A 111,824-nucleotide genomic window follows, 5' to 3' on the forward strand; every position below is an offset into this window, starting at 1 on the left:
CACGGGGACGACGTGCTCGTCGTGATGTCGGACATGACCTCCTACGCCGAGGCCGTGCGCGAGGTGGCGGCCGCACGGCGCGAGATCCCGGCTCGGCGCGGGTACCCCGGCTATCTCTACAGCGACCTGGCCAGCCTGTACGAGCGTTGCGGCCGGGTGCGCGGCCGGCCGGGCTCGGTGACCGTCGTGCCGGTGCTCACGATGCCGTCGGGGGACATCACCCACCCGGTACCCGACCTCACCGGCTACATCACCGAGGGCCAGATCGTGCTGTCGCCCGAGGTCGACGCGCGCGGCGTGTACCCCCCGGTGGACGTGCTGTCCTCGCTGTCCCGGCTCATGCGCTCCGGCGCAGGCCCCGGTCGGACCCGCGAGGACCACCTTCCTGTCGCCGCGCAGGTGCTGGCGGCGCTCGCGCGGGCGCGGCAGGCCGCCGAGCTGGGCGAGCTCGTCGGCGTCGCGGCGCTGAGCCAGACCGACCGGGCCTACCTCACGTTCCGCGAGACCGTGGAGCGGGACCTGTTCGCCCAGGGCGGTGACGAGGGCCGGCCGATGGGCGACTCCCTGGACCGCGCGTGGCGCGCGCTGGACGTGCTGCCCCGTCGCGAGCTGACCATGCTGCCCGCGGCGATGGTCGCCGAGCACCTGGGGGGTGTGTCGTGAACGTCGGCAGGGCCGGGCGGGTGCGCGTGCAGCGTCGGCTGGCGGTCGCGCGGCGCGGGGCCGAGCTGCTGGACCGCAAGCGGCACCTGCTCGCCGAGGAGCTCGAGCGTCTCGAGCTCGCCGCCGACCGGGCCGGTGGGGAGTGGCGGCTCGCGGCCGCGGAGGCCCGGCGCTGGGCCGGGCGCGCCACCGCCCTGGACGGGCCGTCGACCATCCGGCTGGCCGCCCCTGCGAGCCCGGCCGTGGCGACGGTGACCTGGGGTGCCACGATGGGTGTGGCGTTCCCTGTCGACGCGTCGACCCGGTGCCCACCGGAGCGCGTCGTGGGTGGGTCCTCCGCGCTCGTGCTCGCGGCTGAGGCCCACCGCGCCGCGCTGGACGCCGGGGTCGCGCACGCCGCGGCGCTCGCAGCCGTCGGCCGGGTCCGCGCCGAGCTCGCCGCCACGCGGACGCGGCAGCGGGCGGTCGAGCGGCACTGGATCCCCCGACTGGAGGGCGAGCTCGCCACGATCGAGCGGGCGTTGGCCGATCTGGAGCTCGAGGAGGCGCTCCGGCTGCGTTGGGCGGCCGGGGCGGTCGCAACGGGGAGGCGACGATGACCACCACACCCGCCGGCGTCGTCCTGGTCGCCGTCACCGACTCCGAGGCGGCCTTCGCCGCGGCGGCCGTCGCCGTGGCGTACGCCGGTGCCCTGCACGCCAGGCTCCGCGCCGTCACCGTGCTCCCGGCCGACGCCGCCGAGCGGAGCCGGCCCGAGAGCGCCGTGCTGCGCGACGAGGCCGCCGACGCCGCCCTGCGGCACGTTGCCGCACTCGCGGAGCGGGCAGGCGTGGACGCCACCGGCACGACCCGGCACGGGGGCGTCGCGGCGCAGATCCTCGCCGAGGCGTCCGCCTGTGGTGCGGAGCTCGTGGTGATGGCGCGCGTCGCCCGCCCCGGCCACGCCCTGCCCACCGTGGGCTCCCAGACGTTGCGGGTCCTGGAGTTCGCCACCGTCCCGGTGCTCGTCGTGCCCACCCAGGTGCACCGGCCGGGGTGGCACGTCTCCTGAGGCCGGAAGGGCGGCGCCCAGGTGCCGCGTCTAGGGTGGCCGGGACACCCGAGGAGATCATGAGCACCCTGGCCGACTTCCGCCGCTTCACCGCGGTCGACAGTGTCCGTCCCGCGGTCCGTGGCCTGCGCGCCCGGGTGGGAGGTGAGCACCTCGAGATCGACGCCGTCCGCGATGACGTCGTGCGCATCCGGCTCAGCCGCGGGGGCACGTTCGACGAGCCGCCGACGTACGCCGTGGTCGCCGAGCCGCTGGACGTGGAGGTCCGCACCGAGGTGGGCGACGACGGCGCAGTGCTGGCGACCGGCCGGCTGGTCGTGCGGCTCGAGCTCGACCCGTTCACGCTGACGGTCGACCGCACCGACGGGACGCGTGTGCTGCGCACGCACCTCGCCGACGACGGCACCCCGTGGACCTACGCCACGCTGAACGACGCCTGGGTGTCCCGGCGCGACCTCGGAGCGGGGCAGGTGTACGGGCTGGGGGAGCGGACGGGGCCCGGCGACCGGCGCGGCCGGGAGCTGGTGGGCTGGAACGTCGACGTCCTCGACCCGCACCGCACGGCGGAGTTCACCGCCCGCTGGCCGGCGGGCGACCCGCGCGGAGACCGGATGTCGACCTCCTTCGACCCGTACTACCTGCACGTGCCGTTCTGGTACCACCGGGACGAGACCGGAGCGGCGGCCGGCTTCTTCCTGGACAACGCGTACCGCGCCCGGTTCGACCTCACCGGGGCGGAGGCCGATCTGGAGATCGCCGTGGACGGCGGTCAGTGGTGCGAGTACGTCATCGCCGGACCGGCGATGCCCGACGTGCTGGAGGCCTACACCTGGCTCACCGGGCGCGCACCCCTGCCTCCGTTGTGGGCGCTGGGCCACCACCAGTGCCGGTGGCACGACTACACGCAGGACGAGGTCGTCGAGCTGGCGGACCGGATGCGCCACGAGGGCGTGCCCTGCGACGTGTACTGGCTCGACATCGAGCACATGCGCGGGTACCGGGTCTTCACCTGGGACCCCGAGAAGTTCCCCGACCCGGCCGCCCTGGTCGACGCCCTCGCCGACCGCGGAGCCAGGCTGGTCACCATCGTGGACCCCGGGGTCAAGGTGGACCCCGGCTGGAACCTGTACGACGACGCCGTCGCGCGCGACCTGCTGTGCCGCACCGAGGGCGGGGACCTGTTCGTGGGCCACGTGTGGCCGGGCGACACGACGTTCCCGGACTTCGCGGCGCCTGAGGTGCGCCAGTGGTGGAGCGGTCTCAATGCGGCGCACGTCGCGTCGGGGCTGGCGGGCGTCTGGAACGACATGAACGAACCCGCGACAGGTGCGATCCCCCCGGACCGGATGCGGTTCGACCACACGCGCGCCCCGCACGAGCGGTTCCACAACCAGTACGCGCTGCTCATGGCGATGGGCACGACGACCGGCCTGCGGGCCGCGCGGCCCGACCTTCGCACCTTCGTGCTGAGCCGGGCCGGGTTCGCCGGCATCCAGCGCTACAGCGCCACCTGGACCGGGGACAACCTGGCGACGTGGGAGTTCCTCGCCCAGTCGATCCCGATGTCGACCGGGCTCGGCCTGTCCGGTCAGCCGTTCGTCGGCTCGGACATCGGCGGGTTCGCGGGGGACACCACCGCCGAGCTGCTGACCCGGTGGATGCAGTACGGGATGCTCACGCCGTTCGCCCGCAACCACTCGATGATCGACCAGGTCGACCAGTACCCGTGGTCCTTCGGCCCCGAGGTGCTCGACCGGGTGCGCGAGGCGGTGCGGCTGCGCTACCGGCTGCTGCCCTACCTGTACGCGGCGTTCGTGGAGGCGTCGGCGACCGGGATGCCGGTGCAGCGGCCGCTGGTCCTGGCGGACCAGTCCGACCCGGAGCTCGCGCACGTCGACGACGCCTACCTGCTGGGTCCGCACCTGCTGGTGGCGCCGGCGCTCGCCCCAGGGGTGACCGAGCGGCCGGTCCGGCTGCCGGCCGGCAGGTGGCTCGACTGGCACGTCGACGCCTGGTACGAGGGCGGCCGGGAGGTCGAGGTACCCGCGCCGCCGGACCATGCCCCGCTGCTCGTCCGAGCGGGTGCGGTGATCCCGATGTGGACCACGGCTCCGCCGTCGACCTCGGGCCACCACCCCGACGTGGTGGACCTGCACCTCGTGGTCCCGCCCGACGGCGCCGGCCCGGTGGTCTCGATGCTGCAGGAGGACGACGGTCTGACCACGGCAGCCGACGCCGGCGCGCTGTGGCGCACCACGCTCACCGTGGACCGCGAGGGGCCCGTGGTGCGGGTCGGCGCCGCGGTGGATGGCGACGGCTACCCGGAGCACCGGCGCACCGCGTTCCGGCTCGTCGTGCACGGCGCCGAGGTGGCCGGCGTGACCCTCGACGGCACGGTCGCCGCCGCGGATGCGACGGGCTGGCTGCTCCCCGTCGGCACCGCACCGTTCGAGGCCGAGGTCACCCTCGCCTGAGCCGTGGCTTGCCCCGCCCCGGGACAGGCGACTGCGTCTCGCCCCCGCGTTCGTCGAGATCGGGTGTCCGCGCCGAGATCGGGTGCAGATCTCGCGGCGGACACCCGACCTCGGTGCCGGTCGTGGCGCCGGTGGTGGGGTGCCGGGCAGCGCCGAGGTCAGTCCTCGACGGTCAGCGGCTTGGCGATGTCCTCGAGCTGCTGGCCCTCGGCCTTGACCCCGAGGAAGATCTCGGCGATGCCACCGAGCGCCATCACGCCGGCTCCGATCCAGAACGCCACCGCGACCATGCTGCGCTCACCGCTGGAGATCAGGTCGCCGAACAGGGTCGGTCCGACGATCCCCCCGGTCGCCGTGCCGACCGCGTAGAAGAACGCGATCGCGAGCGCACGGGTCTCCATCGGGAAGATCTCCGACGCGGTCAGGTACGCGGCGCTCGCCCCCGCGGACGCGAGGAAGAACGTGCCCATGACCAGCAGGATGAAGGTCCACCGGTTCAGTGCGCCGCCCGTGAACAGCAGCGTCAGGGCGACCCCGACCGCGGCAGAGCCGAGGTACGTCCCGGCGATCATCGTCTTGCGGCCGACGGTGTCGAACAGCTTGCCGAGCGTGACCGGCCCCAGGAAGTTGGCGACGGCGAACATGATGATGAAGATCGGCACGGTGCCGGACGGCACGTCGTAGAAGTCCGACATCAGTGTGCCGAGGTTGAAGGTGAAGCCGTTGTACATGAAGGCCTGGCCGATGAAGAGCGCGATGACCAGGATCGATCGCTTCGGGTAGATCTTGTAGGCCACCTTGGCGATCTCCCGGAACGGGATCGTCTTGCGTTGGCGGACCTTGAGCTCCTTGTCCACCGGATCGAGCTCACCGTGCTCGTCGGCGACCCCCTCCTCGATGCTGTCGACGATCTCGTCGGCACGGTCCTGCTGCCCGTGGATGAACAGCCAGCGCGGGCTCTCCGGCACATGGCGGCGCACCACCAGGACGGAGACGGCGAGCAGCACGCCGAGCGCGAAGCCCAGCCGCCAGCCGAGGTTCTGCGGGAACCAGACCGTGTTGAGCAGCGCGAGCGACGCGGCCGAGCCGGCCGCGGACCCGATCCAGTACGCGCCGTTGACCACGAGGTCCACCCGGCCGCGGTACCGCGCCGGGATGAGCTCGTCGATCGCCGAGTTCACCGCTGCGTACTCACCACCGATGCCGGCACCGGTGAGGAACCGGAACAGGAAGAAGTACCAGGGTGCGAAGGCGAAGGCCGTGGCGGCCGTGGCGACGAGGTACAGCGCCAGGGTCCACACGAACAGCTTCTTGCGGCCGAACCGATCGGTCAGCTGGCCGAAGAACAGCGCACCGATGCAGGCCCCGATGACGTAGATGCCGCCCGCGAGACCGATCTGCGCGGCGTCGATGGTGATCCCGCTGCCGCTCTCGGTCATCCGCGACGAGACGGTCCCGACGATCGTGACCTCGAGCCCGTCGAGGATCCAGGCCGTGCCCAGCCCGAGGATGATCAGCCAGTGGAACCTGCTCCACGGGAGCCTGTCCAGGCGGCCCGGGATCTTGGTGGTGATGGTGCCGGTTGCGACGTCCGACATGGGAGGCCCCCTTTCCCGCGTCCCTCCCTCAGAACGCCCTTTCGACGGTAAGCCGCTCATGCCGGCTCGCAACCCGGACTGTGACCTGCCTCATGGCGGCGCGCCCCGTGTGAGCGCGCACACGCACGACCGGGCCCGAGCAGGGGTCCGGACCGATCCCGTCCCTTCGCCCCCGTTGCCGACGCGCGTGGCCCGGGGCTCGTCGGCCGTGCTCAGCGCCTGTCCTCCTCGGTGATCGTCGGCCAGGCCTTCTCGATCTCGGCATTCAGCTCCGCGCCCAGCAGCACGGCGATCGCCGTGACGTACACCCACAGCAGCAGCACGAGCGGGGCCGCCAGCCCGGCGTAGGTGTCGCCCTGGGCGAACGTGGCGAACGTGGAGGTGTAGACCCGCAGGCCCAGTCCGGCGAGAAGCCACAGCCCGAGGGCCAGGACCGCCCCGGGCAGGTCGCGGTGCCAGGGCGTGTGCCACCCGGGCGCCACGTGGTAGAGCCACGTGAGCGCGACCAGGACGACCGCCACCACCCCGGTCCAGAACAGCACCGGCCAGAACCGGGACAGCCCGGGGTCCAGGTGCAGGGCCGTGACCACGTCTGCCGTCAGCCGGGGGCCGATCACCAGGAGGGGAAGGCCGGCCACGGCGGTGACGACGCCGACCAGCGTGACCGTCAGGGCCACGAGCCGGCGCTTCCAGATCGGGCGTCGATCGGTCTGGTCGTAGGCGATCACCACGGTGCGCAGCAGCACGTTGGCGGACCGCGACGCGGACCACAGGGTCAGCAGGATCCCGAGGGAGAGCACGTCGCTGCGCCCCTGGCGCAGCAGGTGGTGGATCGGCGTGGCGAGCACCTGGTCGACCGTCGACTGGGACAGGAAGGTGGTCAGGCCGTCGAGGATGCGGTGCTCCAGGTCAGCGAGCTGGCCCGGGTCCAGCCCGTCGAGCACGAACCCGACCGATCCCAGGATCGCCAGCAGCAGGGGCGGCAGCGAGAGCACGGCGAAGAAGGCCATCTCCGCGGCGAGCCCGGGCACGCGGTCGTCCATCGTGTCGGTCGCGGTGCTCACCGTCAGCCGCCACAGCTGGGCGCGCCGGTCCTCGCGGTGCTCGGCGGGCAGCACGGCCTGGACCACCCGGTCGCGCGTGAGCTTCATGCCCGCAAGCATCCCGGGTCGACGCGGGGTGACGCACGCTCACGGCCGGGTTGGCACGATGGGGCCGTGGGAACACCGACGGTGCTGGCCGACGCCCGGGCTGCGGCCTGGGTGCTACGCCGTGTCCGTCGCACGCAGGGGCGCGCGACGACGGTCGACCAGGTGGTGCCCGACGGGTTCGCCCGGTACGCCGTCCTGCCCGGTGAGGCGGAGGGCACCCTCACTCCCGAGGAGCTCGCCGTGCTGTGCGATGCGCTCGCCGGTCACACCGCGACCCCGGGCGACTGCGTCCTCGCGCTGCCGACGACGTGGCCCGCGGGCGCCGAGGCGGCCCCGGCCGGCGGGGAGCTGTTCCTCGCCGGCCGGTCCGTGGTGCTCGTGGCGGCCGCGCTCGACGACGTCGTGTCCCTCTCGTACGACGACCGGCCGGGCCGGTGGTGGGCGCAGTCGCCGGTCGTGCTGTGGCCTCAGGACCGGGCGTGGTGCGTCGCCACGCCGCCGCGGCAGCGCGTGACGGTGGTCGGCGGCAGCGTCGCGCTCGTCGAGGACCTGGTCGCCAGCTCGGGGCTGGACGCGCGGCCCGCCGGCCCCGGTGACCGGCTGGTCGGCTGAGCCGGGGGGTCGGCCGACCGGGTCAGCCGGCTCACACCTGGACCTCGCGCAGGGAGCCGTCGGCGACGTCGAACACGAACCCGCGCACCGTGTCGCGGTGCGGGACGGCGGCCTCGGCACGGAGCCGTGCTGCGGACTGCCGCAGGTCGGCGTCCAGGTCGCCGAACGCCTCCGCGGCCCACAGCGGCTTGACCCCCGTGTCGGTCTGGATCGACGCGCGCAGCTCGTCGTCGGAGAACGTGAGCATCCCGCAGTCGGTGTGGTGCACGAGCACGATCTCCGTCGTGCCCAGCAGCCGCTGGCTGATGGCCAGGGATCGCAGCACGTCGGCCGTCACGACGCCGCCCGCGTTGCGGATCACGTGCGCCTCGCCCTCGGACAGGCCGAGCAGCCGGTACACGTCCAGCCGCGCGTCCATGCAGGCCACCACGGCGACGCGTCGGGAGGGCGGCAGCGGGAGCGGACCGCTGGTGAAGCCTGCGGTGTAGTCGGCTGCGGCGGTGACGAGCTCGTCGGTCACGGACATGCGGGATCCTCTCGGTCGGACGGTGGCCGCCTCAGTCGGTCAGGCGTACCTCGGTGCGGGCGCTCGCCCCGGGCACGAGGTCCAGGGCGAGGGAGTGCAGGGTGTCGGCCACCTCGAGCAGCTCGCGGGGGCTGGCCTCGGGCAGCTCGAGCACCACGCTCACCCCCCGGCGAGGGGCGGAGGCGTCTGGGTCGACGGCGCGCGGCCGGGGCAGGTCGGCGGGACGTGCACGGGACATGGCAGGCTCTCGGGTGCTGGGGCCGCGTGGCGGCGTGGGTCGATGGCTGGGGCCGGTCAGGACCGGCGGCAGCACATTCGACAGACCCGGGCTCCGGGCGCGCGGGAGCCCTGGACGGGGCTCATGACCGGCGCTCGCATGGTCACGGACTTTGACACGGCGATGGCCGGCCGCCAAGCCGGGGCCCACATCGTGGATGGCGAGCCCCGGCGCGGCGCTCAGCTCCGCGGCCCCGCGAGGGTGAAGCGCTGGACGAGCTCGTCCAGCCGCGAGGCGAGCTCGGCGAGCTCGTGAGAGGCGCGGTCGGTGCTGTGCGCATCGGCGCGCGCCGCCTGCGCCGCCTCGGCGACCGCCGCCACCGCCCTCGAGATCTCCTCGGTGCCTCCGGCGGCCTCGGTCACCGATCGGCCGATCTCGGCCGTCGTCGCCGACTGCTCCTCGACAGCGGAGGCGATCGCTGCCTGGAGATCGTTCACCTGCTCCACGACCGTGGCGATCTCGGCGATGGCCTCGACCGCCGCGCTCGAGCCCGACCGCACGGCTTCGACCTTCGCCGAGATCTCCTCGGTGAAGCGGGCCGTCTGCTGGGCCAGCTCCTTGACCTCGCCGGCCACGACCGCGAAGCCGCGGCCGGCGTCGCCCGCCCGCGCGGACTCGATCGTGGCGTTGAGCGCGAGGAGGTTCGTCTGCTCGGCGATCGCCGTCACGGTGCGCAGCGCGTCGCCGATCTCGGCCGTGGCGGTGCTGAGCTCGGCGACCGTCGCTCTGGTGCGTTCGGCGGACACCCGTGCCTGCTGGGCGACCTCCGCGGCCGTCGAGGCGGACGACGCGATCTCGGCGATCGACGCCCCCATCTCGGTGGTGGCGGAGGCGACCACCGACACGTGCGTGGACACCTCACCGGAGGTGGTGGCGGCGGTCTGCGCGCCCCGGGTCGTCTCGTCAGCGCGCCCGGAGAGGTCCTCGACGATCTCGGTCATCCCCGCGGACGAGGTGGCCAAGGTCGCGGAGGCGTCCCGGATGGACTGCACGGTCCCGCTGATCCCTTCCAGGGTTGCGTTGAGCGACTCGGCCATCTGGACGACCTCGCGGGAGCCCTGGAGCTGGGCGCGTTCGGTGAGGTCGCCATCCGCGACGCGGGCGAGCAGGGCCGCCAGCCGGCGGACGGGGACGGTCACCGACCCCCCGATGCTCCGGGCCACGAGCGCGGCCAGCAGCAGCCCCACGAGGAGGACTCCCGCGCCGGCCAGGAGCCCCGTGGTGCGTGCCGCGGAGGAGATGGCCGCCAGGTTGGTGATGTCGATCCCCAGGACCAGGACCCCGGCCGGAGCTCCGGAGTAGTCCTGCAGGACGGTGCCGGTCAGGACCGTCGGGGTTCCTCCCAGCGTGGTGCGCCGGCGCAGGTCCGTCCCTGACATCACCGCAGCGGCCTCGGTGTCGGGGAGGGTGAGGGTGGTCCCGAACGTGCTCCCCGCGACCGTGAAGGTCCCGTCGCCGGCCGGCAGGAGCAGCGCGGCGTCCACACCGAAGGCGTCGTGGAACCGAGCGAGGAACGACTGGTCGACCGAGAGGCCGAACTCCACGGTGCCGACGTGGGCCCCGTCGGGGCCGTCGACGGGAACCACCGCGCGCAGGCCGAGGCCGGCGACGCCCGACTCGACGCCGGAGACCATGGTCTGCTGGGCGTTCGCGGCGACCACGGTGGCACGGAACGAGGAGAGGTCGTCCCCGTACTTCTCCGGCTTGTGCACCCGCAGGAAGGACGTGGCCGGCGGGGTGTGGAACTGCAGCTGCTGGATGCCGTACCGGGCCTTGAGGACCGTGAAGGACGGCTGGGTGAGGGCCAGCAGCCCTCCGCGGTCCCCGGCGGCGAACGCCGCGCGGATCTGCGGGTCGTTCGCCAGCTCCACGGCGAGCGACTCCGCGCGGACGGTCTGTGCGTCGACGGCCTGCGCGAACCCGGCCTGGGCGTCCCCCACCGCAGTGTCCACCGCGGCCGAGGTGAGGTTGTCGGCGACCCGGAGCGTCGTGAACACTCCGGCCCCTGCCGAGGCGACCACGAGAGTCGTCGTGACGATCATCAGCTTTCCGGCCAGCGGCAGCCGGTTCCACAGGCGCATGGGAGCCTCCTCGGGGGGTTGCCCGACCGTCGGTGGGAGCCGGATGATCATGACGGGACCCGCGCGGTCTTCACTCGAACGGGCTCCGGGATTCACTCGAACGGTCGGGCGGCGGGTGCCGGGCGATACCGTCCCACCATGACCCCCACCCCTCGGACCCTCACCCCTCGCCAGGTGGCCGACCGCTGGGTCGAGACGCTGGCCGACCTCGACCCGGCCGTGGGCACCGCCCTCGGCATCCGCCCGGCGGACACCCGGATGCCCGACCTCGGCCCCGACGCCATGGGGGAGCGCGCAGCCGCGGCCCGCGCGGCGCTCGCGGAGCTGGATGCCGCGGTGGCGGTCGACGACGACGACCGCCGGTGCGCGATCCTCCTGCGCGAGCGGCTGGGTGCGTCGCTCGACCTGCACGACGCGGGCGAGGACCTCGTGGCGCTGCGACCCATCGGCTCCCCGGTGCACCAGCTGCAGAGCATCTTCCTGCTGATGCCCACCGCGACCCCGCAGGACTGGGACGTCGTCGTGCAGCGGATGGCGCAGGTCCCGCACGCGGCACAGACGTTCCGGGCGACGCTCGAGCACGGCCTGGCGACCGGCCACCGCAGCGCGGCACGTCAGGCGGAGACGGTCGCGGGCCAGCTCGAGGCGTGGGCGAACCAGGACTGGTTCGCCGGTTTCGTGGCGCCCGCGCCCGATGCGGCCCGCGCGGCCGGCGCGGCCGGGGCCGCGACCGGGGCCGTGGTGGACCTCGCTCGGTGGCTGCGGGACACCTACCTGCCCGCGGTCGCCGACGTCCCTGACGGCGTGGGACACGACCGGTACCTGCTGTCCGCCCGCCAGTTCCTGGGGACCACGATGGACCCCGACGAGGCCTACGCCTACGGCTGGGACGAGCTCGACCGGATCTCCGCCGAGATGGCGCTCGAGGCCGACCGCGTGCTCCCGGGCGGGAGCGTCGCGGAGGCCTTCGAGCACCTCGACCGTGCGGGGCCCGCGGTCGAGGGGGTCGAGGAGGTGCGTGCCTGGCTGCAGGACATGATGGAGCGCGCCATCGAGGACCTGGACGGCACGGTGGTGGACATCGACCCGCGGGTCCGCCAGGTCGAGGCGCGGATCGCCCCGCCCGGCGCGGCGGCGGCGCCGTACTACACGCGACCGTCCCTGGACTTCTCCCGCCCGGGACGCACCTGGCTGCCCACGCTGGGCCGCACCCGGTTCCCGCTGCACGACCTGGTCAGCACCTGGTACCACGAGGGCGTCCCCGGCCATCACCTCCAGCTGGGCACCTGGGCGGCGCGCGCCGGTGAGCTCTCCCGGTTCCAGGTGAGCCTCGGCTCGGTGTCGGCGACCACCGAGGGCTGGGCGCTGTACGCCGAGCGCCTCGCCGACGAGCTGGGCTACCTCCGGGCGCCCGGTGTCCGGCTGGGCTACCTGGACAGCCAGCGGATGCGGGCGGTGCGCGTGGTCATCGACCTCGGCATGCACCTGGGGCTGAGGGTCCCGCAGGACCGGACCTTCCACCCGGGGGAGCGCTGGACGGCGGACCTCGGCCGGGAGTTCATGGCCGCCCGTAGCGGGTCGCCCGCGGCGTTCGTGGCCAGCGAGGTGGTGCGCTACCTGGGCTGGCCGGGTCAGGCCATCAGCTACAAGCTCGGCGAGCGCGCCTGGTTGGCCGGTCGCGCGGCAGCCGCCGCCCGCGCGGCGGCTGCCGGGGACGAGCTGGACCTGCGTGCCTGGCACACCGCCGCCCTCGGGCTCGGGTCGCTCGGGCTGGCGGATCTCGAGCGCGAGCTCTCAACCTGCTGAAGACCACGCACGACCCGGGTAGCGTCGGCCCATGACGGTCAGCGGACCGACACTCGTGGACCCGGACGGTGCGCCGCGCCTCGTGCGGCGACTCGAGCCGTGGACCCTGCTGGCCCTCGCGGTGCATGCCGTGGCGGTGGAGGCCGTGTCGTCATGGTCGGTCGAGGCCGTCGCCGCGATCGCGGTGCTCGGTGTGCTCGGCGGCCTCGGGCTGGCGGGCTGGCAGTCGCGTTCCGCCGTGCTGATCCGGTTCGTCTCGGTCCTGACCCTGACGTTCCTGCTCATGGCGCACGAGGGACCGGGGGCGGGGTACTTCCTGCTGTGGTCGTTCGTGATCGCCGCCGTGTACCCCCTCGTCCTGGCGGGCCGGGTGGGGGTGCTCGCGGTGGTGGCCGTGCCGGTCGCGTACCTGGGCCTCGTGCCGCTGGGCGCCGCCGACGGGCCGTGGCAGGTCTCCACGGTGCGTGCGGTGGCGCTGCTGCTGATCGGGCTGGTGGTGCACGCAGCGACCGATGGGTTCCGGGCCGCCGCCGCGCAGCGTGCCGAGGCGATGGCGGTGCTGGACGCCTTCGCCGACACCATGCCGGTGGGCATGACCCTGCTCGACCTCGGCCTGCGGTTCCGCCGGGTGAACCCGGTCTTCGCGCAGCTGTGCGACGTCTCGTCGGACGCGCTCCTGGACCGCCCGGCCGAGGACCTGGCTCCGAGCGTCCCGGGGCTGGTCCACCACCTCGAGCGGGTCCGCGACGGCCACCAGGCTCCACCGCTCGAGGTGCACAGTGCGGGTCGCTGGTGGACCCTGCAGATCTTCCCGGTGACGGGGCCGGCCGGCCGGATCGGGGTCGGCGTCGCGGCGATCGACATCACGGCGCAACGGGAGTCGGCCCGCGCGCTCGCGCACTCGGCCACGCACGACTCGCTCACCGGGCTTCCCAACCGTGCGTTGTTCGGGGACCGGCTGGGAATGGAGGTCGCTCGGGCCGCGCGCCGGGGCGAGCCGATCGCGGTCCTGTTCTGCGACCTGGACCGCTTCAAGGATCTCAACGACTCGCTCGGCCACGCCGCCGGGGACGAGCTGCTGCGGGTGGCGGGGGAGCGCCTCGCCGCCGCGGTGCGGACCGGGGACACCGTGGCCAGGCTCGGCGGCGACGAGTTCGCGGTGCTGTGCACCGAGGTGGCCGACACCGCCGCCGCCGTGGCCGTCGGCGAGCGGATTCGCGAGCTCCTGCGCGAGCCCATGCGGATCGGCAGCCGGGACGTCACCGCCACCATGTCGATCGGGCTGACCGCCGGGATACCCCACGTCGGCGCGGCGCAGCAGCTGCTCGCGGACGCCGACGTGGCGATGTACGCGGCGAAGGACGCCGGGCGCGACCGGGTGGTGGTCTTCGACGCGGAGCACCGCACCGGCGCCCGTCAGCGGTTCGAGGTGCACGCCGCCCTGCGGGGGGCCGTCGAGCGCGGCGAGATCTCCGTGGCCTACCAGCCGATCGTCGACCTCGGGACGCATCGCGTGACAGGGCTCGAGGCGCTCGCGCGGTGGAACCGCGGTGGGGCCCCCGTCTCCCCGTCGGTGTTCATCCCGATGGCCGAGGACCTCGGCCTGATCGAGCACCTCGGCAACCAGGTGGCCCGGCGCGCCACCGAGGACGTGCAGCGCTGGCGCGCCGAGCTGTACCCCGATCTCGTCGTGTCGGTGAACCTGTCGGTCCGCCAGCTGGCCGTGCCGGGCTCCGTGCGCGCCCTCGCCCGGCTCCTGGACGAGTCGGGCCTGGCCCCGACGGCGCTGCGCGTGGAGGTGACCGAGAGCGCCCTGATGGCTGATGTGGCCGCGGGGGTCGAGCGTCTCGACCAGCTGCGTGAGCTGGGCGTGCGCATCGCGCTGGACGACTTCGGCACCGGGTACAGCTCCCTCGCCCTGCTGCGCGACCTCCCGGTGGACGTCATCAAGATCGACCGTTCGTTCGCCCAGCGGTTGCCCGACGAGACGGCGATGGTCGCCTTCATCGTGGACCTGGCGCGCACGATCGGCGCGACCACGGTGGTCGAGGGCGTCGAGACGCCCGAACAGCTCGCGGTGCTCGCCCCGCTGGGCTGTGACGCCGTCCAAGGCTTCCTCCTGGGCCGCCCGACGAGCGCCGACGCGGTGCCCGCGCTGCTGGCCGACGGCCCCGCCTGGCCCGCCTCCTGATCAGCCCGCGCACCGGGCGAGCTCTGCACCACGTCGCCAGCGCCCATCCGACCGCGATCGCCAGGACCCGCGGCAGCGCCGTCACGACGACGCGGACGACCAGAGTGAGGGCAGGCCGCGGGTGCCACCGGTCCGGGTCGTCGTCGTTCTGGGTGGGTCCCGCTGACACGCCTGAGGATCGGCGCCCCGTCCGTCGTCCCTGATCACCCGGGCGAGTGAGAAGGGCTGGGCGGTGTCCGGCCCGCCCGGCTATGGCGTGCCGCTGGTCGGCGGCGCACACTGGGAGCAGACGACGGCTCGGGAGCGGCCATGGAACGGTTGATCGTCAGCTATCACATCGGGGTCCACGACGTCGACGTGCTGGAGACGCTGGACGACGACGAGGCCTGGTACCACCTGGTGGTCGACGGCCTGGCCCGCGATCTGATGCTCTCCGCGCCCCCGGACCCGGACGAGGCGGCAGAGCTCATCCTCCTGCCGGCGCGGGGGGAGTGAGGCCGCCGCCGGCGGCGAGTGTCACATCCGGCCCGTTGCGCTCTCCGTATCCGTAAGGAGAGGGGGAGACGATGGAGCGCGATCCTGTGGTGCCGCTCGAGCTCGGTGCTGCGCCCATGGAGCCGGCGCCGAGTCATCCGGGGTGGGTCCTGACGCTCGTCGCGGTGTGCGCCGCGATGGTGCTCCTGGCCGCCGGGCTCGTGCCGCTGGCTCTGGCCGACCCGCCCCGGCAGCCCGCCCTCGTGACGCCCTCGGGTGCGGGGAGCGCCCGTGCCGACGGTTCCGGCGCGAGCAGCTGACCGGCGGCACCGACCCTCGACGTGCAAGTCGTGGGATGACGGCGCAGAGTGGGTGGTGCGGCCCTGAGACGCCGAGCTCCTGCCCTCCCCGGAGCAGCCCCGGCCACGGGCCGTGGGAAGCACACACCAGGGAGGTATGCGATGACACACACGACCGCAGAGCCGGCCGACCGCGAGGTGGCCCAGCCACTCGTGGAGAGCTGGGGCTGGACGCGAACGCTGTTCGCCGCGCGCAACCCCGTCTCCGGGGTCGTCTGGCTGGTCGTTCGGGTGCTGCTCGGCTGGCAGTGGATCGACGCGGCCGTCGGCAAGTTCGGCAACTACGGGCCGTGGAGCAGCGGGGCGGCCGTCCAGGGCTTCGCCAAGGGCGCACTGGGGAACATGACGGGTGAGCACCCCAGCGTCATCGCCGGGACGTTCGGCTGGAACAAGGCGTGGTTGACGTGGATGGCCGACAGCGGCTACCGCTTCATCGGTCCGATCATCCCGTTCGTCGAGATCACGGTGGGGACGCTGCTGATCCTCGGGCTGTTCACGGGGATCGCCGCGGCCCTGGGCCTGACCCTCAACCTCAGCTTCCTGTTCGCCGGCAGCGCCGGGGTCAACCCGGCGTTCGCCCTCACGGCCATCGCCCTCATCGCGGCCTGGCGGGTAGCGGGTCACTACGGCCTGGACCACTGGGTCCTGCCGCTGGTCGGGGTGCCGGGTGTTCGGCGCCGGGGACGCGCGGAGGCCGAGGCGGTCTGAGACCGGCGGTCGGCGGCTCAGGCGGGTCGCCGGCCCCGCCCGAGCACCACGAGCGTGCCCACCGCGATGGGCGCGTTCACGAGGCTCGGCGCGCCCACCCAGACGCTGCCGATCGCGACGGCATAGCCCCCCCACAGCACTGCGGCGAGCAGCAGCAGCACCTGGGTCTGCATGGACAGCCCGGTCAGCTGGCTGCTGTCCCGGCGAGCGCGCCAGACGGCGGCAGCCTGAGGCCACCAGACGATCAGCGAGACGATCGAGGCGACCATCCCGAGCAGGTCGACGAGCTCCATGGCCCCTCCTGGGCCGGCGCAGAAAGCGGCGCCGCGCGGCCCCGAACCCGGCGGGCCACCCGGCTCCGAGCGCATCGGAGCAGACGTAGTTTCGGCCTTCTCCGGGCTACCTTGAGACGCGCGCCCGCGTGTCGCGATGTGAGGTCGATCACACGGGTCGACGTGGCTCGGGACGGCCTCCGGGGAGCGCGGTCCCAGGGGCTCGTGACGGCCTCCGGGGAGCGCGGTCCCAGGGGCTCCCTACGACCGTGGGCGCGGGGGATGCGCGCCCGCGAGGTCGCCGGTGAGGTACCGCGTCACGGTCGGGCCGACAGCGTTCGCGAGCTGCTCGATCGACGCCTCGGCGAGCTCGGGGACGTGCAGCGCGAGGCGGCCCATCGCCAGCCCCGCCATCTGGGCGCCGACCAGCGCCGCGCGGAACGTGGCATCCTCACCGGTCGCGTAGCGCTGGACGACTCCGAGCACGCTGCGCTGCAACAGGGCGGACAGTACGTCGCCCGCGCGCTGGTGGGACATTCCGGTCCTCAGCATCCCGAGCAGCGCGGCCCGCACGGGTGGGGACTCCCAGATGGCCAGCGCTCGCCGGACGAGCTCGGTCCCCAGGTCGGGGTGGTCCTCGATGCCCGCGGTGAGGGCGGCGATGTCGACCGGCATCTGCAGGGACGCGGCCAGCAGGTCGTCCTTCGACCCGAAGTACTGGATGACCAGGGCGGGGTCGACCCCCGCCACGCGTGCGATCCGGCGGATCGTCGCGTGCTGGTACCCGACCTCGGCGAACTGGGTCCGCGCGGCTTCGAGGATCGCGGCTCGGCTCTCGCCGGGGGCGCGGCGGGGGCTCACGTCGCGCCCCGGGCGAGCACCGCCATCCGCTCCTCGATGGTCGCGGGGACGGACACGATCTGTGCGACCACCCCGGCGGCGTCCAGCGCCGCACGGAGCCGGTCCGGGTCGCCGTCGGCCACCCGGACGCTGCGCCCGGCGAGGGTGACCGCCGCTCCGGCCGACTGAAGCGCGGCGAACGCCTGGGCCCAGCGCTCGGTGCGCACCTCGACCGCTGTCGTGCCTGCCACGACGTCCGCCTCGCTGCCCTGGCCCACCAGGCGTCCGCCTGCCATGAGCAGCAGCCTGTCGCACTGCTGGGCCTCCTGCATGTAGTGCGTCGTGACCAGCACGCCCACGCCGCGCTCGGCGTGCTCGCGCACCGTGTCCCACAGCCGGGCCCTGGCCAGCGGGTCGACGCCCGAGGTCGGCTCGTCGAGCACGAGCACCTCGGGGGAGTGCAGCAGCGCGCAGACGAACGCGAGGCGACGCTGGGAGCCGAGAGCCAGCGCGCCGACCAGGGTGCGCGAGTGCGGCGCGAGGTCCTGCGGGAGGTCCGGCACGGGGACGTCGTAGGCCTGCGCGGTGAACTGCAGGTTCTCGGCGACCGTGAGGTCGTCGTACAGGCCCAGGCCCTGGGGCACGTACCCCACACGGCGGCGGTTCTGACGCGACGGTGCCCCGCCGAGCAGGCGGATCTGACCGTCCGCCGACCCGATGAGACCCAGCAGGGCCCGGATCAGCGTCGTCTTGCCCGCCCCGTTGGCGCCCAGCAGCCCCACCACCTCGCCGGGGCCGACGCGCATGGTCACGTCGTCGACCGCGAGGAGGGACCCGTACCGGTGCGAGTAGCCGTGGGCCTCGAGCAGGTCGGTCATGCGGGCACCCCCGCCCGGCGCGCGAGCGACGCGGCGATCACGACGTCCTCGAGGTCCGGGGTGACCACCTGGCCGTGCGCCCGTTCGCCCGGCGGCCACCACTCGTGGTGCTCCCGGCCGCGGCGCCAGGCGCGCTCGGGGTGCGTGGGGGAGGTTGTCACGGTCACCGTCCCGGTCACGGCGTCGAGTGCCTGGTCGGGTGGCCCGGACACCAGCACGTGCCCGTCGTCGAGTACCACGAGGGCCGCGCACCGCTCGGCCTCGTCGAGGTAGGTGGTGGACATCACGACCGCGGTCCCGCGGGCGGCGGCCTCCGACACCAGCCGCCACAGCTCGACCCTGCTCACCGGGTCCACCCCGGTGCTCGGCTCGTCGAGGACGAGGAGCTCCGGCTCGGCGAGCACGGCCAGGCAGAACCCGAGCTTGCGGCGCATGCCGCCGGACAGCTGGCGGGCAAGGCGGTCCCGCGCTCCGGTCAGGCCGGCCCGTTCGAGCAGGGTCTCGCTCCGTGCGGCGAGGGCGGGCCCCCGCAGTCCGAAGGACTTGCCGACGAAGTCGACGTTCTCACGGACCGACAGCTCGGCCCAGCTTCCGGAGCTGGCCGGCAGGTAGCCGATCCGGCTGGCCGGGGGTGCGTGCACGCTGCCCCGCTGCGCGCGGACCTCGCCGACGAGTGCGCGCAGCACCGTGGTCTTGCCTGCCCCGTCGCCGCCGACCAGCCCGACCACCTGACCGTCCGGGACGTCGACGCTCACGTCGTCGAGCGCGACCACGTCACCGAAGGTGACGGTGAGGTCCCGCACGCCCCACGCCTGCTGCGCGCTCATCGCTGGCTCGCGACGTGGTCGCCGTGGTGCGCGGGCCGCCCGGCCGCGTGCCCGCGGCCGGGCGCGAGGTCGCGCCGGAACCTCAGCACGGCGCCGGTGAAGATCAGCAGCGCCATGAGCGTCAGGGCGCCGAGCGGCAGCCAGAGCGAGTCGACGGGCGCTCCGCGCAGCATCACGCCCTGGGAGATCATCGTGAAGTAGGTCAGCGGCAGGCCGTAGGCGATCCACCGCACACCCGCCGCCATCGCGTCCAGGGGGAAGATCATCCCGGAGAGCAGGATCTGCGGGAGCATCATCATGAAGGCCGCCTGGATCGCCTGACCGGCGTTCTGCGAGATGGTGGAGATGAACACCCCGAGCCCGAGGACCACGAACAGGAAGATCGCCGCCCCGAGCGCGAAGACCGCGACGTTCCCGTTGAACGGCACCCCGAACAGCCACACCCCGAGCAGCGTCACGACGGTCATGTCGAAGGCGGCGAGCAGGAAGTACGGGGCGATCTTGCCGAGGATCACGGTGCTCGCCCGGATGGGCATCACGGCGAGCTGCTCGAGCGTGCCGGTCTGACGCTCGCGCACGAGCCCGATGCTCGTGACGATCGTGCCGATGAAGGTCAGGATCAGGCCGATGATCGCGGGGATCATCACCCAGGAGGTCTCGAGGTCCGGGTTGAACAGCACGTCGACCGAGACCTGGTCGCCCATCCGGTTCAGCACCGAGACCACTGCCTGCGCGGCGAACAGGTTCGAGCCGTCCACCAGCGCCCGGGCCTTCGCCCCGTCCGCGACGAAGGCCACGTCCACCTCGCGACGCTGCACGAGGTCGTGCGCGTCAGCCGCGGTGCGGGACGCGTCCACGGTGGTGACGTCGAAGAAGTCGGGGAGCGCCGCAGCCACCTGGTCCGCGTGCGGGCCCACGACGGCGGTGGCGACCGAGCCCACCGAGAAGTTGGCCGCGTAGCCGAAGATCACCAGCAGCAGCAGCGGCATGAAGACGATCATCGCGAGGGTGCGCCGGTCGCGGCGCAGCTCGCGGAACTCCTTGAGGACCATCGCTCGCATGGACGCGACGCTACGCCGAGGATCGCCCGTTATCAACGCGCGTTGAGAATATGACGGTTCCAGCGGGCCACAGGTGCGGCGCTCCGTCGCGCACCTCTCGCGGGCTTCGGCGCCGAGGGCCACGATGGGCCCGTGGGACGACGGCAGGACGACGGGCGGGATCCCCGCCTCGGCGTCTTCTGCACGCCCAGCGCCCGAGACCCCGGGGCCGTGGTCGACCTCGCCGTGCGCGCCGAGCGGGCGGGACTGGACCTGGTGACCTTCCAGGACCACCCGTACCAACCGGCGTTCCTGGACACCTGGACGCTGCTGTCCTGGGTCGGTGCCCGGACCTCCCGGGTGATGCTTGCCGGCAACGTGCTCAACCTCCCGCTGCGCCCCCCGGCGGTGCTGGCCCGCGCGGTCGCCTCCCTCGACCTGCTCACGGGCGGCCGGGTGGCCCTGGGACTGGGGACCGGGGCGTTCTGGGACGCCATCGCCGCGATGGGCGGCACCCGCCTGTCCGGGCCGGAGGCCGTCACGGCCCTGGAGGAGGCCCTCGCGGTGATCCGCGGGCTGTGGGACACCGAGAGCCGCGGCGTGCTGCACGCCGGGGGCGCGCACCACCGGGTCGACGGCGCCAAGCGCGGTCCCGCCCCCGCCCACCCCGTCCCGGTATGGCTGGGGGCGTACGGCCCGCGCATGCTGCGCATCACGGGACGCACGGCGGACGGGTGGCTGCCCAGCCTCGGACACCTCTCGATCGACGATCTTCCGGCGGCACAGCGCGCCGTGGACGAGGCGGCGCTCGCGGCCGGCCGGCAACCCACCGACGTGCGGCGGCTGCTCAACGTCCCGGCCGAGGCCGCCGACCCCGACACGCTCGCGCGCCTGGTCGGTGAGCTCGGGGTGGACACCGTGGTGGTGGCGACCGACGACCCCGCAGTGGTCGAGGCGCTCGGGGCGCTCGCGCCACGGCTGCGCGACCTGCGATGAGGCCACCGGGCGGCGGGAGCCGGGTGATGGTGCCGGTGGCGGTGCTCGCCCTGGCCATGCTGCTGGTGACGCCGCGCCTGCCCACCGCGGTGCAGGTCTGGCTCGCACCGGGCCTGGTGCCCGGCGGCCTGCTGGGGCCGGACCGTTCGGACCTGGTGCTGCGCCCCGAGCCGGCGTCGCTCCCGGTCCCGGTCCGGTCGGGTGCCGACGCGCCGACTCCCGGCTTCGAGGCCCAGGACGGCCGCCTGCGGCCGGCTGCGGGACCCGCCGCCACGGGCGAGCCGCATGCCTTCCTGGCCACCCAGCAGCTGTCCGGCGCCACGGTTCCGGTCGCCTGGTCGCCGTGCCGGCCGGTGCACGTCGTGCTCGACCCGGCCGGTGCACCTGCCGACGCGGAGGGGCAGCTGCTCGCGGCCCTCGGCGCGCTGTCGGAAGCGACGGGCCTGGCGTTCGCGTACGACGGCACGACGGACGAGCGGCCCGACCCCGACCGCACCGCCTTCCAGCCCGAGCGCTACGGCGACCGCTGGGCCCCCGTCCTGGTCGCCTTCGACGACGACGTCCGGCACGACGGCCGTGACGTGGCGGGGCTGACCGAGGTGCGGTCGGTCTCCGTGGACGGGGGCCCCCAGGTCCGGGTGAGCGGGCAGGTGCGACTGTCCCGCCGGACGATGAGCTACCCGGCCGCCGGCGGGGCGCCGGGGTGGGTCCCCGTGCTGCGGCACGAGCTCGGCCACCTGGTGGGGCTCGCGCACGTCGATGACCCCCGGGAGCTGATGTATCCCGGCGTCGGGCTTGCCGCGACCTACGCCGCGGGCGACCTGGTGGGCCTCGCCGCCCTCGGCTCCGGGCCGTGCGCGCCGCAGACCTAGCCCCCCGCGAGCCGGGCGAGGGTGCCGTTCAGGTGGGTCGCGAGGGCGGCGCCGTCCGGGACGGCCGCCGGGTCGGTCACCACCGTCACGCCCAGGCGTCCCGCGTACGACAGCGCGGCGAACGCGACGCCCACATTGCCGGCGAGCACGCCGATCGGCATGATCCGCCGGACCGGTGCGCCGGCCAGCGCCACGCTGGGCGGTCCGGGCAGGTTCGTGAGGAAGGTGTTGACGAGGCGCTGTCGGTCCAGCCACCAGTGCAGGACACCGAGCCTCGCCAGGGCCCGGAAGGCCGGTCCGAGGACGGCGGTGGAGGTGCCTCGGGCGCCGACGCGTGCACGCGTGGTCCGCGAGACCTTCCGGACGCGGTCGGCCAGCGGCCCGCGCAGCGGCACCCGGACCGGCATCACCCCGACCGCGTTGCCGAGGTCGGCGCCGGCCGTGCTGCGGCGGCTCGAGACGGGCACCGAGACCACGAGCTCCGCGGGGTCCTCGCCGGTCGACCGCAGCACGGCCCCGGCTGCCTCGGCGACCGCGACGAGCAGCGCGTCGTTGACGGTCGCCCCGAGCGGCCGGGTCCTGGCCCGGAGCGCGCCGAGGTCGACCTCGGCCAGGTGCGCGGCCCGCGCGCTCCCCGTGGGGACGTTCAGGGCCGTCCGCGGTGCGCGTCGCGGTGGGCCCCCCAGCTCGCGGACACCGTCGCGCAGCCGCCTCCACCCGGCGGCGGGCCGGGTCAGGGCGCGCAGCCGCTCGTGCCAGGCGTCGAGCAGGAGCTCGCGCGAGGTCGGTCCGCCGGTCGGGGCGCGGCCGGGCGGGTCCGCGGGCCCGCCGGGTGCCGGGTGGTCCGCCACGCCGGCGAGCACCGCCAGGCCGCCGACGCCGTCCGCCAGCACGTGGTGCATGGCGAGCACGACCGCGACCGCCGCACCGCGGTGGACCAGCACGGTTGCGCGCCACAGCGGGCCCCCGCCGTCGAGCGGACGGGACAGCTCGCGCGCTGCGGCGCCCGCCAGGGCCTGGTCGTCGGCCGCATGGATCGCCTCGAGGCGGACGGCGGCAGCGACCGTCTCGGGTGGGCACGGCACCCAGTACGGTCGGCCGCACCCCGGCGGCGCCGCGCGCAGCCGCTGGTGGAACCGGGGCACGGCGCCGAGTCGCTGCCCGAGCACCGCGGCGAGCCTGGCCGGGTCCGGGTGCTCGAGCAGCAGCGCGGCGCCGACCGTGCGGGAGCCGGGGCCCGTGTCGGTCGCGAGCTCCACCGCGTCGGCCGGGCTGATGCGGTCGATCCGACCTCGCTCCCGCGCGCTCGTCATGCCTCGAGCCTGGCCCCGACCCGGCACGGCGCGCGCGTGACCGACGTCCCGCCTACCGTCGTCCCGTGCGACCCGTTCCTGAGCAGCCTGCCCCCGGGCAGGAGTCCGTGTGGGACTACCCGCGACCGCCCCGCGTGGAGGAGAGCGCCGAGGTTGTCGAGGTGCGACTGGGGGGCGTCGTGGTAGCCCGGACCGCCCTCTCCTGGCGGGTGCTGGAGACCAGCCACCCGCCGACGTACTACCTGCCCCGAGGCGCCTTCGCCCCGGGCTCGCTGCGAGCCGCCTCCGGGCACAGCGTGTGCGAGTGGAAGGGTCGGGCGGACTACCTCGACGTGCTCGGCGGCGACGCCGTCGCCGCGCGGGCCGCATGGACCTACCCGCGGCCGACGGCCGCCTTCGCCGTGCTCGCCGACGCCGTCGCGCTGTATCCGGGCCTCATGGACTCGTGCACCGTGGACGGGGAGCGGGTGCAGCCTCAGCCGGGCGGCTTCTACGGCGGCTGGGTCACGTCCCGCGTCGTCGGGCCGTTCAAGGGCGGTCCGGGCAGCCTGGGCTGGTGACGCCGCGTCGCGCCCGGGTTGCGCTCGCATCAGCGGCGGCGAGCCGGCGCGGGTGGCGCAGGCGGGTCAGCCCGCTGCGGCGGCGGCCTGCGCCAGGGCGTGCACGGTGCGGTCCAGGCCCCAGGTGAGCGACAGCGCGGTCGGCGGGGAGACCGAGGCCACCACGTCGCTGCCGACCAGCTCGGCCACCGCCCCGTGGGTGACCTGTGGCATGACCTGGCTGGACGGCGCGGCGAGGAACGCGGCCGCCTCGGCGGCGTCCGAGGCGTAGAGCACGAGCACGTCGGAGGTGAGCTCGGCGAGCCGCTCGTGGCTCAGGGTGGTGTGGGACGCCGTCTCGTCGGTGCCGAGTGCCTGCACCGAGGGTGCGGACCGGAACCCCAGGTCGAGCATGATCTGCATGCGGGGGGCGGAGGCCGGGTAGACGGAGAGGCCGGTCCCGGTGTCCTGCACCGCGGCCAGTGTCAGGCCGGCGAACTCCGGGTGCGCCTCGCGCGCTCTGGTGATCTCCTGATCGATGCCGACGAGGACCTCGCGGGCCTTCCCCGGCCGGCCGAGAGCTCGCCCGGTGATGGTCACGATGTCGCGCCACGGGGTGGACCACGGCTGGTCCGGGTAGGCGACCACGGGTGCGATCGCGCTCAGCCTGGTGTCCTGCTCCTCGGTCAGGCCCGAGTACGGCGCGAGGATGAGGTCCGGGCGCGCCGCCCGGATCGCGTCGTAGGGGACCGAGGTGCCCGTGTCCGGGAGCACGGTCGGCAGCGCAGCGCCCATTCCCTCGACCGCGTCGCGCACCCAGGGCAGCACGCCCTGCGCGCCCCCGGGCTGGTAGGGGATGGCCACCGGCAGCACCCCGAGGGCGATGGCCGCATCCGTGGCGCCTCGACCCCACGTGACCACCCGCCGGGGTGCACTCGGGACAGTGGTCGTGCCGAAGGCGTCGTCGACGGTGACCGGGAACAGCGCTGCGGAGCCGCCTCCGGAGGCCCGCGGGACGTCCTGCGCGGGACGTCCCGCGGTGCCCGAGCATCCTGCCAGCGCCACCGTGAGTGCTGCGGCGAGGATGGCGAGGCGGCGCTTCATGGACCCTCCCGTACCGGCCCGGAGATCAGGTCGCCGGCTCCGCCTCGGGCCGCGGGGGCCTGGCCTGCCTGATCTCCCGCCATGCCATCTGCGCCGCGGTCAGCAGCACGAGCGCCGCGAAGAGCACGCTGGACAGCCGGGCCGGGATCACGAAGGCGATGTACACCCCTGCGAAGGACGCCGCGGTCGCCGAGACCCCCACCAGGAGCGCCGCGCGGAGGTCCACCATGCCCCGTCGCACGTTCGCGAACGTGCCCGCCAACGTCGTGGGGACCATGACCAGCAGCGACGTGCCCTTGGCGAGCAGGTCGCCCACGCCCACCAGCACCACGAGGGCCGGGACCACGACGATGCCCCCGCCGACGCCGAACAGGCCTGCGGTGAGCCCCATCACCAGGCCGATCGCGAGGAACAGCAGCAGCGTCGGCACGGTGAGGGAGAGCTCCGAGCCGCGGGAGGGGATCGCGGTGACCATCCGCGCGGCCACCAGGACCAGCAGGCCCACGAACATCCACCGCAGCACGTGCAGCGGCAGCCGGTGCAGCAGGTGCACCCCGAGCCAGGACCCGGCCACCCCCCCGACGGCGAGCAACGCGGCGATCACCAGGTCCGCCTGCCCGCGGCTCAGGTAGGTGACGGCTCCCGCCAGGGCGGTGGGCACGATCGCGGCGAGCGACGTGGCCGCAGCGGTGCGCTGGTCCATCTTCGCGAGCGCGACAAGCAGCGGGACCACGACGATCCCCCCACCCACGCCGAACGCCCCGGAGATGAGTCCCCCGAGGGCTCCGACCACGACCATCACACCCCAGCGGCGCATCCAGGACACGTCGGAGGAGGAGGGGGGCACGTCGTCGATGCTAAGGGCTGGGGGGCGGTCCTCGCGCGGGAAGCGGCTGGCCGCCCTCAGGCGCGCACGGCGCGCTCGAGGAGCACGAGCACCTCGTGGTGAGCGGTGTGCGGGAACATGTCGAAGACCCGGGCCCGCCGCGGGACGAGGGACGGCATCGCATTCAGGTCCTGCGCGAGGCTGTCCACGTTGCAGCTCGAGTAGAGCACGTGCCGGACGCGCGAAGCCTCCAACCATCCGGCGAGCTCGGTGATGCCGCGCCGCGGCGGGTTGACCACCACGAGATCGGGTGCTCGTTCGGCGTCGCGGGCGAACGCGAGGGCGTCACCGGCCACGAAGCGGACGTCGACCTCCGTCCCTGACCCGTCGCGCGAGCGGGCGGCCGAGGCGACGGCCTCCTCGCTCAGCTCCACCCCGACCACCTCGCGGCCGGGGTGGGCGATGTGCAGGGCGAACCCACCGACCCCGCAGAACAGGTCCCACGCGGTGCGCGCGGGCAGGTCCCTGGTCCAGGCGCGGGCGTCGGAGTAGAGCGCGGCGGCCACCGTCGTGTTGGTCTGGAAGAAGCTCCGCGGCTGCAGGTGCAGCACCACGTCGCCGACCGGCATGGCCAGCTGCTCGCCGACCAGCGGGATCTCGACGTCGCCCTCGAGCACGGCCTTGTGCAGCGGCTGGATGTTCGCCGAGACCACGGCGGGCTCGAGCTCCTGCAGCAGCCACGGCAGATGCTTGCGTACGCGGGCCAGGGCCTCCGTGGACCGCAGCACGAACCGCACCATGAGCCCGTCGCCCTCGGTGACCAGGACGTACTTCAGCTCGCCGCGGCGGGTGGTGACGTCATACGGGGTCAGGCCTGCCCGCGCGACGAACGCGGCGAGCGTCGGCAGGGCCGCCACGATGCCGGGCGTGTGCAGCGGGCAGCGGCGCAGGTCGGTGCCGTGACCGGTGGCGTCGAGGATCCCGAGCGTCGGCTCGTCGACGGTGCCGGCCACGACCATCTTCGCCTTGTTGCGGAAGCCGTGCTCGGCGCTCGCCACCGCGGGCTCCCACACCAGCCCCGGGTGGTCGCCGATCGCCGCCCGGGCCCGCGCCTGCTTGCCGGACAGCTGGTCGGGGTAGTCGACGCGCAGCAGCGTGCACGAGCGGCACAGCGCCGCGTCGTAGTAGTCGCACCGCACCCCGGGAGGGTACGCCGGTGCTGCCGTTCGCCGAGGCTAGGTCAGCGAGGCGTGGTAGATCGCCTCGATCGACTCGTCCAACGCCATGTCGAACTCCTCGTCACTCTGGTCGACGCGCAGGCCCTCGGTCAGGGCCCGGGAGAAGCTCGCGATGACGCCGGGGTTGCACGCGAGCTTGGCGACCGCCTCCGCGCGTGAGTATCCGCCGGACAGCGCCGCCACCCGCAGCACCCGCGGGTGCTCGACCAGCGGCGTCCACAGGCCGTCCTCCTCCGGCAGGGTCAGCTTGAGCATCACCTGCTGCTCGGGCCGCAACCCGTCGAGCGCCACGACCAGGGCGTCGCGCAGCAGATCCTCCGCCTGCGCCTTCTCAGGGCTGTGGATGTCCACCTCGGGCTCGACGATGGGCACGAGCCCGCGGTCCAGGATGTGCAGCGCGACGGACAACTGCTGGTCGACGACGGCACCGATCGCGTCCTTGTGCGCCAGCGTCACCAGGGAGCGCATCTTGGTCCCGAACACCTGGTGGTCCTGTGCGCGGGACAGCATGTCGTCCAGCCGTGGCATCGGCTTCATGAGCCGCGTGCCGTCCGACTCGTCCTGCAGACCCTGGTCCACCTTGAGGAACGGGACCACCTTCTTGACCTGCCACAGGTACTCCGCGGCGCCGAGTCCGGCGATCTCGGACTCCATGGTCCGGTCGAACAGGATCGCCCCGATGACCCGGCCGCCCTCCGACGGGCCCGGTCCGCCCAGCTCCGGACCGTGACCTCCGAACGACGGGCTGGTGAGGATGCGGGTGCGCATCGCATGGACCAGGTCGAACATCTCGGACTCGTCGGCCCAGGACTCCACGCCGTAGGCGCGCAACGCCCTGGGTGTCGAACCCCCGCTCTGGTCCAGGGCGGCGATGAACCCCGATCCGGAGGCCATCTGCTGGAACTGCTCGCTGGCGCTCGTGGGCTCGTCGGCGGTGTGCATGACGGTGCGCATGGCGACCTCCCCCAGGGTGAGCAAGGACGTGGCGAGTGCCCTGTCTCCCCTGATCCCAGTGTCACCCCGTTGGTGCTGCACTGCGTCTCATGGATTGCGCACGTTCGTGCATCTTGCCCGCGTAGCCTGCCCACCGGAGGGGCCATGAGCGATCACATCGAGCCACGGGGTCGATCCGCGGCAGGCGGGCCGGCGCGACAGCACGGGCGCGACCCGGCGGGCGACCCACGCGACCCGGCGGGCGACCCACGCGACCTGGCGGGCGGCCCACGTGACCCGGCGGGCGGCCCACGTGACCCGGCGGACGGCCCACGTGACCCGGCGTCGGGCGACCCACGTGACCCGGCGGGCCGCCCACGTGACCCACAGCCGGCGATGCCGGGCCCGGCGCGGCTCACGTACCGGTACCTGCGGGTGTCGGTGGTGGCGATGGCGCTGCTGCTCTTCGTGGCCATCGGGCTCGACGTTCTGGCTGGCGGTGAGAGGTTCGGGTCGATCAGCGGCTACTTCTACTCGCCGGTGCGCAGCGTGTTCGTCGGCTCGCTCGTCGCGATCGGTCCGGCGCTCGTCGCGATCAAGGGTCGTGCCGGCTGGGAGGACGTGCTGCTCGACCTGGCTGGCATGGTCGTGCCCGTCGTCGCCTTCGTCCCCGCGCGGCAGGAGCTCGGTCCCGACGTGTGTGGCGGAATCCAGCGCTGCATCCCGCCCGACCTGGTGGGCGCGGTGGGCAACAACGTCGCCGCGCTCATCGTGCTGGGGGTGCCGGTGCTGGTGTTCGCGTGGTGGACGGGGCTCCGCGGCGGCGCGCCCGCCGTGCTCGCGGGGCTGGTGTCGGCTACGGTCGCCTACCTGGTGCTCGTCGTGTGGTTCGTGGTCTGGCGTGGCACGTTCCTCGCCGCCGGTCACGACGTCGCCGCGGTGGCCTTCTTCCTGCTCATCGCCGCGCTGGCGTGGCTGAACGGCCGCCGCGCACCGGAGCGGGCCCAGGCGCGGGTGCTCACGCCGGTGCGGTTCGCCCACGCGTACCGCGCGATCGCCGGTGTCATGGTCGCGACCCTCGTGGTGACCCTGGCGACCTGGGTGCTCCAGGCCGCGGGTGCTCTCACGGCGCCGTTCGGGTCCGTGTTCGTCGCCGAGACCCTCCTGCTGGTCGCGTTCATCGCGTTCTGGCTGCTCCAGACCGCCGAGAACTGGGACCAGGAGGCCGCAACCCTCCAGCCCTAGCCCCAGCCCTAGCCCCAGCCCTAGCCCTAGCCCGGCCCGGCCCGGCCCGTCGCACGTTCGTGCGCACGGTGCCGACCATGGCGCGGCGCTCGGATCCCAGCCGCGTCCTACCCCGTCACGGTGGACGTGCCGTGGTTGATGGCGATCACGCGACGTCGAGCACCCCCGGGTCCGGTGTTCGTTGCTCGGGCACCCTCGGGTCGGGTGTTCGTTGCTCGGGCACCCTCGGGTCGGGTGTTCGTTGCTCGGGCACCCTCGGGTCGGGTGTTCGTTGCCCTGGCGCCCCCGGGTCCGGTGATCCCCGCCCGGGCCGCTCGGCTCCCGCCAACCGGGTCGCGGTGGACCCAGCGCCGCGCGGTGCAGCCGCATCCCGGTCGCCGCCCGGTGGCACGCTGACCACCCGGCCGTCACGCCTGGTGAACTCGTAACGCACCGGTCCGCCGAGGCGACGGATCGCGAGGTCGAGGGCGTGGACCGTCGTGTGGTGGTGGCCGCAGAGCAGCACACCGTTCTCGACGGACGTCCGGCCGAGGTCGCGGTCCCACCAGCGGATGTGATGGACCTCGCAGTACGCGGCGGGTACGTCGCACCCGTTCCACGCGCAGGCCCTGTCACGCACGATCACCGCACGCCGCTGGGCACCGCTGTACAGCCGCTGCGTCCGCCCCACGTCCAGCGGGAGCCCCTCGGCGGACATCACGATCCGCCCGAGCTCACAGTCGCACAGCACGCGCGCCAGCTGCGACATCGCCACGGGCATGCCGTTCTCGAGGAGCGCGGGCGGCACCGGCCGGATCGTCGCCTCCTCACCGGTCTCGCGGCGGCGCTGCGCGTCGCGCAGCTCGACGAACGTCTCCGCGGGGACGATCAGCGAGACGCTCGGACGGTTCGCGACGCCGGACACCCGTGCGTCGGCGACATCCTGTCCCGGGTCGGGCAGCGGCAGGCCGTTGGGGTCCCGCGTTCGCCTCCGCACCCCGGCCATCCCCGCGGTCGCACGTTCGGCGAGCGCCACGAGCGCGTCTGCGTCGGCCTGACGCTTGTCGCGCTCCTCGTCCGGCGCCATGCCGACGCCGGCGATGGCCACCCGTAGCGCCTCGGCGGCGGCGTGGTCGAGGCGGCCGCGCAGGAACGTGCCCTCCGGCTGCTGCGACATGATGAAGAACCGCTCGCGACGCTGCGCTGCGACGCCTCGTTCAACCGCGGCGGGCTCGTGCTCCGCCACGACGCGGGCGACCGACGCCGTGAACTCCTTGACGGTCTGGCGCCGAGCCAGGCCGACCAGGCGCTGCTGGGTCTCCGGGCTCGTCAGCGCCGCGCGCGCCTCGTCGCCGGCGTGGGCCGTGACGCGCGCGAGCGCGTCGACGTGGGGGAGCGGCACGTCGCCGTCCCGGACGCCCTGCGCGACCGCGGGGAGGGCGACCAGCGTGTCCGCCTGCTGGACCTCCCGACGGGCCTGACCGAGGCCCGTCCGCGTGGCACGTGCGCGGGCCGCCTCGAAGTCCCGATCGCCGGGGCGCACCGACGTGTGAGCCGCGCGCTCGGCCACGAGCAGCCCTGCCCGGACCGTGGCCAGCGAGCCGGCGAGCCGGTCCAGGGCGCGCAGCGCACGGCCGCGTTCGCGCCCGCTCCACCTCTCGAAGCCGCCGTGCGCCGATGCCAGCCGATCCCCGCTCTCGACCAGCGCGTCGAGCGCTCCGAGGATCCACGACGCGTCGGCGTCCCTCGAGGTCGTCTCGAACATGTGTTCGACCCTACCGCCAATCGGCCTCATGATCAAGGCCGTGACCAGCGGAAACATATCCACAGGTCGGTCGCCGACGAGCTCTTCCACGGCGGGTGCGGTCCTTGGCGCCGCGAGGCTGGGCGCAGGGGAGCGGTGCACAGCTCGCTCGGACGGATGTGCGGCAGGAGGCCGGGCCCCGATCCGGCGCTCACCCGGACCTCCCGCCCCACCCGGACCTCCCGCCCCACCCGGACCTCCCGCCCCACCGGACCTCCCGCCCCACCGGACCTCCCGCCCCACCCGGACGCCGCGCCCCGCCGGGTCGCGGGCGGGCACCGGATCGCGGGAGGCTGGACAGCGACGATGATCAGCCCATCGGAGGAGCCCCGCCGTGATCCGCACCCTCGTCCAGGACTACGAGCACGTCCACACCGCCATCGGCATCATCGGAAACCTGCTGTTCGTGGTGGGGTCGGTACTGTTCTACAAGGCCTTCGAGCAGTTCTACACGCTTGCCGTGTCGATGTTCGTCGTCGGCTCGGCCTTCATGCTGGTCGGCGCCATCGGCGGCGGCCTGCGGCGGATGCTGGAGCGGCGCGACCAGGCCGCATCGCAGGCCTGAGAGGACAGCCGTGCCGACGTACGCCGGACGGCACGTTGCCGCCGCGCCAATCGGTATCGTTGGCCGACCGGCGGGAGGCTGACCGATGGGTGTGACCAGCGCGGACGTCGCGCGGGCGAGCGGGGTTTCCCGCACCACGGTGAGCTACGTCCTCAACGGCACGCCGGGGACGTCGATCTCCGACGCGACCCGGCAGCGCGTCCTCGCTGCCGCCGAGCGTCTGGGCTACGCGCCTTCGGCGACCGCGCGGGCGCTGCGCCGCGGGACCACCGACCTGGTGCTCGTCGTCCTGCCGCACTGGCCGATCGGCCCCGTGATCGACACCCTGCTCGACCATCTCGCCGACGACCTCGCCGAGCGCGGGCTGTCCGTGCTCGTGCACCACGGGCGGGGTCGTCCCCTGGGAGACCTGTGGCGCGCGGTGACCCCGCGCACCGTCGTCGGTCTGACTGCGTTCGCGCCCGAGGAGGTGCGGGCGATGCGTCAGGCCGGGATCCAGGTGGTCGGCACCCGGCTGGACGACGAGCATCACGACCCGAGCGTCTACGCCGTCTCCCAGCAGCAGATCGGCCGGCTGCAGGTCGAGCACCTGGTGGCGCGTGGCCGACGCCGGATCGGGTGGGCCGGGACGACGGATGCGCGCCTGGTTGAGTTCGCCGAGCCCCGGCTGGCCGGGGTGACTGCGGCGTGCGCCTCGGCGGGCCTGGCCGGGCCGCTGGTCGCCCGGCTCGAGCTGGACGTGCCCAGCGCCACGCGCGCGGTGCAGTCGTGGCGGGACGCCGGGGTGGACGCGGTCGCGGCGTACAACGACGAGGTCGCTCTCGCGGTGCTCGCGGGCCTGCGCCGGCGGGGTCTCGAGGTGCCCGGCGACGTGGCTGTGATCGGTGTGGACGACGTCCCGGCGGCGCGCCTCGCGGCTCCGCCGCTGACCACGGTGTCGCAGTCCATCGAGGTGCAGGCGTTGTACCTCGCGCGGGCGACGATCGCCGCGCTGGACGGTGCGGTCCCTCCGACCCCGCCACCCGACGTGCTCGACGTGGTGGTCCGCTCCTCGACGTAGCGAGACGGGCATGAACGTGTGCGGCGGCGCGGGAACGGACCTCCCGCGCCGCCGCCCTCGCACGGCCGGGCGCGCGGGAGGTCAAGGACCGCGCGCCCGGCCGAGCGTGTCACGGGTAGTCGACGACGAACCTCGGCATGCCCACGGTCGAGGTGTCGGCCGTGGCGCCGGTGTCGTTGACGACGTGCTCGATGGTCCCGGCCCCCAGGTTCACGGTCATGACGTGGTGCAGCTGCACGCCCGGCCGGGTCGGCACCGAGAACCCGCTCGCCGTGACGATCGACGGGTTGTTCTGGTTGAACACGTACACGCCGCCGCCGTACAGCCGGTGCGTGCGGACGTCCGCCCCCACGGTGTACCCGGGGTAGCCGAGCGTGCCGTCGGGCTGGGTCCAGTCCGCCTGCGTCGGCGGGTCGTAGGGCAGCTCGTTCTGGAACAGCACCACGGTGCCGCCGTTGCCCTCCCACACCAGGTTGCGCTGCTGGAAGTGCTCGACGAACAGGCCCGTCGCGGTGACGTCGTCGCCGGTCACGACCACGCCGGTCAGGCCGGTGTTCGTGTTCCAGCGGTCGGTGTCGCCGTTGACGCCGGCGGTGAAGCCCTCGACGCCGTGGTCGGCCCGCCACACCCAGGTGTGGTCGATGAGCACGCCGTCGGCGTCGATCCGCATGGCGGTGTCGACCTTGCCCACGTGCGGACCGCCGACGCGGAAGTACACGTCGGACAGCGTGATGGGGTCGAGCGCGGCGTTCTTGTGGTGACCGAGCGCGAGGTGGCGACCCTGGGTGCTGCCCACCTGCAGCAGGACCGGCGACTCGACCGCGCCCGCGTCGATGGTCACGCCCGCGACGATCACGCCCGGGACGTCCCGCACCACGAGCGGCGTCGCACCGTTGACCGCGGTGAGCGTCGCGTGGCCCATGCCGAGCACCACGGTGTCGGCGCGGTTCACGCGGATGCTGCGGTCCACGTCGTAGATGCCCGGCGTCAGCAGCAGGTTCTTGCCTCGTGCGAGCTGGGCGTCGATGGTCGCGACCGAGTCGCCCGGGTGCGCGACGTAGAACTCGCTCAGCGGGATCGAGCGGCCGGGCGTCATGCCGTCGGCCCACGAGATGCCGCGCGAGTCCGCGACGGCTGTGGGCACGCGCACCTGGTAGCGGCCCCCGGCGTCGACGTAGAGGTACGGCTTCTCACGGCTGACCGGGGTCCGGTCGAGCGTGGTGTACGGCGGGTCGGGGAACGCGGTCTCGTCCGGAGCGCCCTCGACGCCGGAGAACACCTGGTTCCACACGCCGTTGGTCCAGGCGCCGATCACGCTGTTGCGCGTCAGCCACTGCTGCTGCGAGCCGTTGAGGACCGTGCCGAACCGGGAGTCGGCGATGAAGCCGCCCGACGCGTACTGCGGCCCGGCGGTGCAGTAGTCCATGAGCGAGAAGTTGGTGCCCCCGCGCACGTCGAGCCGGCGCACCGACACCGCCTGGGACACGGCCCAGAAGTTCGCGGAGGCGCGGCACCCGTCCTGGCCGGCGCCGTCGATCTCGAGCGTCAGGTTGGACAGCGTCCGCCAGAAGTTGTTCAGGGCGATGCAGTTCGGGTTCGCCTCGTCGCCGAGGCACCGGTTGTAGGTCTCGATCTTCCCGTGCACGACGACGTCGGACGGCGAGGCCCCCAGCCCGGCGACCTCGGTGTAGTAGCCCACCCTGATCTGCAGCGGCTCCTCGGCGGAGCCGTACGTCCCGGGCTCGAACAGCAGGCTCCAGCGTCCGGTGCCCATCTCGTCGTCGACCTGCGCGTCGGCGATCGCGTTCGCTTTCGCCTGGATCTGAGCGACCGGCATGCTCGGGTCGAAGACGACGACGTTGGGTCCCAGGTCGGCGGCCCCGGTTGTGCGGTGCGCGGGAGCGGCAGCCGCTCCCGAGACCGCGAAGGATGCCGCGGCCAGCGCGGCGATCACGGCGACGCCCCCTCGGCGCGCGGTACGTGCTCGTGCCATGTCAACCCTCTCCGTCGAGGCGCGGCTCACCACCGAGCCGCGAGGTGACTCGTGTCACTTGTCGAGTGAGCCTAGGGGGACGGGGTGGGTGATCTCAAGGGGTTGTGGTGTGGCTGACGCCGTCCGCGAGGCGCGGCTACCGTCGCCGCATGGCCTTCGTCCGGGTGGCCGACGGCGTGCTGGTGGCGACCAGCCGCGTGATGGCGACCACCAGCACCCTGATCCGCGCCGGTGACCGCGGCGTCCTGGTCGACCCCGCCTGGTGCGCCGACGAGCTGGTGGCGCTCGCGGACGCGGTCGACGGCCTCGGCGTGCGCGTGACCGCCGGCTTCTCCACGCACCCGCACCACGACCACCTGCTGTGGCACCCGAGGTTCGGGGGCGTCCCCCGGTGGGCGAGCCCCCGCGCGGTCGCTGTCGTCGCGGACGAGCGCGAGGTGCTCCTGGCCGAGCTCCTCGCGGAGCCCGCCTGCCCCGGGGCCGACGAGCCAGGTGAGCCGCGGCCTGCTGAGCCCGGTGAGCCGCGGCCTGCTGGGCCCGCCGAGCCGCGGCCCGTGGAACCCGCCGAATCGGGGCCCGCGGATCCCGCCGAGCCGCTTCCCGGAGTGCGCGTCGACCCGCGTCGCCCGACCCGAGGTCGGCCCTCACCAGAGCCCTCCGCCCGGTCGTTCCCGCCCGAGGTCCTTGCGCTGTTCGCGCAGGTGACGGCGCTCCCGGACGCCCCCGTCGTCGCGTTACCGGAGCCGTTCGGCGCGGACGGTCCCGACGAGCCGCTGGTCGCCGTGGTGCACGACGCGCACGCGGCCGGTCACCTCGCGCTGTGGGCGCCGGAGCGGGGCGTGCTGCTGGTGGGGGACATGCTGTCCGACGTCGAGCTCCCGCTGCCGTTCGACCCCGACGACCTCGAGGCGTACCTGACGGGGCTCGACACGCTCGCGCCCTACGTCGCGCGGGCCCGCGTGCTGGTCCCCGGTCACGGCACACCCACGTCGGACCCCGTCGCGCGCCTGGACGTCGACCGCCGCTACCTCGCCGCCGTCCTGGCCGGACGCGACCCGGACGACCCGCGCCGCGCCAACCCCGGCATGCCCGAGGTCCACGCGCGCGTGCGCGCCCTCGCCGCCGCCCGGTTCGGCTGACCTCGCCGCAAGCCCGGTTCGGCTGACCGCGCCATGCGCCCGCCGAGACGTGCACTTCCAGGCGACAGGTGTGCCTCCAGGTGCGCCACTCGCCTGGAGGTGCGCCACTCGCCTGGGGGTTGCGCCCGCCTGGGGGTGCGTCACTGGGGGTGGCGCGGGGCCTCGCCGCGGCCGGCGCGGTGCGGGGCGCGCCGGTCAGCGCGCGGACCAGCCGGTCCAGCGGGAGACCGTCGCCAGGATCACCGGGCCCGTCGGTCGAACCTCGCGGTACTGGGGGTAGCGGGCGGCCAGGAGCGCGACCGCACGCTCGTGCACCGGGCCGTCGTCGACGACGCTCGCGGTCGCGTCGGCACGGACCCACCACAGCTCGTCCCACTCCTCGTCGTAGTGGTCCGCCAGCAGGCTCACCCGCGGGTTCGCGGCGATGTTGCGCAGCCGGCGCATCCGGTGCGGGTCACCCGTGCGCTTGGGCTTGTGGTCCACGGCCGTCACGACCTCGTCCTCGGTCACTGCGAACGTCACCGGCACCACGTGCGGGCGGCCGGCGGGGTCGGCGGTCGCGAGGTAGCCGTGCGGCGCTGCCGCGAACCGGTGACGGCACTCGTCGACATCCATCCCGGCAGCATGCCCGCCCGTCGCGCCGAGCGCAGGGCGAGCCCCGCGGCACGTGGTACCACGTGAGCCCCGCGGCCGCGTGAGCCGCCCATCCCGCACGGCGACGCGCTCGGCGGCGACCGCCCATCCTGCACGGACCATCACCCGCGCGGGTGAACCTGGCCGGCGCCGGGGTGGCGACTGCACGGTGTGCGTCCGAGGTGCCCACCGTGCTGCCGACGTTGACCGCTACCTTTCCCGGCATGGATGCATCGCTGGTCGACGAGCACGGCAGGAACGAGCCACCCACGACCGGCGACGAGGAGGCCACGCTCCTCGGGTTCCTCGACTACCAGCGGGCCACGCTCGAGTGGAAGACCCGGAACCTGGACCACGACGGTCTGTCCGCGACGCTGCACCCCACCACGATGACCCTTGGTGGCCTGCTCAAGCACCTGGCGTGGGTCGAGGACTGGTGGTTCTCGCAGATCCTGCACGACAACGCGCCCGCTGCCGCGTGGGACGACGTGGACTGGCGGGTCGACCCGGACTGGGAGTGGCACTCGGCCGCGCAGGACAGCCCCGAGCAGCTGCGCGGCCTGTGGCAGGCCGCCGTGCTGCGCTCGCGGGACCTGACCGAGCGGGCCCTGGAGCAGGGCGGCATGGACCGGCTCTCGTCGTGCGTGTTCGATGATGGGCATGCGCCGAGCCTGCGCTGGATCGTCGTGCACATGATCGAGGAGTACGCCCGGCACAACGGGCACGCCGACCTGCTGCGCGAGGCGTTCGACGGCGAGACGGGGGAGTAGCCCTCAGGCATCCACCAACCGCAGGTGCACCGTCGCCGTGTCACCGACCGTCAGGCCCTGCGCGCGGCGCACGGCCTTCTTGAGCGGTAGCACGAACGTCCCGGCGCCCTGCGACGGAAAGATCGACGTGCGCCACACGGTGGTACCGATCCGCACCTCGACGCGCAGCGACCCGAAGCCTCGGGTGACGTGCGCACCGGCGTCCAGGACCTCGTCGGCGAGCTGCTCGGGCAGGTTGACGAACACCCACGAGTCGGCGCGCCGCGCCTCCCACTCGTACAGCACGGCCTCGAACTCGTAGTCCACCCGCCCGACGCTAGCGTCGCGCCCCGACGCCCGTCGCGATCAGCCCAGGGACAGCAGCCCGAGCGCGAACCGCCCCCACTGCGTGGGGCCGTCGGGACCGAGCATCGCCGGACGCCAGTCGTCGTCCCACCAGCAGGCCACCCACCCGATGCCGCGCGCCGACGTGTAGTCCGCGAGCTCGGTACCGTAACCCTGCGGGCTGCCCACGAGGTAGCTGTCGCCCTGCGCCGAGTCGAGGTCGGTGAACCCCCACTCCGTGACCAGCACCGGGTGGTCCGCGGAGACGTCGCCGAACCACCGGTCCCAGCCCGAGCGCGCGTGGCCGGGGTAGATGTGCGTCGCATAGACCACGTCGCCGTCGTCGACCGGCGTGTCCGTCACCCAGGACAGGTCCCGGGCGTCGTCGACGCCACCGATCACGACCGGCTGGGTCGCGCCGGTGGCGCGGATCGTCGCGACGAGCTCGTCGGCGGCGTCGTGCCAGTCCACGGCGTTGATCCCCTGCGGTTCGTTGAACACCTCGAACAGCACGTGCGGCGCGGGCGCGAAGAACCGCGCCACGGTGGTCCAGAAGTCCACCGTCAGGTCCCAGGTGTGCGAGTAGAGCTCCGGGTCGTGCGGGGCCGTCCCGGTGCGCACGTTGCCGATCGAGTGCCAGTCCACGATGGCGTACAGCCCCGCGTCCCCGGCCCAGCGCACGGCCGGTTCGAGGTAGCGCCACAGGTACTCGTCGTCCTCGCGCCACCACTGCGGGTGCACCGGGATCCGCACGACGTTCGCACCGGTCGCGGCGATGTCGGCGAACAGGTCCGGCCCGAGCTCGCCGTCCTGCTCGAGCACGTACGGGTCGCGGATCATCACCCCTCGCAGCACGAGACCGGCGTCACCGGCGACCAGCCGCGCTCCCTGCACGTCCGGCGCGGGAAGCTCGACGGTCGAGGTGAACGCGTCGGTGTGCTCCACTGCCAGCGTCAAGCGCCCACCGACGCCCAGCACCGCGAGCACGACGACGACGAGGAGCAGGGCCCCGGCGCCGATGCCGAGGCCCGCCAGGATGCGGCGCATGGAGCCCATGGCACCCGAGGAACCGGACCTCGGCGCGGGTCCTACGTCCCGCGCCGAGCCTCAGGGCGTGACGAGTCTGGCAGCCCAGGCGCGCACCGCTTCCCAGTCCCGCACGTCCCGGCGCTGCTTGCCCGAGGCGGGGTCGGCGCCTCCGAACACCGTCACCGCGTACGGCGTCAGCCACGAGCTCCGGGCGAGCGCGCGGTCCAGCTGCGCTCGGGACGACCCCCAGGCCTCGGGTGTGTCGCGCCTGGGTCCGGAGCCGAAGACCGCCACCCGCCGCTCGGTGAGCTCGCGGCGGTGCCGGGTGAGGAACCGCCGCGCCCGGGCGTGCCACCGTCCGCGGTACAGCGCACCGCCGACGACCACCAGGTCGGGCGAGTCCAGATCGCGCCGGTCGGCGGCGTCCCGCACGTCGACGGTGAGCCCGGCGTCCGCGAGCGCTCGGCCGACCGCCTCCGCGAGCTCGCGGGTGGACCCGTGCCGGGACGCGTGCACCACCAGTGCGGTCCGCATCGCCACCTCCGACCTCCACCCTGCGCCGTGGACAGACTGCGACGATCCGGGACGGAAGGTGTGGGGCCTTCGTCCCGGCCCTCAACGCAGCCGGCGCACTCGTAGCCAGCGTCCCGCCGGGAGCGACGGACCCGGTCAGACCGCGGACCGGTGCGCCGTCGGCGGCGTGCCGCAGCGCGGAGTAGTGCGCGGTGACCAGGTCGAAGCACCTGCGAGACCGCTCGCGCGGGCAAACGGCTCGTGCGCGAGGCTTCCTCGGGTCAGGATGGTGTCGCGACGACGGGAGGTCGAGATGGGATCGAAGCAGGTCAAGGGCAAGGGGAAGCGGCCGGGGTTGCTACGGCTCGTGACGATCGGGCTGGCCGTGGCCGCCGTGGTCAAGGAGCTCCGCACGCCACCGGACGAGCGGACCTGGCACGGCACGATCGCGGGTTTCGTGCCCTACGAGTTCCGGGTCCCGACCCTGGCGCGCGCGAAGGAGCGGTGGTGGAACCCCGAGGGTGCCCACTACCTCGGACCGCAGGTCTTCGGCGTGGGCTGGACCGTGAACGTCGGCAAGGTCGTGGCGCTCGTCAAGGGCCGGATGGCCGACGACTGACGGCGGTCCGCGGGTGTGAGCGCGCGGCCGCGACGGCGCTGCCGCGACGGCGCTGTACGGATGGCGCTGTCGCGACGGCCTGTCCCGACGGGACGGTCCCGAAGGCTCTCCGGCGCGCTCGAGTCGGCCGGCGCGTGGGTGACCCGCCCCAGCAGCGTGTCGGACGACGTGACGACGCAGGCGTCGCGCAGACCCTCCTTGGACCCGGGGTGCTTGAGCACCAGTGCCGGGGGAGACGTCGGCGGCCCGGGCGATGTCGCGGACGCTCACGGCATCCGGGCCGCGGTCGGCGCACGGCCGGAGCGGCTCGTCGCGGACGCGCGCCCGCGGCAGGTCCCGCGTCCGGCCGCCGGACTCTCAGGCCGCGGGCCCGGAGACCTCGTACAGCCCGATCTCGTTGCCGTCCGGATCGATGATCGTCGCCCAGGCGCTCGCATCGTCGATCGGCTGGCGAGGATGACCGACCCGCCCCCCGAGCTCGACCACCCGGACGAGCGCCTCCTCGATGGAGTCGACCTCGACGTAGCCCCGAGGGCTGCTGAAGTCCTCGGTGCGCCGCACGAGCCCGCCTCCGCTGATGCCGTTGGGCGCCCGCCACATCGGGTAGCCCTCGAAGCCGGGTGCTTCCTGCACGTCCCAGCCGAACAGACCGCCGTAGAACGTCGAGGCCGCCGCGAAGTCGGTGACCGGGATCTCGGTGTGCGTGATGTCGCCGTGAGCCATGGTGTGCTCCGTCGCTCCGGGCCGCCGGCGGCGGCCGATGCCGCGACAGTAGGACGCACCGGTGACATGCCGACAGGTCCCTTCGCCGTATGGGATCCGCTGCAGCGGTGCGGCCGTCGGGTGGGCCGTCCGAGCCGTACCCCTCAGGGCGTTCCCGCACCCGCCCGGGTCAGCGCCGCCACGAGCGACGTCGCGTCGTGCGGTCCCTCGTGCCGGTGCCCGCCGACGAAGAACGTGGGCGTCCCGCGCGCGCCGCTCGCCTCTGCGCCCTCGACGTCCGCGCGCACGTGCGCGGCCAGGCCCGGGTCGGTCAGGTCCGCCACGAAGGCGTCCACGTCCAGACCGAGCTCGCCCGCGTAGCCCACCAGGTTCTCCCGCTCGAGCCGGTCCTGGTGGGCGAACAGCAGGTCGTGCATCGGCCAGAACCGGCCCTGCCGTCCCGCCGCCTCGGCCGCCATCGCGGCGAGCTCCGCGTGCGGGTGCACGTCCGGCAGGGGGAGGTGCCGCACCACGTGGCGCAGCTCGTCCCCGAAGTGCAGGCGTAGCTCCTTGGCGACTCCGGTGGCCTTCGCGCAGAACGGGCACTCGAAGTCCAGGTACTCCACGAGCGTCACGGGGGCGTCGGCGGGCCCGCGGATGTGGTCGCGCGCGGGGTCGACCGGGACCGCGAGGGTGCTGGGCAGGTCCGCGCTGCGCTCACCGAGCAGCGCCGCCGCCAGCCGGAACACGAGGGCGCCGAGCGCCGTCGCGAGCACGCCCGCGGCAAGCACGCCGATCGCGGCCTCGTCCCGCAGGCGAGCGTCGTCGAACGCGAGGCCTACCACCAGCAGCGAGATCGTGAACCCGATGCCGGACAGGGCGGCCCCACCCGCGAGGCTGCCGGGGCCCACCCCCCGCGGCAGCCGGCCGAGTCCGGTCCGCACGGCGAGCCAGGTGCCGCCGCCCACCCCGACCAGCTTGCCCACGACCAAGGCCAGCACGACCCCCCAGGTCAGCGGTGAGCGCAGCGCGTCCCCCCACGCTCCGCCGCGCAGCACGACGCCCGCGTTCGCGAGCGCGAACACCGGGACCACCAGGTACGCCGTCCAGGGGTGCAGCAGCTCCTGGAGCCGGTCGTTGACGGGGACGGCCCGCACCAACCCGCGTCGCGCGGACCGTCCCACGCTGGCCATCGGAGACTGCCGGAAGGCCCGCACGAGGCGCGCCGCACCCTCGACCGCGTCCCGGCCGGGTGCTGCCGCTGCGACCAGGAGCCCGGCGAGCATGCCGGCGATCGACGGATGCAGCCCGGACGCCACGGTCGCCGCCCACAGTCCGGTCAGCACGACGAGGTAGGGCGTGCCCTGCCACACCCCCGCGCGGGCGAGTGCGCCCAGCACCACCAGGCACGCGAGTGCGGCCGCGACCGCGCGCAGGTCGACGCGCCCCGTGTACGCCACGCCGATGACGCTCACGGCGACGATGTCGTCGACCACGCTCATGGTGAGCAGGAACAGGCGCAGCTGGGTCGACGCGCGGGGACCGACCACGGCGAGCGCCCCCAGCACGAACGCGGTGTCCGTGCCGACCACGGCACCCCACCCTGGCCCGGCGGCCCCGCGTCCGACGACGGCGAGGAACAGCAGCGCGGGCACCGCGGCCCCGCACAGCGCGGCCACCATGGGCACCACGACGCGCCTGCGATCGGTGAGCTCACCCAGCGCGAGCTCGCGCCGCACCTCCAGCCCGACGACGAAGAAGAACAGCGTCATGAGCCCGTCGTTGACCCAGTCGTGCACGCTCATGCCCCACGCGGTGCCCCCGACGCTCAGCGCGATGCGGGTGTCGAGCGCGCCGCGATAGGCGTCCGCCCAGGGTGAGTTGGCCCAGGCCACCGCGACGAGCACGCCTGCGAGGGCGAGGGCCGCGCCGCCGGCCTCGGTGCCCAGGAACCGGCGCATGGGGGCCGAGAGCTGGCCGGACAGGGGCCGACGCGGGCTGGAGGACTCGGGCCCGACCAGGGGCAGCCTCGTCACCGCGGAACCGCTTTGCTGCTCATCACGGACCTCCGCCGGTGGGCTGGGCAGCACGTTATTGCCCCGGGGCCGACCGTGGATAGAGGTGTCGGCCGGAGGGCGGCCGCCGTGGACACGGGGATGGCCGCGTCAGCGGACCTTGGGGAGCGTCAGACCTCCGCGAGCACCGCGGTGCTCGCTCGCCGGATCACGACGCCGTCGACCGGCGCGCCGAGGTCCCCGGCGATCACCGGGCACGTCACCTGGAGCAGGCTGAACACCCGGTGGCCGGCCTCGCTGAGCGACTCGTAGTTCGCCTGGCCCTTGGCGAGCACGACAGGGGCGGTGGCGAACGCGCGCCGGAACTCCGCTGAGCAGCGGCCCAGGTCGAGGCCCGGAACGGCGCACCCCACATCCACGATGCGCGCGCGCGAGCCCAGCCCGGCGGCCAGCGCGTCGGCGCGGGTGGCGTCGTTGAGCGTCGGACCGGACTTGACCGCATAGGTCACCGGCAGCCGGAGCGTCTCGATGAGCACCCGGTCGAAGACCGTCTCGCCGGCGTTGTCCGCGAGGTAGAGGACCCATGGCGCCCGCGCCAGCTCGGCCCGCAGCGCGTCCAGGTCGTCGACGGCCAGGGGTGCCGACAGCACCCGCTGGGTGTGCGCCCACAGGTCGGCGGCCGTCGGCGCGGTGTCGGCGGGGCCCGCGTCGATGACGGAGCCGGCGATGGCCACGCGTACCGCCGCCTCGAGCGGGTCGTCCGAGGCAGCGACCCGCTCCGAGAGCCACGGGTACAGCTCGAGCGCTGCCTTCGTGCTCGCCTCCTTGACCTGGGCGTACGGGTCGGCCTGGCCGAGCTCGTCCCGCAGTGCGCGGTACAACCTGCCGGCGACGCGTGGCGGATCCAGCTCGGCGTCCACGGTGCCGAGCACCTCCATGGCGGTGCGCACGGCGTGCTTCTGGGCGGTGGCGTCCACGCCTGCGAAGCGGGCGGCGTCCACGGCCTGACGCACGAAGCAGGGATAGCAGTCGAGGTGGGTTCGCACGGGGTCCATCGTCTCAACCCGGGTACGGGGTGGTCGCGGGGCGGAGGTCCCGCGTGTCCGGGCCGTGGTTCGGATGGGTGAAATTGGGGCAAATACCAGGGAGTCGACGACCCCGACTGGGACCATGGTCGCGACGCGCGGGCCACCCCCGACCTCGGCCTGCCGAACGGCACACCACGCTCCACCCCCAGGAGCGCCCGGTCGACGTGCCGCCGACCGCGTCGGAGGAGGTACACGTGGCGGTCCGGGAGCACGCACCCGCCGGGCAGGCGCACACACCGCGACCGGCGGGGCGCCCCGCACCGGACGCCGCACCGCGGCGCCGACGCCGTCAGTGGGGCGCCGAGCGCCCCCGGCCGCCGCTGCCCGCGGCCGAACCACCCGCGGCACCCCGTGCCACCTGGCTCGGCGGTCTGGCGATCGCCGCGACGGTCGCGGCCTGGGCGACGTACCTGGGCGCCACCGTGGCCGCGCAGTTCATCGACCACGGCGTGCGTGACGCACGGTTCATCGCTGAGACGGCGGCCTACGTCCTGGTCATGACCCTGCTGCTGTTCTCCTCGGTGATGTACCTCGTCGCGCGGCAGGGCGCGCTGTACCGCTCCCGGGACCACGTCCGAGTGCCCCGTGCGGAGATCGACGCGCACTTCGGCGCCACCCGACCCTCCCTGACCGTGCTGGTCCCCTCCTACGCGGAGGAGCCGGACGTGGTGCGCACCACGCTGCTGTCCACCGCGCTGCAGGAGTACCCGGGACTGCGCATCGTGCTGCTGCTCGACGACCCGCCGGAGCCTTCCGACCCCGAGGCCGCGGCGTCCCTGGCGGGTTGTCGCGACCTGCCGCGGGAGATCATGGACCTGCTCGCGGAGCCCTACGAGCGGTTCTCCGGGTCGCTGGTCACCTACGAGGCGGCCGCGGTGCAGGGCGGGCCCTCCGACCCGGACAGCCTGCGGTCGCTCGCCATCGACTACGCCTGGGCGGCCCGGTGGCTGCGGGACCTCGCCGCCGAGCAGCCGCGCGACAGCCATGTGGACGACTTCCTGGCCGACCAGGTGCTGGGTGCGCTCGCAGGCGATCTCGAGGTGACGTCCCGGGCGCTGTTCGCCGCGCGGGATGAGGGTGCATCGGTGCCGGCCGAGCGGCTGGCCCAGCTGTCCCGCCGACTGGTGTGGACGTTCGGCGCGGAGGTCTCCTCGTTCGAGCGCAAGCGCTACGTCAACCTGCCGCACGACGCCAACAAGGCGATGAACCTCAACGCCTACCTCGGCCTCATGGGGCGCACGGTCCTGGAGTCTCAGACCAGGATCGGGCGGGTCCTGCGCCCGTCGGAGTCGCCCGACGCCACGCTGGTCCCGGACAGCGACTACGTGCTCACCCTCGATGCCGACAGCATCCTGCTGCGCGAGTACTGCCTGCGGCTGATCCACCAGATGGAGCTGCCCGGCAACGAGCGGGTCGCCGTGATCCAGACCCCGTACTCCGCCTTCCGCGGCGCCTCGACGCGTCTCGAGCGCATCGCGGGCGCGACCACCGACGTGCAGCACATCGTGCACCAGGGCCTGACGCACTTCGACGCGACGTTCTGGGTGGGCGCCAACGCGGTGATCCGCAAGCCCGCGCTGGAGGACATCGTCGAGGTCAGCTACGTGCGCGGCCAGGAGGTCCGGCGCTACGTCCAGGACCGGACCGTCATCGAGGACACCGAGTCGAGCATCGACCTGGTCGCGAACGGCTGGAGCCTCGTCAACTACCCCGAGCGCCTCAGCTACAGCGCGACGCCGCCGGACTTCGGGGCTCTCGTGGTCCAGCGCGCACGGTGGGCGAACGGCGGACTGCTGATCGCCCCGAAGTTCTGGCGGCATGCGCGCCAGGCTCGCAAGGAGGGTCGTCGGCTGCGTCGCTCGACGGTGGCGCTGCGGACCACCTACATGGCCTCGATCAGCTGGGCGAGCCTGGGTCTGGTGTTCCTCCTGGTCTTCCCGTTCAACTCCACGCTGCTGAGCCCGATCCTCGTGCTCGCCGCGCTGCCGTACTTCCTGGCGATGGGCGCGGACTTCCACCGGCTCGGGTACAAGCGGACCGACGTGCTCCGGGTCTACGCCTTCAACCTGGTGCTCCTGGCCGTGAACCTCGGCGGAACGCTGAAGTCCCTGCAGCAGGCGGCCGCGAAGTCCAAGATCCCGTTCGCCCGCACGCCCAAGGTGGCCGACCGCACGGCCGCGCCGGCCACCTACGTCCTGGCCGCTGTGCTGATCGCCGCCTTCTCCTTCTACACGCTCGCCACGGCGTGGGTGGCGGGGAGCTGGTGGCATGCAGCCTTCGCGGCCTTCAACGGGGTCCTGACCACCTACGGCGTCGTCGCGTTCATCGGTGTGCGCAACGCCGTCGTCGACGTGGTGCTCGGCGCCGTGCACTGGGTGCGGGTGCCCGCGGAGCCCCCGGGCTCGAGCCGGGTGGACCGCGCGGGCCCAGAACCCGACTGGGAGGCGGTGCTCTACGTGGGTCCTGACGCGCATGACGTCGCGCCTCGGACGGCGGTCTCCGAGCTCGCGCCCGCGCGCCGGGGCGACACGCGGGCGAGGCAGCGATGAGCCGGCGCACGAGCCGCACCCGGCTCTCCCTCGTCCGCGTGCTCGCCCTGGTCCTCGCCGTGGCCGGCATGGGGTGGGTGGGCGCCCGGGCCGTCGGCGGCCTGGTGGCCCAGGCCGCCGTCCCGGGACGATCGGTGTTCGACGCGTACGTGGACGTGACCGCGACGCCCAGCTTCGCCTTCGAGACGCCCGAGGGACCGGCCCAGTCCAGCGTCGTGCTGTCGTTCGTGGTGGCCGACCCGGGTGCACCCTGCACGCCCAGCTGGGGGGGCTACTACACCCTCGACGAGGCGGGCAGCACGCTCGAGCTGGACCGGCGGATCGCGCAGCTGCGCTCGACCGGGGGAGAGGTCTCGGTGTCCTTCGGCGGCCAGGCCGGGACGAGCCTGGCCTCTGCCTGCACCGACGCCGGCCGGCTCCACGCCGCCTACCAGGCCGTCGTCGACCGGTATCGGCCCGCGTCGCTCGACCTGGACGTGGAGGGCGCGGCACTGAGCGACGCGGCCGGCGTGGCGCGCCGGGCCGCAGCGGTCAAGGCCGTGCAGGACGCGGCCTCCTCGGCGGGTGCGCCGCTGCCGGTGTGGCTGACCCTCCCGGTCGGGCGGGACGGCCTGACCAGCGAGGGCGTGCACGCGGTGCGGGCCATGCTGTCCGCTGGCGTCGACCTCGCAGGCGTCAACGGGATGACGATGGACTTCGGGGTCGCGACGTCCGCGTCCGCTCCGCTGTCCGACACGGTGCGCACCGCCGCGACCGCGCTGCAGCGCCAGGTCGCCACCGCCTGGGACGCCGCCGGGCGCCGGCTCTCCGCCGCCCAGGCCTGGAACCGGGTGGGTGTCACGGTGATGATCGGGCAGAGCGACGTCCCGACCGAGCGCTTCACGATCGCCGATGCGAACACCGTGGCCATGTTCGCGTCGACTCAGGGGGTGGGCCGGGTGTCGATGTGGTCACTGAACCGCGACGTGACCTGCGCCCCTCCGCTGCCCACGGTGCTCACCGTCGTGCAGACGTCGTGCAGCGGCGTCGACCAGCGCGGTCAGAGCTTCGCCCGGGCGCTGTCGGCGGGCCTGGACACCTTGCCGGCATCGGACGCGACGGCGACGGCCGCGCCCACGCCGGACCCGTCACCCTCGCCCGACGACCCAGCGACGAGCCCCTACCCGATCTGGGATCCGTACGGCACCTACCCGGGCGGCGCGAAGGTCGTCTGGCACCACAAGGTGTACCAGGCGCGGTACTGGACCAGCGGGGTCGCGCCGGACACCCCCACGGCCACCGCATGGGACTCCCCGTGGACCCTCCTCGGGCCTGTGATGCCGGGCGACACGCCGGCACCGCTGCCCACGCTGCCGACCGGGACCTACCCGCAGTGGGACCCCGCGACGGCGTACGTCGCCGGGGACCGCGTCCAGGTGGGGGACGTGCCTTACCAGGCGAAGTGGTGGTCGAAGGGGCAGAAGCCCGGCGTGCCGGTCAAGGGAGGTTCACCCTGGCTGCTGGTCTACCCGCAGCAGTGAGCGGCGACGGCCTCACGTGGTGGTGCGGTCGAGGTCGATGAGCGCGAGCCCCACGTCGGGCCGGCTGGTCTTGCGCAGCGCAACGGGGGTCTCCCGGACGATCACCTCGAGCGTCGGCCACACGTGGCCGGACAGCAGGTGACCGCCGCGCACCGTGCCGTCTGACAGCCCGAGCACCGCGTGCACGTGCACCTGCGGCTCGCCGTCGGACAGCGCGACGTCTCCCACCAGCGAGAGCACCTCGCACTGTTCGTCGACCTCGTTGCGGCGGTACTCCTGGCGCTCGCGGTCGTACCAGCCCACGGTCGCGTCCGTGAACGCCCCGACGGCGGTGATCTGCGCACCGCTGAGCCCCTGCTCGCGTGCGAAGTCGCTGAGCATCGCGAACGCCTCGTCGCCCTGGTCGGCCACCACCACGAACGTACGGCCGCCGGAGCCCTCGGTCTGGACCTCGTTCCACTTCATGGTTCGCCTCCTTCGCTCTCGAGGCTAGGCCGAGACGCCGGAGACGGCAGGTCGGGCCTCCGGCGCCCGCGCCCGGCGCGAGCCCAGGTGGCCGCACCTGTCCGGTGAGAGACCCGTGCCGGTGACTGCGTCAAGGCAGCACGAACCGCTCCTCGTCGGGTCCGGGCCTGCGCGATCGCTTGGCGAGCAGGCCGTGGTCGACACCCCACAGCACCGCCTGGCTCCTGCTGTCCACGCCGATCTTCCGGTAGGCCGACCGGATGTAGGACTTCACCGAGTTGATCGACAGGTGGGTGCGCCCGGCGATCGCCTCGTTGCTCAGGCCCTCGGCGATGAGGGCGACCACCTCCGCCTCCCGCTCGGAGAGCCCCTCGCTCCGCCCGGGCCACCGGCCGCGGGGGTTCTCGCCGGCCGGGGCGGGGAGCACGAGGCGCTCGCCCGCGTGGACCCGCTCGATCGCGTCGACCAGCACCGGCGCCGGGAGCCCTTTGGACAGGCAGGCTGCCGCGCCGCGGTCGATCCACGTCGCAGCGAGGGTGGCCTCCAGCGCCCACGTGTAGATGATCACCTTGGCGCGCGCCGGCCCGACCTGGAGCGAGGAGATGTCGAGGTGTTCGCCCTGCGGCTGGCCGAACGTGTCGTAGAGGACGACGTCGGCCGGCCGGGCCACGGGTGCGCCGCTGTCGAGCTCCACCAGCGCGACGCGCTCGGAGAACGGCGCGAGCATCTGCGCCAGGCCCTCGACCACGATCTCGTAGTCGTTGCGCAGGGCGACCAGCACCGGCGTGTCCGTCGTCACGTCGACACGGTACCCGGACGCCAGAGGCGGGAACACTCCGCTCGGCGCCGGTGGCGGACACCGCACGTGACGAGACGATCACACCCCCAGGGGTGTGGTCGCGCACCGACGTGTGGAGGAGGGTCGGGGGGTGAATGAGCGGCGTACCCACACGTGATCCGAGTTGCCTCCTTGCCGACGGCGCACCCCTATGTCGAACACCTCGCCCCACCTGCCACGGACCCGGACGACGGTGTCGTGCGGGTCCCCGTCCCCGGCGCCGAGCCGGGCCGCTGGGACATGCCGCACGAGCCGGTCGCCCGCTGGCTGATCGAGCACCGCAACGAGTACGACGTCGTACACCTGCACCTCGGTCTCGCGGAGCTGTGCGACGCTGCCGCGTTGCGTGCTGCGCTCGACGAGGCGGCGGCTCCACTGGTCCTCACGGTGCACGACCTGCCTACCGCGGGCCACCCCGACCCGGCCCGGCTCGCGGCCCAGCTCGCCGCGACGGTGCCGGCGGCCGACGAGCTCATCACGCTCACCGTCGGTGCGGCCCGGCAGCTCCTCGCCGAGTACGGCCGCACCGCCCACGTGCTGCCGCACCCGCACGTCGTGCCGGAAGCCCTGCTGTCCGCGCCCCGGGTGGCGCACGGCGGCTTCGTGCTCGGGCTCTACGTCGGGAGCCTCGCGGCGGGCGTTCCCACGGCGCTCCTCGACGAGGCCGTGCGGTACGCGACGGATCATCCGGGCGTGCGGGTGCAGGTCCACGCGAACCCCGACGTGATGGAACCGGCCGTGCTGGGGCAGGAGGCGATGGAACCGGCCGCGCTGGGGCAGGACGCGAGCGGGGCGGGCGTCGCAGGGGTGGCTGTGGCCCGATCGGGCCCCTCCGCGGAGAGCTTCGCGGACGCGCTTCGCCGGCGCGCGTCGCGCGGCGAGGTCGACCTCCGCATCCACCGGCCCTCCACGGTCGCGGAGGAGATTGCGGCGCTGTCGGATCTCGACGCCCTGCTCGTCTGGGATCACCGGGCGCACTCGACCTGGGTCGAGGCGTGCTTCGACCTCGGGGTCGAGATCCTGGTCCCCGACCGGGGGCACCAGGCCGAGCAGCGCCCCTGCCGGCGGATCGGCCCGGAGCCCGGCGCGCTCGGCTCCGCCCTGCAGGCGGCCATCGAGCCTCGGCAGGCAGAGCGCGCGACGGCCACCGCACGCCTCGACGAGCGCCGCCTCGTGGCCCTCGCGCACCGGGTGCTCTACGAGGCGGTGCTCGGCCAGGGGAGGCACACCGCGACCGACGCGCCCGCGCCATCACTGGGGGGACGATGACCGACAGGCAGCCCGTCTGGCAGGTCGAGCACGACCGGACGCAGCGCGGCGTCGCTGCAGCTCTGGTGCCGTACGGACTCACTCCGCAGGAGTACCTGGCGCTCTCAGCCGTCGTCGACGGCGAGGCCTGCCAGGGCGCCGAGCGGGCGCCGGACGTCGCCGTCGTCCCGACCGACCCGCTGCTCCGCGAGCTGGAGAAGCGGGGGTTGGTCGACAGCACGCCCGACGAGTCGAGCGGGGACCTGCTGCTGCACGTGCGGCCGACCGATGCCGGCTCCCGGATCGCAGAGGCCGCCGCCTCGGCCGTCGCCGATGCGGAGCGGCGCGCTCGCAGGTCGCCGAGCGCGGACTAGCGGCCTCCGGCTCTACGGCAGCTGTAGCCCGCGCCGCGCCGCCGCGGCGGCCTGATCCGTGGTCAGCACCCCGGTGGCGACGAGCCGACGCAGGACGTGCCCCTGGCGGGCCGCCGCGCGGTCCGGGTGCTTCAGCGGGTCGTCGGCGCTGGGTGCCTGCACGATCCCGGCGAGCACGGCGGCCTGCCCCCAGGTGAGCTGCGACGGTGCCACCCCGAAGTACCCCTGGGCGGCAGCGGGCAGTCCCCAGTAGCCGTGCCCGAAGTACACCGCCGACAGGTACATCCGCAGGATGGTCTCGCGTGAGTACGCGTGCTCGAGCTTGAAGGCGAGCTCGACCTGCTGGGCCTCCCGCCACGCGGCCGGTCCGGACGGCCGATACAGGTTCTTCGCGAGCTGCTGGGCGAGCCCCGCGCCGCCGACGTCACCGCGGCCACGCACGGTGGCCCACGCCACGCGACCCACGGCCACGGGATCCACCCCCGGTGTGCTCCAGAAGCGGGAGTCCTCGGTGGCGATCAGGGCCTGACCCACCCGGTCCGGGTTCGGGAGCGCCGTGAGCCGGGTCCCGCCGTGCGCGGCCATGATCGCCTGCACGCGTTGCGGTGCGTCGGCCACCGCCGGGGTCATGGGCCACAGGGCACCGACGGCCGCCAGGACGGCGAGCGCGATGGCGACCGGGACGCCGACCGCCGCGACCAGGAGCCGACGCCGACGGGTGCTCGGGACGCGGCGTCCTCGGATCGCCGGACGGCGCACGACCGCCCCGGGCGGGGCGGCGAGGTCGACGTGGGTGGGGCTCACGTCGTTCGACACTACGGAGCCGCGCTGGAAACCGCCTGGGGAGTGCCTGCAGGCCGCCCCGAAGCGCCTGCCTGCCCAGGACCTTCCGGTCGTCTGCACGGCGGCGGCCTCCGGCTCGTCGCCCTCAGGCGACTCCGAGCACGGCGAGCGCAGCGATCAGGGCGATGGAGACCGCCGTCGACAGGGTCAGGACGCTGCCCACGAACGCGGCCTGCCGACGGTGGTACACGGGGATCACGAACGGTGCGGGGAGGACGAAGAGCATGACCGCCGCCTTGGTGTGCCACGCGTCGAAGCCCAGTGCGGGCACCACGAGCAGCCCGAACACCAGGCCGAGCCCGAGCCCCACGAGGGTCCGCGCGGCCACCACGGTCACGATCGCGGGATCGCGGGGCACACCACCGGCCAGCGATGCGCCGATGACCAGGCACACCAGCGGCGTGGTCAGGCCGCCGATCGTGTCGAACACGGGGGCCGCGAAGCCGTCCGGACCGGACAGCGTGGCGGCCGGCCCGGGCGCGGCGAGGGAGAGCGTCAGACCCGCGGCGATGGCCCACAGCACCGCCGAGCGCGCGATGTCCCGCCACGGGAACGAGATCGCGCTCCCGCTCGCCTGGCGCTGCTCGAGCACGCTCATCTGCACGAGCAGGGCCGTGAACACGAACACGACCTGACCCATGTCCAGCGCGGCGAACGCCGCCAGCCGCTCATCGCCGTGCAGCGCGACGAACAGCGCGTAGCCGAGCATCCCGGCCTCGAACCCCTGGAACAGCAGCCGGGTCTCGGGGCGTGGCAGGCGCAGGGCTCGCGACAGGCCCGCCCCGATCACGCCCATCACGGCGCAGGCCGCGAAGACGGCGAGCGCCAGCACCGCGTTCCGACCGTCCGGGGCGAGCTGCAGGAAGGCGCGGAACAGCAGCAGCGGCAGCGTGAGCCGCGTGATGAGCGCCTTGAGACCGTCGACGGCCCGATCGCCCAGCAGCCCCCGCCGGGCCATGACGACGCCTACGGCGACGAGCAGGGCGATCGCCGTCAGTGACCCCGCCGCCTGCAGCACCTGTGCCCCTCGTCGCCCGTCGTCGGGCGCACGCTACTGGCAGCCGCGGGGGGCTTTCTGGGCCGTTCGCCGCGGGTGGCTCAGGACAGCTTCCGCTTGAGGATCTTCCCGGTCGCGGTGGTGGGCAGCGAGTCGACGATCTGCACGATGCGCGGGTACTTGTACGCCGCCATCTGCTCCTTGCTCCAGGCCACGAGCTCCTCGGGGGTCGCCGACGCACCCTTCGCGAGGATCACGTAGGCCTTGATCTCCTCACCGTGCCGCTCGTCCGGGACGCCGATGACCGCTGCGAGCGAGACGGCGGGGTGCGTGAGCAGCACCTCTTCGATCTCGCGTGGGTACACGTTGTAGCCGCCTCGGATGATCATGTCCTTGGACCGGTCGACGATGTAGTACCAGCCGTCCTCGTCCCGCCGGGCGAGGTCCCCGGTCCGGAACCAGCCGTCGTGCATGACCGCCGCGGTCTCCTCGGGCCGGTTGAGGTAGCCCTTCATGACGTTGTGGCCCTTGATCGCGATCTCGCCGACGGCGTCAGGGCCGCCCGTGATCTCGGTCCACGTGCCGGGCTCGATCAGCTGCATCTGCACGCCCTCGATCGGCAGTCCGATCGAGCCCACCCTCGGGCGCTGCCCGAGCCTGCTGAAGCTGGCGACCGGCGACGTCTCGGACAGTCCGTAGCCCTCGAGGATCGTGATGCCGAATCGCTGCTCGAAGCTGCGGTGCACCTCCACGGGTAGCGCCGCGCCGCCGGACACGGCGATCCGCAGGTTCTTCGCGATCGCGGAGACGTCCACGCCTTCGTCCAGGGCGCCGAGCAGGCCCCAGTACATGGTCGGGACGCCAGCGAAGAACGTGACCTGCGTGCTCAGCATGAGCTGCAGCGCCGCCTTGGCGTCGAACCGGGGCAGCATCACGACGGTGCCGCCGAACGCGCACGCGGTGTTCTGGATCACCGTCTGCCCGAACGAGTGGAACAGCGGCAGGACGCACAGGTAGACGTCCTGGCGCTGCGCGTCGGCGTCGAAGAGGCCGCCGCACGCCATCGCGTTGTCCAGCATGTTCCGGTGGCGCAGCTCGGCTCCCTTGGGCTGCCCCGTGGTGCCCGAGGTGTACAGCACGACGGCGGTGTCGTCCTCGTCGGTGTCCACCGTGTCGAACGTGGGCGGCTGGGAGGCCATGGCTCGCCCCATCGCCTCGGCGCCCTCGAGGGGGGACGCCGCGGCGGGGTCGGCGGTGATGACGAAGAAGTGCCGGCACTCCTCGACCTGGCCGAACCCGGCGTACCCCTCGGTGCCGATCGGCAGCTCGGGCGTGCCCTCGAAGCAGAAGTAGGCCGTGGCCCCGGAGTCGCGGAGGTGGTAGGCGACCTCCCGCCCCTTGAGCAGGACGTTGAGCGGCACCACGGCCGCGCCGGCCTTGAGGATGCCGAAGTACACGATGGTGAAGTAAGGGAGGTTCGGGCAGCTCAGCGCCACGGTGTCGCCGGGCTGGACGCCGCGGGAGACCAGCAGGTTGGCGACCTGGTTCGCGGCGGCGTTCAGCTGTGCGTAGCTGAGGCGGTTGTCACCGAGGACCACGGCGTCCCGGTCGGGGAAGCGCTCGGCGCTCGATTCGAGCAGGTTGGCCAGGTTGCCGTGCATGGGGGACCTCCACCGCCGTCGCTGGATGCGATCAACGTACCCAGCCCCCGCCCCGCCCGCGAGGGGTGCCCGCGCCCCGGCGTCCGCCCACTCCGCGAGGGGTGCCCGCGCCCCGGCGTCCGCCCACCCCGCGAGGGTGCCCGCCCTCCGGCGTCCCGTCCTGCCGCCGGGCTGCTGCGTGCCCGGTCGACCTTCTCCTCAGTCCAGCCCGATCAGGGGCGCGACGTCGTCAACCGCGCGCCCTCTGCCTGGTCCGCCGCCGCGATCCAGGCCGCGCCAAGCTCTGTCGCCTGCCGTTCGGCGCGCTCCTTGACCCCTCGCAGCATGTCGCGGGACATGACGAAGTCCGCGGGCACGACGGCGAGGTCGGATGTGAGCGTCAGCCACCAGGGCGCGGTCACCCATCGGGACCGGAAGTGGAACCGGGTGGTCCCGTCGGCCGCCGGCGTCAGGACGAAGGCCCAGGACCAGTCCGCGCTGGCGAACGAGCGCCAGCTCAGGGGCAGGTGTGTGGTGGAGTGCAGGACGAGCGCGCGCTCCTTCTCCAGGTGCTCGACGATCAGCCCGCACTTGCTCTCTGGCGGTCCGTCCGGGATGAACGTGCCCACCTCGATGTGCTGGAGCTCGGGAACGATCCGGTCCGCACTCGGCCCGTTCGCCGGGAACAGCAGCCGGTCGACCCATCGGGCCGTGTACCACCCGGCCCGCCCCCAGCCCATCTGCACGAGCCAGGGCCAGATCTGCTCCGGTCCGGCGTGCACGGTGATCGCGTGATCGGTCACCGCGGTGGGCCGCGCGATGATGTCGTCGCCGGGGAGCGAGGTCGCTCGCTCGCTCGGTGTGGACCCGTAGGTGCGCCCGAGCCGGTGTGCCGCGCTCCAGGTCGCCGCACCCCACGACACCGCGGCAACCCCGGCGACCACGGTCGCCTTCCTTCCCATCACGCCTCCCTGACGTCTGTCCCACCCCGGCCGCCTGAGGCGTGCCCACGCCGGAATGCTCCTGCCGCCGCGCGGCTGCGCGCATGAGTCGTTCGGCCCGGAGATCGCACGGCGCCGCCGCGAGCACGCCTCGGACCAGGGCGAGCGAGCGCACGCCCTTCAGGCCCGTCCGCGCACGAGATCAGCCGCACGGTGAGCAGGTGGATCCTCGAACAACGTGTCCGCAGGTGACCCGTCGCCTGGTGGCACGTCCACGCCCACGAGGGCGACCTCGCGCGGCGGTCCGCCGCCCCCAGGCGGTGTGCACACGCCAGGCTGTGCGGCGTCGCCTGGTGGTGCGGCGCGGCCCGGCGGGGCGCTGACGCAACGCCCGCCCCGCGTGGCGAATCGGTAGCGGGCGGGGTCGCCGAGCATCGGACCCCGGCTCGGAGGTCTGCTGAGCCTGACGATGTCCAGGTCGAGCTGGTGGACGACGTGGTGGTGATGCGAGCACAGAAGTACGCCGTTCTCGACCGACGTCCGCCCTTGGTGCCGGTCCCACCATCGGATGTGGTGCACCTCGCAGTACGCGGCCGGTACGTCGCACCCGTTCCAGGCGCACTGCCGGTCTCTGACGATGACGGCGCGGCGCTGCTGCCCGGTGTACAGCCGCTCGGTGCGTCCGAGGTCGAGGGGCACGCCGTCGGCCGACATGACGATCCGCCCCACCTCGCTGTCGCACAGCATGCGCGCGAGCTGTGACATCGCCAGCGGCGTCCCGTCCTCGAGCACCGCCGGTTCGACGGGGCGCCACCCGCCTTCGTCACCCGCCTCCCGGCGCTGCTGGGCGGCGCGGAGCTCGGCGAAGGTCTCCACAGGGACCAGGACCGACACGGTGGGCCGGTTGGACACCCCGGAGACGCGCGCGTCCGCAGCGTCCTGCGCGGCGTCCGGGAGGAGCTGTCCGCCGGGGGAGGTGCGCCGCGCGCGGACCCCGGCGGTGCCGGCGATCGCCCGCTCGGCGACCGCGACGAGCGCGTCCGCATCCGCCTGGGCCTTGGTCCGGTCACCGTCGGGCGCCTGGCCGGCGGCGGCGATCGCCGTCCGCAGCACCTCGGCCGAGAGGTGGTCGAGCCGTCCCTTGAGGTGAGTCCCGTCGGGCTGGCGGGAGAGCACGAGGAACCGCTCGCGGCGCTGGGCCTCCACCGTGCGCTCCAGCGTCTCGGGGTCGAAGGACGCGACGAGCCGCGCGGCCGACGCGCCGAACTCCCGAGCCGACTGCTGCTCCGCCATCCGCACCAGGCGGGCCTGGGTCTCGGGGCGGGCGAGCTCGGTGGTGGCGCGATCGCCGGCCGTGGCGGTCACCCGCGCCAGCGCGTCCAGGTGGGGGAGGGGGACGCGCCCATCGCCGACCGCGTCGGCGACGGCAGGCAGTGCCGTCAGCGTCTCGGCCTGGCGGACCTCGCGGCGGGCCTCGCCGAGGCCGGTGCGCGTCATCCTCGCGCGCGTCGCGATGAAGTCACGGTCGCCGGGGCCGACCGACCCCTGGCTGCGCTGCTCGGCGACGAGCAGCCCGGACCGCACCGTCGCGAGCGCTCCGGCGAGCCGGTCCAGGCGCCGCAGCGCGCCGCTGCGCTGCCCCCCCGACCAGCCGCCGCAGCCCGCGACGACGTCCCCGAGCGAGGTGGCCGCCGCGACGAGCTCGTCCAGTCGCGCGAGGGCCGCCGCCCCACCGGCCGTCGGCCGCGCGCCCCCTGGATCGAACATGTGTCTGGTGTCGCATAGCGTGGATATGTGGGCGGTAGCCTGGGCGGGTGGAGGTGCCGGTTTGCCCGCTGGGGCACGCGGGGGCTCGGGTCGTGCGCGCGGGTCGGTATGGGACGGCGGGTCACGAGCGTCAGCGGTGGTGGTGCTACCCCCGTTCGGGTGACCGTCACCGTTTCACGGAGCCGTTGCCGCGTGCGGTTCAACACGCCGCGGTCTGTGGTGAGTGCGCGACCCGGTTGGAGCCTTGGGAGGGTCAGCCGGGCGTGCGGCAGTACTGGTTCTCGGCGCGTGATGTTGCGCGGGCGCTGGTCAAGGTCGCGGGCGGGGCGTCCTACCGGGCGGCCAGCGAACAGGTGCGCAACTTCACCGGGCGGTCCCGCGTCCTGGAGAGCGCGCAGCGGCACGGGCAACTGGTGGCGGACTGGGTGGAGGTCTTCGGGCCGGTGATCGCCGCGGCCTACGCGCCGACGGCCTGGCCCGAGCACGTTGTGCTGGACAGCACGTCCTACCGGCACTCCCGGGCTAACGGGGGCACCCTCGCGTTCTCCGTGCTCGGCGCGGTCGGGTATGAGGGCTGGCAGCAAGAACGGCCTTGGGCGCTACGCGCGGTCCCGACCGAGAACCAAGACACCTGGTGGGACTTCCTGAACACCCTGGACGGCGCGCCCCGCGGGGTAGTCACGGACGGGTCCTCCGCGCTGGCCCGAGCACTGCTGCCCTGGCAGGCGACCGCACGCACGGAGGTCTTCCGCTGCGAGTGGCACCTGACCCACGCCCTCCTGGGGACCCTGCCACCCGAGGTCCGGAACGACCCCACCCACCCCCTGCAGGTCACCGCCAAGCGAGCCGTGCAAAGCGCAGGCACCTGGGCGACCTTCCGGGCGGCACTGGATACCTACGTCGGCCGCGGACAGGGCACCTACCCGGCCACCCGCGACTGGGTGCGCCGACACCAGAGGCTCATCGCCTGGCAGACGGGCGTGCCCACCACCGGGCCGCGCTCCAACGGCGCCGTGGAGCAAGTCCTGCAAGAGGTCCGCAAGCGCATCGGGCCCAGGGCCATGAACTTCACCAACCAAGCCCGCACGAACGCGCTCCTGGGTCTGTTCCTCGCCGACATGAACGGGCACGCCGATGAACGAGCCTGGGCCGACATCATTCGCGCCCACGCCGCCCAGACCGGTGGCTCACCCACCACCCGCCCACGCACCGTCAGCGACCACGGCAGGGCCTCCCTACGCGTGTGACGGAGAGGGTCAGCCGATGCGGCGACGAGACATCCGGACCTTCCACCAGTACCAGGGCCACGCCATACCGAGCGAGCACCAGAGGATGATCTTCCACTTCAGTCGCTGACCCTCGGTCAGGCCCGAGACGAAGACCGGCTTCGGCGGGCTCGGTATGGGCGCCGGTGCGGCGAGCGGCGCAGTCGCCTCGGCCCAAGCGGTGCCGTTCCAGTACCGCTGCTGACCAGGGGCTGACGGGTCCGGGTACCAGCCCGGCGCGAAGGTAGTCATGGGCGCCCTATCGGCACCCCCGCGGCCGGGCCGATAGAGAGAGCCTCCACGCCCCCGCGGAGGTGGCGATAGCGCCCTTCCGTATCCACGCTATGCGACACCCGACATGTGTTCGATGATACTCGCCATCGGGGCCCTGATCAAGGCTCTGACCTGCGGGAACATATCCACAGGCCACCTGCATGCGGCTCTTTCCACAGGCCGTGTCCGCTCGGCCTTCCCGACGCGGCACGACCCGCGCCCCTCGCCGTCAGACGCCGACGTACTCCGCCAGGTGCTCCCCGGTCAGCCCGGCCCGCGCCGCGACCAGCTCGGCCGGTGTTCCCTCGAACACCACCCGCCCGCCGTCGTGCCCCGCGCCGGGTCCCAGGTCGATGATCCAGTCCGCATGCGCCATCACCGCCTGGTGGTGCTCGATCACGATCACGGTCCGCCCGGCGTCCACGAGCTGGTCGAGCAGCCCGAGGAGAGCCGCCACGTCGGCCAGGTGCAAGCCGCTGGTCGGCTCATCGAGCACGATCACGTCGCCCTTGTCGCCCATGTGCACGGCGAGCTTGAGCCGTTGGCGCTCGCCGCCGGACAGCGTGGTCAGCGGCTGGCCGATCGTCAGGTAGCCCAGACCCACGTCGGCGAGCCGGGTCAGCACCGCGTGCGCACCCGGCACCTTCGCCTCGCCCGAGGCGAAGAACTGCTCCGCCTCGGTGACCGGCATGGCGAGGACCTCGCTGATGTTCTTCCCGCCCAGCAGGTACCCGAGCACGCGCGCGTCGAAGCCGCGCCCTTCGCACTCCTCGCACGGGCTCTCGACCGTCTCCATGAAGCCGAGCTCTGTGACGATCACCCCGGCGCCCTTGCACACCGGGCACGCGCCCTCGGAGTTCGCGCTGAACAGCGCGGGCTTGACGCCGTTCGCCTTGGCGAACGCCTTGCGGATCGGCTCGAGCAGCCCGGTGTAGGTCGCGGGGCTCGACCGTCGCGACCCCCGGATCGCCGTCTGGTCGATGCTCACCACGCCGTCGAGCGGCGACACCGAGCCGTGGATCAGCGAGCTCTTGCCCGACCCGGCGACCCCCGTCACCACGACGAGCACGCCGGTCGGCACGTCCACGTCGACGCGGACCAGGTTGTGGGTGCTCGCCCCGCGCACCTCGATCACGCCGGTCCGCTCGCGCACGGTCTCCTTGAGCCGCGCCCGGTCGTCCAGGTGCCGCCCGGTCAACGTGCCCGACGCCCGCAGCCCCGCGAGCTCGCCCGCGTACACCACCTCGCCGCCGGCCGAGCCCGCGCCCGGCCCGAGGTCGACGACGTGGTCCGCGATCGCGATGGCCTCGGGCTTGTGCTCGACGACCAGCACCGTGTTGCCCTTGTCCCGCAGGCGGAGCAGCAAGGTGTTCATCCGCGCGATGTCGTGCGGGTGCAGGCCGATCGTCGGCTCGTCGAAGACGTAGGTGATGTCCGTGAGCGACGACCCGAGATGCCGGATCATCCTGGTCCGCTGCGCCTCGCCTCCCGACAGTGTGCCCGACGGCCGGTTCAGGCTCAGGTACCCGAGTCCGATCTCGACGAACGAGTCGAGCAGGTGCCCGAGGCTGCGCAGCAGCGGCGCCACGCTCGGCTCGGCGAGCCCGCGCACCCAGGCGGCCAGGTCGGTGATCTGCATCGCGCACGCGTCGGCGATCGAGACGCCCCTGATCCTCGACGACCGGGCGGGTGGCGCGAGCCGGGTCCCGTCGCACTCCGGGCAGGTCCGGAACACCACGGCGCGCTCGACGAATGCCCGGATGTGCGGCTGCATGCTCGCGACGTCCTTGGACAGCATCGACTTCTGGATCTTGGGCACCAGACCCTCGCAGGTGAGGTTGATGCTGTCCATCCGCACCTTGCGCGGCGCGCCGTACAGGAACTCCTCGCGCTGCTCGGGCGTGAAGTCGCGGACCGGCACGTCGCTGGGCACGACGGCGCCGAAGACGCGCACGGCCCAGCCGTCAGCCGTGTAGCCGGGCACCGTGATCGCGCCCTGGTCCAGCGACCGCGACTCGTCGACCAGCTGGTCGATCGCGATGTCCGAGACCGTGCCTGTGCCCTCGCACCGCGGGCACATCCCGCCCAGCACGGAGAACGCGCGGGTCTCGGTCTGCCCCGAGCCCTTGCCGCCCGTGGCCCCGTCCTCGCCGCCCGCCTTCCGCCCGGCCCGGCCGCCGCGCTGCACCGTGATCGTGCCGGTGGCCTGCACCGACGGGATATTGAAGGCGAACGCCTGCGGGGACCCGATGTGCGGGTCGCCCAGCCGGCTGAACAGGATCCGCAGCATCGCGTTCGCGTCGGTCGCGGTCCCGACGGTCGAGCGCACGTTGGCGCCCATCGGCTCCTGGCCCACGATGATCGCGGTGGTCAATCCCTCGAGCAGGTCGACGTCCGGCCGCGCGAGGGTGGGCATGAAGCCCTGCACGAACGCGGGGTAGGTCTCGTTGATCATCCGCTGCGACTCGGCGGCGATGGTGTCGAACACCAGGGAGCTCTTGCCCGAGCCGGAGACCCCGGTGAACACGGTCAGACGCCGTTTGGGGATCTCGACGTCGACGTCCTTGAGGTTGTTCTCGCGCGCACCTTCCACGTGGATCACGTCGTGGCTGTCGGCTGTCGCGGGCATCGGTCTCCCTCGGTCCAGGCCGGCCGGGCGACGCCCGGTGAGCGGATGTCGAACGACCGGGTCGACGGGCCGGTTCCCGTTGGCCCGACCGGGTGGTCAGCGAAGGCCGTACGTGAGGACGGCGTTCCCCGCGGACGTGGTCCGGCCCTCGAGCAGCCGGAAACGGGTCAGCGGCACCGACTCGTCGAACAGCCGGCGCCCCTCGGGCGTCGCCACCGGGTGCACCGTCAGGGTGAGGGCGTCGATCACCCCGGCAGCGAAGAGCGACCGGATGGTCTCCACGCCACCGACGACGCTGATCTCGCCGCCCTCCTGCGCGCGCAGGTCGAGGACGTACTGCACCGGGTCGCCGGCGACGAGCGTGCTGTTCCACCCCAGCTCACCGGAGAGCGTGCTCGAGATGACGTGCTTGCGGACCGGGTTGATGAAGGCGCCGAACGGGTCCTCCGCGCCGGGCCAGTACTGCGACCACTCGTGCCAGAGCTTGCGCCCGATCACCACGTCGGTGACCGGGGCGATCGCCGCGGTCATCATCGCGCCCTCCTCGGGCCCGAACGCGTCGAACTGGAACAGGTTGGGGTTCTCGACCACCCCGTTCACGGAGCAGAACAGATGGGCGGTGGTCCTGCGGCTGAGCTGGGTCATCGTCGGAGCGTATGCCGGGTGTCCGACACCTATCGCAGCTGCTGGATCCGGATCATGTTCCCGGCGGGGTCCCGCACCGCGCAGTCGCGCAGCCCGTAGGGCTGGTCGGTCGGCTCCTGCACGACCTCGACCCCGGCTGCCTCGATCGCCGCGAACGTGGTGTCCAGGTCGTGGCTGGCGAGGTTGATCGCGAAGTAGCTGCCCTTGGTGACCAGCTCGGTGAGGGTGGCACGCTCGTCGTCGGTCAGGCCGGGCGTGACGGCCGGCGGGGTCAGCACGATCGCGGTGTCGGGCTGGTCTGGCGGTCCGACGGTGATCCACCGCATCGTCCCCTGGCCCACATCGAGGCGGACCTCGAAGCCCAGGACATCGCGGTAGAAGGCCACGGAGGCGTCGGGGTCGGTGTGCGGCAGGAAGCTGGAGTGAATGGTCAGGTCCATGACCGTCACGGTAGGAGCGGTTCGCGCAGCACCGCTTCTCGATTCCTGACCGGTCGGGTGACCTGCTTGGTGACGCAGGTGGGCAGCCCGGCAGTGGCATCCGACGCCCGACGCCTGTACACGCTGGGCGGCATGCCCACCAGCTCGCTGAACCGGGTCGAGAAGGTGCCCAGCGACTGGCATCCCACCGCGAAGCAGACCTCGGTGACGCTCAGGTCCCCGCGTCGCAGCAGCGCCATCGCCCGCTCGATCCGCCGGGTCATGAGGTAGCTGTACGGGGACTCGCCGTACGCCCGCTTGAACTCGCGGCTCAGGTGACCGGCGGACAGGTGCACCTCGCGTGCCAGCGCCTCGACGTCCAGCGGCCGGGCGTAGTCCCGGTCGATCCGGTCCCGCACCCGCCGCAGGCGCGCCAGGTCGCGCAGCCGTTCGGCCCGGGCGCGGTCGGCGGTCGGCGCCCGGTCGGATGCGCCGCCCGCCCGGGCTCCCGCCCCACCCGCGGTCATACGCCGCTCTCGACCGGTAGGACGCCCCGCCGGACCGCACGGACCATCTCCGCGTGGTCCGCCTCGGTCTGGTCGGCGTAGCCGCGCGCGAACCGCGCCATGGCCCGGTCGACCTTGTCGGACCTGCCGAGATAGCCGGCGATCATCGAGGCGCCGCTGGTCCTGGCGTGCCCCTTGGCCAGCAGGTGGCCCACGATCCCCGCGTAGTCGGTCAGTGCCGCGGCGTCGATCGAGTCCAGCGCGACGGTGCCCTTCATGTTGCGGAACTGGCGCACGTAGTACTGGCGCCCGTCCACCGTGGTCCAGCCGAGCAGCGGGTCGGAGACGGTCTGGAGCGCCTGCTGGTACTCGACCACCCTCTGCCCCTGGTGCGCGTGCCAGGCGTTGTCGCCGTGCACGTACTTGGCGAGCACCGAGCGCCTGGCCTGCTTGAGCTGGAGGAACACGACGTCGTCCGGGCTGGAGCCCTCCAACAACGCCACGTAGGCCCGCAGCCCCACGGACCCGACTCCCACGACCTTGTGCGCGACGTCGAGCAGCGTGTAACCCCCGAGCACGCGCCGCCAGTGCGAGGCGAGCGTCTCGAGGTACTCGTCGAGAGCTTCTGCGATCTGCTCTGCGTCCGCTCCCTCGACGCGCCTGATCAGGGGCGGCTCCTCGACGATCCGGCGCTCGCCGTCGGTCTCCTGCGTGAAGCGCGGCAGCGCGCGGTCGCTGGTCCGGGTCCGGGCACGGGCGGCGGCCCGGTCGATCTCGGCGACGAGGGTGTCCTGCGTCGCGTGCGCGTGCAGCCGGTCCGCGTCGAGCCGTTCGAACGAGCGCAGCAGCAGCGGGAGGTCCGCCAGATGCCGGATCTCCTCGCGGTACGACCGCGCGCAGGAGAGCACGGCGCCGCGGCAGTCGTCCTCGCTCGCCCCGTTCTGCCGCCCGGCGACCCAGATGCTCGCGACCAGCCGGCGCAGGTCCCACTCCCAGGCACCCGGGTGGGCCTCGTCGAAGTCGTTGAGGTCGATGACGAGGTCTCGCTCGGGCGACGCGTAGAAGCCGAAGTTCCCCAGGTGCGAGTCCCCGCACACCACGGGGGTGATGCCGGTGGCGGGCAGGTGCGCCACGTCGTCGGCCATGACGATCGCCGTGCCGCGCAGGAAGCCGTACGGCGAGGCGACCATGCGGCCGACCCGCACCGGGATCAGCCGCTCGAGCCTGCCCTCGTGCGACTCCATGACCAGGGTGATCGGGTCGGGGCGGCCCACGGGTGGCTCCCACGCGCCGAGCGAGCCGCGCGGCACGGCCTGGCGCAGCCCGCGCCCGATCGCGTACCGCTCGGCGCGAGTCGTCGGCCGCCGGCGCAGCGAGGTGAACGATCGGCTGTCCGCGGTGGCAAGGACCACATGGCCTCGGGGCGTGAGGTCGGGCTGCATGCGTCACCTCGGTTCGTCGGCGATCCTGGCCCGACGGTATCGCCGCGACGCCGGCACCGCGGCCGCGGCCGGAACATCGGCGCGACCTGGCTGGTTGTGGTCGATCATGAGCGTCCTCTTCTCCCCGATGACCCTGCGCGGCACGACGACCCGCAACCGCGTGTGGGTGTCCCCGATGTGCCAGTACTCCTCGATCGACGGCCACCCGACCGACTGGCACCTGGTGCACCTCGGCTCGTTCGCGCGTGGTGGGGCGGGACTGGTGATGGCCGAGGCGACCGCGGTCAGCCCGGAAGGTCGGATCTCGCCCGAGGACGCGGGCATCTGGAACGACGCTCAGGCCGCTGACTACCGGCGGATCACCGACTTCATCCGATCGCAGGGCGCCGTGCCCGCGATCCAGCTCGCGCACGCGGGGCGCAAGGCCTCGACGCGCGCACCCTGGCGGGGCCGGGGCTACGTGCCCGTCGAGGAGGGTGGCTGGCGCACCGTCGGCGCCTCGGCCGTCGGGTACGCGGACTGGCCTGCCCCTCGCGAGCTGACCGCCGACGAGCTCGCCGCGTTCCCCCAGGTGTGGGCCGACGCGGCGCGTCGCTCGCTGGACGCGGGCTTCGAGGTGATCGAGGTGCACGCCGCGCACGGCTACCTGCTGCACCAGTTCCTGTCCCCGCTGACCAACCGGCGCACCGACGCCTGGGGCGGGGACCTGGCCGGTCGCAGCCGTCTGCTGCTGGACGTGGTCGACGCGGTGCGCGCCGCTCTGCCCGACGACGTTCCGCTGCTGGTCCGGCTCAGCGCCACGGACTGGGTCGACGGCGGCCTGAGCGTCGACGAGACGGCCCGGGTGGCGCGCATCCTCGCCGACCACGGCGTCGACCTCGTCGACGTGTCCAGCGGCGGCAACTCGCCCGCCCAGCAGATCGCCCCGAGCCCCGGCTACCAGGTGCCGTTCGCCACGCGGATCCGCGAGGAGTCGGGGTTGCCGGTGGCGGCGGTCGGGCTGATCACCGAGCCGCAGCAGGCCGAGGAGGTCGTCGCCACCGGTCGCGCCGACGCGGTGTTCCTGGCCCGCGAGCTGCTCCGTGATCCGAGCTTCGCGCAGCGCGCCGCGGCCGAGCTCGGCGCCGACGCCTACTGGCCGGACCAGTACCTGCGCGCCCGCCCGGGCGCCTGAGCGCGCGCCCACGGCGGCGACCTCTGGACAGCCCGCGCGCGACGGCCAGGGCCTCGCGCTCGTGGGATGCGCCGGAACGTCGGCCCCGTCCAGCACGCCGTGCCGGCCCGGGTGCAGGGGAGCGCGGAGTGACGACATGAGTCGGGTGTGAGCATCGGTCGTCGTGCGCATCGTCGGCGTGCAGCAGGCCTCGTGGCCCCTGCCGTCGCCCTCCTCGCGGTCGCAAGCCTGGCCGGCTGCGGGTCGGCCGAGGTCGCAGGCGTCGCCGGCGCAGCCCAGCAGTGGGCGGCTCGCGGCAGCGACACGTACTCCGTGACCGTCACCTCGAGCTGCGGGGAGCGCCTGCTCATCGGCACGTTCGACGTGCACGTGGTCGGCGGCGTCGTCACGTCGGTCGAGGGACTGGACGAACCGGGTCGACGGGCGGCCCAGGTCGCGACCGTGGGGGAGTACGTGCCCACCGTGACGAGCCTGCTCAGCCGGTTGGCGATCACCCATCGGGAGCACGCTCCCGAGGTCATGTTCGATCCGGCCACCGGGATGCCGACGCACGTCGTGCTCGACCCGTTGCCGGGCAGCCTCGACGACCAGGAGTGCTACGACTTCTCGGACTACTCGCCCGGCGCCGCGGCCGCCTCGTCCTGAGCCTCGACCGTGCGCGACGTGCCGCGGCGACGGGGCCTACGGGCCACGCCGAGGGCCGTGGCCACGACCACCGCGCCCACGGACGTCACCGTCGTCCACGGCGCGCCCAGGCCCCGGTTCGCGTCCACCAGCATGGCCGTGACGAGCTGCCCGCTGACCACGGCAAGCGTCAGTGAGAACGTCCCCAGGCGCCGCACGACCCACGCGGCAGCCACCACGATGCCGGCGCCGAGCGGCCCGCCCAGGTACAGGTACCACCGCTCCGGTCCTGGCACGACCACCCCGTCCAGCGCCCCCGCGGGGGTGGCCGCCGCGAGCGCCACCGTGAGCGCGAGCGTCCCGCCGACAGCGGAGGCGAGCCCGGCGATCGCCGGGTCGCCCGAGTCGCGGGTCACGGCCCCGTTGCCGGCGTTCTGCCCGGCCAGCGCGGCGCCGGAGAGGAAGAGCAGCACGCCGACCGTGACCGCCCCGCCCGTGCCGACGCCGACGTCGCCCGACCCGCTGCTCATGGCGAGCAGCAGGCCCCCGATCGCGGTGAGCGCGGCCAGCGCACGGCGCAGGTCCAGGGGTAGCCGCCCGGGTACCCCGACGCCCCGCGCGTCGAGGGCGAGTCCCGCCACGGTCTGCCCGGCCACGGAGGCCACCGACGCGACGGCGACCCCGACCAGCGGCACGCCGAACGCGGACGCCAGCACGATGGGCACGCCACACAGCCCGATCGCGAACCACCACCAGCGGCCGGAGTGTCGCAGCACGCGCGCGGTCCTCGCCGCCCGGCCGCGGAGCGCGACGAGGACGGCGATCGCGGTCACCGTCCCCACGTAGGAGAGCCAGCCCGCGACGAGGGTCCCCGCGCCCGCCACGGCGAGGTCGCCGTTGAGCCGGCTCTGCGCCGCGACCAGTGCGCCCACGCCCGTCGCGACCAGGACCGCCGGCGCGACGCTCGCTGTCCGGCCGGTCGTCACCCCGGGGATGCTATCCGTGTGCTCCGCGGGCCGCGGGGTTGAGAGCCGCACCGCCGGTCCGGGACGTTCCTCCCTCGACGTGACACCCGTGCGTGGCGACGCTGGTGCCACACGTCGGGAGGAACCATGACCGTCCTCGTCGCCTACGCCACCCGTCACGGTGCCACCGCGGGCATCGCCGAGCGGATCGCGAGCACCCTCACGGCGGCGGGCGTCCCGGCGGAGGCACACCCGGTGGACGAGGTCCGCGACGTGGCGACCTACGACGCCGTGGTGCTCGGCGCCGCCGCGTACCTGTACCACTGGCTCAAGCCGGCGACGACGTTCGCCAAGCGCCACCACACGGAGCTGACGGCGCGACCGGTCTGGCTGTTCTCCAGCGGCCCGACGGGCACGGACACCGTGGACGCCGACGGGAACGACCTGCTCGAGGCGGCCCGGCCGAAGGAGTTCCAGGACCTGCCCGGCGCCCTCGGGTCACGCGGTGAGCAGGTGTTCTTCGGGGCCTACGACAAGGACGCCCCGCCGATCGGCCTCGCGGAGAAGATGACGAAGCGACTCCCGGCCGGGGCCCGCGACGCCATCCCGTCCGGCGACTTCCGGGACTGGGACGCCATCGACGCGTGGGCGCGCCAGATCGCCGGTGAGCTGATCGCCGGGTAGGCCGCCCGACGGTTCGCGACCTCGGTCAGCGGTCGACCGGCTCGTAGCCGGCCGCCGCGAGGGTCTCGACGATCAGTGCCCTGCCGGCGTCGTTCGGGTGTGCGCCGTCCGGACCGATCACGCCCGCCTGCCGAGGGTCTGCCGTGTGGTCCGCGCCGTTGTAGGCGTCGTAGAGGGACACGGTCGGCACGCCCCAGGCGTCGGCGACCTGCCGGATGGAGTCGGACCACGTCTCCCACGCAGCGGTGCACTCGGTGTCGACGCCGAACTCTCGCCAGGCGGAGATCGTGGGCGCGTACATGTCCGTCGCGCGGACGATCGTCTGCTTGTCCTCGCGCAGGTCGAACACGACCTGGTAGATCGAGTCGAGGATCTGGCGGTACGGCGCGAAGTCCGCCTCGGTCGACGCGGTCGGTGCGGCGTGGTGGTACTGCGAGACGTCCAGGCACAGCCCCACGTCGAGAGTGTCGCTCGCGTCTCCCGGGTTGCCGTACACGACGACGATCTCGGCGTCGGCGATCTCCTGCCGCAGCACGGGCAGCGCCGTGGGGGTGTCGTCGATCCACGCCAGCACCTGGCCCGCGCCGAGGCCGCCGACGGCGTAGTCGTGCACCACCACCTCCACGCCGACGTCCTCGGTGATCCGTTGCGCCCACAGGTCGGCCACGCCGATCCCTCCGGAGTCGCTGAACCACACCAGGTCCCACGGCTCGTCCGTCGGCAGGGGTTCCGGCCCACTGCTGCAGCCGACGAGGATCGCTGCCGCACCGACGATCATCAGGGCTCGTCGCATCATGACGGTCTCCCTTCGCGCGAGCCTCACGGCCTTCGCGCCTCGGGTCGCCTCCATGGTTGCGCGCCGTCGTCGGCGGTGGTCAGGGCCGAATGTCCCCCGGCCGGGTGAGGGGCTGGTCAGCCGGAGCGCCCCTCGGACGTGGACGCGCCGTCGAAGCCTGGACGCGCCAGCCACGGCAGCATGGCGGCGAGCAGCAGGACCGGTGGGAGCACGGCCACGCGGGCGCCGAAGGCCTGGTAGGCGGCCGCGGCCCCGAACGCCGCGGCCAGGTAGGTGGCCACCACGACGACCTGCTGCGCCACGGAGGACGAGGGTCGCTCTGCTGCCTGCCGGCGACGCCCCCGCAGCAGCGAGCCCGCGCCGGCGCTCAGTGCGGTCCACGTCCCCGTGATGTACGTGGTGTTGACCGGGACGTCCAGGTGCCGCACCACGCCGCTCTGGGCCCCCATGGCCACTCCCGCGAGCGCGACGAGGCCGTAGCGCAGCGCGCCGGTCGGGCTCTCGCCCCCGGTCGTGAGCCACCAGGCTGACAGCACCGACATCAGCACCAGCTCGCCCGTGAGGACCTGGAGGACCGCACGACGGTGCCGCGCGACCGGGACTGCGGCACCGACCACCACCGCACCCGCCACGAACCCTGCCAGCGCCACGCCCGCCCGGGCGGCGGCCCCGAGGTCGCCGGTCGCGAGGCCGATGCCGAGCAGCACTGTGTTCCCGGTCATGTTCGCCGTGAACACCTTCCCCAGACCCACGTACGTCACGACGTCCACACAGCCGGCAACCACGGTGAAGCCGACGACGGCGAGCACCCGCTCGGTGGTGGAGCGCTCCGCGCCTCGTTCGGATCGCGGACTGGTGTCGGACATGGGGCATCGACCTGGTCGGGGGTGTGGCACGGCACCCGGTGGGGCATCCGCGACGTTACGCCGGTGCGCCTCCGACGGCCGCTCGAGGTGTCGCGTGCACCCAGGTCGGCGCCGCCTGCCTAGCGGTCGGTGTCGTCGGCGGGGCGGCCCGCGTAGATGCTGCGGTCCTGCGCTCGGCGGTTGCGCCCGTTGAGCCACGCGGGGCGCTGCACGCGCGGCAGGATCTTGACCGCTGCGAGCGTGGCGTACATGAGCGTGTTGAGGGCGACGAACGTGGCGAGGACCTGCACCGGGTCGGAGCGCAGGACCGACACGGGCAGCAGGGCCCCGGCGCTCACCAGACCCTCCGCGGCGATCATCGACCGCTCACCACCCGGGCGTCGTCGTCCGTGGCCGATGCGTGGGCCACGTGCTTCCAGGCCGCCGTCCTGCCGAGCAGGATGTCCAGGACGCCTCGCACGTACACGGCGTCGAGGAACATCGCGTAGGCCAGCTCGGGCAGCAGCAGCGCGGCGACGATCCGCGCCCGCCATCCCCCGTCCCACGCCGTGACCGTGCGCTCGAGGGAGAACAGTGCACCCATGCCCATCCAGAACGGGAACCAGACCCACGAGTCCACCGCGAGCACCGTCACGGCGATGAGCACGACGTACGTCGCGAGCGCGACCACTCCGTAGCCGATGCCGAGCTGCTGCGCCCAGTAGCGGAACGTCTTGGGGGTCAGTCCGTAGGCGGCCAGGTTCTCCAGAGCGCCCCGCTGCCAGCGCAGCCGCTGGTTCCACAGTGCCCGCCAGGTGGGCATCATCTCGGTGACCACGGAGCACTCACGCGGTGAGATCATCAGCGCACCGAGTGACTTCAGGGCGAGCGTGAGCTCGTTGTCCTCGGTCAACGCTGCCGTGTCGTAGACGTCACCGGGCACGCCGGGAAGGGACGACCCGCGCGCGTCGGCCACGGCGCGCAGCGCCCCGGGGCGGAACACGGATGCGGTGCCGGTGAGCACGAAGACGCGGCCACGCCGGCGGCGGATGTCTCGGCTGTAGCGGCGGTACTCGTTGCGTTGGAACTGCCCCAGCAGCCCGGCGCCCTGATCGCCGTAGAAGAGGCCGCCGATGGCCATCAGGGCACGGTCGGCGGTGAGGCGGGCGACGGCGGTCTCCAGGAAGCCGTCGTCGAGGCGGGTGTCGGCGTCCATCACCATCACGGCGTCGTTGTCGCCCTGCGTGGGAAGCAGGTCGCGCAGTGCCTGGTTGAGCGCGCCGGCCTTCTTGTGCGCGTTCGCGACGGTCTCGAGGACCTCGACTCCGGCCGCGCGGGCGACGTCCACGGTCCGGTCCGCGCAGTTGTCAGCGATCACGAGGATCCGCTCCGGCGGGCGGGACTGGCCGGTGAGCGACGCGATGGTGCCCGGCAGCGACGCCTCTTCGTCATGGGCAGGGATCAGCACGGTGACGGTCACGGGCCCCGCGAAGACGGCGGCGGTCCGGGCCATCACGAGCTTCGGAGCCAGCGGGTCGGTGCGGGTGTCGGTGGAGCGGCGGGACCGGTTGGAGATGCGCAGCTCGAGGGACGCCACCGCGGCCGCGAGGAGCACGGCGAGCGCGACCGCGGACGCTGCGACCTTGAGCGTGGGGACCTGGGTCGCGTAGAGGACGTGCCAGAGTCCGAAGAAGACCCCGTCGGTCGGTGCTGCGTCCACCCGGGGACCGATGGTGCCGGCTGCGACCACGAGCACCGCGGCGGCCACGGTCACCAGTGCGAAGATCACCAGACCGATGAGGCGGGCGAAGCTGCTCGTCGGTGACGCGCCGTCGTCGCGGCCGTCGTCCGGAGGGCCTGGGTGCGGCCGCGGCACGCCGCTCGCCGGAGGCCGCTGAGCGGGAACCACACCGACCGGTGCACCGGCGCGGAGGGTGACGCTGCGGGGAGCGGCCGTGCCGTCGGCATGGTCCGCGTTGTCGGAGTTCAGCTCGTGTCGCACCGGTCCGCCTCGAGGGAGATTCCTGAGGCCTATCGGCGTGCTGCGTCCGGGATTGAGCACCCTCCACCCGGTCGAGCGGGTGAGATTCGACCCGCCGGTCTCAGGACCCGCGCGGCACCGGCCCGGTTGCCCTCGGCGGGCGCCCGCAGAGCAATGGCGGGCCCGCGCGTCGCGGACCCGCCATCGCTACGGCTCAGAGCGCGCGGATGTTCGCAGCCTGCGGGCCCTTCTGGCCCTGCGTGGTGTCGAACTCGACCTTCTGGTTCTCCTCGAGCGAGCGGTACCCGTCGCCGGTGATCGCGGAGAAGTGGGCGAAGACGTCGGCGCCGCCGTCGTCGGGGGAGATGAAGCCGTAGCCCTTCTCAGCGTTGAACCACTTCACGGTGCCAGTAGCCATGGGGGTGCTCCTTCCAGAGCAGTCAACCGTCGGCGCCTGTCGCCGGCGGTCGTCACGATGATTCGTTCGTCTGCTCCGGCAAGGCCGGGCGGCCAGGCTCGGTGTCTTCAAACGCAAGAAGCACAGCAACGTAGAGCGGCAAGACTAGCCCATACGCGCGCGTCTTTCGCGCGCCGTGCGTTGCACCACTCACTCCTGAGGTGTGGAGTGGCCGCCGGCCCGACCTCGCCGCGTCAGGGTACGTTCGCGCCGCCGTTGACGTTGATGACCTCGCCCACCACGAAGCTGGACTCGGGCGAGGCGAGGAACACGTAGGCGGGTGCCTGCTCCACGGGTTGGCTCGTGCGGCCGAGCCAGGACGAGTCACCGAAGCCCTCCAGCTTCTCCGGGGGCTGCCCGTCGGAGACCTGCAGGGGGGTCCACACCGGCCCCGGCGCGACCGCGTTGACGCGGATGCCGCGCGGCGCGAGGTCCGCTGCCAGCGCCTTGGTGAAGCCGATGATCGCGAACTTGGTGGAGGCGTAGCTGATGATCATCGGCGACGGGTTGTAGCCCTGCACCGACGTGCTGTTGATGATCGTCGAGCCGGGTGGGAGGTGCGGCAGGGCGTCGCGCGTGATCCAGTTCATCGCGTACAGGTTGGTCCGGATGGTGCGGTCCAGGTCCGCCTCGTCCAGCTCGTCGAACGTCTGGTGGTACACCTGGTGCGCGGCGTTGTTGACGAGGATGTCCAGGCCGCCCAGACCTGCCACCGCATCGGCCACGAGCCTGCGGCAGAACTCCCGGTCCCGGATGTCGCCGGGCAGCAGCACGCAGGTGCGGCCCTCGGCCCGCACGTACCCGGCGATCGCGTCGGCGTCCACCTGCTCCTCGGGCAGGTAGGACAGTGCGACGTCCGCACCCTCCCGCGCGAACGCGATCGCCACGGCCGCGCCGATGCCTGAGTCGCCGCCCGTGATGAGCGCTTTGCGGCCGGGCAGTCGGCCCGTGCCCCGGTACGTCGTCTCGCCGTGGTCGGCCTGGGGGTCGAGCTCGGCGTCGAGCCCCGGCACGGGCTGCCAGGAGGCGTGCGGCGTGATGTGGGAGTGGCGCTCGACGGGGTTGTCGAACGTGAGCTGGTCGGACATGGCGATCTCCTCGCGATCGGCTCGACCCGTCGTGCGCCGGCGCCCTCGGAGCGCGCCGGGCGGGTCCGCCGACGATAGTGGAGAACGTTTTCGACGCGCATCCGGAGGGTCCACGCCGTGCGCTGGTCGCGGGCGAGGGCGGAGGCGGGGCGGCTCGCTCGTCGTGCGCACGTCCGCCTTGCCTGGGAGAAATGTGCTCGACGCCTGTCGGATCGGCGTCTGACCGTTCGTCGTAGGGGTGACAGGCGGCCTCCAGGGCCGTGGGACAAGGGAGTCAGACGTGGCGCGATACCTGATCTCGTTCGACCGCGGGTGGATGAGGTTCCCGGAGGCGGACCTGCCCGACGTGGCCAGGGACGCTCACGCGGTGGCCCAGGAGGCCATCGACGCCGGGGTGCTCGTGTTCACCGGTGGGATCGGCGACGACGACCCGACGCAGGTCGTCGGCACCGACGGCGCCGTCACCGACGGCCCGTGGCCCGAGACCAAGGAGCTGGTCGGCGGCTTCATGGTGGTCGACGTCCCCACCCGGGACGACGCCGTGGCCTGGGCCGCCAAGATCGCCGTCGCCTGCCGTTGCGCGCAGGAGGTTCGCGCCTTCCTGCCCGACCCCTTCGTCGACGAGTTCCTCGCGCGCTGAGCAGCCAGCGCCACCCGAAGGAGATGGTGAGATGCCCAAGTACCTGCTGTCCGTCTACGGACCGGCCGAGCGCAACCAGTTCGGCGACTACCCCGACAAGGAGTCCATGCTCCAGGCGTTCGCGGACACCGGGGCCTTCAACGACACGCTCGTCGCGGAGGGCTACTTCGTGTTCGCCGACGGCCTGGAGCAGGCCACCACCGCCACGGTCGTCGACGGTCAGGGCGACGAGCCCGTGATCACCGACGGGCCCTACCTGGAGGCCAAGGAGCACCTCGGCGGCTTCTGGGTCATCGAGGCGCCGGACCTGGACGTCGCACTGCGGCTGGCCGCCGAGGGCTCGAAGGCCTGCCGTGGCAAGGTCGAGGTCCGGCCGTTCCAGACCGCGGAGTCGATCACGGCGATGCTCGAGGCGTGAGCGAGCCCGTCGCCGAGGCCATCACGCGCGTCCACCGCCAGGAGTGGGCGCGGGTGGTGGCCGCGCTGACCAGGAGGTTCGGCCTCGACACCGCCGAGGACGCCGCTGCCGAGGCGTTCATGATCGCCGTCGAGCGCTGGCCGCGCGACGGCGTGCCGCCGAACCCCGGTGCGTGGCTGACCACGACGGCGAGCCGCAAGGCCATCGACCGGATCCGCCGCGAGTCGCACCGCGACGCCAAGCACCGGGAGGCACAGGTGCTGCTCGACGGCGATGCGCCCGGACCCCGGGGGTTGTCGAGGACGATCGGCTCCGGCTGATCTTCATGTGCTGCCACCCGGCGCTGGCGCCGGAGGCCCGGGTCGCCCTCACGCTGCGGATGGTGGGCGGCCTCACGGTGCCGGAGATCGCGCGGGCCTTCCTGGTGCAGGAGGCCACGATGGGGCAGCGGATCACGCGGGCGAAGGCGAAGATCAGGGCCGCCCACGTGCCGTACCGCGTGCCCGAGGCCGCGGACCTGGCCGCGCGGCTCGACGGCGTGCTCGCCGTGCTGTTCCTGGTGTTCAACGAGGGCTACCTCGCCACCGGGCCTCGGACGGATCCGGTCCGGGCCGACCTCACCGCGGAGGCGATCCGCCTCACCCGACTGCTGCGCGAGCTGGTCACGGGTGACGGGTGCGGGGAGGTGACCGGCCTGCTCGCGCTCATGCTGCTGACCGAGGCGCGGCGCCCCGCGCGCGTCTCGGACTCCGGCGAGCTGGTCACCCTGGGCGAGCAGGTCCGCAGCCTGTGGGACCGCGACCTCATCACGGAGGGTCGCCGCCTGGTCCGTGAGCGGATCGCCGCCGTGGCCGCCGGCGCTCCGCCGCCCGGCCGCTACCAGCTGCTCGCCGCGATCAATGCGGTGCACACCGACGCGCACGACGCGCGGGACACCGACTGGTCGCAGGTCGTCGCGCTGTACGACCGGCTGGTGCGGCTCGACCCGTCACCGGTGGTCGCGCTGAACCGGGCCGTCGCGGTGGCAGAGGTCGACGGGCCGGACGTCGCTCTCGCCCTGGTCGACGTGCTGCCCCTCGAGCGTTACCACGCCTTCCACGCGACCCGGGCGGAGCTGCTGCGGCGCCTCGGACGCGCCGACGACGCGCGCGAGGCGTACGAGCGGGCCATCGCGCTCGCGGGCAACACCGCCGAGGTGGCCTACCTGACCCGGCGCAGGGGCCAGCTCGGTGCCTCCGACAACTCCTGATCGTTCGCCGAGGTCGGTTCCCGCCATGCGGGCCGCACCCGCCCTGGCCCGTGCGGGTCTGCGCTCGTCGCGCGTTCCGAAGGCAGGTACTGTCAGACACCTGCCGATGTGCTGCCCGGTGCGTCGCCCCTACAGAGCGGACCGCCATGGCCATCGCTGCCCCCATCCCTCCCTCGTCACCGCGCGAACGTCAGGTCAGCGCCTACATGGCGTTGGGCACGCGCGTGCGGGCGGCTGGTCTGATGCGCAGGCGGCACGGGTACTACTGGGCCACGTTCTTGCTGCTCACGGGCCTGTTGGCGGGCCTGGTCGCCGCCGTGGTGCTGCTCGGGCACAGCTGGTGGCAGCTCGCCGTGGCCGCCGGTCTCGCCGTGGTGCTGGGACAGGTGATGTTCCTCGGGCACGACGCCGCGCACCGGCAGATCTTCGCCTCCGGACGATGGAACGACTGGGCGAGCCTGGTGATCGCCAACCTCTACGCCGGGATGAGCTACGGCTGGTGGCAGCACAAGCACTCACGGCACCACGCCAAGCCGAACCAGGTGGGCGCCGACCCGGACATCGACGCCGACACCATCCTCTTCCACACCGCCGACCTGCAGGCGCCTCGCACGGGGTGGCGGGCTGCGCTCACACGGCGGCAGGGCTGGTTGTTCTTCCCGCTGCTGCTGCTCGAGGGGTTGAACCTGCACGTGTCCGGGGTCAAGACGATCTTCGGGCGCGGCCCGGTCAAGCGGCGCACGGTGGAGATCGTGTTCGTCACCGCCCGGCTGGTCGGATACCTCGCGCTGGTGTTCTGGTTCATGCCGGTGGGGCTGGCCTTCGCGTTCCTCGGCGTCCAGCTCGGGCTGTTCGGCCTGTACATGGGTGCGGTGTTCGCCCCTAACCACAAGGGCATGCCGATCGTGCCGAAGGACAGCAGGATCGACTTCTTCTCCCGCCAGGTCCTCATGAGCCGCAGCATCACGGGTGGGCGGCTGGTGGACTGGGCGATGGGCGGCCTCAACCACCAGGTCGAGCACCACCTGTTCCCGTCGATGCCCCGGCCGCACCTGCGCCGGGTCCGGCCCCTGGTGCGTCAGGCCTGCCTCGAACAGGGCGTGCCGTACACCGAGACGTCCCTCCTGCGCTCTTACGGGATCGTGGTGCGCTATCTCAACGAGGTCGGCCTCGCCGCGCGCGACCCGTTCCAGTGCCCGCTGACGGCGGAGCTGCGCTCGGCGCGCTGACGCGGGGACCCGCGAGGCGCTCGGGGGCGATCGGCGGGGTCGCATCAGCCAGGCGCGGCTCCCGTTCCGCGCTGGCGCGTCATGGTCGGCTCGTGCCCTGCAGGGGCCCCGTCTCTCCCCGTGATCAGTCGGTGGGGCTCAGTGCAGCGCGTGCGCGGTGAGGTAGGCAACGGCGCCGTCGACCGTGACCACCTGCGCGTAGTCCTGCTCGGGCACCTCGATCCCGGTCTCCTGGTACAACCCGATCGCGAGGTCGAGGATGTCCATCGAGTCGAGGTCGAACTGCTCGCGCAGGTCCTCGGACGGCTCGACGCGCTCCAGGTCGACCTCGGGTGCGACCTGGCCCAGCACCTTCAGCACCGTGGTCCGCAGCTCGGTGTCGTCCATGGTCTCTCCTCACAGGTCGTTCGGCCGTTGCAGCAGGTCGTCCAGCGCGGCAAGGAAGGTCGCGCCCCGGCGCCCGTCCGTGGCCCGGTGATCGGCCGCGAGCGTCACGGTGAGCACGGGTCGCACGGCGAGCATCCCGTCGACGGCCCACGGGCGCTCACGCACGCGACCGAAAGCGACCATCGCGAGCTGGGGTGGGTTGATCACCGGGTACGCCACGTCGACGCCCTGGTCGCCGAGGTTCGTCACGGTCGCCGTCGGGTCGGCGTACTCCGAGGACCGGACCTTGCCGGCTCGCACGCGGGCAACCAGGTCGTGCAGGGCGGCCATCATCTCGGGCAGCGCCAGCCGGTCGGCGTCGTGGACCGCCGGGGCCACGAGGCCGCCACCCCTCAGCGCGATCGCCACGCCGAGGTGCACGTGCTCGGCCGGCCGGTGCTCGCCGTCCACCCAGTGGCCGTTGAGCTCGGGGACGGCGCGCAGCGCCAGCGCGGTGGCCTTGAGCTGGAGCGCGGCGACCAGCACCCGCTCGGTCACCGGCACCGACGTGTTGTGCGCCTCGAGCCAGCGGGTCGCGTGCGCCATGTCGACGTCGGCTGCCAGGTAGTAGTGCGGGATCTCCCGCTTGGACCGGGCCATCGCCTCGGCGACGGCGTGCCGCATCGACGCCTGGCGGTCCGCCCCGCTGCGCGGCACGACCGGCGCGACCGGCGCGGGCTCGTCAACGACCGGTGCGGGCTCGGGTTCGACGGTCAGGGCAGGCCGGACCGGGTGTGCGGCGGTCTCGACGTCGCTGGTCGTCACGGCTCCGCCCGGACCGGTGCCGGTCACGGTGGCGAGATCCACCCCGAGCGCCGCTGCATGGCGACGGGCCAAGGGAGACGCCGCGACCCGAGCGGCGCCACGCACCAGCGGTACTGCTGCCGGCTTCGTCGCGGGCTTGGCGGCCGCCTCGGTGGTCGTCGCGCGTGTCCCGGGTCGGGTGCGGGTCGGCACCGCGCGACGACGCGGCTGCGCCGCCCCGACCCCCTCGGCGATGACTGCGAGCGGCGTGCCCACCGGCACGCGCTCGCCCTCGTGCACCAGCAGCTCGCTCACGGTGCCGGTGTCGAACGTCTCGACCTCGATGACCGACTTCTCGGTGTCCACCTCGGCGACCACCTGGCCGCGCTCGACGTGGTCACCCACGCCGACGAGCCAGCTGACCAGGGTCCCTTCGTCCATGTCCGCACCCAGTGACGGCATCCGGAACTCAGCCATGACCCATCAGCTCCCGCGTGGCGCGCACCACGTCGTGCACCTGCGGCACCGCCGCCTGCTCCAGGTGTCGGGCGTAGGGGATCGGCACCTCCGCCCCGCACACCCGCACGACCGGCGCGTCGAGCTCGTAGAAGGCGCCCTCGACGATCCGGGCGACCACCTCGGCGGACAGGCCACCGCTGCGCCAGCCCTCGTCGACCACCACCGCCCGGTGGGTGTGCCCCACCGAGGTGATGATCGTGGTGTCGTCCAGCGGACGCAGCGTGCGCAGGTCGACCACCTCGGCGGAGATCCCGTCCTGCGTGAGCTCCTCGGCGGCCTCCATCGCGCGCGGGAGGGACCCGCCGTAGGCGACGACCGTCACGTCGGAGCCCTCGCGGCGCACGGCCGCGTGGTCGATCTCGACCGGGCCCGCGTCGGCGGCCAGCTCCCCGGAGACGCCGTACAGCGCGCCGTTCTCGAAGATCAGCACCGGGTCGGGATCCTGCAGCGCGGTCCACAGCATCCCGCGGGCGTCGGCGAGCGTCGCGGGCGCGAGCACCCGGATGCCCGGGATGTGCGCATACCAGCCCTCGAGGCTGTGCGAGTGCTGGGCGGCGAGCTGGCGCCCTGCCCCGGTGGTCATCCGGATGACCAGGGGCACGTTGAGCTGACCGCCGGACATGTGCAGCATCGTCGCCGCGTTGTTCACGATCTGGTCGAGCGCGAGCAGGCTGAAGTTGACGGTCATCACCTCGACGATCGGGTGCATCCCACCCAGCGCGGCGCCGATGCCGGCCCCGGTGAACCCGGACTCCGAGAGCGGGGTGTCGCGCACCCGCTCGGGGCCGAACTCCTCCAGCAGGCCCCGGCTCACCCCGAAGCACCCGCCGTACCGGCCGACGTCCTCGCCCATGAGGAAGGCCGCCGGGTCCCGGTGCAGCGCGTCGCGCAGCGCCTCGCGGAACGCCTCGCGGAACGTCATCGTCACGGTGGGTGGCACCGCGGCCGTCTTGTCCGCGGTTCGCTTCGACGTCGTCGCGGTCATCGCACGGCCCTCCGGTACACGTCGCGGGTGAGATCCTCGACCGGTTCCGGCGTGCCGGCCTCGGCGAACGCCACGGCGTCGTCGATCTCCGCGGCGACGTCGGTCTCGATGCGCTCCCGGTCGCCCGCCTCGAGCAGCGCGGCCTGTTCGGCCCGGCCCACGAACATCTCGATCGGGTCGCGCTCGCGCCAGCGCTCGACCTCCTCCTTGCTGCGGTACAGCTCGGGGTCGTACATCGAGTGCGCGCGGAACCGGTAGGTGCGCAGCTCGAGGAACACCGGGCCACCGCCCGAGCGCGCGATGTCGACCGCGCGGCGGGCCGCGGCCGCGCAGGCGACCACGTCCATGCCGTCCACCGCCCAGGACGTCACCTGGTAGGTCGCTGCCTTGAGCGCGAGGTCGGTCTGGGACTCCGAGCGCGCCAGCGCGGTGCCCATCGCGTAGAGGTTGTTCTCGCAGCAGAACACCACGGGTAGCGACCACAGCGCCGCGAGGTTCATCGCCTCGTGGAACTCGCCCTCGGCCACCGCTCCCTCGCCGAAGAAGCACGCCGTGACCGCGTCGCGCCCGCTCATCACGTCTGCCAGGCCGAGCCCGACGGCCAGCGGCAGGCCGCCGGCGACGATGGCGTTGCCGCCGTAGAAGCGGCGCTCCGCGTCGAACAGGTGCATCGAACCCCCGCGCCCGCGGGAGCAGCCCTCCACGACACCGAACATCTCGGCCATGATCGAGCGGGCGCTGACCCCGCGGGCCAGAGCGTGACCGTGCTCGCGGTAGGTGGCCACCACGGCGTCGGTGGGCCGCAGCGCGCCCATCGCTCCCGTCGCGACCGCCTCCTCGCCGATGTACAGGTGCAGGAACCCGCGGATCTTCTCGGCGCTGTACAGCTCGACGCAGCGCTCCTCGAAGCGCCGGATCCGCACCATCTGGGTGAGCAGGTGCAGGGCCTCCTCCCGGTCGAGGTCCAGGCCCAGGTCAAGGGCGGTCATGTCGGCTCCTCTCCCTCGAGGGTGGACAGGTCGCCGATCGGCAGGCCCAGCTCCCGGGCGCGCAGCAGGCGGCGCATGATCTTGCCGCTGCGGGTGTGCGGCAGCTCCTCGACGAAGGCCAGGTCGCGCGGGGCGACTGCGGCGCCCAGGCGCGTGCGGCCGAACCCGATCAGCTCGCGCCGCAGCGTGTCGTCGGGCAGCGCCCCGTGGGCCAGGACGACGAACGCCTTGACGACCTCCCCGGCCATCGGGTCGGGCAGCCCGATCACACCCGCCTCGGCGACCGCGGGGTGCTCGAGCAGCGCGGACTCGACCTCGAACGGGCCGATCAGGTGGCCCGAGGACTTGATCACGTCGTCCGCCCGGCCCAGGAACCACACGTAGCCGTCGGCGTCGCGCGTGACGAGGTCGCCCGTGCAGTACCAGCCGCCCTTGAAGCAGGCCGCGTAGCGCTCGGGCTGGCCCAGGTAGGTGCGGAACATCGACGGCCAGCCGGGCTTGAGGGCGAGCTCGCCCTCGACGCCGGGGCCGAGCGGCTCGACCTCGCCGTCGGTGACCAGCACTCCGGCCGGACCACGGCGCAGCACGGCGATCTCGACACCGGGCAGCGGGTGTCCCATCGACCCGGGCCGGATGTCGGACGCGACGGTGTTGGCGATCATGATCCCGCCGGTCTCGGTCTGCCACCACGTGTCGTGGATGGGCAGCCCGAGGGCCTCCAGGCCCCAGCTCACCGCTTCCGGGTTGAGCGGTTCGCCGACGCTGGCCACGAAGCGCAGCGCGTCGAGCCCCTCGATCCGCCCGCCGCTCGCGCGCATCAGGCGCCGGACCGCGGTGGGCGCGGTGTACCAGACCGTGACGTGCTCATCGCGCAGGATCGCGTACCAGCGGTCGGCGTCGAAGTCGGCCTCGTCGACGATGCTCGTCACCCCGCGCGAGAGCGGCGCGACGATGCCGTAGGACGTGCCGGTCACCCAGCCGGGGTCGGCGGTGCACCAGAACACGTCGTCGGGGTGCAGGTCGAGGGCGAACCGGGCCGTCGCCTCGTGCATGACCACCGCCTCGTGCACGTGCACGGCGCCCTTGGGGGTCCCGGTGGTGCCACTGGTGAAGTGCAGCAGAGCGGGGGTCTCGGGCTCGGTCGCAGCGACGGTGTAGTCGTCCGAGGCCGCCGCCATCAGTGCGGCCAGGCTGAGGGTCCCGGCCGGGGGCTCGGCGTCGGCAGGCACGTCGACCAGCAGCACGTGACGCAGGGCAGGCAGCCGGTCGCGCAGGCCCTCGACCTTGCGTGTGTAGGCCGACCTCGTGGTGACCAGGACCTTCCCCTCGCCGATCTCGATGCGCTGACGCACAGGTTCGGGACCGAACGCGGAGAACAGCGGGCTGGCCACGCAGCCGGCCTTGAGGGCTCCGAGCACCGCCACGTACAGCTCCGGGACCCGGCCGCTGAGCACGAACACCACGTCCCCGCGGGTCAGGCCCAGCGAGCCGAGGACGTTCGCGAACCGGTTGGTGCGTCGGCGCAGCTCGGCGTAGGTCAGGTCCTCGCGCTCGCCGTGGCGGCCGAGCCAGCGCAGCGCGACGTGCTCCGCGCGTGGGCCGGCGGCGTGCCGGTCGACCGCCTCGTGGGCGATGTTGAGCCCGCCGCCGGGCAGCCCGTCGACCCACGCGCGCGCCTCGTCCCAGGTGAACGGCGCGGGGTCGGGCGGCAGCAGCGGGGGGACCCGCCAGTCGGCCGGCGTCTTGTGGATCTGGGTGAGGGTCATCTCGGATCACCGTTCCCGGCCGCCACGACCACCGCGACGGCATGTGTCGGGTCGTGCGCAAGGCTCAGCTCCCAGCGGTCCAGGCCCCGCTCGAGGGCGATGGTCCGGGCCGCGCCGCGCAGGACGAGGTGCGGCGCGCCGCGGGTGGGTGCCGCCTCGACGTCGCGCCACGCGACCGGGCCGATGCCGGTGCCGAGCGCCTTGGCCGCCGCCTCCTTGGCCGCGAACCGCGCCGCGAGGCGCCGCACGTCGCCGCCGCAGCCCTCGCGCTCGGCGGGGGTGAACACCCGTTCGGTGAGGGCCGCTCCGCGCCGCGCGAGCACGCGCGCGAGGCGGCCCACGTCGACCACGTCGACGCCGACGGCGAGTGGCCGCACGTCGGCCCGCGAGCCGTCGCCCGGCGGCTCGAGAGGCCGGACACCTGCACTCATCGGGCCCTCCGCGAAGGAGCCGTACGTCCAGCCTCCCCTCGCCGGACGACGCTGTCCAAAGCCCTTGGTCCCTGTGGGACAGCCCTTGGTTGCTGGGCGACAGCCGTTGGTCGCTGTGCGACAGCCGTTGGTCGCTGTGGCGACGGACCGCGGGCGGGGCGCGTCCGGGGACCTTGTCCTCAGGCCCGGCGCGTGTCGCCAGGGGCACAGTGGAGTCGTGCTCGCGCAGCGCCGGGCGACTCTCGGTGAACGGTTGGACACGTGGACCGTCCTGCACCCGCACCTGCCCGGGCTGCGCCACGCGCTCGCGCTACCGACCCTGGCATGGCGGATGGGTGTCGGGCCGCTGGTGTCGCACGCCACGACCCGCGGGTCGCACCTGGTGATGCTCACGGTGACCGGCCGCACGAGCGGGACACCGCACCACATGCCGGTCGCCCTGCACGACCTTGGCGGCCGGCCCTACCTGTGGTGCCCGTACGGCAGCCGCGCCCAGTGGTACCGCAACCTGGTGGCGAACCCCGTGGTGACGGTCCAGTCGGACCGGGTGCGGACGATGCGCGCGGTGCCGGTCACGGACCCGGACGACCTGCGGAGCGTCGTCGCCGACCTGCGCGGGTTCGACGAGACCTTCTGGCGCAGCTACCTGGCCGCCGAGGGCATCGACGACGACCCGGAGAGTCTCGCCAGGAACGCCGACCGGCTGCACGTCCGGTTCCTCGAGCCGACCCTGGAGGTGGGCCCCGCGCCGCTCGCCGCCGACCTGGCGTGGGTCTGGGCCGTCAAGGGGGCTGCGACGCTGATCCTCCTCGTCGCGTGCCGCCGGTGGTGCCGATCGTCGGCGTGACCGTCGCGGCCTCGCCGGCGGACCGGCGAGACCGCGACGTGTCGTCAGCCGCACCAGGCGAACAGCTCGGGGTTGGTGTGGTGCAGCTTCACGACCTGACCGAGGGAGAGGTAGGAGCCGCTGGGCAGCTCGGCGAAGATCGGGCCGGCCGTGGGGTCGGCCAGCGTCGAGTAGTCGATCTTCTTCTGCGCCGCTGCCTGGAGCAGGCCCAGGTCCTTGAGCGTCCCGATGCCCGCCTGCGTGCAGGCTGCGCCGGAGTTGGCCGGGGCTGCGGTGGCCGGTGCGGCGCCGAGGCCGACGCCCAGGGCGACGGCGGCGCTGACGATCGCGATCCTCTTCAACATGGGACTCTCCTGATCTCGCGGGCCCGGCTCGATCCGGACCTCGCCCCTCCTACGGGGCGGGCGCGGCCGGCAGATGCAGCTGTCTCGAATGCTGGAACTGCCTGGCGTGCCGCAGCACAGCGCGGGCCGGTGCCGGCCCGTGCCGCCGCGGCCGGTCCTAGCGCTTCACGGCGGTGACGAGCCGCAGCTCGCTCATGTCGTTGCCGAGCTTCTTCCACATCCAGGTGAGGAACCTCGAGACCGGGTCGTTCCCCCACGCACGGGAGTACCGGACGGCGACGTCCTCGAGCCCGGTGTCTACGACCATGCGACGCACGTCGTCCTCCGACCACACCCACAGCGCATCCCACACCCGGTGCGTCCGGGTCCCGGGCGCCACGCGTTCTCCGATGTTCAGCGCGACCCGACCGCCGTGGCGCAGCACCCGGACCATCTCCCGCAGGACCTTCTCCGGGTCGGGGAAGGTCTCGAAGGACGACACGCAGCACACCGCCGTGAACGATCCGTCCGGCCAGGGCAGCGCGGCGGCGTCCCCCTTCACGACCTCCGCGGTGCCCGCGGCGATCCGGTCGCCCAGGGCGCGCCGGGCAAGCCGGACCTGGACGTCGGACAGGTCGATGCCGGCCACCCTCCGGGCCTGGGCGGCATGCGTGGCGAGCAGGGCACCTGACCCGCACGCGACGTCCAGCACCACGTCCTGCGGGCCGACCTCCAGCGCGTCCGCGATCGCCTGGTACGAGGTTCCGGCAGTCAGCGGGAAGACGGTGCGCGTGCTGACCCATCCGAGCGCCCCGCTGGGCACGCCGGCCCAGGCCCAGGCGGCACGCCTGACTGCTGCACCCATCGCGGCCCGAACCCTGGCGCCTGCGGTGACGGACGAGATGGTCATGACTCCTCCTCACGCCCCGGTGCCCGAGAGCGTGGGCCGTCGGCGGTCGCCACCTCGTCACCCGAGACGGATGTCGACGACCGACCCCACCCGGGCCCCACGTGTTCGGCCTAGCAGCCGCGGTGCTGGGCTCGCCAGGTGCGCAGGTCCCATCGACTCGCGCCGGGGCGGCGGGGGAGGGCGGTTCCCCGGCGGGTGACCTGGCCTGGCAGCTCGGTGCGCGCCGACTGGGCGTCCACGCGGGACGTTGGCCTCTCGCCTCGGCCCGGCGACCAGGGGAGGTTGGCAGAACGGGGGCCGAGCTCACCGTGGAGAGGGTGGGGGACGGACGTGCCGCAAGCGGTCGTGTGGCGCACCATGCGTCGGCTGAACCGACGGGTCGCGAGCCTGGTCGCCTCCGGGCGTGGCCCGCGGCGGACCGTGCTCCTGCTCGGCACGACCGGTCGCCGGACCGGCCTGCGGCGGGTCACCCCCCTCCAGTTCGAGCGCACGGGCGAGGGCTACGTGGTCGCGTCGGCCCGGGGTGAGCGCGCGGACTGGTTCCGCAACGCCGTCGCGGATCCGCACGTGACCCTGCAGGTGGGCGACCGGACCCTGACCGGGGTGGCCCGGCCGGTCCTGGACCGGGGCGAGATCGCGGACGTCCTCGAGCTACGTCGCCGTCGGCACCCCGTGATGATCCGACTGATCATGATGACCGAGGGCGTCGCGCCGTGGGCCCGACGCCCTCGGCTCGAGCGCTTCGCCGCGGGCAAGGCGGTCCTGGCGATCGGGGCGATCGAGGACGCGGAGCCCGCGACCGATGCGGGTTTCGTGACGCAGGCCGTCGACCTCGCGGTCCGGAGCGTCGCCTCGGGGGGTGGCCCGTTCGGGGCCGTCGTGGTGCGCGACGGCGTCGTGATCGGGACGGGGCACAACCGGGTCACGCTCGACGGGGACCCGACGGCCCACGCCGAGGTCGTCGCGATCCGCGACGCGTGCCGCCGCTCGGGCTCCTACTCGCTCGCCGGCGCCGAGCTGTTCAGCTCGTGCGAACCGTGCCCGCTCTGCCTGTCCGCGGCGTTGTGGGCCCGGGTGGGCCGGGTCGTGTTCGCCGCCGATCGCGACGACGCCGCCCGTGCGGGGTTCGACGACCGCGCGTTCTACGAGCTGCTCGCTCGGGACCGTTCGACCTGGCCGATGGCGGTGATCCAGCACCGGGTGCCCGGCGCTGAGGCCCCGATGGACGCCTGGCTGGCGCTCGAGAACCGCGCCCAGTACTGACGGCCGGTGGCCCCGTGTCGAATCCGCCGATCATCCTGACCGATGAGTTCACACAGGCCCTCGGCAACGCGATTGACGCCGTCTACAGGCGGATCCCGTCGGACGCAGCGGCATCCGACGGGGTCCAGGAGTGCAGATGGCGGGAATCGAACCAGTTGGGAGCCTTGTGGAGCTGTTGGTGGAGGCGCGTGACCTGCGGTGATGCGAGGGCATGTTGACGGGGATCGTGGGCAGATCGGTGGGGTTCGTTGACGGCGTCAACGCGTGCTAGTGATCTTGGAATAGTGACTCGCTCCCGCCTCCGCGCGCTGCTCATAGCCGCTCGAGTGGGTCCAGCCAATGCCGAAGCCAGGTCCCCTCGAAGCGGATGGTCCCGAGTGCCACCGAGGTCACCGAGTCCCGGAAACTCTTCGATGCGACCGGTCGCTTTGATGCGAAGAACTTCTGCGCCTCATGGGCCAGGAAGCCCGGCACCGCCTTACCTTTCACGAAGTAGCGACTCTCGCCGCGATCGACCGCGGCTCTGTAACGGCCCTGGATCTGCTTGTCGCGGCCACTTGAACGCTTTGACCGTGACCTCATCTCGGCCTCAAGCGACCGGAATGTGCTGGCGTCTGAACTCCCGTAGATCCCAGAATTCACCATGGACGGCGCGCTCGTCTTGATCGAGCAGCGGGCACCGCAGGCCTCGGTGCGGACACACAACTCGATCCAGCCCTCCCAGATGCGAGCAAGTTCGTGCACTGGGTCCTGGACGTGCCGAGAGAAGGCCTTCGCATCCTTGGAGTCCAGCGAAAGAGCTGTCGCGTAGGTCTTCCTGGGACGGCAACGTGCGAATATCTCAGCGTCAACGTCTGCATGTTTCGTGTACACAACGTGATCAGAAATCCTACGCTTGCCGAGGAGGTCGTCGAAGTCCTTGTCAAGCGCGAACGCAACGATGTGATCACCAGAGGGGCCAGATTGACGCAGCAAGCCCTTCCGGCGATAGAGGTCAAGGAGTTTCTCGAGGTGACGCTTTCCTCCAGCAGCGACGCCATTGATCGCAATTTGCTCGCCAAGCTGTATCGCATATCCATGCGCTTCCAAGACTGTACTTGCACCCAGCAGCTTGTCGTAGAACCGCACGTCGCGCTCGCGCCCCTCGACTAGCAAGAAGAGCCGATTCTGACTCATGCGAACGCGAGCGGCGAACGCCAAAGCGTCTCTGGCGATCTTCGTCATAGCTGGTGGACAAAACGGTCTGGGACGTTCGCCATCACCTCGGGGCTGTGCGTTGCGAGTATGAGTTGGCAGTCTGGATTGAGGAGCCGCATCGATCGAACGAGGCGCAGTTGCCAGTCGACGTGCATCGACAGTTCCGGCTCGTCGATGATGACGCTACTCTCCTCCCCAGCTAGCGCGCTTAGCAGGATTTGCAGGAGTTGCTTCTCGCCCGAGGAGAGTGACATCAGCGAGATCTCCTCGTCGCCGATCGTCACATGGATCCCTCGCGGATCGAGTTCGAGGTTCTTCCGCCCGCCAAAGAGGTCCTCGAGGAGTTCCTGAAAGTTGCGCTGCGGCTCAAGAACCGCGAGGACCTGATCCGTGACGACGCCGATCCGTTCGACTACCGCCTGGAGTTCCGGAGAGTTCGAGTAGCGCTCGGCGAAGGACGATCGATTGAATCGAACGCCGATGTTCTGGCTCCTGAGGTAGTCGCGCACGAGGGCGTAGGCGCTGTCGGCCGGAGTATTCGGAGCACGCCGACTCCTCTTGGAATTAGAGACGCCACCGAAGAGAAGGGAGAGAATCTCGCCGAGGCCCTGCTCTTGGATTCGGCGGACGTTCGCTAGAGCGGAATTGTTGTAATTTCTCCACCTCTCGGTTATCTGCTGAACGAACATGCGATCGAACGTTTCTTCGTCGATCGTGTCGCTCGCCGTATAGCGCCTTTCACGCGGGTCGAAAGCGGCAATTCGGGAAATCGGGAGGTAGATGTGGCGGAGTCGCCTGACTACTTCGGCCGGGATCTCTGGCGTGGTTGCTGTCTGCCAGCGCGGCCAGCGTCGGCCCGCATCGAGTTCCTGTTCGACTATTGCCCGTTCTTGCCAGGTCAGATTGGCGAGCGAGTCGGGTTCCAGCTCGGACGGGGTCGAGTCCCACGAGATTGTTCGAGTAATCGGACCGTACATCTCGGTTGTTATCTCAACGGTCGCCGAACGGTACGGCACCCGGCGAATGGAACTCGCGTCGTTGGTCAGTGCCGAATCAAGAATGCGAAGCAGCGAGGTCTTCCCAGATCCATTGAAGCCCCAGAAGATGTTCACGCCGCGATCGAGCCGCATCTCGATGGGTTCGGCTCGGCCTGCAAGACCTTCCACTCTGAAGGTCGTGATGTGCGCCATCAAGTCTCCCCTGTCGTCTGCGGCCGGAGCCGCCCGTGCCAGGCTAGCGAGTGATGGATGGCGATGACCCCGTGGCTCGCGCCAGTCCCCTGACTGGCGGTGGCGAACGGCTCGACAAGCGCCGGGGGACCGATGCCATCTTGTGTGGTCCTCTTCGGCGTCGGCTGTGTTGGCTGTCACCACAGCCCGCAACGCGGGGAGAAGCTGGCAGCACAGAAGCCTGGCGGAGCCCAGCCGGAACGGCCTGGCTAGGTGGCGTTGGCGGAGACCGGTCCACGCGCTTGGTGATCCGGCCCCGCTCCGGGGAGGTCGCACGTCGGACGTTCCGATCGGCGCGGTGCCAGAGGTGTCTGCCACCTCTTTGACAACCGCCGTTGTCGGTCAGGCGAGCGAGAGCAGCATCTGCTCTAGCCATGCACTGAAGCGCTGCGGGCCGGAGATGAGCTCGCTCGAGACCAGGGCGTAGTCGTCCTCCTGGACCAGGATCTCGGGGCCGTCCGTGCCGATGAGGTCGATGTCGACGTTGAACGGGGCGACGTGGCGGCCGAGGTCCTGCTCGATGCGCCTCACCGTCTCGTTCACGATGCCCGGGCCGGGATTGGGATCGATGAGGTCGACGAGCTCGCCCTTGAAGCCGGGGACGGAGAGTTGCCCCGTGGAGCGCGGTCGGTCGGGCCCGCGATTCCACCAGCGACGGAAGGGATGGAACGCCACCTGCGCGGCGCGCTGCAGCTCGGGGCGCTTGGCCAACGACGGGAAGTCGGGCGCGTCGACGATCGCGTGGCGTTGCAGGGCGGCGCGCGCGAAGTCGTCTGGCGGGGATCCCGGCTGCGGCTGGAGGCTTCGGGCGGCGCGATCGGCGGCGAGGACCTCCTGCCACCACGATGCCCAGTCGGCGAGGTCCGGAGTCGGCGCGTCGGGTTCGGTGCTCAGGTCGGGCACCCGCGGTAGGCACCCCGGCATTGCGGGGGTCGGCGCGTCGGTGTGCTCGGCGAGGCGGTAGGCGTCGCGGACGAACACGGCCAGGTGCAGGTGCTGCGGCAGGTCGAGCGAGGCACGCCACGACGGTCGGCCGGCGAACTTCACCGGACCAGGCTGGACCTGCCGGGCACCCGGTGCAAGAAGCGTCTTCGGTGGGCGGCAACCGGCGTTGTCGGTGCCCGGGGAAATCATGGCGTCCTGGCATCGGGAGGCTCGGGATGGGCAAGGGGCGCCGGCTGCGGACGGAGCGGGTTGTCGAGCGGTCTGTGGCCGCCAGGCGCGTGGCAGAGTCGGTCGCGTGGTCGGACATCGAGGCGGCGCTCCCGCCCGGCTCGGGGCCGTTTCCGGCGCCCAGAGCGTTGCCTCGCGCCGAGGCACTCGCCCGGCGCACCCCGAGAGCGCCGTCCGCAACCGCGGTCTCCGCGAGGCGTGGGTCTCGGGGTCGCGATTGCGCGGAGCTGACCCGGCTCGCGGGCGAGCGTGACGAGCTACGTGGCCGACTGGCTGAGGCTGAGGCGGCGATCGTGGATCAGGTGCGTCGTGAGCGGCGCGCGGGTGCGAGCTGGGGTGACGTCGGCCGGGCTCTGGGCATGACCCGACAGGGCGCACGTCAGCGGTTCGGGCCGGAGTAGTCCACAGGGCTCGTCGAAGCCGCTCGTTCACAGGTGCACGGCCGCCAGCGCCCGGGGTTGGCCGCCGTCGCGCACCCATACCTCGTGAGAGCAACGCATCGTGCCGGAGCCGCGACCGATCGCCACGGATCACGGCGCCGGGCCCATCTCGGTCGTCCTCTCGCACACGTACATGCATGGGGCGCAACGAAGGGAGCCGGTGATGAGCGCGGAGGCGACGGGTCGCGGGACGCTGACGATGACGCCGAAGGAGGTCGCCGAGCGGCTGGGGATCTCCGAGTGGTGGGTGCGCGAGCAGATCCGACGCGGGCGGGTGCCGCACCTGCGGTTCGGCCGCCATCGGATCGCGCTTCTTCCGGAGCACGTGGACGCGATCATCGAGCTGGTGACCGTCGAGCCAGCGGTGTGGCAGGCCGACGGCGGGGCCAGTGGGGGAGCGTCAGGCTCCGTCCGGGGTGCGTCAGGCTCGGATGAGCGTGCGTCAGGCAAGTCGCGAACTGCGTCAGGCTCCGCGTCAGGCGACCTGACGGCGCTGCGCCCGACAGAGCGCTCGGCGCAGGCGCACCGGCGCCGGCCGCACGTCCAGGGCGATCGGCTGATCTGACGCGCCAGCGAGAGTCTCGTTGCGCCGATGGGGTGATCCGCTCGCGCGTTGGCCCTCGATGACCGCGCCAGCGCTAGCGTCGAGGCACCTGCGCCAATGGGGGTCGCGATGGGCAGACGCCAAGCGTGGTGGCACCTCGTGATCGTGCCTGTGGTTCTGGTCGCGCTCGCCGGTTGCGAGGAGTTCGACTCCGGGACCGGGAGCGCGGGCCGCGTCGGGGCGCCCAAGTCGACCACAGCGACACGCGAGGCGACGCCCGAGCCTTCGGTCGAAACTCCTAGCGCCTCGTCAACGCCATCGCCTTCGGCCGATCCACTGACCTCGACCGGGACCGTCACCGAGGTCGTCGACGGTGACACGATCAAGGTCGACGGGCAGTCGGTGCGCCTGATCGGCATGGACTCGCCCGAGGCCGGGCAGTGCGGCTACGACGAGGCGACCGCGGCGATGGCGGACATTGTCACCGGCCGCGTGGTGACCTTGATCGCGGTGGCGGGTCGGGACGACGTCGACCAGTACGGCCGCCTGCTGCGCTTCGTCGAGGTCGATGGCACCGACGTCGGATTGCGTGAGATCGAACTCGGCCTGGCCGTCGCTCGCTACGACGGTCGCGACGGCTACGGCACGCACCCGCGTCAGGACGCCTACATCGCCGCCGACGCCGCCGCGGCGGACGTCACCTGCGCGGCGCCCGAGCCGACCGCTCCGGCCGAGCCCGCTCCGCTCGTCGGGCCCGCGGCGGACGCCACCTGCGACCCGTCCTACCCGACGGTCTGCATCCCACCGGCGCCCCCGGACCTCGACTGCGGCGACATCACCTTCAGGCGGTTCACGGTGCTCCCACCGGACCCACACCACTTCGACGGTAACCACGACGGGGTCGGCTGCGAGAGCGACTGACAGGCGGCACAACGGCGAGCCGAGCGCTTGTCAGATGAAGCAGGGGCTCCTCTGGCTCTTGGCCTTCGGGATGCGCGCCCCGGGGCGCAGCTCGTCAGGTCGCGGGCTCGTCCGGGTGGCGACTCGAGACGGCCCTGTCGGCGCGAGCGAGGATCTCGGCTGCGATCTCCTCGGCCCGTGCCTCGGTCAGCCGCTCACCTCGGAAGGTGACGTTCGCCCGGTCGAGGTCGGTCTCCACGACGGGTGCCTGTGCCTCGATCCATTCGCGCAGCAGCGCCGTCACGCTGAGGCCGCGTGACCGGGCCAGGTTGCGAGCCGTGTCGAGCGTGTTCGCGGGGAGCTGGATCGTGATTCCGACCAGCGGCTCGTCGACCACCGACTCGTCCAGCTCGGCGTGCTCGATGGCGGCAGAGGTGTCCTTGGTGTCGTAGTGGGCGCGGAGGCTGTCGATCTCCTCAGGGGCCATGCTTCACGGTCCCGCGCCGACCGGGGGCGGCGCAATGCCGAATCCGGTGGTGCCCTCTGGATCGGGCGGAGCCCCTAGTCGGAGGTGGCCCGCCACGCTTCCCGCACGGTCTCCAGCGCCTCGGCGGCCGTCACGCGGAGCCGCGTCTGATGGCCGAGCGCGCGGCGCCAGGTTGCCTCATCGGGTGAGGTGTCGAACATCCACGCGGCGGGCGGGCGTCCCGTCGGCCCTTTGCGGACGAACACGTCGACCGCCCCTTCGTCGATGAGTCCTCGCTCGCCGAGCGCCCAGAGGTCGTACAGGTCGCGCGGGGCGTGGCGCTCGATCCAGGTCGCGAGCTTGGCAGCCGCGAACCCCGGTGCGGTGAGCGTGCGGAGCCGGGCGGGTGGTGCGTCGGAGTAGCGCTGCTCGATCTGCGCGATCTCCGTCGGCCAGAGGAAGCCCTCGCCGGTCACGAGCTGGAGCTGGACGCCGAGTGTGTCATCCGCGATCAGGGTCGCCGGCTGTGAGCCGCTGGTGGCGGTGAGCGCCGGGCGCCAGGTGGGACGGCCGTGGCTGCGCGCGAGGCCACGGCGCACCGAGGCCTCGATGGCGGCCGCGACCTGGCCGCGTGGTGCGAGGGCGACCAGGTCGATGTCCTCGCTCAGTCGTGCGTCGGCCAGGTGCGTGCGGGAAAGTGCGGTGCCGCCGATGAATACCAGGTCGTCGGTGGCGACGCCCTCGGAGATCGCTGCAAGGACGTGAGAGATGAGGTGGTCGCGGCGAACCTGCTCGAGGTCGGCGCCGAAGCGTTCGGCGACGCCCTCCCACTCCTCGCGCCGCGGGACGCTCATCGGCCGGCCACCACGCGGTCGAGGGTGGCGCGCATGCGCTGTCGACCGGCGATCTCCTCGAGCATGACGCGGTGGCACTCGGGCCAGAGGGCGGTGATCGCTTCCTGAGCGTCGATGTCGTCGCCGCGCGGGTCGCTGCGGGCGAGGTCGAGCACCGTCTGCTCGGGTGTCGTGGCGAGGGCCGAGCCGAGGTCGGTCTGAACGAGGACGGCGTCCAGCCCGGCGACGTCGCGCATGACGAAGCGAACCTCGCCGTCGCGATCGGCGAACCGGAGCGGCCGCCGCTGCGTGGGGACGGCGACGTAGCCGGTGCCGATCGCGCGCGGGAGGGCGCGGTGGACGCGCGCGGCGGTCAGGCCGGTCAGGATGGGGACGCGGTCTCCGTACAGGGCTGTCGCGATGGCCGCGGTTGCTGCCTCGAGGCTCGGCCGCCAAGCGGCGCCCACGTTCTCTCGAGGCACGGCGCAGTAGATCCCTTGAGCCAGACGGTGCACGACGCCGCGGCGTTCGAGGATCGACAGCTCGGGACCAGGGTGTGCGTACACGCTGGCGAGGTCCGCAGCTCGAACGGTTCGCATGGGGGCACGTTCGATCACCCGGAGGGCATCCCGCTCGACGTTCATTGTGCAGACTTTAGTCGTGCTGACTAAGAAGTGCATAGTAAATTGGACGGAGGACCGTCTCAAGCCCGGCGCGGTCGTCGAGCGTTGGTGTGAGACCCGGGTGCATGCGTCCGCGGAGCTGCTGTCTGCCGACGTCGTCGTGGCGCTGCGGTCTCTCATGCTTCTGGCCAAAGCTCTCGAGCGCCGGGACCTTGGCAATCGCGCTCGTGAGGCTATCCGCCGGTTGTGGCCGTAGGCACTGGGACGAGTCCACCCACCGCCCGCCCCGCCGTATCCGCTGGCGCCCCCGCTGCTCGTCGGGAGCAGATGCGCGTACGTCTCAGTTGTCGTGGTGATCGACTCGTGCCCGAGCCTGCGTTGCAGCACGAACAGGTCCGTCCCCGCCGCGACCATCCGGCACGCATGCGTGTGTCTGAGGTCGTACACCCGCGGCCGCTTCGCACACGTACATGCATGGGGCGCAACGAAAGGGAGCCGGTGATGAGCGCGGAGGCGACGGGTCGCGGGACGCTGACGATGACGCCCAAGGAGGTCGCCGAGCGGCTGGGGATCCCCGAGTGGTGGGTTCGCGAGCAGATCCGGCGAGGGCGGGTGCCGCACCTGCGATTCGGGCGCCATCGAATCGCGCTGTTGTCCGAGCACGTGGACGCGATTCATCGAGCTGGTGACCGTGGAGCCCGCGGGGTGCCAGGCCGACGGCGGGGCCGGTGGAGGAGCGTCAGGCTCGAGCGAGCCTGCGCCAGGCGAACCGAGTGCTGCGTCAGGCTCCGCGTCAGGCGACCTGACGGCACTGCGCCCGACCGAGCGGTCCGCGCGGGCGCATCGGCGTCAGCCGCACGTGCAGGCCGACGGGCTCTCCTGGTCACCTCGCGGGGGCGGTGGAGCGCGAAGCAGTCTTTCAGTCTCGCGCTCCCCACACGTGAAACTCCGCTCCGACCCCGGTGATCGATCCTCTTGCTGCGTTGAGGAGTGTGTCGAGGAGTCGGACTGGCATTGCAGAACTCATCCACGCTGCCTCGTGGGCGCGCATAGTCACGTGCGGCTGAACGACAATGATCCGCTTTGGGGCGTGGGCGCTGCGCGCCCCAAGGAACTCAAGCATCTCGGAGCGTCCCGGGACTCTCGCACCGTCGAGCCAGCAGGCGGGTTGTGCAATTCGTGGCCGATTGAGAGCCTCGATAAGCTTGTCCGGGTCTAGGTACGCGATGTTCTTGACCGCCTGGCCGACAACGACCTCAAATCGCTGGACCGCGATGCCTCGCCCAGATCGGTCTGATGATGCCGCCTTGACGTGGATCAGACTCAATGTCTCATCGTTAGCAAGATGAACAAAGTCCGCTACCTCTCCAGGGCCGTCGTCACAGGTGAGGTAGCCGGAATCAAGCGCGCGTACCACCCAAGTGAAGAGTGAGGTTTCGCCCGGCGATCCGGTCAGCGAATGCACATCGTCTGGCTGCCCGGAGCCCGGCTTCTCCCGTGTGATGTTGAAGCCGTCGAATTCCATCCACTCCCACGCCGGGAACCGCGACTCGGCCAACGAGCTGGACCACACGGCATCGCTTGTGAGCGCGTGGCCCGATTCGTAGTAGACAGTCAGCAACTCCGTGTACTCGAGCGCATCCAGTACTGGCCGAACGATGGTGATGTCGGGTGGCTCGCCTTCGAAACCGAAGGCAAGGTGAACCTTGGCGTCGCGAATACTCACGGAGCACCTGAGCGTGCCCCCGACGCGTCCGTGCAGTCCGACATCGACGAGGAAGTCCGGAGTGGCCGGGCCGAGGGGCCTGACATGGAGCTCAGCATCGTCGAGTACGGATGCAGCTGCGCGCGCACCACTGCTTGCGCCAGTGCCGCCGACGACATCGTCCGCCGGGGAAGCGACGAGTGCATATGCGCGCTCGATGCCTGAGAGGTCCGACAACCGAGTCGCGAGCCAAGGAAGCGGGGATGTGGTCGGACCTCGGGCGACCGCGTCCGCTACTAGTCTCAGGATGCTCCTGGCGAGCGACAGGAACTCGTGAAAATCGGCACTCTGCTTCACCCAGACGGTCGACTTCATCGGGCTACAGCCGACCGGGCTGCGGTCGTCCGGTTGCTCTGAGTCGAGTGCTAGCTCGGCTCTCCCGGCGCCTAGGGCGAAGGACGAATCCGTGAGCGGGTTTAGGGCGTCTTGGAGCCCGGGGCCGCTGAGGTACTTGGTGTCTGCCATGGTTCGGCGACGCGGGTGAACGCCGCGAAGCCACAAGTTCTTGACTTCTCCACGGAAGACCTCGCCCTCAAGGATGCTTGGATGTATGCGTCTGAACATCGGACGAGGTTCACGGTCGAGCCAGCGCTGGAGTGCGTCAGCGAGGAAACCGTCGGCATGGATGGCAACAAACCGCTCTTGCGACAACCAAACTGCGAGCCCGTGGTTGGTGTCGGTGAGGTCACTGTCTCTCGCCCAGCTCGGCCCAGATCTCTCGACGAAGATGATCGCGTCAGCTTCGGTTTCTGGAGGATCCGCACCGGCTGGCGCATTGCCAGGCGCCTCGCTATCCGTCTTCGTGGTCGCGATGATCGCTCGCTCCGCCCTCCCGCCGGAGTTGACGAAGGTCTCGATCCGACCGCGCAGGCGTCCGATCTCCGCGCGCGGCTCGTCGGCGGTGCACTCGAGAAGAATGAACGTGACATATGGGCGCAGGGCGCCCAGGGGAAGGGCAATGCCCGTCCCGGACAGCACGCGATTCGCACTCACTGATGCCCCCGCCTGCGGCTCCCTCGCCAGACCAAAATACTCATGGGCGTCCGTTGGACGCGTCGGCTCGCCGGGTGAAGCTTGGTGCCTGCGTGCACGCGGCGGGCTGGAGCTTTGTGGGCCCAGGCGGATCGCGTGGAGCTGGCGCGCCGTGTGAGGACGGCAGGGGTGAGCGCCCCGCAGTGGACTCGCGGGCCGGACCTGCGAGGCGAAGTCGTCTGCAGGCGAGGGCTAGAACGCCATCGCCCACTCACGGTCGCCTCGGCCGTTCACGAACTTGCGAGGCAGATCCGTGAGCGTGCTCTCGTGGAAGACGTCCTTCGGCGCCCACTGCCGCGACGGGCCCGAACCGGGTCCCGTCTTGCCGGCCGCGATCAGTCCGCTACTGAATGGTTCAGCGAACTCGTCCTCAATGGCGAGATGCTGGTACAAGGCCCCAAGGAACACGACGATCGGATCGAGTTCATTCTTGGGCGGCCACCCGTCCGGTGCTTCCGGCGAGTGGCGCGTCGCATGTTCAACGAAGGTTGTTGAGACGTACCACTCGCGGGCGAAGGTTCTTGACGCAGCGTCGAACACCGGGTGGTAGGCGCCAGTCAACTTCGACCACACGCCGAGATCCGCGACGGCGACGAGATCCAGGGACTCGCGCGGGTGGGACGACGACAACTGGTCAGCCTCTGCGAGCGTCCGCGTCACCGCTGCGTGCGGCTTGTTCCCGAATCGATGTGAGTGAGCGAGGACGCCGAACCTGAACGGCAGCGTCAGCTCGCGGCGCGGCGTGCCAAGTCGCTGCGCTGTGTGACGGCGGATTCGGGCGGCCTCACCCACTGCGTCTCTGAGGCCCGCCGCGTCGAGGGTCAACTTCACGGAGAACGCTGCGAGGACTCCGCTAGCCAAGACTTCCTCCCGCCCGCGAAGAGTCGTCGGATAGCCGGGACGGAACACGATCAGATCGGTCTCCCGGTAGTCATACGTCTCGGTATCCACCTCGGGCAGGATGTACTTTCGCGTTCCGATCTCGTACTGCGGAGGCAGCCACTCCTCGAGCGTCGACTTCCAGGCCGTCTCCGCCGAGTGCCCGACCTGCTGGACGCGGGCGGGGTCAGTTGCCTTGGCGTGGTTCTCGTCGTAGTTGGCCGCGATCAAGTGCGTCGTGGCGGCTATCCACTCTGCCAACCGATCATCTTCAGCCATCTCTTCGCCCTTCTTGCCGTGGCCGGATTGACCGCCCGTTACCTGGCCGACAGCGTCCGCGAAACACCGCCGCCGGTGACGTTGGGCTGGGTCGCAAGCCCGCCCAGGGCTCGCCCCGCCGCCTCCGCCGCCGCCCGCTGCTGATCCGGCAGCAGGTGCGCGTACGTCTCCGTCGTTGTGGTGATCGACTCGTGCCCCAGCCTCCGCTGGAGCACGAACAGATCCGTCCCCGCAGCGATCATCCACGACGCATGCGTGTGCCTCAGATCGTGCACCCGCGGCCGCTTCGTCAGCCTCGGTGCGTCTGCGTCAGGCTTCCCGTCAGGCTGACGCGGGTCGCACGCCGCATCCAGCGCAGGCGTCCACGTCGTCGTCCAGAACCTCGAGGACGACAGCTGCGACCCGACGGTGTTGGTGAACAGCAGATCGTCCGGCGCCTTGCCGGCGACCAGCGGCAGCAGCACGTCGACCAGATCATCCGGCAACGACACCGTCCGTCGCGCCCGCTTCGTCTTGGGCGGCCCGACGTACCACCGCCGGTCGGCGTCGCGCTTCCACGCCTTCGTCACGCGGATCGTCGCCGGCCGCGCCGTCAGGTCCACGTCCCCGGCCGTCAGCGCCGTGGCCTCGCCCCAGCGCAGCCCGGTCGCCACCAGCGTCAGCACCAGCGGCTGGTACAACGCCGGGATCTTCGCCAGCAGCAGCGCGAACTCGTCGCGCGTCAGCACGGTCATCTCGTCGCGGGTCGACACCGACTTGGGCAGCTCGACGCCGACGCAGGGGTTGTCGGTCCGGTACCCGAGCTTCATCGCGGTCGACATCGACGCCGACAGCAGTCCGTGCACGTTCGCGATCGTCTTGGGGGACAGGCCCTTGTCGCCCATCGCGCGCACCCACCCGGCCACGTGCCGGTAGGTCAGCGCCGCGACAGGGTAGGGCCCCAGCACCGGCGCGATGTGCCGCGTGAGCTGCCCGCGGTAGTGCGAGCGCGTGTCCGGCCCGACGCCGGTCAGCAGGTCGATGTGCTCGGCGATCGCGGACTCGACCGTCGGCCCGGGCGTGCGCACGGCCTCGGCGATCCGCGCGGCCTCCGCGGCGTGCCCGCCGGCGGCCTCGATGAGCTCCTTCGCGACCCGAGCCTCGCGCTCGTCGTCGTAGGTCAGCGACGTCTGGCGGCCCGTCTCCGGGTCGCGCCACAGCACGGCGAACGACCGGGTCCCGTCGGCCCGTCGACGCTCGCGGATGGACGCCACAAACAGAGAAGGTAGCCCTCCGTGTCAACGGATGACTACCTTCCTGTCAACTTGTCCTGCGTTTCCGCAGGTCACATGGGTGGAGGTGGCGGGAATCGAACCCGCGTCCGACGGCAGTGAACCAGGCCTTCTCCGGGTGCAGTCTGCTGTGCTTTTCTCGGCCCCAGCGATCACGCAGACAAGTCGCTGACGGGCCCAGTCACGTGAGAGTCCCCGCAGCCCCCATGACCAGGACTACGAGCATTGGCTCCCTAGATGACGCCAGGATCTGAGGCGGAAGCGACCTCAGGCTGACGGACTACGCAGCTCGCTCAGGCGGCGAGGGCGAAGTCGGTGCGGTTGGAATTGGCACCTATTGGTTTGCACGGAGCGTTGACGAGATGACCGTGCATCCTCGACCCGCTTCTCCTGGAACGACGACCATCGTCGAAACCGATCACCCCCTGTGCAGTTGTCAACACTCGAGCGCCACGGCCTGTGGTCGGGCGATCGAGCACGTCGATCGTAGTAGAGAACGACGAGACGGTCTCCTGGATTCCCGTCCAGGCGCGGTGCACCACACGGTGGCCCCGTCACGGTGCGTGTCGCGCTCGGCGACGGACACGCGGGCGGGCATGAGTTCCTTGATCACCACCCTTCGTGGGCAGGGATTCCTTGATCACTGGGGGTGGGGCCGGGGGTTAGGGGGTTGTGAGGCGGTGGGTGGCGCCTGCCGTGGTGGGGTCGGCCACCTCGACCAGGGGGGCGATCGTGGTCAGGGCCAGGTGGGCGACCGCGCGGTCGAGCTCGGCTTGCGTGGGCTCGCGATCCGGGCCGGCGCCGGTGGCCTCGCGCACGGCCCTGGCGAAGTCGTCGGCGAGCAGCGCGCCAAGCGAGCTCGAGCGGTTCATCGCCGCGAGGATCTCCAGGTTCAGCAGCGCCTGCTCGGCGGTCACCGGCGCGTCGCCCGGGCGCGGGGCCACGCGGTGCTCCGCGAGCTCCCGCTCGGCCAGCGCCCGGAAGAGGTCCTCCTTGGACCCGAAGTTCGAGTAGACGGCGCCCTTGGTGTAGCCCGCGGCGCCCGCGACGTCGCCGACCGATGCGCCCTCGTACCCCCGCGACGCGATGACCCGGGCCGCGGCGTCCAGGAGCTCGGTCCTGGTCTCCTCGGCGCGCTCGCGGCGCCGGTCGCCCGCGCGGGCGTGCCCGCTGATGCTCTCCGACGCCTGGTCCAGGCCGCGCGACGCCTCACGCAGGCCCTGGCTCACCGCCCGGCCCACGTCGTCACTCACCGCGCCCATCTGCTGGCCGAGCAGCTTGGTCAGCGCCGCGGTCGCATCCGCGAGCGCTCGAGCCGCTGAGGCCACACTCTCGTCATCTGCCATACCGGGCAGACTACCATGCGGATACCGAGGGGTACTAGTGGTTCACTGTCGAATCGGTCGTGGCACCGTCTCCCTCGGCGCCGCACCCCTAGCTGTGCAGGAGGACGCGCCTGGAAGAGATGCCGCTCAGACGCTTGCATACCAAGTCGCATCAGGTCTACTGTCCATGACATACCAACCGGTATCGCAGAGACAGGAGAGAACCCATGGCGGAAGCCATGCTGAGCATCCGCGGGCTCCGCAAGACCTACCGCGGCCGCAATGGTGCTCGGGCCAACGACGGGATCGACCTGGACGTCGCTCCGGGCACGGTCGTGGGGCTGCTCGGCCACAACGGCGCAGGGAAGACCACGCTGGTCAACCAGGTGGTCGGGATCGTCCGGCCGGACGAGGGCAGCATCATGGTGGACGGCGTGGACGCCGTCGCCCAGCCGCACCTCGCGCGCGCCCTGGTCAGCGTCCAGGCGCAGGCGAACGTGCCGATCACCGGCCTCACCCCGCGCCGCGCCGTGGAGCTGGTGGGCCGGATTCGTGGCGGCGACCGCGCCCAGGTGCGTGGCCGCACCGCCGAGCTGCTCGAGTCGCTGGACCTGATGCCCTGGGCCGACACCCCTTCACAGAAGGTCTCCGGCGGCGTCGCCCGGCTCACCGCGTTCGCGATGACCACCGTGGTCCCCGGCCGCCTCGTGGTGCTCGACGAGCCGACGAACGACGTCGACCCGGTGCGCCGTCGCCTGCTGTGGTCGCACATCCGGACGCTCGCCGACGACGGCGCCGCCGTGCTGCTGGTCACGCACAACGTGCGCGAGGCCGAGCGGGTGGTGGACCACCTCGCGGTGCTCGACCAGGGACGGGTGGTCGCCGCCGGCACGCCCGCCGACCTCGCCGCCGACGTGCAGGGTGCCCTGACCGTCGAGCTCGACCTGGCCAACGGCTGGCGGGACTTCCCGACGTCGCTCGGCGAGGTCGCCGTCGTGGGTCAGCGGGCCGTGGCCCAGGTCGACGCGACCCACGCCGCCGAGGTCGTCGCGTGGGCGCAGGCCCACGTGGAGGCCGGGCATCTCGAGCGCTACGCGCTCGTACCGGCATCACTGGAGGACGTGTACGTGCAGCTGGTCGGCCCCGAGCGCACCGCCGCAGCAGTCGGCGCCCCGGCCGGCGACGAGGGAGAGGACCACCGATGAGCGTCACGACCCAGGCCCCCGCCCCGGCGGCCCTGGCCACCATGAGCCGCCCCGCCGCGGGCGCGCTGCGGGCCACGCTGCTGCTGGCCCAGTGGCAGCTGCGACGCCAGGCTCAGTTCATCCCGCTGCTGGTGGTGGTCCAGGTCTTCATGGCCGTCGCCACCGTGATCGGCTACGGCCTGCTGGTCGGGAACCCTGACCCGGCCACGGCCCTGTTCCTGGCCACCGGCGCACCCACGATCACGCTCATCACCGTGGGCCTCGTGATGACGCCGCAGATGGTCGCCCAGGCCCGCACCGAAGGGTCGCTGGACTGGATGCGCACCCTGCCGGTGCCGCGGTGGGCGTTCCTGGCCGCGGACCTGACCGTGTGGACGCTCATCGCGCTGCCCGGGATGGTGCTGGGGATCGTGGCCGGGGTGCTGCGCTTCCACGTGGACCTCTCGCTCGCGCCGTGGCTCGTGCCCGGCGCGCTCGCCGTCTCGCTGGTCTCCGCGGCCGTGGGCTACGCGATGGCCTCCCTGCTGCCGCCGCAGGTCGCGATGCTCGTGACCCAGGCGCTGGTGTTCATCGTGCTGCTGTTCTCCCCGGTCAGCTATCCGTCCGAGCGCATGCCGCAGTGGCTGCAGGGCGTGCACGAGTGGCTGCCCATCGAGCCGATGGCCCAGCTGGTGCGGTCCGGGCTCGCGCACGACACGTTCGACATGCCGCTGCGGTCGGTGGTCGTGCTGGTCGCGTGGGGCACGGCCGCCGTCGCGGGAGCGGCAGCGGCGCTGCGGCACCGCGCCTGACACGTGCGGGAGGGGCCGGGTCAGGACTTCTTGTGCCGGCGCCGGAGCAGCAGCGTGCCCGCGATGCCCGCGAGCCAGACGTCCTTCGCCAGGGCGACGCCCTGGGGCGTCGGCCGCAGGTCAGTGCTCCCGCGGTGGGTCCCCGGCGTGCGCCAGTACAGGCCCAGCAACCCGCCGGAGAACCCGGCCAGCGCCGCTCCCGCCAGCCGGGACGGCACCAGCGGGGACAGCAGGAGCGAACCGACGGTGATCTCCGCCACGGACAGCGCCCGCACGAACGTGGGCGCGTCCAGCGACGCGAGGAAGGGGTAGGCGCCCACGGCCCGGCCGTGCAGGTGCTCGGCCGTCGCCTCGTCGGCCGACCACTTGGTCAGCCCGGAGTTGAGGATGAACGCCCCGGACGCGAGCCGGATCGGGGCGTCGGACAGTCGTGGCATCGGGTCCCCCAGGGGTGGTCGAGCAGTTGTCCCGACGCTACGTCCGGTGCACCAGGTCGACATCTCGACGGCGCGTGGGACGTCGCCGCGGCTAGTCTGGCGAGGTGCAGCCCGGCCCGTTCGACCACGCCCTCGCCCCGGACCCGGATGCGCTCACGCTGTACCTGGTGCGCCATGGCCGCACCGTGTTCAACGCCCAGCGCCGCATCCAGGGGTGGTCGGACTCCGACCTCACGGACGACGGGCTCGCGGGCGTGCGGGCGACGGCCCGGAACCTGGAGCCCCTCGAGCTGCACGCGGCGTACACCAGCCCGTCGGAGCGCACCCTGACCACGTCGGCGGAGATCCTCGCGTACCACCCCGGTCTCGAGCCGGAGGCCCGTGACGGGCTCCGGGAGTTCAACTTCGGGGTGTACGAGGAGCGGCCGGAGTCCGAGCTCGTCGACCACGTCGACTGGATGGTGCTGTTCCGCGAGGTCCTGGAGGGCACCTATCCCGGCTTCCCCGGCGGTGAGTCCGCCCAGGTCTACCTCGAACGCGTCCAGGCGGTCTTCGCCGACATCGAGACCCGGCACCGGCCGGGGGAGAACGTGCTGGTGGTCAGCCACGGGATGACGCTCATGGTGTACCTCGCGATGTCCGGGATCGTGTCCGGGCAGGCGCTGGCGAACGCCAGCGTCACCGTCGTGCACGTGCGGGACGGCCGCCGCACGGCCGCGGTCGTCGGGCACGACCCCTCGGGGACCGCACCGCGCGAGGGGCGGCTGCAGCAGGCCGAGGCGACGGCCATCGAGGCCGAGGTCGAGCAGGGCGACTGACCTCAGCCGGGGTCGGTGATCGCGGCGAGCAGCCGTGCCAGCTCCGTGTGCACGGGGGTCAGCGACTCGCCTTCCTCGCCGGAGAGCATCGCCCGCTCCAGGGTGTCCTGGTACAGCGCGGTCACCACCCGCACCATCGAGCGGGCGTCGATGCGCAGCCGGCGCCTCGCACGAGCCAGCGCCTGCTCGACGATGTGCACCAGCGAGTCCTCGAGGCCCGCGCGGTGCGCGGCGTACGCGCGCGCGAGCTCGGGGTCGCGCAGCGCGAGGAGCCGGAACTCGTTCTGCACCAGCAGCCACTGGCGGTGCTCGAACGGGCCCGCGATCAGGCCGGCGACGGCCGCGCCGATCTCGTCCTCGGTCACCGCGGAGCCGCCGGTCGGGAACAGCCGGCCCACGCGCTCGCTCAGCGAGGTCAGCCACTGGTCCTTGTCCCTGGCCATGAGGGCGAGCAGCAGCTCCTCCTTGCTGGAGAAGTTCGAGTAGAACGCCCCCCGGGTGAAACCGGCCCGCTCGGCGATCTGCTCGACGCTCGTGGCCGCCAGCCCCTGCTCGCCGAACACCTCGAACGCGGCGTCCATCAGGCGTTCGCGGGTGCGCGCACGCCTGGGCGTGTCCGGTCGCGCGTCCAGCTCCGTCACGATGGCGACCTCCCTCCGGCGCTTGCAGGCCTTCACACTAGCGGATACATTCGTGTATCGGATACGTCGGTGTATCCAATCCACCGTCGTCTCTTCGTCAGGGGAGTCTTGTGTCCTCGACGCTCTACCGCCTGGGTCGCTGGGCCTACCTCCGGCACGGACGGGTGGCCCTCGCCTGGTTGCTGCTGGTGCTGCTCGCGGCCGGTTCCGCCGGCCTGCTCGGCAAGGGGACCGACAACACCTTCTCCATCCCCGGGACCGAGTCGGGCAACGCGCTCGACCAGCTGAGCCGCACGTTCCCTCAGGTCAGTGGCACGTCGGCGATGTACGTCGTGGTCGCGCCGGACGGCATGCGCGTCACCGACCCGGCCATCAAGGCCCCGATCGAGAACGCCGTGAGTGCGCTGGGCGGCGTGCCCAACGTGGCGGCGGTCGCCGACCCGTTCGGTCGCGTGTCCGGTGCGGTCTCCGACGACACCTCCGCCGCGGTCATCACCGTGCAGATCCAGGGCCAGTCGCAGAACGTGGGCGACCAGACCCGCTCCGACCTGCGCGCGCAGCTCGACACCCTGAAGTCCGCGCTACCGGCCGGGTCCGACGTCGCGCTCGGCGGCGACCTGTTCAGCCGAAACGTGCCCAGTGTGTCCGTCACCGAAGGCGTCGGCCTGCTCGTCGCGGCGATCGTGCTGCTCATCACGTTCGGCTCGTTCGTCGCCGCCGGCCTGCCCATCCTCACGGCGCTGCTGGGCGTCGGGCTGTCCGTCGCGGTGGTGTTCACCTCGACCGCGTTCGCGACGATCTCCTCGACCACGCCGATGCTCGCGCTGATGCTCGGCCTCGCCGTCGGCATCGACTACGCACTGTTCATCATCTCCCGGCACCGCGACCAGCTCCGCGCGGGCATGGACCCGGCCGAGTCGACGGCCAGGGCCCTGGCGACCGCGGGGTCGGCCGTGGTGTTCGCCGGGCTCACCGTGATGATCGCGCTCATCGGCCTGTTCGTCGCCAACATCCCGTTCCTCACCGTCATGGGTGTCGCAGGCGCGGGCGCGGTGGGCGTCGCCGTGATCATCGCGCTGACCCTGACGCCCGCCCTTCTCGGCTTCCTGGGCGAACGGCTGCGGCCCAGAGCGCGACCCGGCGCCGACGGCGCGCCCCGTGCCCCGCACGGCCGGCGGTTCTTCGCCGGCTGGGTGCGCACCGCGACCCGCGTCCCGCTGGCCACGATCCTCGTGGTGGTCGCCGTGCTGGGCCTCATCACCCTGCCCGCCACCCGGCTCAACCTCGCGCTGCCCGACGCCGGCTCGCAACCCCAGGGCAGCGAGGCGCGCGTCACCTACGACCTGATCAGCAAGCACTTCGGCCCGGGCTGGAACGGCCGGCTCATCGTCACCACGACGATCATCGGTTCCACCGACCCCGTCGGCCTCATGAACGACCTGAAGTCCGAGATCGAGAAGCTGCCGGGCGTCGCCGCCGTCCCGCTGGCCACGCCCAACCAGACCGCGGACACCGGCATCGTGCAGGTGATCCCGGAAGGCGGTCCCGAGTCCACCCAGACCGCGGACCTCGTGCGCGAGATCCGTTCCCACCACGACGAGTGGCAGGACAAGTACGGCGTGGACATCGCCGTCACCGGCATCACCGCCATCGCGATCGACATCTCCAGTCGGCTCGGTCACGCCTTGCTGCCGTTCGGGCTGTTCGTGGTCGGACTGTCCTTCGTCCTCCTGGCGATGGTGTTCCGGTCGCTGTGGGTGCCGCTCAAGGCTGCCCTGGGCTATCTGCTGAGCGTGGGGACGTCCTTCGGGATCATCGTGCTGGTGTTCCAGGACGGCTGGGGCGCGAGCCTGATCGGGGTGGACAAGACCGGTCCGGTCATCAGCTTCATGCCGATCGTCCTCATGGGCGTGCTGTTCGGCCTCGCGATGGACTACGAGGTGTTCCTGGTCTCCCGCATGCGGGAGGAGTACGTGCACGGCGGCGACGCGCGCCGGGCCGTGCGCGAGGGCTTCGTGCACTCGGCCACGGTGGTCACGGCCGCCGCGGCGATCATGTTCTCCGTCTTCGCCGCGTTCGTCCCGGAGGGCGACGTCAACATCAAGCCGATCGCGCTCGGCCTCGCCATCGGCGTGTTCGTCGACGCGTTCGTGGTGCGCATGACGCTCGTGCCGGCCGTCCTGCAGCTGCTGGGCGACCGCGCGTGGCGGTTCCCGCACCGGCTCGACCGCATGCTGCCGCACTTCGACGTCGAGGGCGAAGGACTGGCCGCCGAGCTCTCGCTGGCGGACTGGCCCGAGCCCGGCAGCGCCGACGCGGTCGCCGCGGAGGGCCTGCGGCTGGACGGCCCGGACGGCCCGTTCTACGCGGACGTCAGCACGCGGGTGCCTCGCGGCGGCACGCTCGTCATCAGCGGTGGCCACCGCAGCGGGCGCACGCCGTTGCTGCTCACCATGGCGGGTCGGGTGCACGCCGACGCCGGCCGGCTCAAGGTGGACGGCCTGGTGGCGCCGGTGCGCGCGGCGTCCATCCGGGGCCGCGTCGCCGTCGCCCGGATGGCCCGCGCCACCGATCCCGTCGCCGAGCTCGGGGCGGCCCTGGACACCGGTGCGCCGATCGTCGCGATCGACGACCTGGACGCCGTGGCCGACCCGCAGTACCGGCGCGCCGTCGCACACGCCCTCGCCGAGGCGCACGGACGGGGGACCACGCTGCTGGTCACCTGCCTGGAGCCACGCGCCCTCGAGGGCCTGATCCCCGACCCCGAGCACGTCGTCGAGCTGCTCGTGGTCTCCCGGACGCTGGAGGTGTCCCGATGAGGCTGATGCGCGCCGAGCGCGTCCGGTTCCCGCGCCGCGCCACGTGGCTCACGGTCGTCGGACTGATCATGGTCCCCCTGGTGGTCGGTGGCCTGCTGACCTGGGCGCTGTGGGACCCCACCAAGCGGCTGGACCAGATCACCGCGGCGGTCGTGAACCTCGACGAGCCCGTGACCGTGAACGGGCAGACCGTGCCGCTGGGGCGCCAGCTCGCCGCCGCGCTGGTCACCGGTCAGGCGTCGGCCGACGCCGCGACCTCCGGCTCGTCCGTGGAGGTCAAGGCCCGGCCCGACGTGTCGACGGGGACCGCCGGTGCGTCGGCGACCCCGAGTGCGTCGGGGACAGCGGACCCGTCGACGAGCGCGTCGAGCAACGACGCGGAGCAGTCCTCGGACGGTGCGCCGAACGTCGCCGGGTCGAACAACCCAGCGTCGTTCACCTGGGTGCTGTCCGACCAGTCCGACGCCGCCGCCGGGCTGGCCGACGGCCGGTACGGCGCGGTCGTGACCATCCCGAAGGACTTCTCGGCCGCGGCCACGTCGCCGGCCAACGGGCCGAGCAGCGCGACCACCGCGACGCTGCAGATCCGGACCAGCCCCGAGGCGCGACCGCTGGACGGCACGATCGCTCAGGTCATCGCCCAGGCCGCCGCCGGAGCCCTGGGCACGCAGCTCACCCAGAGCTACCTGGACAACGTCCTGGTCTCGTTCGGCACCCTGCACTCGAACCTTGGCGACGCCGCCAACGGTGCGACCAAGCTCGCCGACGGTGCCGGCCAGCTCTCCACCGGTGCGTCCGGGGTGGCCGACGGGTCGGGCAAGCTCGCCGACGGGGTCGGACAGCTCGCCGACGGTGCCGGCAGCCTCTCCACCGGGCTGGCGTCCTTGTCCAGCGGCGCGACCAGTCTCGCGACGGGCGTGCGGCAGGTGGGCGGCGGAGCCGACTCGCTGGCCGGGGGCGTCCAGCAGCTGTCGTCGGGTGCGTCCGGTCTCGCCTCCGGGCTCGACCAGATCGCCGCGCAGACGGCGCAGTCCGCGGACCAGGCCGCGGCCGCCGTTCCCGGTGCGCAGCAGTTCGCCGCGGGCGTGCAGCAGGTGGCCGACGCGGTCAACGGGACCGGTGGGATCAGCGACTCGCTCGGCGCCTCGGCGACCGGGGCGACGCAGCTGTCCAGCGGGATCACGGACCTGCTCACCTCCCTGGACGGCCTCGCCCAGAGCTGTGCCGGCGGAAGCTCCGCCGACTGCGCCGCGCTGATCGGCACGATCCAGGCCCAGCGGGACCAGGACACCTTCCTGGGCAACCCGACGGTCACCGCGTCAGCCGACCAGCTCGCGACCGGGCTCGCGCAGCTGGACGGCGCCTTCACCACGGGCAACCCGCCGACGCAGCCCCCGCTCGGCCCCACCCTGACGCAGCTGGCCGGCGGGGCGCAGGACCTGGCCTCCGGGGCGCAGGCCTCCGCCGACGGCCTGCGCACGCTGGCCGGGGCGCTGTCGCAGTCCGCCGCAGGCGCGCACCAGCTTGCCGACGGTGCCTCGCAGTCCGCGGCGGGCGCCCAGCAGCTGGCGTCCGGGGCCGACTCGGCGGCGACCGGTGCGGCGAAGCTGGCCACCGGGGCGTCGCAGTCCGCGGCGGGCGCGTCGAAGCTGGCGGCCGGGGCGTACCAGTCGGCAGATGGGGCGCGCTCGTTGGCCGACGGGGCCTCGCAGGTCGCGTCGGGCGCGGACGGCGTCGCGAGCGGTGCGAAGAGCCTCGCCGACGGTCTGGACCAGGCCGTCGCGAAGATCCCGGCCTACTCCGACAGCGAGGCGACGTCGCTGGCCCAGGTGGTCGCCGACCCGGTCAAGGTCGACGGTGGCAGCAGCAGTCTGCTCGGCTCGAGCACGGTGCCGTTCCTGCTGGCCGTCGCTCTGTGGCTGGGGGGGCTGGCGACGTTCCTGGTCCTCGCGCCGCTGAGCCGCGACGCGCTCGGCTCCACGCGCGCCTCGGTGCGGTTGGCGCTGGACGCGTTCGTCCCGGCGGCTGTGATCGGCGTGGTGCAGGGCGGGCTGCTGACGGCCGTGGTCGCGTTCGCGCTGGACCTGACGCCGGGGGAGTGGGCGTCGTTCACCACGCTGGCCATGCTCACCGGTGTGGCGTTCGCGGCCCTGAACCAGGCGCTGGCCGCGCTCATGGGCGGGGTGGGGCGCTTCATCTCCATGGTGGTCGCCGTGATCGCGCTGGCGACGGCGGTGATCTCCACGGCGCCGTCCCTGCTCACGGCCGTCGCCTCGGCTCTCCCGACCAGCAGTGCGCTGGCCGGCCTGCGGGGCGTGGTCGAGAGCAGCGCCGGGATCGGGGGCACGGTGGTGTCCCTGCTGCTGTGGACCGTGGCTGGCCTGGCCGTGACGACCCTCGCCGTCGCCCGCAAGCGCGTCGTCGAGGTCACCCAGCTGACCCGCTGGTCCCGCGCCTGACCCCTGGTGGTGATCAAGGACCTCATGCTCACGTCTGCGTCGTGAGCACGAGTTCCTTGATCACGCCCCGGTGCGGGTGGGGGGCTCACCAGCTGCCGCCGCCTCCGCCGCCTACGCCGCCGCCGGAGAAGCCGCCCCCGGACGAGAAGCCCGAGCCTCCGGACGAGCCCGGGGTGGGGGCGGAGATCGCCGTGTCCATGGTGGTCGTGAAGCCCGTGAGGTCGCGCTCGAAGGCGCTCGCGCCGGCCCAGAAGCCGTAGTAGCCCCAGGCGCCCACGTACCAGGTCGGCACCGGTACGTCGACGCCGCGGGCCGCCAGCTCGGCGAAGATCCGTGTCCAACGCTCGGTCAGCCCGAACGCGACCGCGAAGGGCAGGTACCGGCTGAACAGGTCCTCGCCCTCCTCGAAGCGCAGCTGGTCGGCCTCGGCGGTGGCCAGGTACCGCCGGAAGCCCTCGGTCTGCGCGAGCACGGCGGTGCCTTGCGCCGTGCGGGCCGGCGCTGCGCCGGACACGACCGCCACGACGACCCCGACCAGCACGAGCGGCAGGCCGACGAGACCCCAGTGGGTCCGCGCCGCGAGCAGGGCCGTGATCCCGACGGCGACCACCGTCAGCGCGATCCCCGCACTCACCCACCGGGCGCGCACGTGGCGCGGGTTGCCGGAGAACCACCCGCGTGTCGTCACGTCCTCGTAGAGCAGGCTCTGCACCCGCGCCAGCGACGACGCGAACGTCGTGCGGAGCTCCGACAGCAGCACATCGGCCCGCCCGGCGAACAGCGCGGCCAGCAGCCGGTGCTCGTAGTCCACCAGGTCGCCGTCGGGCTTGTCGGTGCGGACCAGCCGCCAGTCCCTGTCCCGATCACGTGCGTCGGGCGGGCCGACCTGCTCGATGCGCAGGTACCCGCGTACGGCGAGATCGATGATCGTGGCGGTCACGTCCCGCACGTCGGCGTGCTCGTCGATGAGGGTGCCGAGCTGTCCGGGGTGGACCTGCGGCGGCGGGGTGAACTGCACGCTGATGGGCGCCTTGCGGCGTGCCCCGATCGCCGCTTCCTGGCCCGGCGCAGGGGCCAGCCCCGGCGTGAGTCCCAAGTAGGCGCGGTCGCGACCCCGGCGTCGGACCCGCGCGATGACCAGCGCCAGGCCGCCGATCCCGACAACACCCGCCGCCGTCCCGGTCACGGGGGTCAACGTGAAGGCGCGCGCGGGCGACCAGCGCTCCTGCAGGATCGGGGCGGTGTCGAAGGTCCCAGCGGGCCACGCCGCGACGATCGTCAGGGGCTCGCCGCGGGCGAGGGAGGCCTGCTCGTACGTGGCGGTCCTGCCGTCGACGGTCGCGGCGTCGCACGCGTCCTTCGACCCCTGGGGAGCCGCGTAGCAGGCGGCGTCGGCCACGTCGGCCGGGCCCGAGACGCTCACCGCCACGTCCTGCAGCGGGACGTCCCAGCTGGCGCCGATCACGTTGAGGAAGAGCTCGTCGTGGGGCAGGACGCCCGTGGGGAACGCGTAGCCCGCCGGGTTCACCCAGCCCTGCACGTCGTAGCTGAGCCGGTACGTGTGCGAGCCCGTGATCGTCTGGTCGGGATCGCCGATCCGGATCTGCTTCCAGCCGCCGTCCTCCTGCACGTCGACCGCGGCGGGCGCGTCGGAGCTGCTCGCCGTGATGTGCGCGAACCGGAAGACGCGGTCCTGGGTGTCGTCGTACTTCTGCTTGACGACGTAGGTGAGGTACGGCCCGTGGTTGGGTGACGAACCGAAGTCCATCGTCAGGTCGATCACGACGTGGGCTGTGCCGTCGGCGTCCAGCGTGATGGCTTCCTGGAGCGAGGTGATGACGTCCTGCGCATCGGCCGCGGCAGGGGCCGCGCCGGCCAGGAGCACTCCGGCGCCGGCGAGGAGCGCGCCGCCCCCCAGCGCCGCCGCGGTCAGCGTGCGGCGCACCACTGAGTGTGGGCCCCCGGTCCGAGCGGCCCGACGCGTCGCGCCGCTCATCCTTGGCGGCGCAGGCTCATCGCGGCCTGGGCCTCCCGGGTCTCCTGGCGCTCGCGCAAGGCCTGGCGCTTGTCGTACTCCTTCTTGCCTCGGGCCAGGGCGATCTCCACCTTGGCGCGACCGTCGACGAAGTACAGGCTCAATGGCACGACGGTCCGGCCCTTGGCCTGCGACTCGCGCGCGATCTCCTCGATCTGGCGGCGGTGCAGCAGGAGCTTGCGCTTGCGGCGTGGGGCGTGGTTGGTCCAGGTGCCCTCGGTGTACTCCGGGATGTGCACCCCCTCGAGCCACGCCTCGCCGGAGGAGTCGACGCTGGCGAAGCCGTCGACCAGGGATGCCCGGCCTGCGCGGAGCGCCTTGACCTCGGTCCCGGTGAGCACGAGGCCGGCCTCGAAGGTCTCGTCGATGTGGTAGTCGTGCCGCGCCTTCTTGTTGCTCGCGACGAGGCGACGCCCGGAGTCCTTGGCCATGCGTCCAGGCTAGGGGATCGCCTCGTGGGGGCCGACGGGATTACCGGGCCACGGAGCGGGCACGACGAGCACGAGTTCCTTGATCACGGGCGCTGGGTGGGCACGGGCTCCTTGATCACGGGGGAGGGGGCTACTTGGCGATCATGGGCCAGGGGTCGACCGTGTTGCCGTTGAGGTACACCTCGAAGTGCAGGTGGCAGGCGTCCGACGTACCCGTGCTGCCCGAGTGGGCGATGAGCTGGCCCTGCTTGACGTGCTGGCCGGGGCTCACCGCGAACGACGTGAGGTGGTTGTAGCTCTCCATCAGCGACTTGCCCTTCCAGTAGCCGCTGTTGACCATCACCTGGTTGCCGAACCCGTAGCGGTACTTGGTCCACACGACGGTTCCGTCCGCCGCCGCGTAGATCGGGGTGTTGCACCAGGTGCGCAGGTCGACGCCGGCGTGCAGCCGCCAGATGTGCAGGATCGGGTGGAACCGCATGCCGTAGTTGGACGTCTTGTAGATCGGGTTGACCGACGTCGGGTTGATGAACGGTTGGTTCGCGGTGGAACCGATCGGCCGCTTGCCTGCCGCGCGCCGGGCGGCCTCCTGCTTGGCGATGATCGCCTTGAGGTCCGCGGCCAGCTTGTCCTGCTGCGCCTTGAGGTCGTTCTGCTTGGCGAGCTGGTCCGCCTTCTGCGCCTCGATCTGCTGCGTCTTGGCCTTGGCCTGAGTCTCGAGGTCCGCGAGCTCGATCGTGCGGGCGGCGGCACGCTCCTTGGCCGCCTTGGCGTCCAGGACGTTCTGGTCCGCCTCGGCCTTGAGCTCGGTGATCTTCTGCCGCACGGCCGTCAGGCGCGCCTCCCGGTTGCGGTTCACCGCGACGATCTGCTCGACGTCGCGCAGCGCCTGGGTCTGGGTGCGCAGGGCGACCTGGGCGAGCTCGGACTCCTGGACGAAGTCCGCAGTGCTGGAGGCGTCCAGGATGGCGCTCATGGTCGAGGTGGCCAGGTCGCCCCGGTAGGCGTCGCGGGCCATCTGACCGATCGCGGCGTGCAGGTCGGCCGCCTTGGTGGTGTCCGCGGCGATCTGGTCGCCGATCTGCTTCTCCTGGTCGGTCGCCGCCTGGAGGCGCTGGGCGATCAGCGCGGCCTGCCGCTGCAGCTCGGCGAGCTTGTTCTGGGCGTCCTTGAGCTGGGCCTGCGCGACCGGGATCTGGGCCTGGATGCCCTTGAGGTCCGCATAGGCCTGGACCAACGCGGCGCTGGTGTCCTCGAGCTCGGAGGCGAGGTCGGCCAGCGCCTGCTTGACCGCCTTCTCCTTGGCCTCGACCTGAGCGCGCTGGTCGCTGTACTGGTCGGCCATGCTCGGCACCGAGGCCACCATGACGAGCGCGAGCCCGAGGACCGCG

Annotated in this window: 107 protein-coding genes, 1 other RNA gene and 2 pseudogenes (2 of these 110 cut by a window edge); 41 read left to right on the forward strand and 69 right to left on the reverse strand. The window is 72.7% G+C overall.

Annotated features, from left to right (window positions below; genetic code table 11):
• The 4 genes in view from Q6348_RS07155 to Q6348_RS07170 are tightly spaced (at most 59 nt apart) and all read left to right on the forward strand, a layout consistent with a single transcriptional unit that may run on beyond the window.
• A protein-coding gene (locus tag Q6348_RS07155; protein WP_304600611.1) for a V-type ATP synthase subunit B crosses the window boundary here: on the forward strand, positions 1–663 show its 3' portion. The gene continues 762 nt to the left of window position 1, outside the view; the window shows 663 of its 1,425 coding nt (coding positions 763–1,425); its start codon lies off the left edge, out of view; the stop codon is at positions 661–663.
• Positions 660–1,262 (forward strand): V-type ATP synthase subunit D, encoded by a 603-nt coding sequence (locus tag Q6348_RS07160; protein WP_304600612.1) that lies wholly within the window; start codon positions 660–662, stop codon positions 1,260–1,262. Before Q6348_RS07155 ends, Q6348_RS07160 begins: the two co-directional genes overlap by 4 nt.
• Entirely contained in the window at positions 1,259–1,714 is a 456-nt protein-coding gene (locus Q6348_RS07165) for a universal stress protein (RefSeq protein ID WP_304600613.1), read from the forward strand. The genes Q6348_RS07160 and Q6348_RS07165 overlap by 4 nt, the downstream gene beginning before the upstream one ends.
• A 59-nt stretch (positions 1,715–1,773) precedes the next feature.
• Positions 1,774–4,188, forward strand: coding sequence for a glycoside hydrolase family 31 protein (locus Q6348_RS07170; RefSeq protein WP_304600614.1), 2,415 nt, complete (start codon positions 1,774–1,776; stop codon positions 4,186–4,188).
• A 158-nt stretch (positions 4,189–4,346) separates the two neighbouring features.
• Here the strand turns inward: Q6348_RS07170 and Q6348_RS07175 are convergent, their stop codons facing one another.
• Together Q6348_RS07175 and Q6348_RS07180 are read right to left on the reverse strand one after the other, a co-directional pair.
• Positions 4,347–5,786, reverse strand: a complete 1,440-nt coding sequence (locus Q6348_RS07175) for an MFS transporter (RefSeq protein WP_304600615.1) — start codon at positions 5,784–5,786, stop codon at positions 4,347–4,349.
• Between the two features lie 212 nt (positions 5,787–5,998).
• Complete coding sequence (locus Q6348_RS07180; protein WP_304600616.1) at positions 5,999–6,937, reverse strand: YihY/virulence factor BrkB family protein; 939 nt, start codon at positions 6,935–6,937, stop codon at positions 5,999–6,001.
• A 66-nt stretch (positions 6,938–7,003) separates the two neighbouring features.
• On the opposite strand from Q6348_RS07180, the gene Q6348_RS07185 reads away from it, so the two are divergent.
• Positions 7,004–7,549, forward strand: coding sequence for a hypothetical protein (locus Q6348_RS07185; RefSeq protein ID WP_304600617.1), 546 nt, complete (start codon positions 7,004–7,006; stop codon positions 7,547–7,549).
• A 31-nt stretch (positions 7,550–7,580) separates the two neighbouring features.
• Here the strand turns inward: Q6348_RS07185 and Q6348_RS07190 are convergent, their stop codons facing one another.
• The 3 genes from Q6348_RS07190 to Q6348_RS07200 form a co-directional block, all read right to left on the reverse strand.
• Positions 7,581–8,075, reverse strand: coding sequence for a beta-class carbonic anhydrase (locus tag Q6348_RS07190; protein ID WP_304600618.1), 495 nt, complete (start codon positions 8,073–8,075; stop codon positions 7,581–7,583).
• Between the two features lie 31 nt (positions 8,076–8,106).
• On the reverse strand, positions 8,107–8,313 hold the full coding sequence (locus Q6348_RS07195; protein WP_304600619.1) for a hypothetical protein: 207 nt from the start codon (positions 8,311–8,313) through the stop codon (positions 8,107–8,109).
• Between the two features lie 218 nt (positions 8,314–8,531).
• On the reverse strand, positions 8,532–10,433 hold the full coding sequence (locus Q6348_RS07200) for a methyl-accepting chemotaxis protein (RefSeq protein ID WP_304600620.1): 1,902 nt from the start codon (positions 10,431–10,433) through the stop codon (positions 8,532–8,534).
• A gap of 138 nt (positions 10,434–10,571) precedes the next feature.
• On the opposite strand from Q6348_RS07200, the gene Q6348_RS07205 reads away from it, so the two are divergent.
• From Q6348_RS07205 to Q6348_RS07225, 5 genes are all read left to right on the forward strand, one after another.
• On the forward strand, positions 10,572–12,239 hold the full coding sequence (locus Q6348_RS07205; protein ID WP_304600621.1) for a DUF885 domain-containing protein: 1,668 nt from the start codon (positions 10,572–10,574) through the stop codon (positions 12,237–12,239).
• Positions 12,240–12,270: 31 nt separating this feature from the next.
• Positions 12,271–14,430 carry a putative bifunctional diguanylate cyclase/phosphodiesterase gene (locus Q6348_RS07210; protein ID WP_304600622.1) on the forward strand — a complete coding sequence of 720 codons (2,160 nt, stop codon included), beginning with the start codon at positions 12,271–12,273 and terminating at the stop codon, positions 14,428–14,430.
• Positions 14,431–14,739: 309 nt separating this feature from the next.
• Entirely contained in the window at positions 14,740–14,925 is a 186-nt protein-coding gene (locus Q6348_RS07215; protein WP_304600623.1) for a hypothetical protein, read from the forward strand.
• Positions 14,926–14,996: 71 nt separating this feature from the next.
• Positions 14,997–15,224 (forward strand): hypothetical protein, encoded by a 228-nt coding sequence (locus Q6348_RS07220; RefSeq protein WP_304600624.1) that lies wholly within the window; start codon positions 14,997–14,999, stop codon positions 15,222–15,224.
• A gap of 141 nt (positions 15,225–15,365) precedes the next feature.
• Positions 15,366–15,971 (forward strand): hypothetical protein, encoded by a 606-nt coding sequence (locus tag Q6348_RS07225; protein WP_304600625.1) that lies wholly within the window; start codon positions 15,366–15,368, stop codon positions 15,969–15,971.
• 17 nt (positions 15,972–15,988) lie between these two features.
• On the opposite strand, the gene Q6348_RS07230 is transcribed toward Q6348_RS07225, so the two are convergent.
• From Q6348_RS07230 to Q6348_RS07250, 5 genes are all read right to left on the reverse strand, one after another.
• Entirely contained in the window at positions 15,989–16,264 is a 276-nt protein-coding gene (locus tag Q6348_RS07230; RefSeq protein WP_304600626.1) for a hypothetical protein, read from the reverse strand.
• A gap of 240 nt (positions 16,265–16,504) precedes the next feature.
• Positions 16,505–17,104: a TetR/AcrR family transcriptional regulator gene (locus Q6348_RS07235; protein WP_304600627.1), complete on the reverse strand. Its 600-nt coding sequence runs from the start codon at positions 17,102–17,104 to the stop codon at positions 16,505–16,507.
• Complete coding sequence (locus Q6348_RS07240) at positions 17,101–17,961, reverse strand: ABC transporter ATP-binding protein (RefSeq protein WP_304600628.1); 861 nt, start codon at positions 17,959–17,961, stop codon at positions 17,101–17,103. The genes Q6348_RS07235 and Q6348_RS07240 overlap by 4 nt, the downstream gene beginning before the upstream one ends.
• Entirely contained in the window at positions 17,958–18,788 is an 831-nt protein-coding gene (locus tag Q6348_RS07245; protein ID WP_304600629.1) for an ABC transporter ATP-binding protein, read from the reverse strand. Before Q6348_RS07245 ends, Q6348_RS07240 begins: the two co-directional genes overlap by 4 nt.
• A complete protein-coding gene (locus tag Q6348_RS07250; protein WP_304600630.1) occupies positions 18,785–19,849 on the reverse strand; it encodes an ABC transporter permease in 1,065 nt (354 codons plus the stop codon). Before Q6348_RS07250 ends, Q6348_RS07245 begins: the two co-directional genes overlap by 4 nt.
• 132 nt (positions 19,850–19,981) lie before the next feature.
• Between Q6348_RS07250 and Q6348_RS07255 the strand changes: the two genes are divergently transcribed.
• Positions 19,982–20,824, forward strand: a complete 843-nt coding sequence (locus tag Q6348_RS07255; RefSeq protein WP_304600631.1) for an LLM class flavin-dependent oxidoreductase — start codon at positions 19,982–19,984, stop codon at positions 20,822–20,824.
• A gap of 26 nt (positions 20,825–20,850) precedes the next feature.
• Positions 20,851–21,696, forward strand: coding sequence for a peptidase M10A and M12B matrixin and adamalysin (locus tag Q6348_RS07260; protein WP_304600632.1), 846 nt, complete (start codon positions 20,851–20,853; stop codon positions 21,694–21,696).
• On the opposite strand, the gene Q6348_RS07265 is transcribed toward Q6348_RS07260, so the two are convergent.
• Complete coding sequence (locus tag Q6348_RS07265; RefSeq protein WP_304600633.1) at positions 21,693–23,009, reverse strand: wax ester/triacylglycerol synthase domain-containing protein; 1,317 nt, start codon at positions 23,007–23,009, stop codon at positions 21,693–21,695. The two genes, Q6348_RS07260 and Q6348_RS07265, sit on opposite strands and share 4 nt — an antisense overlap.
• Positions 23,010–23,074: 65 nt before the next feature.
• Here Q6348_RS07265 and Q6348_RS07270 point away from each other — a divergent pair, with 65 nt between their 5' ends.
• Positions 23,075–23,569, forward strand: a complete 495-nt coding sequence (locus Q6348_RS07270; protein WP_304600634.1) for a DUF427 domain-containing protein — start codon at positions 23,075–23,077, stop codon at positions 23,567–23,569.
• A gap of 66 nt (positions 23,570–23,635) precedes the next feature.
• Here Q6348_RS07270 and Q6348_RS07275 read toward each other — a convergent pair whose 3' ends face one another.
• The 4 genes from Q6348_RS07275 to Q6348_RS07290 are packed head-to-tail and all read right to left on the reverse strand — an operon-like array spanning position 23,636 to position 27,670.
• Positions 23,636–24,652 carry an ABC transporter substrate-binding protein gene (locus Q6348_RS07275; RefSeq protein WP_304600635.1) on the reverse strand — a complete coding sequence of 339 codons (1,017 nt, stop codon included), beginning with the start codon at positions 24,650–24,652 and terminating at the stop codon, positions 23,636–23,638.
• Positions 24,653–24,677: 25 nt separating this feature from the next.
• Positions 24,678–25,499: a sulfite exporter TauE/SafE family protein gene (locus Q6348_RS07280; protein ID WP_304600636.1), complete on the reverse strand. Its 822-nt coding sequence runs from the start codon at positions 25,497–25,499 to the stop codon at positions 24,678–24,680.
• Positions 25,500–25,555: 56 nt separating this feature from the next.
• A complete protein-coding gene (gene rlmC / locus Q6348_RS07285; protein WP_304600637.1) occupies positions 25,556–26,677 on the reverse strand; it encodes a 23S rRNA (uracil(747)-C(5))-methyltransferase RlmC in 1,122 nt (373 codons plus the stop codon).
• A gap of 36 nt (positions 26,678–26,713) precedes the next feature.
• On the reverse strand, positions 26,714–27,670 hold the full coding sequence (locus Q6348_RS07290) for a fructose bisphosphate aldolase (RefSeq protein WP_304600638.1): 957 nt from the start codon (positions 27,668–27,670) through the stop codon (positions 26,714–26,716).
• A 375-nt stretch (positions 27,671–28,045) separates the two neighbouring features.
• Here Q6348_RS07290 and Q6348_RS07295 point away from each other — a divergent pair, with 375 nt between their 5' ends.
• Positions 28,046–28,894 carry a hypothetical protein gene (locus Q6348_RS07295; RefSeq protein ID WP_304600639.1) on the forward strand — a complete coding sequence of 283 codons (849 nt, stop codon included), beginning with the start codon at positions 28,046–28,048 and terminating at the stop codon, positions 28,892–28,894.
• A gap of 145 nt (positions 28,895–29,039) precedes the next feature.
• Here the strand turns inward: Q6348_RS07295 and Q6348_RS07300 are convergent, their stop codons facing one another.
• Positions 29,040–30,638, reverse strand: coding sequence for a DUF222 domain-containing protein (locus Q6348_RS07300; RefSeq protein ID WP_304600640.1), 1,599 nt, complete (start codon positions 30,636–30,638; stop codon positions 29,040–29,042).
• Positions 30,639–31,011: 373 nt separating this feature from the next.
• Between Q6348_RS07300 and Q6348_RS07305 the strand changes: the two genes are divergently transcribed.
• Together Q6348_RS07305 and Q6348_RS07310 are read left to right on the forward strand one after the other, a co-directional pair.
• Entirely contained in the window at positions 31,012–31,242 is a 231-nt protein-coding gene (locus Q6348_RS07305) for a YrhK family protein (protein WP_304600641.1), read from the forward strand.
• Positions 31,243–31,327: 85 nt separating this feature from the next.
• Positions 31,328–32,302, forward strand: coding sequence for a LacI family DNA-binding transcriptional regulator (locus Q6348_RS07310; protein WP_304600642.1), 975 nt, complete (start codon positions 31,328–31,330; stop codon positions 32,300–32,302).
• Positions 32,303–32,411: 109 nt separating this feature from the next.
• Here the strand turns inward: Q6348_RS07310 and Q6348_RS07315 are convergent, their stop codons facing one another.
• Positions 32,412–34,295, reverse strand: coding sequence for a pectate lyase-like domain-containing protein (locus Q6348_RS07315; protein WP_304600643.1), 1,884 nt, complete (start codon positions 34,293–34,295; stop codon positions 32,412–32,414).
• A 149-nt stretch (positions 34,296–34,444) separates the two neighbouring features.
• On the opposite strand from Q6348_RS07315, the gene Q6348_RS07320 reads away from it, so the two are divergent.
• Positions 34,445–35,434 carry an MBL fold metallo-hydrolase gene (locus Q6348_RS07320; RefSeq protein ID WP_304600644.1) on the forward strand — a complete coding sequence of 330 codons (990 nt, stop codon included), beginning with the start codon at positions 34,445–34,447 and terminating at the stop codon, positions 35,432–35,434.
• 195 nt (positions 35,435–35,629) lie between these two features.
• Here Q6348_RS07320 and Q6348_RS07325 read toward each other — a convergent pair whose 3' ends face one another.
• Entirely contained in the window at positions 35,630–36,049 is a 420-nt protein-coding gene (locus tag Q6348_RS07325; RefSeq protein ID WP_304600645.1) for a TIGR03668 family PPOX class F420-dependent oxidoreductase, read from the reverse strand.
• Positions 36,050–36,291: 242 nt separating this feature from the next.
• Here Q6348_RS07325 and Q6348_RS07330 point away from each other — a divergent pair, with 242 nt between their 5' ends.
• Complete coding sequence (locus Q6348_RS07330; protein WP_304600646.1) at positions 36,292–36,837, forward strand: DinB family protein; 546 nt, start codon at positions 36,292–36,294, stop codon at positions 36,835–36,837.
• Between the two features lie 3 nt (positions 36,838–36,840).
• Here Q6348_RS07330 and Q6348_RS07335 read toward each other — a convergent pair whose 3' ends face one another.
• The 3 genes from Q6348_RS07335 to Q6348_RS07345 are packed head-to-tail and all read right to left on the reverse strand — an operon-like array spanning position 36,841 to position 38,724.
• Positions 36,841–37,143: a DUF1905 domain-containing protein gene (locus tag Q6348_RS07335; protein WP_304600647.1), complete on the reverse strand. Its 303-nt coding sequence runs from the start codon at positions 37,141–37,143 to the stop codon at positions 36,841–36,843.
• A 39-nt stretch (positions 37,144–37,182) separates the two neighbouring features.
• Positions 37,183–38,208 carry a glycoside hydrolase family 5 protein gene (locus tag Q6348_RS07340; RefSeq protein WP_304600648.1) on the reverse strand — a complete coding sequence of 342 codons (1,026 nt, stop codon included), beginning with the start codon at positions 38,206–38,208 and terminating at the stop codon, positions 37,183–37,185.
• 60 nt (positions 38,209–38,268) lie between these two features.
• Positions 38,269–38,724 (reverse strand): flavodoxin domain-containing protein, encoded by a 456-nt coding sequence (locus Q6348_RS07345; RefSeq protein ID WP_304600649.1) that lies wholly within the window; start codon positions 38,722–38,724, stop codon positions 38,269–38,271.
• Between the two features lie 292 nt (positions 38,725–39,016).
• On the opposite strand from Q6348_RS07345, the gene Q6348_RS07350 reads away from it, so the two are divergent.
• Positions 39,017–39,322 (forward strand): hypothetical protein, encoded by a 306-nt coding sequence (locus tag Q6348_RS07350; protein WP_304600650.1) that lies wholly within the window; start codon positions 39,017–39,019, stop codon positions 39,320–39,322.
• A 357-nt stretch (positions 39,323–39,679) separates the two neighbouring features.
• Here Q6348_RS07350 and Q6348_RS07355 read toward each other — a convergent pair whose 3' ends face one another.
• The 3 genes from Q6348_RS07355 to Q6348_RS07365 all read right to left on the reverse strand — a co-directional run bounded on the left by Q6348_RS07355 (position 39,680) and on the right by Q6348_RS07365 (position 43,085).
• Positions 39,680–40,045: a VOC family protein gene (locus Q6348_RS07355; protein ID WP_304600651.1), complete on the reverse strand. Its 366-nt coding sequence runs from the start codon at positions 40,043–40,045 to the stop codon at positions 39,680–39,682.
• A 143-nt stretch (positions 40,046–40,188) separates the two neighbouring features.
• Entirely contained in the window at positions 40,189–42,060 is a 1,872-nt protein-coding gene (gene nhaA / locus Q6348_RS07360) for a Na+/H+ antiporter NhaA (protein ID WP_304600652.1), read from the reverse strand.
• A 149-nt stretch (positions 42,061–42,209) separates the two neighbouring features.
• Entirely contained in the window at positions 42,210–43,085 is an 876-nt protein-coding gene (locus Q6348_RS07365) for a damage-control phosphatase ARMT1 family protein (RefSeq protein WP_304600653.1), read from the reverse strand.
• Positions 43,086–43,321: 236 nt separating this feature from the next.
• Between Q6348_RS07365 and Q6348_RS07370 the strand changes: the two genes are divergently transcribed.
• Together Q6348_RS07370 and Q6348_RS07375 are read left to right on the forward strand one after the other, a co-directional pair.
• Positions 43,322–45,676: a glycosyltransferase family 2 protein gene (locus Q6348_RS07370; RefSeq protein ID WP_304600654.1), complete on the forward strand. Its 2,355-nt coding sequence runs from the start codon at positions 43,322–43,324 to the stop codon at positions 45,674–45,676.
• A complete protein-coding gene (locus Q6348_RS07375) occupies positions 45,673–47,196 on the forward strand; it encodes a carbohydrate-binding protein (protein WP_304600655.1) in 1,524 nt (507 codons plus the stop codon). The genes Q6348_RS07370 and Q6348_RS07375 overlap by 4 nt, the downstream gene beginning before the upstream one ends.
• Before the next feature lie 12 nt (positions 47,197–47,208).
• On the opposite strand, the gene Q6348_RS07380 is transcribed toward Q6348_RS07375, so the two are convergent.
• Together Q6348_RS07380 and Q6348_RS07385 are read right to left on the reverse strand one after the other, a co-directional pair.
• Positions 47,209–47,661 (reverse strand): PPC domain-containing DNA-binding protein, encoded by a 453-nt coding sequence (locus Q6348_RS07380; RefSeq protein WP_304600656.1) that lies wholly within the window; start codon positions 47,659–47,661, stop codon positions 47,209–47,211.
• Positions 47,662–47,791: 130 nt separating this feature from the next.
• Complete coding sequence (locus Q6348_RS07385; protein WP_304600657.1) at positions 47,792–48,460, reverse strand: response regulator transcription factor; 669 nt, start codon at positions 48,458–48,460, stop codon at positions 47,792–47,794.
• 237 nt (positions 48,461–48,697) lie between these two features.
• On the opposite strand from Q6348_RS07385, the gene Q6348_RS07390 reads away from it, so the two are divergent.
• Positions 48,698–49,768 (forward strand): glycosyltransferase, encoded by a 1,071-nt coding sequence (locus Q6348_RS07390; protein WP_304600658.1) that lies wholly within the window; start codon positions 48,698–48,700, stop codon positions 49,766–49,768.
• Positions 49,765–50,121, forward strand: a complete 357-nt coding sequence (locus Q6348_RS07395) for a helix-turn-helix domain-containing protein (protein WP_304600659.1) — start codon at positions 49,765–49,767, stop codon at positions 50,119–50,121. The genes Q6348_RS07390 and Q6348_RS07395 overlap by 4 nt, the downstream gene beginning before the upstream one ends.
• A 12-nt stretch (positions 50,122–50,133) precedes the next feature.
• Here Q6348_RS07395 and Q6348_RS07400 read toward each other — a convergent pair whose 3' ends face one another.
• From Q6348_RS07400 to Q6348_RS07420, 5 genes are all read right to left on the reverse strand, one after another.
• A complete protein-coding gene (locus Q6348_RS07400) occupies positions 50,134–50,925 on the reverse strand; it encodes a biosynthetic peptidoglycan transglycosylase (RefSeq protein WP_304600660.1) in 792 nt (263 codons plus the stop codon).
• 124 nt (positions 50,926–51,049) lie between these two features.
• The gene (locus Q6348_RS07405) at positions 51,050–51,982 is read right to left on the reverse strand and encodes an AEC family transporter (protein WP_304600661.1); all 933 of its coding nucleotides are present in this window, start codon (positions 51,980–51,982) and stop codon (positions 51,050–51,052) included.
• An 80-nt stretch (positions 51,983–52,062) separates the two neighbouring features.
• Positions 52,063–53,622 (reverse strand): long-chain-fatty-acid--CoA ligase, encoded by a 1,560-nt coding sequence (locus Q6348_RS07410; RefSeq protein WP_304600662.1) that lies wholly within the window; start codon positions 53,620–53,622, stop codon positions 52,063–52,065.
• Between the two features lie 212 nt (positions 53,623–53,834).
• Entirely contained in the window at positions 53,835–54,563 is a 729-nt protein-coding gene (locus Q6348_RS07415; RefSeq protein WP_304600663.1) for a hypothetical protein, read from the reverse strand.
• 159 nt (positions 54,564–54,722) lie between these two features.
• Complete coding sequence (locus Q6348_RS07420; RefSeq protein ID WP_304600664.1) at positions 54,723–56,309, reverse strand: HNH endonuclease signature motif containing protein; 1,587 nt, start codon at positions 56,307–56,309, stop codon at positions 54,723–54,725.
• A gap of 263 nt (positions 56,310–56,572) precedes the next feature.
• Between Q6348_RS07420 and Q6348_RS07425 the strand changes: the two genes are divergently transcribed.
• A complete protein-coding gene (locus tag Q6348_RS07425; protein WP_304600665.1) occupies positions 56,573–57,556 on the forward strand; it encodes a transposase in 984 nt (327 codons plus the stop codon).
• A gap of 9 nt (positions 57,557–57,565) precedes the next feature.
• Here Q6348_RS07425 and Q6348_RS07430 read toward each other — a convergent pair whose 3' ends face one another.
• The 6 genes from Q6348_RS07430 to Q6348_RS07455 all read right to left on the reverse strand — a co-directional run bounded on the left by Q6348_RS07430 (position 57,566) and on the right by Q6348_RS07455 (position 63,488).
• Complete coding sequence (locus tag Q6348_RS07430) at positions 57,566–57,826, reverse strand: DUF2510 domain-containing protein (protein ID WP_304600666.1); 261 nt, start codon at positions 57,824–57,826, stop codon at positions 57,566–57,568.
• Positions 57,827–58,076: 250 nt separating this feature from the next.
• A complete protein-coding gene (locus Q6348_RS07435) occupies positions 58,077–60,476 on the reverse strand; it encodes an ATP-binding cassette domain-containing protein (protein WP_304600667.1) in 2,400 nt (799 codons plus the stop codon).
• 96 nt (positions 60,477–60,572) lie between these two features.
• Entirely contained in the window at positions 60,573–61,121 is a 549-nt protein-coding gene (locus tag Q6348_RS07440) for a dihydrofolate reductase family protein (RefSeq protein WP_304600668.1), read from the reverse strand.
• A gap of 29 nt (positions 61,122–61,150) precedes the next feature.
• A complete protein-coding gene (locus Q6348_RS07445; RefSeq protein ID WP_304600669.1) occupies positions 61,151–61,561 on the reverse strand; it encodes a VOC family protein in 411 nt (136 codons plus the stop codon).
• A gap of 5 nt (positions 61,562–61,566) precedes the next feature.
• On the reverse strand, positions 61,567–62,067 hold the full coding sequence (locus Q6348_RS07450) for a helix-turn-helix transcriptional regulator (RefSeq protein ID WP_304600670.1): 501 nt from the start codon (positions 62,065–62,067) through the stop codon (positions 61,567–61,569).
• Entirely contained in the window at positions 62,064–63,488 is a 1,425-nt protein-coding gene (locus tag Q6348_RS07455) for a DUF2252 domain-containing protein (RefSeq protein ID WP_304600671.1), read from the reverse strand. The genes Q6348_RS07450 and Q6348_RS07455 overlap by 4 nt, the downstream gene beginning before the upstream one ends.
• 106 nt (positions 63,489–63,594) lie before the next feature.
• Between Q6348_RS07455 and Q6348_RS07460 the strand changes: the two genes are divergently transcribed.
• On the forward strand, positions 63,595–64,662 hold the full coding sequence (locus Q6348_RS07460) for an NADH:flavin oxidoreductase/NADH oxidase (protein ID WP_304600672.1): 1,068 nt from the start codon (positions 63,595–63,597) through the stop codon (positions 64,660–64,662).
• A 192-nt stretch (positions 64,663–64,854) separates the two neighbouring features.
• On the forward strand, positions 64,855–65,307 hold the full coding sequence (locus tag Q6348_RS07465) for a DUF6174 domain-containing protein (protein WP_304600673.1): 453 nt from the start codon (positions 64,855–64,857) through the stop codon (positions 65,305–65,307).
• Here Q6348_RS07465 and Q6348_RS07470 read toward each other — a convergent pair.
• Positions 65,274–66,272, reverse strand: a complete 999-nt coding sequence (locus Q6348_RS07470; RefSeq protein ID WP_304600674.1) for a DMT family transporter — start codon at positions 66,270–66,272, stop codon at positions 65,274–65,276. The two genes, Q6348_RS07465 and Q6348_RS07470, sit on opposite strands and share 34 nt — an antisense overlap.
• A gap of 126 nt (positions 66,273–66,398) precedes the next feature.
• Between Q6348_RS07470 and Q6348_RS07475 the strand changes: the two genes are divergently transcribed.
• On the forward strand, positions 66,399–66,935 hold the full coding sequence (locus Q6348_RS07475) for a flavodoxin domain-containing protein (protein WP_304600675.1): 537 nt from the start codon (positions 66,399–66,401) through the stop codon (positions 66,933–66,935).
• Positions 66,936–66,960: 25 nt separating this feature from the next.
• Here Q6348_RS07475 and Q6348_RS07480 read toward each other — a convergent pair whose 3' ends face one another.
• The 6 genes from Q6348_RS07480 to Q6348_RS07505 all read right to left on the reverse strand — a co-directional run bounded on the left by Q6348_RS07480 (position 66,961) and on the right by Q6348_RS07505 (position 72,102).
• Positions 66,961–67,731, reverse strand: a complete 771-nt coding sequence (locus tag Q6348_RS07480) for an SGNH/GDSL hydrolase family protein (protein WP_304600676.1) — start codon at positions 67,729–67,731, stop codon at positions 66,961–66,963.
• Between the two features lie 116 nt (positions 67,732–67,847).
• Entirely contained in the window at positions 67,848–68,597 is a 750-nt protein-coding gene (locus Q6348_RS07485) for a YoaK family protein (protein ID WP_304600677.1), read from the reverse strand.
• Positions 68,598–68,716: 119 nt separating this feature from the next.
• On the reverse strand, positions 68,717–68,956 hold the full coding sequence (locus Q6348_RS07490; RefSeq protein ID WP_304600678.1) for a hypothetical protein: 240 nt from the start codon (positions 68,954–68,956) through the stop codon (positions 68,717–68,719).
• Entirely contained in the window at positions 68,953–70,578 is a 1,626-nt protein-coding gene (locus Q6348_RS07495; protein ID WP_304600679.1) for a glycosyltransferase family 2 protein, read from the reverse strand. Before Q6348_RS07495 ends, Q6348_RS07490 begins: the two co-directional genes overlap by 4 nt.
• Before the next feature lie 193 nt (positions 70,579–70,771).
• Positions 70,772–70,975: a transcription antiterminator/RNA stability regulator CspE gene (gene cspE, locus Q6348_RS07500; protein ID WP_304600680.1), complete on the reverse strand. Its 204-nt coding sequence runs from the start codon at positions 70,973–70,975 to the stop codon at positions 70,772–70,774.
• 233 nt (positions 70,976–71,208) lie between these two features.
• Complete coding sequence (locus Q6348_RS07505) at positions 71,209–72,102, reverse strand: SDR family oxidoreductase (protein WP_304600681.1); 894 nt, start codon at positions 72,100–72,102, stop codon at positions 71,209–71,211.
• 280 nt (positions 72,103–72,382) lie between these two features.
• Here Q6348_RS07505 and Q6348_RS07510 point away from each other — a divergent pair, with 280 nt between their 5' ends.
• The 4 genes and pseudogenes from Q6348_RS07510 to Q6348_RS07525 all read left to right on the forward strand — a co-directional run bounded on the left by Q6348_RS07510 (position 72,383) and on the right by Q6348_RS07525 (position 75,638).
• On the forward strand, positions 72,383–72,742 hold the full coding sequence (locus Q6348_RS07510) for a YciI family protein (RefSeq protein WP_304600682.1): 360 nt from the start codon (positions 72,383–72,385) through the stop codon (positions 72,740–72,742).
• 31 nt (positions 72,743–72,773) lie between these two features.
• Positions 72,774–73,160 (forward strand): YciI family protein, encoded by a 387-nt coding sequence (locus tag Q6348_RS07515; RefSeq protein WP_304600683.1) that lies wholly within the window; start codon positions 72,774–72,776, stop codon positions 73,158–73,160.
• Positions 73,157–74,409: pseudogene (locus Q6348_RS07520) on the forward strand (RNA polymerase sigma factor). The gene Q6348_RS07515 and the pseudogene Q6348_RS07520 overlap by 4 nt, the downstream one beginning before the upstream one ends.
• A 146-nt stretch (positions 74,410–74,555) precedes the next feature.
• Positions 74,556–75,638 (forward strand): fatty acid desaturase family protein, encoded by a 1,083-nt coding sequence (locus tag Q6348_RS07525; protein ID WP_304600684.1) that lies wholly within the window; start codon positions 74,556–74,558, stop codon positions 75,636–75,638.
• A 138-nt stretch (positions 75,639–75,776) separates the two neighbouring features.
• Here Q6348_RS07525 and Q6348_RS07530 read toward each other — a convergent pair whose 3' ends face one another.
• From Q6348_RS07530 to acpS, 6 genes are read right to left on the reverse strand one after another with little or no spacing between them, the layout of a single operon-like run.
• Positions 75,777–76,025, reverse strand: a complete 249-nt coding sequence (locus Q6348_RS07530; RefSeq protein ID WP_304600685.1) for an acyl carrier protein — start codon at positions 76,023–76,025, stop codon at positions 75,777–75,779.
• Positions 76,026–76,034: 9 nt separating this feature from the next.
• A complete protein-coding gene (locus Q6348_RS07535; protein WP_304600686.1) occupies positions 76,035–77,285 on the reverse strand; it encodes a dihydrolipoamide acetyltransferase family protein in 1,251 nt (416 codons plus the stop codon).
• Positions 77,278–78,255 carry an alpha-ketoacid dehydrogenase subunit beta gene (locus Q6348_RS07540; protein WP_304601937.1) on the reverse strand — a complete coding sequence of 326 codons (978 nt, stop codon included), beginning with the start codon at positions 78,253–78,255 and terminating at the stop codon, positions 77,278–77,280. Before Q6348_RS07540 ends, Q6348_RS07535 begins: the two co-directional genes overlap by 8 nt.
• A gap of 53 nt (positions 78,256–78,308) precedes the next feature.
• The gene (pdhA, locus tag Q6348_RS07545; RefSeq protein WP_304600687.1) at positions 78,309–79,301 is read right to left on the reverse strand and encodes a pyruvate dehydrogenase (acetyl-transferring) E1 component subunit alpha; all 993 of its coding nucleotides are present in this window, start codon (positions 79,299–79,301) and stop codon (positions 78,309–78,311) included.
• On the reverse strand, positions 79,298–81,067 hold the full coding sequence (acsA, locus tag Q6348_RS07550; RefSeq protein WP_304600688.1) for an acetate--CoA ligase: 1,770 nt from the start codon (positions 81,065–81,067) through the stop codon (positions 79,298–79,300). The genes pdhA and acsA overlap by 4 nt, the downstream gene beginning before the upstream one ends.
• The gene (gene acpS, locus Q6348_RS07555) at positions 81,064–81,498 is read right to left on the reverse strand and encodes a holo-ACP synthase (protein ID WP_304600689.1); all 435 of its coding nucleotides are present in this window, start codon (positions 81,496–81,498) and stop codon (positions 81,064–81,066) included. Before acpS ends, acsA begins: the two co-directional genes overlap by 4 nt.
• A 217-nt stretch (positions 81,499–81,715) precedes the next feature.
• Here acpS and Q6348_RS07560 point away from each other — a divergent pair, with 217 nt between their 5' ends.
• Positions 81,716–82,345: a nitroreductase/quinone reductase family protein gene (locus tag Q6348_RS07560; protein ID WP_304600690.1), complete on the forward strand. Its 630-nt coding sequence runs from the start codon at positions 81,716–81,718 to the stop codon at positions 82,343–82,345.
• Between the two features lie 44 nt (positions 82,346–82,389).
• Here Q6348_RS07560 and Q6348_RS07565 read toward each other — a convergent pair whose 3' ends face one another.
• Positions 82,390–82,689: a hypothetical protein gene (locus Q6348_RS07565; protein WP_304600691.1), complete on the reverse strand. Its 300-nt coding sequence runs from the start codon at positions 82,687–82,689 to the stop codon at positions 82,390–82,392.
• Positions 82,690–82,846: 157 nt separating this feature from the next.
• Positions 82,847–83,578, reverse strand: coding sequence for a class I SAM-dependent methyltransferase (locus Q6348_RS07570; protein ID WP_304600692.1), 732 nt, complete (start codon positions 83,576–83,578; stop codon positions 82,847–82,849).
• A 330-nt stretch (positions 83,579–83,908) separates the two neighbouring features.
• On the opposite strand from Q6348_RS07570, the gene Q6348_RS15680 reads away from it, so the two are divergent.
• On the forward strand, positions 83,909–84,841 hold the full coding sequence (locus Q6348_RS15680; protein ID WP_350339649.1) for a nitroreductase/quinone reductase family protein: 933 nt from the start codon (positions 83,909–83,911) through the stop codon (positions 84,839–84,841).
• 312 nt (positions 84,842–85,153) lie between these two features.
• On the opposite strand, the gene Q6348_RS07585 is transcribed toward Q6348_RS15680, so the two are convergent.
• From Q6348_RS07585 to Q6348_RS07595, 3 genes are all read right to left on the reverse strand, one after another.
• The gene (locus tag Q6348_RS07585) at positions 85,154–86,065 is read right to left on the reverse strand and encodes a hypothetical protein (protein WP_304600693.1); all 912 of its coding nucleotides are present in this window, start codon (positions 86,063–86,065) and stop codon (positions 85,154–85,156) included.
• Positions 86,062–87,228, reverse strand: coding sequence for an AAA family ATPase (locus Q6348_RS07590; RefSeq protein WP_304600694.1), 1,167 nt, complete (start codon positions 87,226–87,228; stop codon positions 86,062–86,064). Before Q6348_RS07590 ends, Q6348_RS07585 begins: the two co-directional genes overlap by 4 nt.
• Before the next feature lie 381 nt (positions 87,229–87,609).
• Complete coding sequence (locus Q6348_RS07595; protein WP_304600695.1) at positions 87,610–88,314, reverse strand: hypothetical protein; 705 nt, start codon at positions 88,312–88,314, stop codon at positions 87,610–87,612.
• A gap of 729 nt (positions 88,315–89,043) precedes the next feature.
• Here Q6348_RS07595 and Q6348_RS07600 point away from each other — a divergent pair.
• Complete coding sequence (locus Q6348_RS07600) at positions 89,044–89,445, forward strand: helix-turn-helix domain-containing protein (protein WP_304600696.1); 402 nt, start codon at positions 89,044–89,046, stop codon at positions 89,443–89,445.
• Positions 89,446–89,589: 144 nt separating this feature from the next.
• Positions 89,590–90,345, forward strand: a complete 756-nt coding sequence (locus Q6348_RS07605) for a thermonuclease family protein (RefSeq protein WP_304600697.1) — start codon at positions 89,590–89,592, stop codon at positions 90,343–90,345.
• Between the two features lie 94 nt (positions 90,346–90,439).
• Here Q6348_RS07605 and Q6348_RS07610 read toward each other — a convergent pair whose 3' ends face one another.
• The 4 genes and pseudogenes from Q6348_RS07610 to Q6348_RS15685 form a co-directional block, all read right to left on the reverse strand.
• Positions 90,440–90,811 carry a hypothetical protein gene (locus Q6348_RS07610; protein WP_304600698.1) on the reverse strand — a complete coding sequence of 124 codons (372 nt, stop codon included), beginning with the start codon at positions 90,809–90,811 and terminating at the stop codon, positions 90,440–90,442.
• A 74-nt stretch (positions 90,812–90,885) separates the two neighbouring features.
• The gene (locus Q6348_RS07615; RefSeq protein ID WP_304600699.1) at positions 90,886–91,644 is read right to left on the reverse strand and encodes a nucleotidyl transferase AbiEii/AbiGii toxin family protein; all 759 of its coding nucleotides are present in this window, start codon (positions 91,642–91,644) and stop codon (positions 90,886–90,888) included.
• On the reverse strand, positions 91,641–92,222 hold the full coding sequence (locus Q6348_RS07620) for a type IV toxin-antitoxin system AbiEi family antitoxin domain-containing protein (RefSeq protein ID WP_304600700.1): 582 nt from the start codon (positions 92,220–92,222) through the stop codon (positions 91,641–91,643). Before Q6348_RS07620 ends, Q6348_RS07615 begins: the two co-directional genes overlap by 4 nt.
• Positions 92,223–92,579: 357 nt before the next feature.
• Positions 92,580–92,885: pseudogene (locus tag Q6348_RS15685) on the reverse strand (tyrosine-type recombinase/integrase); the annotation flags it as partial.
• Here Q6348_RS15685 and Q6348_RS15690 point away from each other — a divergent pair.
• On the forward strand, positions 92,784–93,212 hold the full coding sequence (locus Q6348_RS15690; protein WP_350339650.1) for an excisionase family DNA-binding protein: 429 nt from the start codon (positions 92,784–92,786) through the stop codon (positions 93,210–93,212). The pseudogene Q6348_RS15685 and the gene Q6348_RS15690 overlap by 102 nt on opposite strands.
• On the opposite strand, the gene Q6348_RS07625 is transcribed toward Q6348_RS15690, so the two are convergent.
• The 5 genes from Q6348_RS07625 to Q6348_RS07645 form a co-directional block, all read right to left on the reverse strand.
• A complete protein-coding gene (locus tag Q6348_RS07625) occupies positions 93,166–94,989 on the reverse strand; it encodes a hypothetical protein (RefSeq protein WP_304600701.1) in 1,824 nt (607 codons plus the stop codon). The two genes, Q6348_RS15690 and Q6348_RS07625, sit on opposite strands and share 47 nt — an antisense overlap.
• 246 nt (positions 94,990–95,235) lie before the next feature.
• Positions 95,236–96,201: a DUF6602 domain-containing protein gene (locus tag Q6348_RS07630; RefSeq protein ID WP_304600702.1), complete on the reverse strand. Its 966-nt coding sequence runs from the start codon at positions 96,199–96,201 to the stop codon at positions 95,236–95,238.
• A 38-nt stretch (positions 96,202–96,239) separates the two neighbouring features.
• Positions 96,240–97,454 carry a tyrosine-type recombinase/integrase gene (locus tag Q6348_RS07635; RefSeq protein ID WP_304600703.1) on the reverse strand — a complete coding sequence of 405 codons (1,215 nt, stop codon included), beginning with the start codon at positions 97,452–97,454 and terminating at the stop codon, positions 96,240–96,242.
• Positions 97,455–97,531: 77 nt separating this feature from the next.
• Positions 97,532–97,898, reverse strand: a transfer-messenger RNA (tmRNA) gene (gene ssrA / locus Q6348_RS07640).
• Between the two features lie 236 nt (positions 97,899–98,134).
• Positions 98,135–98,818 carry a TetR/AcrR family transcriptional regulator gene (locus tag Q6348_RS07645; RefSeq protein ID WP_304600704.1) on the reverse strand — a complete coding sequence of 228 codons (684 nt, stop codon included), beginning with the start codon at positions 98,816–98,818 and terminating at the stop codon, positions 98,135–98,137.
• A 206-nt stretch (positions 98,819–99,024) separates the two neighbouring features.
• Between Q6348_RS07645 and Q6348_RS07650 the strand changes: the two genes are divergently transcribed.
• Positions 99,025–100,002 carry an ABC transporter ATP-binding protein gene (locus Q6348_RS07650; RefSeq protein WP_304600705.1) on the forward strand — a complete coding sequence of 326 codons (978 nt, stop codon included), beginning with the start codon at positions 99,025–99,027 and terminating at the stop codon, positions 100,000–100,002.
• Positions 99,999–100,793: an ABC transporter permease gene (locus Q6348_RS07655; protein ID WP_304600706.1), complete on the forward strand. Its 795-nt coding sequence runs from the start codon at positions 99,999–100,001 to the stop codon at positions 100,791–100,793. The genes Q6348_RS07650 and Q6348_RS07655 overlap by 4 nt, the downstream gene beginning before the upstream one ends.
• Before the next feature lie 20 nt (positions 100,794–100,813).
• On the opposite strand, the gene Q6348_RS07660 is transcribed toward Q6348_RS07655, so the two are convergent.
• Positions 100,814–101,230 (reverse strand): hypothetical protein, encoded by a 417-nt coding sequence (locus tag Q6348_RS07660; protein ID WP_304600707.1) that lies wholly within the window; start codon positions 101,228–101,230, stop codon positions 100,814–100,816.
• A gap of 104 nt (positions 101,231–101,334) precedes the next feature.
• Between Q6348_RS07660 and Q6348_RS07665 the strand changes: the two genes are divergently transcribed.
• On the forward strand, positions 101,335–102,048 hold the full coding sequence (locus Q6348_RS07665) for a histidine phosphatase family protein (protein WP_304600708.1): 714 nt from the start codon (positions 101,335–101,337) through the stop codon (positions 102,046–102,048).
• A gap of 2 nt (positions 102,049–102,050) precedes the next feature.
• On the opposite strand, the gene Q6348_RS07670 is transcribed toward Q6348_RS07665, so the two are convergent.
• Complete coding sequence (locus tag Q6348_RS07670; protein ID WP_304600709.1) at positions 102,051–102,689, reverse strand: TetR/AcrR family transcriptional regulator; 639 nt, start codon at positions 102,687–102,689, stop codon at positions 102,051–102,053.
• A 110-nt stretch (positions 102,690–102,799) separates the two neighbouring features.
• Here Q6348_RS07670 and Q6348_RS07675 point away from each other — a divergent pair, with 110 nt between their 5' ends.
• Both Q6348_RS07675 and Q6348_RS07680 read left to right on the forward strand, forming a co-directional pair.
• Positions 102,800–105,508, forward strand: a complete 2,709-nt coding sequence (locus Q6348_RS07675; RefSeq protein ID WP_304600711.1) for an MMPL family transporter — start codon at positions 102,800–102,802, stop codon at positions 105,506–105,508.
• On the forward strand, positions 105,505–107,967 hold the full coding sequence (locus Q6348_RS07680) for a YhgE/Pip domain-containing protein (RefSeq protein WP_304600712.1): 2,463 nt from the start codon (positions 105,505–105,507) through the stop codon (positions 107,965–107,967). The genes Q6348_RS07675 and Q6348_RS07680 overlap by 4 nt, the downstream gene beginning before the upstream one ends.
• Positions 107,968–108,052: 85 nt before the next feature.
• On the opposite strand, the gene Q6348_RS07685 is transcribed toward Q6348_RS07680, so the two are convergent.
• The 3 genes from Q6348_RS07685 to Q6348_RS07695 all read right to left on the reverse strand — a co-directional run.
• Positions 108,053–109,912 carry a DUF2207 domain-containing protein gene (locus tag Q6348_RS07685; RefSeq protein WP_304600713.1) on the reverse strand — a complete coding sequence of 620 codons (1,860 nt, stop codon included), beginning with the start codon at positions 109,910–109,912 and terminating at the stop codon, positions 108,053–108,055.
• 47 nt (positions 109,913–109,959) lie between these two features.
• Entirely contained in the window at positions 109,960–110,433 is a 474-nt protein-coding gene (smpB, locus tag Q6348_RS07690; protein ID WP_304600714.1) for an SsrA-binding protein SmpB, read from the reverse strand.
• Positions 110,434–110,563: 130 nt separating this feature from the next.
• A protein-coding gene (locus Q6348_RS07695) for a M23 family metallopeptidase (RefSeq protein ID WP_304600715.1) crosses the window boundary here: on the reverse strand, positions 110,564–111,824 show its 3' portion. It continues 29 nt past the right edge of the window; the window shows 1,261 of its 1,290 coding nt (coding positions 30–1,290); its start codon lies off the right edge, out of view; its stop codon occupies positions 110,564–110,566.

Origin of the sequence: Actinotalea lenta, from assembly GCF_030586465.1 — a bacterium.
Taxonomy (GTDB): Bacteria; Actinomycetota; Actinomycetes; order Actinomycetales; family Cellulomonadaceae; genus Actinotalea; species Actinotalea lenta.

Excerpts from the sequence above, each read along its gene's own strand:
- Q6348_RS07165 (WP_304600613.1), top strand. The coding sequence starts at position 1,259 with ATGACCACCACACCCGCCGGCGTCGTCCTGGTCGCCGTCACCGACTCC.
- Q6348_RS07170 (WP_304600614.1), top strand. The coding sequence starts at position 1,774 with ATGAGCACCCTGGCCGACTTCCGCCGCTTCACCGCGGTCGACAGTGTC.
- Q6348_RS07175 (WP_304600615.1), bottom strand. The coding sequence starts at position 5,786 with ATGTCGGACGTCGCAACCGGCACCATCACCACCAAGATCCCGGGCCGC.
- Q6348_RS07180 (WP_304600616.1), bottom strand. The coding sequence starts at position 6,937 with ATGAAGCTCACGCGCGACCGGGTGGTCCAGGCCGTGCTGCCCGCCGAG.
- Q6348_RS07190 (WP_304600618.1), bottom strand. The coding sequence starts at position 8,075 with ATGTCCGTGACCGACGAGCTCGTCACCGCCGCAGCCGACTACACCGCA.
- Q6348_RS07195 (WP_304600619.1), bottom strand. The coding sequence starts at position 8,313 with ATGTCCCGTGCACGTCCCGCCGACCTGCCCCGGCCGCGCGCCGTCGAC.
- Q6348_RS07200 (WP_304600620.1), bottom strand. The coding sequence starts at position 10,433 with ATGCGCCTGTGGAACCGGCTGCCGCTGGCCGGAAAGCTGATGATCGTC.
- Q6348_RS07205 (WP_304600621.1), top strand. The coding sequence starts at position 10,572 with ATGACCCCCACCCCTCGGACCCTCACCCCTCGCCAGGTGGCCGACCGC.
- Q6348_RS07210 (WP_304600622.1), top strand. The coding sequence starts at position 12,271 with ATGACGGTCAGCGGACCGACACTCGTGGACCCGGACGGTGCGCCGCGC.
- Q6348_RS07215 (WP_304600623.1), top strand. The coding sequence starts at position 14,740 with ATGGAACGGTTGATCGTCAGCTATCACATCGGGGTCCACGACGTCGAC.
- Q6348_RS07220 (WP_304600624.1), top strand. The coding sequence starts at position 14,997 with ATGGAGCGCGATCCTGTGGTGCCGCTCGAGCTCGGTGCTGCGCCCATG.
- Q6348_RS07225 (WP_304600625.1), top strand. The coding sequence starts at position 15,366 with ATGACACACACGACCGCAGAGCCGGCCGACCGCGAGGTGGCCCAGCCA.
- Q6348_RS07230 (WP_304600626.1), bottom strand. The coding sequence starts at position 16,264 with ATGGAGCTCGTCGACCTGCTCGGGATGGTCGCCTCGATCGTCTCGCTG.
- Q6348_RS07240 (WP_304600628.1), bottom strand. The coding sequence starts at position 17,961 with ATGACCGACCTGCTCGAGGCCCACGGCTACTCGCACCGGTACGGGTCC.
- Q6348_RS07245 (WP_304600629.1), bottom strand. The coding sequence starts at position 18,788 with ATGAGCGCGCAGCAGGCGTGGGGCGTGCGGGACCTCACCGTCACCTTC.
- Q6348_RS07250 (WP_304600630.1), bottom strand. The coding sequence starts at position 19,849 with ATGCGAGCGATGGTCCTCAAGGAGTTCCGCGAGCTGCGCCGCGACCGG.
- Q6348_RS07260 (WP_304600632.1), top strand. The coding sequence starts at position 20,851 with ATGGTGCCGGTGGCGGTGCTCGCCCTGGCCATGCTGCTGGTGACGCCG.
- Q6348_RS07265 (WP_304600633.1), bottom strand. The coding sequence starts at position 23,009 with ATGACGAGCGCGCGGGAGCGAGGTCGGATCGACCGCATCAGCCCGGCC.
- Q6348_RS07275 (WP_304600635.1), bottom strand. The coding sequence starts at position 24,652 with ATGAAGCGCCGCCTCGCCATCCTCGCCGCAGCACTCACGGTGGCGCTG.
- Q6348_RS07290 (WP_304600638.1), bottom strand. The coding sequence starts at position 27,670 with ATGCGCACCGTCATGCACACCGCCGACGAGCCCACGAGCGCCAGCGAG.
- Q6348_RS07295 (WP_304600639.1), top strand. The coding sequence starts at position 28,046 with ATGCCGGGCCCGGCGCGGCTCACGTACCGGTACCTGCGGGTGTCGGTG.
- Q6348_RS07300 (WP_304600640.1), bottom strand. The coding sequence starts at position 30,638 with ATGTTCGAGACGACCTCGAGGGACGCCGACGCGTCGTGGATCCTCGGA.
- Q6348_RS07310 (WP_304600642.1), top strand. The coding sequence starts at position 31,328 with ATGGGTGTGACCAGCGCGGACGTCGCGCGGGCGAGCGGGGTTTCCCGC.
- Q6348_RS07315 (WP_304600643.1), bottom strand. The coding sequence starts at position 34,295 with ATGGCACGAGCACGTACCGCGCGCCGAGGGGGCGTCGCCGTGATCGCC.
- Q6348_RS07320 (WP_304600644.1), top strand. The coding sequence starts at position 34,445 with ATGGCCTTCGTCCGGGTGGCCGACGGCGTGCTGGTGGCGACCAGCCGC.
- Q6348_RS07325 (WP_304600645.1), bottom strand. The coding sequence starts at position 36,049 with ATGGATGTCGACGAGTGCCGTCACCGGTTCGCGGCAGCGCCGCACGGC.
- Q6348_RS07330 (WP_304600646.1), top strand. The coding sequence starts at position 36,292 with ATGGATGCATCGCTGGTCGACGAGCACGGCAGGAACGAGCCACCCACG.
- Q6348_RS07340 (WP_304600648.1), bottom strand. The coding sequence starts at position 38,208 with ATGCGCCGCATCCTGGCGGGCCTCGGCATCGGCGCCGGGGCCCTGCTC.
- Q6348_RS07345 (WP_304600649.1), bottom strand. The coding sequence starts at position 38,724 with ATGCGGACCGCACTGGTGGTGCACGCGTCCCGGCACGGGTCCACCCGC.
- Q6348_RS07350 (WP_304600650.1), top strand. The coding sequence starts at position 39,017 with ATGGGATCGAAGCAGGTCAAGGGCAAGGGGAAGCGGCCGGGGTTGCTA.
- Q6348_RS07355 (WP_304600651.1), bottom strand. The coding sequence starts at position 40,045 with ATGGCTCACGGCGACATCACGCACACCGAGATCCCGGTCACCGACTTC.
- Q6348_RS07375 (WP_304600655.1), top strand. The coding sequence starts at position 45,673 with ATGAGCCGGCGCACGAGCCGCACCCGGCTCTCCCTCGTCCGCGTGCTC.
- Q6348_RS07380 (WP_304600656.1), bottom strand. The coding sequence starts at position 47,661 with ATGAAGTGGAACGAGGTCCAGACCGAGGGCTCCGGCGGCCGTACGTTC.
- Q6348_RS07395 (WP_304600659.1), top strand. The coding sequence starts at position 49,765 with ATGACCGACAGGCAGCCCGTCTGGCAGGTCGAGCACGACCGGACGCAG.
- Q6348_RS07410 (WP_304600662.1), bottom strand. The coding sequence starts at position 53,622 with ATGCACGGCAACCTGGCCAACCTGCTCGAATCGAGCGCCGAGCGCTTC.
- Q6348_RS07415 (WP_304600663.1), bottom strand. The coding sequence starts at position 54,563 with ATGGGAAGGAAGGCGACCGTGGTCGCCGGGGTTGCCGCGGTGTCGTGG.
- Q6348_RS07420 (WP_304600664.1), bottom strand. The coding sequence starts at position 56,309 with ATGTTCGATCCAGGGGGCGCGCGGCCGACGGCCGGTGGGGCGGCGGCC.
- Q6348_RS07430 (WP_304600666.1), bottom strand. The coding sequence starts at position 57,826 with ATGACTACCTTCGCGCCGGGCTGGTACCCGGACCCGTCAGCCCCTGGT.
- Q6348_RS07435 (WP_304600667.1), bottom strand. The coding sequence starts at position 60,476 with ATGCCCGCGACAGCCGACAGCCACGACGTGATCCACGTGGAAGGTGCG.
- Q6348_RS07440 (WP_304600668.1), bottom strand. The coding sequence starts at position 61,121 with ATGACCCAGCTCAGCCGCAGGACCACCGCCCATCTGTTCTGCTCCGTG.
- Q6348_RS07445 (WP_304600669.1), bottom strand. The coding sequence starts at position 61,561 with ATGGACCTGACCATTCACTCCAGCTTCCTGCCGCACACCGACCCCGAC.
- Q6348_RS07450 (WP_304600670.1), bottom strand. The coding sequence starts at position 62,067 with ATGACCGCGGGTGGGGCGGGAGCCCGGGCGGGCGGCGCATCCGACCGG.
- Q6348_RS07455 (WP_304600671.1), bottom strand. The coding sequence starts at position 63,488 with ATGCAGCCCGACCTCACGCCCCGAGGCCATGTGGTCCTTGCCACCGCG.
- Q6348_RS07460 (WP_304600672.1), top strand. The coding sequence starts at position 63,595 with ATGAGCGTCCTCTTCTCCCCGATGACCCTGCGCGGCACGACGACCCGC.
- Q6348_RS07475 (WP_304600675.1), top strand. The coding sequence starts at position 66,399 with ATGACCGTCCTCGTCGCCTACGCCACCCGTCACGGTGCCACCGCGGGC.
- Q6348_RS07480 (WP_304600676.1), bottom strand. The coding sequence starts at position 67,731 with ATGATGCGACGAGCCCTGATGATCGTCGGTGCGGCAGCGATCCTCGTC.
- Q6348_RS07485 (WP_304600677.1), bottom strand. The coding sequence starts at position 68,597 with ATGTCCGACACCAGTCCGCGATCCGAACGAGGCGCGGAGCGCTCCACC.
- Q6348_RS07490 (WP_304600678.1), bottom strand. The coding sequence starts at position 68,956 with ATGATCGCCGCGGAGGGTCTGGTGAGCGCCGGGGCCCTGCTGCCCGTG.
- cspE (WP_304600680.1), bottom strand. The coding sequence starts at position 70,975 with ATGGCTACTGGCACCGTGAAGTGGTTCAACGCTGAGAAGGGCTACGGC.
- Q6348_RS07505 (WP_304600681.1), bottom strand. The coding sequence starts at position 72,102 with ATGTCCGACCAGCTCACGTTCGACAACCCCGTCGAGCGCCACTCCCAC.
- Q6348_RS07515 (WP_304600683.1), top strand. The coding sequence starts at position 72,774 with ATGCCCAAGTACCTGCTGTCCGTCTACGGACCGGCCGAGCGCAACCAG.
- Q6348_RS07525 (WP_304600684.1), top strand. The coding sequence starts at position 74,556 with ATGGCCATCGCTGCCCCCATCCCTCCCTCGTCACCGCGCGAACGTCAG.
- Q6348_RS07530 (WP_304600685.1), bottom strand. The coding sequence starts at position 76,025 with ATGGACGACACCGAGCTGCGGACCACGGTGCTGAAGGTGCTGGGCCAG.
- Q6348_RS07535 (WP_304600686.1), bottom strand. The coding sequence starts at position 77,285 with ATGGCTGAGTTCCGGATGCCGTCACTGGGTGCGGACATGGACGAAGGG.
- pdhA (WP_304600687.1), bottom strand. The coding sequence starts at position 79,301 with ATGACCGCCCTTGACCTGGGCCTGGACCTCGACCGGGAGGAGGCCCTG.
- acsA (WP_304600688.1), bottom strand. The coding sequence starts at position 81,067 with ATGACCCTCACCCAGATCCACAAGACGCCGGCCGACTGGCGGGTCCCC.
- acpS (WP_304600689.1), bottom strand. The coding sequence starts at position 81,498 with ATGAGTGCAGGTGTCCGGCCTCTCGAGCCGCCGGGCGACGGCTCGCGG.
- Q6348_RS07565 (WP_304600691.1), bottom strand. The coding sequence starts at position 82,689 with ATGTTGAAGAGGATCGCGATCGTCAGCGCCGCCGTCGCCCTGGGCGTC.
- Q6348_RS07570 (WP_304600692.1), bottom strand. The coding sequence starts at position 83,578 with ATGACCATCTCGTCCGTCACCGCAGGCGCCAGGGTTCGGGCCGCGATG.
- Q6348_RS07585 (WP_304600693.1), bottom strand. The coding sequence starts at position 86,065 with ATGACGAAGATCGCCAGAGACGCTTTGGCGTTCGCCGCTCGCGTTCGC.
- Q6348_RS07590 (WP_304600694.1), bottom strand. The coding sequence starts at position 87,228 with ATGGCGCACATCACGACCTTCAGAGTGGAAGGTCTTGCAGGCCGAGCC.
- Q6348_RS07600 (WP_304600696.1), top strand. The coding sequence starts at position 89,044 with ATGAGCGCGGAGGCGACGGGTCGCGGGACGCTGACGATGACGCCGAAG.
- Q6348_RS07610 (WP_304600698.1), bottom strand. The coding sequence starts at position 90,811 with ATGGCCCCTGAGGAGATCGACAGCCTCCGCGCCCACTACGACACCAAG.
- Q6348_RS07615 (WP_304600699.1), bottom strand. The coding sequence starts at position 91,644 with ATGAGCGTCCCGCGGCGCGAGGAGTGGGAGGGCGTCGCCGAACGCTTC.
- Q6348_RS07620 (WP_304600700.1), bottom strand. The coding sequence starts at position 92,222 with ATGCGAACCGTTCGAGCTGCGGACCTCGCCAGCGTGTACGCACACCCT.
- Q6348_RS15690 (WP_350339650.1), top strand. The coding sequence starts at position 92,784 with ATGACGCCCAAGGAGGTCGCCGAGCGGCTGGGGATCCCCGAGTGGTGG.
- Q6348_RS07630 (WP_304600702.1), bottom strand. The coding sequence starts at position 96,201 with ATGGCTGAAGATGATCGGTTGGCAGAGTGGATAGCCGCCACGACGCAC.
- Q6348_RS07645 (WP_304600704.1), bottom strand. The coding sequence starts at position 98,818 with ATGGCAGATGACGAGAGTGTGGCCTCAGCGGCTCGAGCGCTCGCGGAT.
- Q6348_RS07650 (WP_304600705.1), top strand. The coding sequence starts at position 99,025 with ATGGCGGAAGCCATGCTGAGCATCCGCGGGCTCCGCAAGACCTACCGC.
- Q6348_RS07655 (WP_304600706.1), top strand. The coding sequence starts at position 99,999 with ATGAGCGTCACGACCCAGGCCCCCGCCCCGGCGGCCCTGGCCACCATG.
- Q6348_RS07660 (WP_304600707.1), bottom strand. The coding sequence starts at position 101,230 with ATGCCACGACTGTCCGACGCCCCGATCCGGCTCGCGTCCGGGGCGTTC.
- Q6348_RS07680 (WP_304600712.1), top strand. The coding sequence starts at position 105,505 with ATGAGGCTGATGCGCGCCGAGCGCGTCCGGTTCCCGCGCCGCGCCACG.
- smpB (WP_304600714.1), bottom strand. The coding sequence starts at position 110,433 with ATGGCCAAGGACTCCGGGCGTCGCCTCGTCGCGAGCAACAAGAAGGCG.